The 94,566-nt window shown below is 59.7% G+C and carries 77 protein-coding genes, 3 tRNA genes and 1 pseudogene; 46 read left to right on the forward strand and 35 right to left on the reverse strand.

Going from position 1 to position 94,566, the window contains the following annotated elements; all coding sequences use genetic code 11:
- Positions 1-334 precede the first annotated feature (334 nt).
- The 3 genes from NW828_RS01170 (at position 335) to NW828_RS01180 (ending at position 7,113) form a co-directional block, all read left to right on the forward strand.
- Entirely contained in the window at positions 335-1,729 is a 1,395-nt protein-coding gene (locus NW828_RS01170; RefSeq protein WP_414380936.1) for an endonuclease domain-containing protein, read from the forward strand.
- Between the two features lie 30 nt (positions 1,730-1,759).
- Positions 1,760-1,966, forward strand: a complete 207-nt coding sequence (locus tag NW828_RS01175; RefSeq protein ID WP_011429230.1) for a type II toxin-antitoxin system VapB family antitoxin — start codon at positions 1,760-1,762, stop codon at positions 1,964-1,966.
- 92 nt (positions 1,967-2,058) lie between these two features.
- Positions 2,059-7,113, forward strand: a complete 5,055-nt coding sequence (locus NW828_RS01180) for a DEAD/DEAH box helicase (protein ID WP_414380937.1) — start codon at positions 2,059-2,061, stop codon at positions 7,111-7,113.
- Here the strand turns inward: NW828_RS01180 and NW828_RS01185 are convergent.
- From NW828_RS01185 to pds, 3 genes are all read right to left on the reverse strand, one after another.
- Positions 7,110-7,925, reverse strand: a complete 816-nt coding sequence (locus NW828_RS01185; protein ID WP_414342371.1) for an ABC transporter permease — start codon at positions 7,923-7,925, stop codon at positions 7,110-7,112. The two genes, NW828_RS01180 and NW828_RS01185, sit on opposite strands and share 4 nt — an antisense overlap.
- A gap of 75 nt (positions 7,926-8,000) precedes the next feature.
- On the reverse strand, positions 8,001-8,888 hold the full coding sequence (locus NW828_RS01190) for a phytoene synthase (protein ID WP_414380938.1): 888 nt from the start codon (positions 8,886-8,888) through the stop codon (positions 8,001-8,003).
- A gap of 156 nt (positions 8,889-9,044) precedes the next feature.
- Complete coding sequence (gene pds, locus NW828_RS01195; RefSeq protein ID WP_414355714.1) at positions 9,045-10,463, reverse strand: 15-cis-phytoene desaturase; 1,419 nt, start codon at positions 10,461-10,463, stop codon at positions 9,045-9,047.
- Between the two features lie 207 nt (positions 10,464-10,670).
- On the opposite strand from pds, the gene NW828_RS01200 reads away from it, so the two are divergent.
- The gene (locus NW828_RS01200; protein ID WP_414380939.1) at positions 10,671-11,909 is read left to right on the forward strand and encodes a phosphoglycerate kinase; all 1,239 of its coding nucleotides are present in this window, start codon (positions 10,671-10,673) and stop codon (positions 11,907-11,909) included.
- A 124-nt stretch (positions 11,910-12,033) separates the two neighbouring features.
- Here the strand turns inward: NW828_RS01200 and NW828_RS01205 are convergent, their stop codons facing one another.
- From NW828_RS01205 to NW828_RS01215, 3 genes are all read right to left on the reverse strand, one after another.
- A complete protein-coding gene (locus tag NW828_RS01205; RefSeq protein WP_011433295.1) occupies positions 12,034-12,384 on the reverse strand; it encodes a DUF1257 domain-containing protein in 351 nt (116 codons plus the stop codon).
- 124 nt (positions 12,385-12,508) lie between these two features.
- A complete protein-coding gene (locus NW828_RS01210; protein ID WP_414380940.1) occupies positions 12,509-14,020 on the reverse strand; it encodes an AAA family ATPase in 1,512 nt (503 codons plus the stop codon).
- Positions 14,021-14,218: 198 nt separating this feature from the next.
- Positions 14,219-14,590 carry a hypothetical protein gene (locus tag NW828_RS01215; protein WP_041436554.1) on the reverse strand — a complete coding sequence of 124 codons (372 nt, stop codon included), beginning with the start codon at positions 14,588-14,590 and terminating at the stop codon, positions 14,219-14,221.
- Between the two features lie 178 nt (positions 14,591-14,768).
- On the opposite strand from NW828_RS01215, the gene NW828_RS01220 reads away from it, so the two are divergent.
- Complete coding sequence (locus NW828_RS01220; RefSeq protein WP_041436551.1) at positions 14,769-14,975, forward strand: hypothetical protein; 207 nt, start codon at positions 14,769-14,771, stop codon at positions 14,973-14,975.
- Positions 14,976-14,996: 21 nt separating this feature from the next.
- On the opposite strand, the gene NW828_RS01225 is transcribed toward NW828_RS01220, so the two are convergent.
- On the reverse strand, positions 14,997-16,865 hold the full coding sequence (locus tag NW828_RS01225) for an ABC transporter ATP-binding protein (protein WP_414380941.1): 1,869 nt from the start codon (positions 16,863-16,865) through the stop codon (positions 14,997-14,999).
- A 230-nt stretch (positions 16,866-17,095) separates the two neighbouring features.
- Between NW828_RS01225 and NW828_RS01230 the strand changes: the two genes are divergently transcribed.
- Positions 17,096-17,905, forward strand: a complete 810-nt coding sequence (locus NW828_RS01230) for a hypothetical protein (protein ID WP_414380942.1) — start codon at positions 17,096-17,098, stop codon at positions 17,903-17,905.
- On the opposite strand, the gene argB is transcribed toward NW828_RS01230, so the two are convergent.
- From argB to NW828_RS01245, 3 genes are all read right to left on the reverse strand, one after another.
- Entirely contained in the window at positions 17,902-18,840 is a 939-nt protein-coding gene (argB, locus tag NW828_RS01235; protein WP_414380943.1) for an acetylglutamate kinase, read from the reverse strand. The genes NW828_RS01230 and argB overlap by 4 nt on opposite strands.
- A 154-nt stretch (positions 18,841-18,994) precedes the next feature.
- On the reverse strand, positions 18,995-19,876 hold the full coding sequence (locus NW828_RS01240; RefSeq protein ID WP_414380944.1) for a M56 family metallopeptidase: 882 nt from the start codon (positions 19,874-19,876) through the stop codon (positions 18,995-18,997).
- Positions 19,873-20,307, reverse strand: a complete 435-nt coding sequence (locus tag NW828_RS01245; RefSeq protein WP_414380945.1) for a BlaI/MecI/CopY family transcriptional regulator — start codon at positions 20,305-20,307, stop codon at positions 19,873-19,875. The genes NW828_RS01240 and NW828_RS01245 overlap by 4 nt, the downstream gene beginning before the upstream one ends.
- Before the next feature lie 121 nt (positions 20,308-20,428).
- Here NW828_RS01245 and miaB point away from each other — a divergent pair, with 121 nt between their 5' ends.
- On the forward strand, positions 20,429-21,763 hold the full coding sequence (miaB, locus tag NW828_RS01250; protein WP_414380946.1) for a tRNA (N6-isopentenyl adenosine(37)-C2)-methylthiotransferase MiaB: 1,335 nt from the start codon (positions 20,429-20,431) through the stop codon (positions 21,761-21,763).
- Between the two features lie 286 nt (positions 21,764-22,049).
- Here miaB and NW828_RS01255 read toward each other — a convergent pair whose 3' ends face one another.
- Positions 22,050-22,400 carry a hypothetical protein gene (locus NW828_RS01255; protein ID WP_011433285.1) on the reverse strand — a complete coding sequence of 117 codons (351 nt, stop codon included), beginning with the start codon at positions 22,398-22,400 and terminating at the stop codon, positions 22,050-22,052.
- A 234-nt stretch (positions 22,401-22,634) separates the two neighbouring features.
- On the opposite strand from NW828_RS01255, the gene gltX reads away from it, so the two are divergent.
- The 3 genes from gltX (at position 22,635) to NW828_RS01270 (ending at position 26,233) form a co-directional block, all read left to right on the forward strand.
- A complete protein-coding gene (gltX, locus tag NW828_RS01260) occupies positions 22,635-24,098 on the forward strand; it encodes a glutamate--tRNA ligase (protein WP_414380947.1) in 1,464 nt (487 codons plus the stop codon).
- A 78-nt stretch (positions 24,099-24,176) separates the two neighbouring features.
- On the forward strand, positions 24,177-24,983 hold the full coding sequence (locus tag NW828_RS01265; protein ID WP_414380948.1) for a GAF domain-containing sensor histidine kinase: 807 nt from the start codon (positions 24,177-24,179) through the stop codon (positions 24,981-24,983).
- Positions 24,984-25,150: 167 nt separating this feature from the next.
- Complete coding sequence (locus NW828_RS01270; RefSeq protein WP_414380949.1) at positions 25,151-26,233, forward strand: isocitrate/isopropylmalate dehydrogenase family protein; 1,083 nt, start codon at positions 25,151-25,153, stop codon at positions 26,231-26,233.
- 56 nt (positions 26,234-26,289) lie between these two features.
- Here NW828_RS01270 and NW828_RS01275 read toward each other — a convergent pair whose 3' ends face one another.
- Complete coding sequence (locus tag NW828_RS01275) at positions 26,290-27,216, reverse strand: D-isomer specific 2-hydroxyacid dehydrogenase family protein (protein ID WP_414380950.1); 927 nt, start codon at positions 27,214-27,216, stop codon at positions 26,290-26,292.
- 336 nt (positions 27,217-27,552) lie between these two features.
- On the opposite strand from NW828_RS01275, the gene NW828_RS01280 reads away from it, so the two are divergent.
- From NW828_RS01280 to queA, 4 genes are all read left to right on the forward strand, one after another.
- Positions 27,553-28,764, forward strand: coding sequence for a phosphodiester glycosidase family protein (locus tag NW828_RS01280; RefSeq protein WP_414380951.1), 1,212 nt, complete (start codon positions 27,553-27,555; stop codon positions 28,762-28,764).
- A gap of 1,074 nt (positions 28,765-29,838) precedes the next feature.
- A complete protein-coding gene (locus NW828_RS01285; protein WP_414380952.1) occupies positions 29,839-30,546 on the forward strand; it encodes a cob(I)yrinic acid a,c-diamide adenosyltransferase in 708 nt (235 codons plus the stop codon).
- A 123-nt stretch (positions 30,547-30,669) separates the two neighbouring features.
- The gene (dcd, locus tag NW828_RS01290) at positions 30,670-31,251 is read left to right on the forward strand and encodes a dCTP deaminase (protein WP_414344682.1); all 582 of its coding nucleotides are present in this window, start codon (positions 30,670-30,672) and stop codon (positions 31,249-31,251) included.
- An 83-nt stretch (positions 31,252-31,334) separates the two neighbouring features.
- Positions 31,335-32,513 (forward strand): tRNA preQ1(34) S-adenosylmethionine ribosyltransferase-isomerase QueA, encoded by a 1,179-nt coding sequence (gene queA, locus NW828_RS01295; protein ID WP_414380953.1) that lies wholly within the window; start codon positions 31,335-31,337, stop codon positions 32,511-32,513.
- Here queA and NW828_RS01300 read toward each other — a convergent pair.
- The 4 genes from NW828_RS01300 to NW828_RS01315 form a co-directional block, all read right to left on the reverse strand.
- Positions 32,510-33,331, reverse strand: a complete 822-nt coding sequence (locus NW828_RS01300; RefSeq protein WP_414380954.1) for an HAD family hydrolase — start codon at positions 33,329-33,331, stop codon at positions 32,510-32,512. The genes queA and NW828_RS01300 overlap by 4 nt on opposite strands.
- A 77-nt stretch (positions 33,332-33,408) precedes the next feature.
- Positions 33,409-33,678, reverse strand: coding sequence for a hypothetical protein (locus tag NW828_RS01305; RefSeq protein ID WP_414380955.1), 270 nt, complete (start codon positions 33,676-33,678; stop codon positions 33,409-33,411).
- Positions 33,679-33,690: 12 nt separating this feature from the next.
- Positions 33,691-34,971, reverse strand: coding sequence for a beta-ketoacyl-ACP synthase II (fabF, locus tag NW828_RS01310; protein WP_414380956.1), 1,281 nt, complete (start codon positions 34,969-34,971; stop codon positions 33,691-33,693).
- Between the two features lie 45 nt (positions 34,972-35,016).
- Positions 35,017-35,262, reverse strand: a complete 246-nt coding sequence (locus NW828_RS01315; protein WP_414343279.1) for an acyl carrier protein — start codon at positions 35,260-35,262, stop codon at positions 35,017-35,019.
- 231 nt (positions 35,263-35,493) lie between these two features.
- Here NW828_RS01315 and rpsF point away from each other — a divergent pair, with 231 nt between their 5' ends.
- The 4 genes from rpsF (at position 35,494) to NW828_RS01335 (ending at position 37,725) form a co-directional block, all read left to right on the forward strand.
- Positions 35,494-35,784, forward strand: a complete 291-nt coding sequence (gene rpsF / locus NW828_RS01320; RefSeq protein WP_011433268.1) for a 30S ribosomal protein S6 — start codon at positions 35,494-35,496, stop codon at positions 35,782-35,784.
- A gap of 73 nt (positions 35,785-35,857) precedes the next feature.
- Positions 35,858-36,256: a single-stranded DNA-binding protein gene (locus NW828_RS01325; protein WP_414380957.1), complete on the forward strand. Its 399-nt coding sequence runs from the start codon at positions 35,858-35,860 to the stop codon at positions 36,254-36,256.
- Positions 36,257-36,283: 27 nt separating this feature from the next.
- Positions 36,284-36,982, forward strand: a complete 699-nt coding sequence (locus NW828_RS01330; protein ID WP_414380958.1) for a M14 family zinc carboxypeptidase — start codon at positions 36,284-36,286, stop codon at positions 36,980-36,982.
- 209 nt (positions 36,983-37,191) lie between these two features.
- Entirely contained in the window at positions 37,192-37,725 is a 534-nt protein-coding gene (locus tag NW828_RS01335) for a universal stress protein (protein ID WP_414343284.1), read from the forward strand.
- Positions 37,726-37,729: 4 nt separating this feature from the next.
- Here the strand turns inward: NW828_RS01335 and NW828_RS01340 are convergent, their stop codons facing one another.
- From NW828_RS01340 to purM, 5 genes are all read right to left on the reverse strand, one after another.
- Positions 37,730-39,214: a DUF4340 domain-containing protein gene (locus NW828_RS01340; protein ID WP_414380959.1), complete on the reverse strand. Its 1,485-nt coding sequence runs from the start codon at positions 39,212-39,214 to the stop codon at positions 37,730-37,732.
- A gap of 18 nt (positions 39,215-39,232) precedes the next feature.
- The gene (locus NW828_RS01345) at positions 39,233-40,795 is read right to left on the reverse strand and encodes a GldG family protein (RefSeq protein WP_414380960.1); all 1,563 of its coding nucleotides are present in this window, start codon (positions 40,793-40,795) and stop codon (positions 39,233-39,235) included.
- Positions 40,796-40,842: 47 nt separating this feature from the next.
- Entirely contained in the window at positions 40,843-41,628 is a 786-nt protein-coding gene (locus tag NW828_RS01350; protein WP_011433262.1) for an ABC transporter permease, read from the reverse strand.
- Entirely contained in the window at positions 41,625-42,635 is a 1,011-nt protein-coding gene (locus NW828_RS01355) for an ABC transporter ATP-binding protein (protein ID WP_414380961.1), read from the reverse strand. The genes NW828_RS01350 and NW828_RS01355 overlap by 4 nt, the downstream gene beginning before the upstream one ends.
- 215 nt (positions 42,636-42,850) lie before the next feature.
- Positions 42,851-43,915 carry a phosphoribosylformylglycinamidine cyclo-ligase gene (gene purM, locus NW828_RS01360; protein WP_414380962.1) on the reverse strand — a complete coding sequence of 355 codons (1,065 nt, stop codon included), beginning with the start codon at positions 43,913-43,915 and terminating at the stop codon, positions 42,851-42,853.
- Positions 43,916-44,059: 144 nt separating this feature from the next.
- On the opposite strand from purM, the gene NW828_RS01365 reads away from it, so the two are divergent.
- Positions 44,060-45,226: a septal ring lytic transglycosylase RlpA family protein gene (locus tag NW828_RS01365; RefSeq protein ID WP_414380963.1), complete on the forward strand. Its 1,167-nt coding sequence runs from the start codon at positions 44,060-44,062 to the stop codon at positions 45,224-45,226.
- Here the strand turns inward: NW828_RS01365 and NW828_RS01370 are convergent, their stop codons facing one another.
- The 3 genes from NW828_RS01370 to NW828_RS01380 form a co-directional block, all read right to left on the reverse strand.
- Positions 45,227-46,237 (reverse strand): response regulator, encoded by a 1,011-nt coding sequence (locus tag NW828_RS01370; RefSeq protein ID WP_414380964.1) that lies wholly within the window; start codon positions 46,235-46,237, stop codon positions 45,227-45,229.
- The gene (locus NW828_RS01375) at positions 46,234-49,161 is read right to left on the reverse strand and encodes a PAS domain S-box protein (RefSeq protein WP_414380965.1); all 2,928 of its coding nucleotides are present in this window, start codon (positions 49,159-49,161) and stop codon (positions 46,234-46,236) included. The genes NW828_RS01370 and NW828_RS01375 overlap by 4 nt, the downstream gene beginning before the upstream one ends.
- A gap of 299 nt (positions 49,162-49,460) precedes the next feature.
- A complete protein-coding gene (locus NW828_RS01380) occupies positions 49,461-50,459 on the reverse strand; it encodes a ribose-phosphate pyrophosphokinase (protein ID WP_011433256.1) in 999 nt (332 codons plus the stop codon).
- A 119-nt stretch (positions 50,460-50,578) separates the two neighbouring features.
- On the opposite strand from NW828_RS01380, the gene NW828_RS01385 reads away from it, so the two are divergent.
- The 5 genes from NW828_RS01385 to NW828_RS01405 all read left to right on the forward strand — a co-directional run bounded on the left by NW828_RS01385 (position 50,579) and on the right by NW828_RS01405 (position 60,346).
- The gene (locus NW828_RS01385; RefSeq protein ID WP_414380966.1) at positions 50,579-52,111 is read left to right on the forward strand and encodes an ABC transporter ATP-binding protein; all 1,533 of its coding nucleotides are present in this window, start codon (positions 50,579-50,581) and stop codon (positions 52,109-52,111) included.
- A gap of 154 nt (positions 52,112-52,265) precedes the next feature.
- On the forward strand, positions 52,266-56,948 hold the full coding sequence (locus tag NW828_RS01390; RefSeq protein WP_414380967.1) for an NINE protein: 4,683 nt from the start codon (positions 52,266-52,268) through the stop codon (positions 56,946-56,948).
- Between the two features lie 90 nt (positions 56,949-57,038).
- Positions 57,039-58,349 (forward strand): rod shape-determining protein RodA, encoded by a 1,311-nt coding sequence (rodA, locus tag NW828_RS01395; RefSeq protein WP_414380968.1) that lies wholly within the window; start codon positions 57,039-57,041, stop codon positions 58,347-58,349.
- A 120-nt stretch (positions 58,350-58,469) separates the two neighbouring features.
- Positions 58,470-59,678, forward strand: coding sequence for a cysteine desulfurase family protein (locus tag NW828_RS01400; RefSeq protein ID WP_414380969.1), 1,209 nt, complete (start codon positions 58,470-58,472; stop codon positions 59,676-59,678).
- Positions 59,679-59,737: 59 nt separating this feature from the next.
- Positions 59,738-60,346 carry a CPP1-like family protein gene (locus NW828_RS01405; RefSeq protein WP_414380970.1) on the forward strand — a complete coding sequence of 203 codons (609 nt, stop codon included), beginning with the start codon at positions 59,738-59,740 and terminating at the stop codon, positions 60,344-60,346.
- Between the two features lie 34 nt (positions 60,347-60,380).
- On the opposite strand, the gene NW828_RS01410 is transcribed toward NW828_RS01405, so the two are convergent.
- From NW828_RS01410 to lysA, 3 genes are all read right to left on the reverse strand, one after another.
- Positions 60,381-61,127 (reverse strand): isoprenyl transferase, encoded by a 747-nt coding sequence (locus NW828_RS01410; RefSeq protein WP_011433250.1) that lies wholly within the window; start codon positions 61,125-61,127, stop codon positions 60,381-60,383.
- A 6-nt stretch (positions 61,128-61,133) separates the two neighbouring features.
- Positions 61,134-62,057, reverse strand: a complete 924-nt coding sequence (cdaA, locus tag NW828_RS01415) for a diadenylate cyclase CdaA (protein WP_414328940.1) — start codon at positions 62,055-62,057, stop codon at positions 61,134-61,136.
- Positions 62,058-62,275: 218 nt separating this feature from the next.
- On the reverse strand, positions 62,276-63,655 hold the full coding sequence (gene lysA / locus NW828_RS01420; RefSeq protein WP_414380971.1) for a diaminopimelate decarboxylase: 1,380 nt from the start codon (positions 63,653-63,655) through the stop codon (positions 62,276-62,278).
- A gap of 221 nt (positions 63,656-63,876) precedes the next feature.
- Here lysA and NW828_RS01425 point away from each other — a divergent pair.
- The 5 genes from NW828_RS01425 to NW828_RS01445 all read left to right on the forward strand — a co-directional run bounded on the left by NW828_RS01425 (position 63,877) and on the right by NW828_RS01445 (position 72,797).
- A tRNA-Tyr gene (locus NW828_RS01425) sits at positions 63,877-63,962 on the forward strand.
- 8 nt (positions 63,963-63,970) lie between these two features.
- Positions 63,971-64,042 (forward strand) — tRNA-Thr (locus tag NW828_RS01430).
- Between the two features lie 134 nt (positions 64,043-64,176).
- Entirely contained in the window at positions 64,177-66,966 is a 2,790-nt protein-coding gene (locus NW828_RS01435) for a cation-translocating P-type ATPase (protein ID WP_414380988.1), read from the forward strand.
- A gap of 241 nt (positions 66,967-67,207) precedes the next feature.
- The gene (locus tag NW828_RS01440) at positions 67,208-71,530 is read left to right on the forward strand and encodes a PAS domain S-box protein (protein ID WP_414380972.1); all 4,323 of its coding nucleotides are present in this window, start codon (positions 67,208-67,210) and stop codon (positions 71,528-71,530) included.
- Positions 71,531-71,564: 34 nt separating this feature from the next.
- Positions 71,565-72,797, forward strand: a complete 1,233-nt coding sequence (locus NW828_RS01445) for a response regulator (protein ID WP_414380973.1) — start codon at positions 71,565-71,567, stop codon at positions 72,795-72,797.
- Positions 72,798-72,832: 35 nt separating this feature from the next.
- Here NW828_RS01445 and NW828_RS01450 read toward each other — a convergent pair whose 3' ends face one another.
- On the reverse strand, positions 72,833-73,204 hold the full coding sequence (locus NW828_RS01450) for a HesB/IscA family protein (RefSeq protein WP_414356101.1): 372 nt from the start codon (positions 73,202-73,204) through the stop codon (positions 72,833-72,835).
- 113 nt (positions 73,205-73,317) lie between these two features.
- Here NW828_RS01450 and NW828_RS01455 point away from each other — a divergent pair, with 113 nt between their 5' ends.
- The 5 genes from NW828_RS01455 to dusB all read left to right on the forward strand — a co-directional run bounded on the left by NW828_RS01455 (position 73,318) and on the right by dusB (position 76,812).
- Positions 73,318-74,286 carry a ribonuclease Z gene (locus tag NW828_RS01455; protein WP_041437346.1) on the forward strand — a complete coding sequence of 323 codons (969 nt, stop codon included), beginning with the start codon at positions 73,318-73,320 and terminating at the stop codon, positions 74,284-74,286.
- A gap of 29 nt (positions 74,287-74,315) precedes the next feature.
- Positions 74,316-75,179 (forward strand): RDD family protein, encoded by an 864-nt coding sequence (locus NW828_RS01460; protein ID WP_414380974.1) that lies wholly within the window; start codon positions 74,316-74,318, stop codon positions 75,177-75,179.
- 91 nt (positions 75,180-75,270) lie between these two features.
- On the forward strand, positions 75,271-75,465 hold the full coding sequence (gene rpmG, locus NW828_RS01465; protein ID WP_011433240.1) for a 50S ribosomal protein L33: 195 nt from the start codon (positions 75,271-75,273) through the stop codon (positions 75,463-75,465).
- A gap of 29 nt (positions 75,466-75,494) precedes the next feature.
- On the forward strand, positions 75,495-75,710 hold the full coding sequence (gene rpsR, locus NW828_RS01470) for a 30S ribosomal protein S18 (protein ID WP_011433239.1): 216 nt from the start codon (positions 75,495-75,497) through the stop codon (positions 75,708-75,710).
- 16 nt (positions 75,711-75,726) lie between these two features.
- Positions 75,727-76,812: a tRNA dihydrouridine synthase DusB gene (gene dusB, locus NW828_RS01475; protein ID WP_414380975.1), complete on the forward strand. Its 1,086-nt coding sequence runs from the start codon at positions 75,727-75,729 to the stop codon at positions 76,810-76,812.
- Positions 76,813-76,893: 81 nt separating this feature from the next.
- Here dusB and leuB read toward each other — a convergent pair whose 3' ends face one another.
- The 3 genes from leuB to petB all read right to left on the reverse strand — a co-directional run bounded on the left by leuB (position 76,894) and on the right by petB (position 79,453).
- A complete protein-coding gene (gene leuB / locus NW828_RS01480; RefSeq protein WP_414380976.1) occupies positions 76,894-78,009 on the reverse strand; it encodes a 3-isopropylmalate dehydrogenase in 1,116 nt (371 codons plus the stop codon).
- Positions 78,010-78,194: 185 nt separating this feature from the next.
- Complete coding sequence (gene petD / locus NW828_RS01485; protein ID WP_011433236.1) at positions 78,195-78,707, reverse strand: cytochrome b6-f complex subunit IV; 513 nt, start codon at positions 78,705-78,707, stop codon at positions 78,195-78,197.
- 98 nt (positions 78,708-78,805) lie between these two features.
- The gene (gene petB / locus NW828_RS01490; protein WP_041436518.1) at positions 78,806-79,453 is read right to left on the reverse strand and encodes a cytochrome b6; all 648 of its coding nucleotides are present in this window, start codon (positions 79,451-79,453) and stop codon (positions 78,806-78,808) included.
- 188 nt (positions 79,454-79,641) lie between these two features.
- On the opposite strand from petB, the gene NW828_RS01495 reads away from it, so the two are divergent.
- The 4 genes from NW828_RS01495 (at position 79,642) to NW828_RS01510 (ending at position 83,655) form a co-directional block, all read left to right on the forward strand.
- Positions 79,642-80,919 carry a S41 family peptidase gene (locus NW828_RS01495; protein WP_414380977.1) on the forward strand — a complete coding sequence of 426 codons (1,278 nt, stop codon included), beginning with the start codon at positions 79,642-79,644 and terminating at the stop codon, positions 80,917-80,919.
- 141 nt (positions 80,920-81,060) lie between these two features.
- Entirely contained in the window at positions 81,061-81,615 is a 555-nt protein-coding gene (locus tag NW828_RS01500) for a phycobiliprotein lyase (RefSeq protein ID WP_414380978.1), read from the forward strand.
- 16 nt (positions 81,616-81,631) lie between these two features.
- Positions 81,632-82,144, forward strand: coding sequence for a hypothetical protein (locus tag NW828_RS01505; RefSeq protein ID WP_414380979.1), 513 nt, complete (start codon positions 81,632-81,634; stop codon positions 82,142-82,144).
- 170 nt (positions 82,145-82,314) lie between these two features.
- Positions 82,315-83,655 carry a hypothetical protein gene (locus NW828_RS01510; RefSeq protein ID WP_414380980.1) on the forward strand — a complete coding sequence of 447 codons (1,341 nt, stop codon included), beginning with the start codon at positions 82,315-82,317 and terminating at the stop codon, positions 83,653-83,655.
- Positions 83,656-83,778: 123 nt separating this feature from the next.
- On the opposite strand, the gene NW828_RS01515 is transcribed toward NW828_RS01510, so the two are convergent.
- Positions 83,779-84,096: a DUF3067 family protein gene (locus NW828_RS01515; RefSeq protein ID WP_414380981.1), complete on the reverse strand. Its 318-nt coding sequence runs from the start codon at positions 84,094-84,096 to the stop codon at positions 83,779-83,781.
- Positions 84,097-84,279: 183 nt separating this feature from the next.
- Between NW828_RS01515 and NW828_RS01520 the strand changes: the two genes are divergently transcribed.
- Together NW828_RS01520 and NW828_RS01525 are read left to right on the forward strand one after the other, a co-directional pair.
- The gene (locus tag NW828_RS01520) at positions 84,280-84,798 is read left to right on the forward strand and encodes a cytochrome b6-f complex iron-sulfur subunit (RefSeq protein ID WP_011433228.1); all 519 of its coding nucleotides are present in this window, start codon (positions 84,280-84,282) and stop codon (positions 84,796-84,798) included.
- A 122-nt stretch (positions 84,799-84,920) separates the two neighbouring features.
- On the forward strand, positions 84,921-85,904 hold the full coding sequence (locus tag NW828_RS01525) for an apocytochrome f (protein WP_414380982.1): 984 nt from the start codon (positions 84,921-84,923) through the stop codon (positions 85,902-85,904).
- Positions 85,905-85,966: 62 nt separating this feature from the next.
- On the opposite strand, the gene NW828_RS01530 is transcribed toward NW828_RS01525, so the two are convergent.
- A complete protein-coding gene (locus NW828_RS01530) occupies positions 85,967-86,779 on the reverse strand; it encodes a PhzF family phenazine biosynthesis protein (RefSeq protein WP_414380989.1) in 813 nt (270 codons plus the stop codon).
- A 244-nt stretch (positions 86,780-87,023) separates the two neighbouring features.
- Between NW828_RS01530 and groES the strand changes: the two genes are divergently transcribed.
- The 6 genes from groES to NW828_RS01560 all read left to right on the forward strand — a co-directional run bounded on the left by groES (position 87,024) and on the right by NW828_RS01560 (position 93,470).
- A complete protein-coding gene (groES, locus tag NW828_RS01535) occupies positions 87,024-87,335 on the forward strand; it encodes a co-chaperone GroES (protein WP_414380983.1) in 312 nt (103 codons plus the stop codon).
- Positions 87,336-87,425: 90 nt separating this feature from the next.
- A complete protein-coding gene (gene groL / locus NW828_RS01540; RefSeq protein WP_011433224.1) occupies positions 87,426-89,060 on the forward strand; it encodes a chaperonin GroEL in 1,635 nt (544 codons plus the stop codon).
- 340 nt (positions 89,061-89,400) lie between these two features.
- Entirely contained in the window at positions 89,401-90,195 is a 795-nt protein-coding gene (locus tag NW828_RS01545) for a DUF429 domain-containing protein (protein ID WP_414380984.1), read from the forward strand.
- 115 nt (positions 90,196-90,310) lie between these two features.
- Positions 90,311-91,474 (forward strand): GuaB3 family IMP dehydrogenase-related protein, encoded by a 1,164-nt coding sequence (locus NW828_RS01550; RefSeq protein WP_414380985.1) that lies wholly within the window; start codon positions 90,311-90,313, stop codon positions 91,472-91,474.
- Positions 91,475-91,515: 41 nt separating this feature from the next.
- A tRNA-Val gene (locus NW828_RS01555) sits at positions 91,516-91,587 on the forward strand.
- A gap of 299 nt (positions 91,588-91,886) precedes the next feature.
- Positions 91,887-93,470, forward strand: a complete 1,584-nt coding sequence (locus NW828_RS01560; protein ID WP_414380986.1) for an iron uptake porin — start codon at positions 91,887-91,889, stop codon at positions 93,468-93,470.
- Positions 93,471-93,602: 132 nt separating this feature from the next.
- Here the strand turns inward: NW828_RS01560 and NW828_RS01565 are convergent, their stop codons facing one another.
- On the reverse strand, positions 93,603-94,442 hold the full coding sequence (locus tag NW828_RS01565) for a DUF6671 family protein (protein WP_414380987.1): 840 nt from the start codon (positions 94,440-94,442) through the stop codon (positions 93,603-93,605).
- Positions 94,443-94,475: 33 nt separating this feature from the next.
- Positions 94,476-94,566 (reverse strand): annotated as a pseudogene (locus NW828_RS01570) (IS5/IS1182 family transposase); the annotation flags it as partial.

The raw sequence follows: 94,566 nt of genomic DNA on the forward strand, positions 1-94,566 counted from the left end.
CCCCCCCCCCCCCCCCCCGCCCCCCCCCCCCCCCCCCCCCCCCCCCCCCCCCCCCCCCCCCCCCCCCCCCCCCCCCCACCCCTGGGGCGTGCGCTTCCTGCGCATGTTCGATATGTCCAACGACTCGCACCTCTTCCGCACACGGGCAGAATTGGAGCAGCAGGGGTATCGGTTGGTGGGGAATGTGTTTGTGCCCTCACCCCCTAGCCCCCTCTCCCACGCTGCGGGAGAGGGGGGAAGGATCGCAGCCCCCGACCTCTCTTCTCGCGCTGCGGGAGAGGGGGAGTACAAGTTACCCAGGGCCAGCCGGGAACTGATTGCCAGGGCGCGGCAGTTGCGTCGCGAGGCGACGACCGCCGAAAGCCTGCTCTGGGAATTGTTGCGTGACCGTCGGCTGCTAGGCCGAAAATTCCGACGTCAACATCCGATTGGACAATTCATCGCCGACTTCTTCTGTGACGATGCCCGCCTGATCATTGAGATAGATGGCGGCGTGCACCGTGAACCCACTCAGCAGGAACGCGACCGTTTGCGGGAGGAAATCCTGCGCGAACATGGCTTTGCCATGCTGCGCTTTACCAATGAGCAGATATTCGACCACACAGAACAAGTCCTCCAAGAGATTGCTGCCTATGTCACTGCCCATTCCTACGAGCATCCTTCTCCCCTCTCCCAAAGCCTTGGGAGAGGGGCCGGGGGTGAGGGCTACCTCCCCCTCTACGAAGCCAAAATGATCTGGCACTACGACCACCGCTACGGCACCTATGAGGGCGTGAGCGACCGCTCCAGCACCCAACTGCCCACGCCTGATGAGCACCAGCACGCCGACCCGCACTTCGTCGTCCAGCCCTGGTACTGGGTGCCCGCCGAAGAAGTGCAAGCCCGCCTGGGCGCGTGGCAACGCGGCTGGCTGCTCGGCTTCCGCGATGTGACCAACGCCACCAACGAGCGCACCGCCATCTTCAGCCTGCTGCCCAGAGTTGGGGTAGGAGGTACGATGCCCATAGTCCTTACGGGTGAGATTTCGGCTATTCATCTCTCGTGTTTTCTAGCCAATCTAAATGTCCTGATTTTTGATTGGGCATTGCGCCAGAAAATTGGTGGGACGCATCTTACTTTCTTCATCCTCCGCCAACTCCCTATTTTTCCCCCCACTGCCTACACCCCCGCCGATCTCGCCTTCATTGTGCCGCGCGCACTGGAACTGACCTATACTGCCTGGGATCTCAAGCCCTTCGCCGACGATGTGTGGAACGAAGCTGATGACGGGCTGCGGGCAGCCATCCATGCTGCATGGGATGCGAACCGTATCGCTACCGGCGGGCATGAATGGCGCCTGCCATCCTGGATCAGCGCTTACCCGGAGATCGAAACCAACCCGCAGAAGGGCATCCCCTTTCCGCCCTTTCGCTGGGACGAAGACCGCCGCGCGGTGCTGCGTGCCGAACTCGATGCGTACTACGCCCAGCTCTACGGCCTGACGCGCAAGCAACTGCGCTACATCCTCGACCCGGCAGACCTCACCGAACGCGAACTTGCCGACATCCTCGATCCGTGGGAAGAGGTGCGCGACCTGCTCGACCCGGCGGGGTATGCTGCCCGTATTGCCGCTAGCACCTTCCCCGGTGAAACCTTTCGCGTGCTGAAGGAGAAGGAGATACGTCAATACGGCGAATACCGCACCCGGCGGCTGGTGCTAGAGGCATGGGAGAAGCTGGCGCAACACTAATTTCATTATGCGTAAACAGGGGAGCTTCCCATGCGGACTAACGTTGTCTTGGATGACGAGCTGATCGAGTTGATCGAGCGGGCTCGCCAGCTAACCGGCCTCAAGACCAAGCGCGAGATAATTCACGAAGCGCTGCGCACCCTCATTCGGCTCTACGAGCAAGCCGAGATCCGCAACTTACGCGGCAAGTTGAAATGGGAGGGAGATCTGCACGAGCAACGCCTCTCCTCTCCCTAAGATCTCCCAGCCCAAGCCTCAGGGCGATCCTCTTGCAGTCGCTAGAACACCTGCTAGGCTTAACCTAGCCAAAATGGCTTTGGAGAGCCCCGATGGCCACCATTTTTGACCTGCACGAGAGGGTTCTAAAGGACTACGCCAATTTCGTCCGCTCCTTTTTTCTCATTGCCGACCCACGGGCACAGGCGTTTGTAGACCAAGCTCTGGAAGAAGGGATCCACCTCTGGCCAGAGCCTCTCATCCAGCTAAGCCCTGCTTATGTACCCGGCCCAACCGTTGACGAGCTGGCCGAGGCCGGGCGCATTGCCCAAGAAACAGCCCACATTTTCCGCTTTGAAGATGGCAGGCCCTTTCGCCTCTACCGCCACCAGGAGGAGGCCATCGAGAAAGCTCTGGCCGGGGAAAGCTTTGTGGTAACCAGCGGCACCGGCTCCGGCAAAAGCCTTTGCTACTTCCTGCCCATTCTCGACAACTGGATCCGCCAGGGGGGATCCCGTCATCAGGTGGTGGCCATTGTGGTCTACCCCATGAATGCCTTGGTGAACTCTCAATACCAGTCTTTGCAAGCCCTGTGCGAGCGGTACGAGCGCAACTACCATCGCCCTTTTCCGGTGCGCTTTGCCAGATACACCGGGGAAACTTCGGAAAACGAACGAGACCAGCTACGGCGGGATCCACCTCAAATTCTGCTCACCAACTATGTGATGGCAGAACTCCTCCTGGTTCGTCCTGAAGATCAGCGGTTTTTGAATCCCGAGATGGGAGGGCTGCGCTTTCTGGTCTTTGACGAGCTGCACACCTACCGGGGTCGGCAAGGGGCGGATGTGGCCATGCTGGTTCGCCGCCTAAAAGGACGCTGTGGGGCCAAGAACTTGGTGCATATTGGCACCAGCGCCACCATGATCTCCCGACCAGAAGCCGACGCCCAGGAGCGCCGCCAGACTGTAGCCGCCTTTGCCAGCCGCTTTTTCGGCCATCCCTTTGGGCCGGAGCACGTCATTGAGGAAACCCTGGCCCCCCTCACCGAGGGCGGCCCACCCACGGTGGCAGAGCTGAAGAGCGCCCTGGACTTGCCTTGGCCTACAAACCAGGCCGATCTGCGCCGCCATCCCCTGATGCGCTGGCTAGAGTATGAGCTGGGCCTGGAGCAAAGTCCCGATGGCAGCTTCAGGCGCCGCGTGCCCAGGGAGCTTTCCAAGGTAGCCGCCCAACTGGCCGAGGTGGCCGCCAGGGATCCCGCAACCTGCGCCAAATCCCTGCGCCAGTTTCTGGCCCATGCCAGCAGCCTCAAAGAGGGCAGCACTTGGGGAGTCGCCTTCAAGCTGCACCAGTTTATCTCCCAGGGCCGCACCCTGTACGCCACCTTGGAGAGCCGGGAAAAGCGGCAATTTTCCCTGGAAGGGCAAATGCAAGCTGGGGAAGGGAAGCTGTTTTTCCCCGTCAAGTTCTGCCGCCAGTGCGGGCACGACTATTACCATGTCTTGAAGGCAAGGGGGCAGTTTTTGCCCTATCCCATCGGAGAAGAGATGGAGGAGGCTGAAGACCAGCAAGCCGGCTACCTGAGCCTGGATCCCGTTGAAAACGAGTGGTCGCCAGAGCAGATCCCTGAAGATTGGTACACCCCTGAGGGCAGGCTCAAGCCCAACTGGAAAAGCCGCGTCCCCCAAGCAGTCTGGGTGCGCCCCGACGGATCCTTTTCCGAGCAACCCCAGGCGGAGGCCCAGAAGATGTGGTGGCAGCCCCAGCCTTTTTCCCTCTGCTTGGCCTGCGGCGAGTACTACACCGCCCGCGAGCGGGAGTTTGTCAAGCTGGCTTCCCTCTCTAGCGAAGGCCGCTCCAGCGCCACCACCATCCTTGGCACCTCCCTGCTGCGCCATGCCGAGCAAACCCAGGCCGCTTGCAGCAAGCTGCTGACTTTTACCGACAACCGCCAGGACGCCTCCCTGCAGGCCGGCCACTTCAACGATTTTGTGCATGTGGCCCTTCTGCGGGCCTCGCTCTATGCTGCCCTCCTCAAGAAAAAAGAGCTGGGCTTTGACGAGGTGGCCCAGGAAGTGGTGCGGGCTTCTGGCCTGGAGCTTGCCGACATTGCCCAAAACCCGGCTTTGGATCCCGACTCGCCCAGTGCCGAGGAAGTGTGGCAGACCTTTAGCGAGCTAACCGAATACCGGCTCTATGAAGATCTGCGGCGCGGCTGGCGGGTTACCCACCCCAACTTGGAACAGGTGGGCCTGCTGAAAATCGAGTACCGCGGCCTCGGGGAGCTCTGCCAAAATTCAGCCCTGGCTTCCCTTCACCCCTGGTTTGCCCAAGCCAGCCCTGAGGAGCAAGAGCAACTGCTGCGGGCTCTGTTGGATCAGTTTCGGCGCCAATTGGCCATCGACGTGCCCGTGCTCAAGGCAGAGCCCCAGAGAAGGCTGCGCCGGCGCGCCCAGCAATATCTCAATGAGTTTTGGGGCCTGGAAGAGCATGAGGAATTGCGGACGGCTCGCTGCTTTGGCCAGAACCCTTCCCGGGAAAACGGGCAAATGCTTAGCCTGGGCCGCCGCAGCACCATTGGTCGCTTCCTCTGCAGGCGCCTTGATCTAACCCAGGAAGCCTACGACAGGTTTTTGGAGTCCCTGCTGTCTCTCCTGGTCAGACAGGGCCTGCTACGGCGCCACGTGGAAAATGGCCAGGTAGCCTACCAGCTAGACGCCGGCTGTCTGCGCTGGTGTCTGGGGGATGGCCTGCCGCCGCCGGATCCTCTGTATTCCCGCAGCGCCCAGCAGGAGGGCTACACCTCTGTCCGCCGTCCCATCAACCCCTTCTTTCAGGAGCTCTACCGAGCCGGGGCAGCAGGGCTAGGATCCCTGGAAGCCAGAGAGCACACCGCCCAGGTGGTCCAGCCGGGGGAGCGGGAGCGGCGAGAGAGACGCTTCCGCAATGAGCCCGGGGAGCGCCGCCTTCCCTACCTCATTTGCTCTCCCACCCTAGAGCTGGGGGTCGACATTGCCGATCTGGATCTGGTGCACCTGCGCAACGTTCCCCCAACGCCAGCCAACTACGCCCAGCGCAGCGGTCGGGCCGGTCGCCAGGGGCAGCCGGGGCTCATCCTCAGCTACTGCGGCGCCTTCAACAGCCACGACCAGTACTACTTTCGCCGCCGGGCCGAAATGGTGGCTGGACGGGTGCGACCTCCCCGCCTGGACCTGGCCAATGAGTCGCTGCTGCGGGCCCACATCCACGCCGTCTGGCTGGCCCAGGTGCGCCTGCCCTTGGGCAACTCCATCGAAACGGTCATCAACTTGGATCGGCCAGAGTTGCCCCTGCGGGAAGAGGTGGTTGCCTCCATCCAGCTAGGGGAGGCAGCCCGCCAAGAGGTGGCAGAGCGGGTGGAGGCGCTCTTGGCTGCTGACCGGGAAGTGCTAGAGCGCAGCGGCTGGTTTAGCCGGCGCTGGATCCAGCAGGTTATTGAAGAAGCCCCCCGCGCCTTTGACCGCGCTTTTGACCGCTGGCGGGAGCTCTATCGGGCCGCCACGCAACAGCTAGAAGCCGCCAACCAGCAACTGCAGACGGCTCGCCGCCGGGAAGACCAGCAGGAAGCCAGGCGCCGCCAGCAGGAGGCTCTGCGCCAGCGGAACCTGCTGTTGCAAATCGATACCCAGCGGGAGGAAAGCGACTTCTACCCCTACCGCTACCTAGCCAGCGAAGGGTTCCTGCCCGGCTACAACTTCCCCGCCTTGCCCGTGCGGGCCTGGGTGCCCCGCGGCAGCGAAGGGGAGTTCATCGCCCGGCCCCGGTTTTTGGCCATTCGCGAGTTTGCCCCCCACAACTTCCTCTACCACGAGGGCTGCCAGTGGGAATCGGTGGCCTTTCAGGCTCCGCCCGGCGGCCTGGAGGAGCGCAAAAGCAGCCACAAGCTCTGCTTTAGCTGTGGGGCCTTTGGGGATCCCTCCTTGGATTGCTGCCCCGTCTGCGGTACCCGCTTCGATGGGCAAAATAGCCTTTTAGCGCAGCTTCTGGAAATGCCTAATGTGCGCATGCGGCGCCGGGATCGCATTACTGCCGACGAAGAAGAGCGGCGGCGCCAGGGATACGAGCTGCAGACTTTCTTTCAGTTTGCTCCCGAAAGTTCAGGCTACCGCGTCCAGGAAGCCGACGTGCTAAGGGGCGAAACTCCCCTGCTGCAGTTGCGCTATGCCCCAGCCGCCACGCTGCTGCGCATCAACTCCGGCTGGCGGGGCAGTGGGGGGCGAGGTTTCCTGGTCAACTTTGACAATGGCGAAGTCCCTTCTCGAGATCAGCTTGGGGGCAATAGGGCTAGCTCGTCTAGCCAGATGTCCTTGCAGCCCATCCGCCTGGCAGTGCGCGCTACCCAAAACCTCTTGCTGGTGCGGCTGGTTCAGCCCAGCCTGGGGAATCTGCAGGCCCTGGAGACCACCCTGCGCTATGCCCTCAAGCGGGGAATCGAGGAGACCTTTGAGCTGGAGGAGACGGAGCTGGCGGCCGAGTCCATTGGTCAGGGATCCCATCGCGCCATCCTCCTCTACGAGACCGCCGAAGGGGGAGCTGGCGTCCTGCGGCGGCTGGTGGAAGAGCCCCATGCCCTTGCCGAGGTGGCCCAAGTGGCTCTGGAGATCTGCCACTTCCAGCTTTCGGAAGAGGGGATCCAAGATCGGCAACTGGAGTGCCGGGCAGCCTGCTACGAGTGCCTGCTCAGCTATGCCAACCAACGGGAAGCGCTGCAGCTTGACCGTCACCAAATCCGGGATCTCTTGGGGGCGCTGGCCAACAGCCGCACCGAGCTGCGCTCCCTGGGCCGCTCCCGTCAAGAGCACCTGGAGTGGCTGCGCCAGCTCCTGGACCCTCGCTCTGAACTGGAGCGCCGCTTTCTCGAAACGCTGGCAGCAGGAGGGTATCGGCTGCCTGAGGATGCCCAGAAAGCCATTGCCGATCCCGACTGCGTCGTTGACTTCTTCTACAGCCCCAACATCTGCATCTTCTGCGATGGCCCAGTCCACGACCAGCCTGCCCAAGCGGAACGGGATCGCCAACTGCGCTCGCAGCTGCAGGGACGGGGCTACCGCGTGCTTGTTCTGCGCTACAACCAAGATTTGCAAGAGCAGCTGGCTCGCTACCCAGAAGTATTTGGCAAGGGCAGCTAGTCCTGCTGGTGGGAAAACAGATAAGCTCCCACAAAAGCCAGGATTACCGCCAAGCCGCCCAAAACTCCCACCGTGTACCAGGGAAACTCCGCAAGCGGCTGGTAGGCGGCTGCCCGCATGCCAATGCTGGCGTAGGAAAGGGGCAGGCAATAGACCAGCACCTGCAGGTAGGTCGGCAACTGGGCGGGATCGAAAAAGGTGGCCCCTAGGAAAGACATGGGCGTAATCAAAAAGTTGGTTAGCACGCCCACACTCTCCAGGCTGGGCACCTTCAAGCCAGCAATTACCCCAATGCCGGCAAAGACGGCGCAATCCAAAAGTAGAACCAACAGCGACAAGGGGTGAAGCAGGCCCCAGGCCCCCGTACCCAGCACCCCCACCGCCAACACCCCCAAGGCCGTCAGCAGGCCGCGGGCAATGCCCGCCAGCACCTTGCCCAGATGCAAAGACAAGGGGTGCACCGGCAACAGCAGCAGCTCTTCAAAGCTCTTGGTAAATAGCCGCGATCCACAAATGGAGAAGGTGGTGCCGGCAAAGCTGATGGTCATGGCTGAAAGAGCCACCATCCCCGGCAAGATAAAGCGCAAATAAGAACCTGCCGCCGTGGATCCGGCCACCTCGGCCAAAGCTTCGGCCCGCAGGGATCCCCCTAGGCCCACCCCAAAGGCAACAATGTAGATGAGGGGAGCCACCAGCCCCGAGGCCACCACCTGCCAAACTCGCCCCCGCAGATCCAGCCAGTCGCGCCAGAAGATGGTTAAACTGTCTTCCCAGATTCGCTGATAGGGTAGGGTCAGGGCACGGCTTACCATAGGTTTTCTTCGCTGTATTAGAGGTCTTCTTGTTTTCTGCTGCCGCGGCCGTGGGGAACTACTTGCTGCTCCCTACTAGTAACCGTAGTAGTTGGAGCGCCGCGACCGCCACCAGGCCACCGGCAGCGCCAATGCCTTGCTGAGAGTGGACACGTAAGCGCGGGTGCGAAAAACCTGGTAGTGGTTGCGCTCGATGGCGTTGAGAATCTGCCGGTAGAGCATCAAGGAAGCGGCTACCGGCCAGCGGGAGTCCGGCTGCAGGGTAGGGATCCCCCGTTCCGCTTGGGCATAGAGCTCTCTAGCCCGCCGGATCTCATAGTCCATCAAAGCCATCCAGCGCTCGTCGATAACATAGTCAAACAAATCCCGCTCAGAGTAGTTGAAGCGGCGCAGATCTTCGAGGGGGATGTAGATCCGTCCGCGGCGGGCATCTTCCCCCACATCCCGCAAAATGTTGGTGAGCTGCATGGCGATCCCCAAGGCCACCGCCTCTTCGCGGCCATCCCGGCCCGGCACAAACCCCATGATCTCCGAGCACATCAGCCCTACCACCCCAGCCACGCGGTAGCAGTAGACCCGCAGATCCTCCCAGGTGGCGTAGCGCTGGGTATCCAAGTCCATGCTCTGCCCCCGCAGCATCTCGCGAAACGGCTCGATGGAAAGGCGGTAGGTGCGGATGGTGTGGATAAGGGCCAGGTCGGTGGCAACCTGAGGCTCACCCCCCTGGAACAGGGACTCCAGATGGGATCCCCACTGCTCCAGCTTGCTGCGGGTGACCTCCACCTCTGCCTGGCTGGCTTCCAGTCCATCCAGCAACTCATCGGTTTGCCGCAGCCAAGCGTAGATGGCCCAGATGGCCCGCCGTTTGGACTGGGGCAAGAGCAGGGATCCCAGGTAGAAAGTCTTAGCGTGCTTGGCCGTAATCTGGCGACAGAGGGCAAAAGATTGCTCAAGCGGACTCATCTGGCTATCTCCAGGAGCACAGGGCCAGGATAGAGAAGGAAGAGGAACGGCGAGGGCACATATCAACACTACGGGAAAGCGGACGCCGCGGATAGCCTAGAAGAGGTTGTGGGGAAAAGAAAGATTCAAAAGGCATAGGAGGCGGACGGCGGAGAGCTAGACCCCCGCAGCTGCCAGAGTTGAGGCCGAGACAGAAGCGCGTTGAAATGGGATCCCCTTGTTGATGGCCTCCGCCGCCCACTTGCCGGAGAGGATGGCCCCCTCCATGCTGCCCAGGAAGGGCTGTAGGGTGTAGCTGCCCGCCAAGAAGAAGTTGGGAATGGGGGTAACTTGAGTGGGGCGATATTGCTGTCTGCCAGGGGTAGCCTTGTAGACCGAGCGCGGCGTTTTCACCACCACCCACTTGCGCACGCGGGCGGGGTTGGGGCCGGTAAGGTGCTGGGGAAAGAGTTTTTTCAGTTCCTCCAGCGTGGCGGCAAAGATCTCCTCATCGCCGCGATCAATCCACTCGGCAGCCGGAGCCAGCACCAGCTCCAACATGGACCGCTCCGGATCGGCATAGGCCCGGCAGGTGTTGCTCATGTCGGCATACACGCTCAATAGCGGCGAGCGGGAAAACAAGGAGTGATCGATGTGAGTAATCTTGCGGTCAAACCAGATCTGCAGGCTAATTACTGGTACCCCCTCCAGTTCACGCAGCTTTTGGAAAAAGGGGATCCCCCACCACTGCGCCGGCAGCAGCTCCTTGAGCGCGTCCACCGAAAGGGCCGAGACATAGGCATCGGCAGTCACCTCCACCGGCCCAGAGGGGGTGGCTAAGCAAAACCCGGCCACGCTGCCGTCAGGGTTGAGACGAATGTCCTGCAACGCCGCCTTCAAATGCACTTCCCCCCCACGGGCGACAATGTAGTCCACCATCGGCTGGCAGAGCCGCTCTGGGGGAGCGCCGTCTAGGTAGGCAATCCTAGAGCCATCTTTTTGCTGCAAAAAGCGGTTCAAGGCCGTCAGGGGCACCATGGCCGAGATCTCCTCCGGGTTGATGAAGGCCAGGGCCTTGGAGACGGCAATGAAAATATCGGTGTTGACCCGCTCGTCAATACCCTGCCGCCGCAGCCATTCCAAGAGGCTATAGCGATCCATCTGCTCCACATAGCGCTGGCCGCGAATCATGGCCGGCACCAGCCCCAGGGCAAACTTCACCTTTTCCCCCCAGGTGAGCATGTCGTTGTTGCGCAAGATGCCGACAATGGCGTTGAAAGGAGCGGGAATATCCGGCAGGTCAAAGCGGGAATAGGTGCCCGGCTTGTCCGGCTGGTTGAAAATCAAGCTGTGTTCCTTCCACTGCAGGCGATCGGAGATGCCCAGCTCCCGGAACAGCTGCAACGTGTTGGGGTAGGCGCCAAAAAAGTTGTGCAGCCCCGTCTCGATCCAGTCGCCGTCGGCATCTTTCCAGGCAGCCACCAGGCCACCCAAAACATCCCGCCGCTCAAAGAGGAGCGGTTGATGCCCGGCATCGCAGAGATACTTGGCACAGGCCAGCCCGGCCAGCCCGCCACCAGCAATGGCAACACGCATGAGGGTAACGACAAAGCAACATTTTTATTCTATTTGCAAACCGTTACAATTGCCGGGGCCAAGGGGCAGACGGAAGGCCGACCCAGCAAAAGCAGCGGAACAAGGGGATCCCGAAGCCCATCGGTCTCACTGCCGGGATCCCAATCGCTGGTAGGATACATACGGAAGAAAAAATAAAGATTTTCTGCAGTCCGGGGGAAAACAACGATGGCCAAACAAACACTGGGATCCCTGCTGTCATCTGGCTTTGATTTAAACGGCAAGCGCGTGCTGGTGCGCGCCGACTTCAACGTCCCGTTGGATCCCCAGGGCAACATCACCGACGACACCCGCATTCGCGCCTCCCTGCCCACCATCCAGGCCCTCACCCAGGCAGGCGCCAAAGTGATCCTCACCAGCCACCTGGGCCGCCCCGTCAAGAAGGACAAAGAGACAGGCGCGGTTAAGGTCGCCCGCGAGGGCAATAGCCTGGCCCCCGTAGCCACCCGTCTTTCTCAATTGCTGGGCCAGCCGGTTGCCTTTGCCCCCGACTGCATCGGCCCCGAGGCCGAGGCGGTAGTGAACCGCCTGGAAAACGGCCAGGTGGCCCTGCTGGAAAACGTCCGCTTCTACCCAGAAGAGGAGGACAACGACCCGGAATTTGCCCGCAAGCTGGCCTCACTGGCCGACCTGTTTGTCAACGACGCCTTTGGCAGCGCCCACCGCGCCCACGCCTCTACTGCCGGCGTTACCGCCTATCTCCAGCCTGCTGTGGCTGGCTACCTGGTGGAAAGGGAGCTGCAATTCCTCTCCGGCGCCATTGAGGATCCCCGGCGGCCCTTGGCAGCCATCATCGGCGGCTCCAAAGTGTCCAGCAAAATCGGCGTCATTGAGCGGCTCCTGGAAAAAGTGGACAAGCTCCTGCTGGGCGGCGGCATGATCTTTACCTTTTACCAAGCCCAAGGGATCCAAACCGGCAAGTCTTTGGTGGAAACCGACAAGCTGGATCTGGCCCGCTCCCTGATGGAAAAAGCCAAAGAGCGGGGGGTGGAGCTGCTGCTGCCGGTGGATGTGGTGGTAGCCGATAGGTTTGACAAAGACGCCAACGCCCAGACGGTTTCCATCCACGCCATCCCCGAGGATTGGATGGGCTTGGACATCGGCCCAGAATCGGTAAAAGCTTTTCAGTCCGCCCTGCAGGGGTGCCAAACCGTGGTCTGGAACGGGCCAATGGGCGTGTTCGAATTCGACCGCTTTGCCCTGGGCACAGAAGCCATTGCCCGCACCCTGGCCGATCTCACTCAAGCGGGAGCCACCACCATCATCGGCGGGGGAGACTCGGTGGCTGCCGTGGAAAAAGTGGGCCTGGCCGACAAAATGACCCATATCTCCACCGGCGGCGGGGCCAGCTTGGAGCTATTGGAAGGCAAAGTGCTGCCCGGCATTGCCGCCCTCACGGAAGCCTAGGCTTCTCCTTTGGATCACAGCTCATCCAACACAAAAACCGAATCAACAAAGTAGGGGCTGAACCCAGCCCCTCTTAGCCTTAGTCGGTGTAGATCGCTGCAGCGATGGCGAGACAGGATCCGGCTTAGTGCACCACCACTTTAACGTTGGCGTTGTTCAGGCCAGGACGCTTCACCTCGGCCAAGGTCTTGTTGACGGCGTACTTTTGGTTGATGGAGTTGATCAACTCGGTTTGGTTGTGCTTCTTGGCCACGCCCCACAGATCGGCGATCAGGTCGTAGGAACCGTCGGGATTCTTCGACCAGCCCAGGTCGTAGTCGCCTTCCAACTGAGCCACGATGTCAGCGCGAACACGCTGGCCGTTGTAGCCACGCACGTCGGCGTTCAGCTTAACGGTGTAGCCGAGATCGCGCAGAGAGTTGATCAGGACTTGACCGTCAGTGATTTTGGTACGCAGGGTGCTAAAATGAGACATGGTGTTTCTCTCCTTTGTATAGGGGTTGGAACATCGACACAAACAATGGGCACTGTTCTTTGGGGAAGGTTTGGGCCCTGCTGTGCCTGCTTCTGTCAAGGTAGCTTTGGATCCTCACCTCCTCCTAGAACTCCAGCCGCTGGTACTCGGCTACAGAGGCCGCTGCAGGCCGAGCCCGCTGCTGGGCCCATTCCCTCAACGCTACCACTTGCTCCGTCATGGTGCGAGATAGCGGTTGAGTTGCTTTCGTTGCTGCCAGAATGTCCAGCTGGGTAAACTCACGGTTCTGGGCAAACGCTTCGTACATGGCAGCAATCAAAACTTGTTCGATCTCTGCGCCGGAGAAGCCTTCACAGGCGGCAGCTAGCTGGCGCAGGTTAAAGCGGCTGATATCGCGCCGCCGCTTCTGCAGGTGGATCCGAAAGATCTCGATGCGCTCGTTGATGTTGGGGAGATCCACGAAGAAAATCTCGTCAAAACGGCCCTTGCGCAGGAATTCACCCGGCAGACGATCCACACGGTTGGCCGTGGCCATGACAAAAACCGGCGAGCGTTTCTCCTGCATCCAGGTCAGGAAGGAGCCAAAGATGCGGCTAGAGGTGCCCCCGTCGGAATCGCTGGAGCCTGCTGACCCGGCAAAGGCTTTGTCCAGCTCGTCGATGAAAAGGATGGCAGGGGCGAGAGATTCAGCAGTCCGCAGGGCACTACGCAGATTTGCTTCCGATTTGCCCACCATGGAGCCATCATAAACGCGGCCCATGTCCAGACGCAGCAGGGGCAGGCCCCAGAGACGGGCAGTGGTCTTGGCGATCAGCGACTTACCGCAGCCGGGCACGCCCAGGATCAGCAAGCCCTTGGGGGCAGGTAGCCCGTAGGCGCGGGCTCGCTCGGTAAAAGCCTCGGAACGCTGCAGCAACCAGCGCTTTAACTCCTCGAGGCCGCCAACGGCGTCGATGGTCTCGTCCTCTTCAATAAACTCGAGAATGCCGTTGCGCCGGATCAGTTGCTTCTTCTCAGAGAGGATGATGTCTACTTCTGCCTCGGTGAGGCGACCATGCATCACCACAGCCTTGCGGTAGACTTTTTCTGCCTCGTCCTGCGTTAGGCCCAGGGCCGCCTTGAGCAACTTTTCGCGGGTATCAGGAGCCAAAGGCAGGGAGCGCGGGATCTGCTCCAGCTGGCGGTTGAGGGCGCGCTCCAATGTGGCCATGTCCGGCAGGGGGAAGTCCACTACGCAAATGTCTTTCTCCAGCTCGACCGGGATCACCTGCACCGGCGACATGAGCAGGATGGTTTTGTGGGATCCCTTCAGGCTGGCAATAGCATCCCGCAGCCAGCGCTTCACCTCGGTGTTGTCCAAGAAGTCATGTAGGTCTTTGAAGACGCAGATGGCGGGATCCTTTTGCTCCATTACCCACTGGATGGCGGGCTGGGGGGATTGGGTGTTGTGCTGGGTGAGGCTGCGGGGGTTGCCGTATTCGACGATGCCGTGGGTAACTGTCCAAATGAATAGGCGACGCTGAGGCTTAAGGGTGCGGGCAATTGCTGCCAGAGCCGCTTCTGCCCGTTCCTCCTCTGGAGTCAGCAGGTACAGCAGTGGGTATTGAGCTTGAATGAGGATGCTTAGCTCTTGCATGGGAAACACCAACTGCAGAGGGGAAATTTCAGGAGCCGCCAGAACGGTTGAAAAATGGGGTTCGAGTTGCCTAGGTATTGGATTGCACTTGGGAGTACGCCCTTGTTGGATGGATTTTGAGAGGATTTTAGAAGCCTTCTGTGTTGCTGTCTGCTCCTATCAGCTCAAGTTCCTGAAGGGGGCCCGCTTGGGAGCGTTCTAGCAGGGTACCAGAGCATCCTGCCGTTGCTCTTCCGAGCCAGCAGCCGATCCCCAGTATTCTGGCTCCACCTCTTCAAGGATGGCTTCGGCAGCCGATGTCTGGTGCAGGGAAACCACCTCTCCATCGCGGATAACAAATGGGTGACTACACTTGGGACATTGATGGACACGATAGGCGCTACCTTGTACCCCTTCAATGACCTCTGGGTGAAGCAGATAGAAGGTAATGGCCTTCTCTGCCACTGCCGACATCGGCTCCCGCTCCACGGCAGCCCGAATCTTCAGATTCCGGTGCAGCTCAGGTGAGAGATACAGGGTCACCTTCTGCTTGGACTCTGTGCCTTCCACTACCTCTGGCCGATGATTCATGGCTAACCGCTTTCTTTGAATTGCTTGCCAAACTTGGGGCCTATCATAGCCAGTCTGCCGGCTTGACGGCAAGTTTTTAACAATCTGTAACAAACAATTTTCTTGATGGCCCTCTGTGGATACCTGCGGCTGGGGGAGTAGGCTAGGTGGAAGACAAGGAGCGGAATGTCCAATCCCTATGGAACGCTTGATCAACACCCTCAGCAAAAATTTCTCCAGCTGGGGCCGCCGTGCCCTGGTGCAGGCCAGCGATGGTTTGGCCAGCTTGAGAGACACTGCCGTGGATAACGGCAATCTGTTACTCTGCAAGGCTCGCATCGCGTTCGCGGATGCCAGCTTCACCACCCTAAAGGCAATTCGGTCTCGCTTTGGCGCCAGTCGCTGACGGTTGGGCAGAAGCACCCTGCTAGCCGCCCAGATCTTGCAGCCGATAGAGGCTGGCATAGAGCCCGCTGAGGGCCATGAGCTCGGCATGGGATCCCTGCTCCTTGAGTTCCCCCCGCTGCAGAACCAAAATGCGATCCACATTGCGGATGGTGGAAAGGCGGTGGGCGATGATCAGGGCGGTGCGATCCCGCAGCAGGGTGTCTAGAGCGGATTGCAGGAGCGCTTCGGTGCCCACATCCAGGCTGGCGGTGGCTTCGTCCAAAACCAAGATTTTGGGATCCCGCCACATGGCCCGCACAAAGCTGATAAGCTGTTTCTGGCCGCTGGAGAGGTTGCTGCCCCGCTCTCGCACAGGGGTGGCGTAGCCTTGGGGCAAATTGCGGAGGAAGTCATGCAGGTTGAGTTGGCGGGCGACCTGCTCCACTGCCGCTAGATCTGCCTTCTCTCCTAGGGTGATGTTTTGCTGGATATCCCCGGAAAACAAAAATCCATCCTGCAGGATTACCCCTAGGTGGCGGTGCAGCTCAGCCTGGGGGAGATCCCGAATATCAACGCCGTCAATGCGAATAGATCCCTGGGTTACGTCGTAGAGACGGCAGAGCAAGCGAATGATGGAGCTTTTCCCGGCTCCCGTGGGCCCCACCAGGGCCACTTTTTCTCCGGGGCGGATGGTGAAGGTGAGGTCTTTGAGCACCCACTCCCCGGGGTTGTAGGCAAACCAGACGTGCTCGAACTGCACCTCTCCTCTGGCATTGGGGGGCAAGTGGCGGGGCTGAGCGGGATCCCGGATGGCGACCGGCAGGCTGAGGATGGCATCGATGCGCTCGACGGCGGTGAACCCCGCCTGCAGGGCGGTGAACTTTTCCGCCAACTGCCGCAGCGGGTTGAAAAACCGTTGCGAAAAGAGAATAAAGGCGTAGAGGCTGCCAAAGGTGAGGGGTTCCCCGGGCAGGGGCAGGGATCCCGTCCATCCCCCTCCAACTGAGCCCCTACCGGCTGACATCACCTGCTGCCCGCCCACCCAGAGCAAAGCCGCCACGGCCAGCCAAGACACCCACTCCAAAACGGCAGAAAGGGCAGAATCATAGAGGATGGTTTGATCCACTTCCCGGATGTAGCGGCGGTTCATGGTTTGAAAAATCTCGCTATTGAGCCGCTCCCGTCGAAACAGTTGCACCACGGTAATGCCCAAGATGTTCTCCTGGATCCAGGAGTTCAGCTTGGAGAGTTCTTCGCGCACGCGAAAGTTGGCATCCCGAAAGCGGCGCTGCAACTCGAGGACAACAGCGCTGATGGGCAGGACGATGAGGATTAGCAGCAAGCCCAGATCCCAGCGTTGGCTGAGCATGACCACCGCGATCACCCCCAGAGTAAACAGGTCGCTGACAATGCCGACGGCACCGGTGGAAAAGACATCCCCCAAGGCTTCCACGTCGCTGGTGATGCGGGTGATCAACTTGCCCACCGGGGTGCGGTCGAAAAACTGAGCCGGCAAGGCCAGAATGTGGGCGAAGAGATCGTCGCGGATGTCGCGGGTCATCAACTGCCCCAGCTTTTGGCTGACATACCCTTCCAGGGCTTGGAAGAGCCAGCGAACCAGTACCGTTAGGATCAACAGCCCCACATAGGGCCAAAGGTCGGAGAGGATCCCGGCCTCACCCTGTTCCAGAGCCTGGGCAATGGGGCCATCCAGAGCCCGCTGCAGAATCAAGGGCTGCACCGCATCCGCCAGCGCCAAGGGAGGCAGAAAGGCCAAGGCCGCCAACACCAGCCTGAGGTGCCGACGGGCATAGGGCCAGAGCAGCCGCAGCAGCCGCCAATCGCTTTCTCGCCGCGGGCGGGGATCCCTACTTAAATCGGTATCGGGGGGAGAGGCGGCAAGGCTCACAGGCTTACACCCGAGAACAACAAAGACAACTCATAGAGAGCACTGATCTACTCTAAGCGCTCTCCCTGAGGGAGAGGGAGTTTGGGATCCGCAAGGGTTTCCTCGCCATTGGGAATGGCTATAGCTGCACCCCTAATGGCTCTGGGACGGACGGAAAACTGGCCGCTTCAGGAGCTTCTGGCCGCTCGGTTCGGGCAGGCTGTAGGCAGCTTGATGAGGAGAAACCGGCAATGTCTTACTCAACCTCTTACTCCGTGTCTTACTCGAAAATCTTTTTCCCAGTTTGGGTGGCGGGGCTGCTGTTGTTGATCGGCGGCGGGATCCTGTTTGGCCTGTTGCGGGCTTTTGGGCTACCTATTGGGGAGCTGGCCGATTGGGCCATTGGGATCGCCAGCTTTTGGTGGCTGGTGGTGATCGTCACCCTTCCCTGGAACCTCTACTTTCAGGCCAAGGCCGTTCAGCAGGAGGCGGTTGTGTCTCAGGAACGAGGGATCCCGGTGGAAGATTCAACGTTTGCCTTCCTGCAAAAGCTCAGCTGCTGGTCGTTGCGCATAGCCATTGCCCTGCATGGGCTGTCGGCTCTGGTTTTCTACGGCCTGGCGGCTGGGCAGGTGACCCCCCTCGGCTACCCCAGCGCTGTGGCTGCCCTGTTGTTGACGGCTCTGCGCCCGGCCATCCGCGGCTACGAGTATTTGGCCGACCGCTTGGCCCAGTTGCAAGGGCAAATCCAGATCCCTCGCGAAGATGCCATCGAGTTGGCCGAGCGGATAAAGCAGTTGACACGCCAAGTCGAGCAGTTGCAGGAGCAATGGGATCCCGGCAAGCCCGGTTCTTGGGCCCAACAGGAGGAAGAAACCCGGCGCTACCTGCGGCAGGAGCTGGCCGCGCTCAAAGCCCAACTGGAACAGTTCCGGGCCAGCAACGAGCTGGAGCACAGCCAACTGCGCCAAGAGACCCGCCAAGCTGTGGCTCAGCTCAGTGTGGATAGCCAATTTCTCGGCCATGTGCGGGAGATCCTGCGCTTCATCAAGGAAGCCTAGCAGGATCCGTTGTTCAGCCCTTCCAACTGGGCGGCAAATTGAGAAGGAACCAGCTTGGTGCCCACGCCGGCATCGGTCAGCAGCTCCAGCAATAGGGAATGAGGGGATCCCCCATCCAGAATGTGGGCTGCCCGTACCCCTTGTGCCAAGGCGCGAATGCAACACTGCACCTTCGGGATCATGCCGCCCTTGACGACACCGGCTTGGATCAACTGGCGAGCCGTCTCGATATCCAGCAACGTAATCAGAGAGCTGCGATCCTGAGGATCTTTGAGAATGCCAGGGGTGTCGGTGAGCAAAATCAGCTTTTCTGCCCCCAGAGCAGCCGCCAGTTCTCCCGCCACCGTATCGGCGTTGATGTTGTAGGCTTGGCCTGTCTCATCGGCAGCCACGCTGGAGATCACCGGAATCTGTCCACCTTCCAACAGGGTTTGCAGCAACTGGGGGTTGATACTGCTCACTTCCCCAACAAAGCCAATCTCCGCCCGGCCCTGGGATCGCGCTTTGATCAAGTTGCCATCCCGCCCGCACAGCCCCACCGCCGATCCGCCGGCCAAGCTGATGAGCTGGACGATCTGCTTATTAACCTTGCCCACCAACACCATCTCCACTACTTCCATGGTGGCGGCATCGGTAACCCGCAAGCCATCCACAAACTTGAAGGGAATGTCCAGTTTTTGTAGCCAACTGTTGATCTCCGGCCCCCCCCCATGCACCAACACCGGGCGGATCCCCACACAGGCCAGAAAGACGATGTCTCGGAGCACCTCGGCCCGTCGCTCTTGGTGCACCATGGCTGCGCCGCCGTATTTGATGACAATAACGCGGCCCTGGTACTGCTGAATGTAGGGTAAAGCCTCGATGAGGATCTGCGCCCGCGTAAGGGGATCACACGCCGACCCGGTCGCCTCAGAAAGGGAAGAGTTGGTTTGCACTGCTGTAAGTCCCTAGAAGTCCAGAAAACCTGACCTAGAGTATCCCATTCTGCTTGCAAAGCAGATCTCAGGCTTTGGGCGTCAACTGGTGGTTTTTTTTCAAGCTCGCTTCCCCAACCCAAGGACAATTTGGTTGAGGAATCGCCGTCAATCTTCAGGTATGGAACGGGATCGCCAGCAAAGGCAATAGGGACAACCCCAACCAGGCCCAACCCCGAATGGAAGAAGAATGGGGTAGGGGATCGACGGGCCCTGACTCTGCCTGCTGCAGCAGGGCATCGATACGCTCCTGCAGCCGTTGCCCTGAGTCTGAACTCACGGCCATTGCAAAGCCAACCCAGGCCGCCGCCGGTTGCTCCACCACGCCATAGCCCACCACCTGCAGCAGGGCCTCTCCCAACAGCAAGGGATCCACCCGTTGGGCCGCCCAGCGATCCGCCCGCAGCTCCCGTAGGGTGAGCAATTCCTCCCACAGGGCCTCGGTGTTGGGCAGCCAGCCGGTGAGGCGTCGCAGCCAGCCCACTCCAAACATCCAGAGGGTATCGCGGTAGTGGCGATGGGCCTCTTCGTGGGCGATTACAGCCCGCAAGTGCTCATCATCCAACTGCTCCAGCAGGCCGCGGCTGACCACCAACTGGGCATTCCACACCCCCACTTGAGCAGCAAAAGGAATCTCCAAATCCAGCACGTAGGCCGGAGAGCCATGCAAATCCACCTGGGCCAGAGCTTGCAGGTGGGCGCGTCGATAGGAGCGCCAGTATTCCCAAATCCAGTGCAAGGCCACGCCGCCGGCCACGGCCAGCAACAGCAGAGCACAGCCGTAGCAGAACCAGCCCCCCACCCCGGCCATTTGTCCCCACGGCCCCATCCAGGCCAAGGCCAAAGCAGTGGTCAGCAACAGCAGCGGGGGCAGCAAGAAGTGGATCCAAGCCCGCTGCCAACGCCGGCTCCACCCGCCCCCCTTATCCAGGCGCACTTGCACCCGCCACAGCCAACTGAGGCCCAAGCCCAGCAATAACATGCCCAAGTGGCTCATCGCGGATCCCTCCTGGCTTGACGGGCTGCCCGCAGCCGTTCGGCAATCGCCTGCAACTGGGACACACTGGCCTGATCCAGGCTATCGGCAAAGGCTGCCACCGTATCGGGATCCCCTACAGCCAAAAACTGCTGCAGGTGGGTGAAGGCCCTGAGGCTGGCCGCTTCCTGACGCGAAAGACGAGGCCGCCACAGCATCGGCAAATGCCGCCCTTGGGGATCGGTGCGGCGCTCACAGCTCACCCAGCCCTTCTGGCTTAAGCGCTGCAAAACTGTAGTCACAGAGGCATAGGCCAGCTCCCGATCCGGATCGGCCAAGATGCGCTCGTGGATTTGACGGGTGCTGGCACTGCCCAGATCCCAGAGGATGTCCAAGATTTCCGACTCCAGAGGGCCCAGCGACAGTTGCTTGGGACGATGCTTGGGCAACATGAGCCTTTGCCGGTGTAGGAATTTCTATTTAGCTAGATTAACTGTTGGAGTCTCAAGCCCCGCAGCCATTTTAAGGATCCGCTAAGCTCGAAGATGGTGGTTCTTCGTACTGTTTCTTCCCATGGCTGCTCCCACCTACCACACCATCACCTTCGGCTGCCAAATGAACCGCGCCGATACCGAGCGCATGGCCGGGATCCTGGAGTCCCTGGGGTATGTGGCCACCGAAGATGAGTTGCAGGCGGACTTAGTTCTCTACAACACCTGCACCATCCGCGACAATGCTGAGCAAAAGGTCTATTCCTACCTGGGCATCCAGGCGCAGCGCAAGCGCAAAAACCCGGCCATCAAGCTCATTGTGGCCGGCTGTGTGGCCCAGCAGGAAGGGGAAAAATTGTTGCGCCGCGTCCCTGAGCTGGATCTGGTCATGGGCCCCCAGTACGTGAACCGCCTTGGGGATCTGTTGGCGCAGGTGGAAGCCGGAAACCAGGTGGTGGCCACCGAGCCGGTTGAGATCCCAGAAGACATCACCAAGCCCCGTCGCGACAGCCAGGTCACTGCTTGGATCAACGTTATCTACGGTTGCAACGAGCGCTGCACCTACTGCATCGTGCCGCGGGTGCGAGGGCAAGAGCAGTCCCGCCAGCCCCAGGCCATCCGCGCCGAAATCGAAGACGTGGCCAGAGCAGGCTATCGAGAGGTGACGTTGCTGGGGCAGAACATCGATGCCTACGGACGGGATCTGGATCCGAAAACCAACCTGGCCAGCTTGTTGCGCTTCGTCCATTCGGTGGAAGGTATTGAACGGATTCGCTTTGCCACCAGCCACCCGCGCTACTTTACCGAGGAGCTGATCGCTACCTGCGCCGAGCTGCCCAAAGTCTGCGAGCACTTCCACATTCCCTTCCAGGCGGGCAGCAACGAAGTGCTCAAGCGGATGCGGCGCGGCTACACTCACGAGCGCTATCGCCAGATCATCCAGCTCATCCGCCAATACATGCCCGAAGCCGCCATCAGCGCCGATGCCATTGTCGGCTTCCCGGGAGAGACCGAAGCTCAGTTCCAAGAAACCCTGCAACTGGTGCAGGACATTGGCTTTGACCAAGTGAACACCGCCGCCTACTCCCCTCGTCCCGGCACCCCTGCCGCCGAGTGGCCCGACCAAGTGCCCGAGGAGGAAAAAAGCGACCGCCTGCAACGGCTGAACCGACTGGTGGCCGAGGTGGCCGCCGCCCGCAGTGCCCGACTCCTAGGCCAGGTGCAAGAGGTGCTGGTGGAAGGCCCCAACCCGAAAAACCCCCGCCAGGCAATGGGGCGTACCCGCGGCAATCGCTTGGTGTTCTTTGAAGGGAATCCGGAGCAACTGCAGGGATCCCTGGTGCCGGTGCGCATTACCGCCACGCGAGCTTTTTCGCTGACCGGAGAGGCAGTTACCGTCCGCGCGAGCGGGCCATAGGATGAAGGCTCTCACAAACACAACTTTCCCCAGTTCCCTCTTGTCCGATTGCGCCGGCGGAGCGCCTCTCCAGGGAGCTGTTTCGCTGAGAAAAACCATGCCCTCCTGGGTGAACAGCTTTAAGGCAACCGCCAGGCAGTCACTGCCCTTTCCGCCACGCCGACCAGGGCACAACCACCGCCCTAGCTAGCTTTCTTCCGCGCAGCAGTAGAACGGAGCTTCATACACAACGTTTTGGCAACAGCAACAGGCCGGCGCTGGAACAGGCCCCGAATACCTGCCCTGCCTAGCGCAAGATTTCAAAATCCAAAACGGGCTCTGTCTGGGTCACGCGGTAGTACCCGGCCTGGGTACGAACCGAAGCCTGATAGGGACTGGGCAAATCTAGCGAGCGCAGGGGTGGGATGTTGGTGCGTTGGTTCAGCAGCGTGGTGAAGAAGGCGGTGGTCTGCCGGGCCTGGGAGCGCACCACCTCCTCAGGGAAAATGACCGGATCCACATTCCTGCCTGTATCCAACAGGATCCTATCCAGGGCATCTCCCACCGGATAGGAAGGATAGGCAATTTGGGCCAAGGCGGATCCAATCGGGATCCCGGCGGATAGACAACCCAGAAGAATGGCCAAAGTCAGACGCATGTGCTGGGATTCCTCCTGCGCTACAGCTTTTCCTCAACACCGGAAAAAAGGGGGGGTTGGACATTGCCAGTCAACCTTGATCCCCGTGCAGCCTACCTTTTGACCGGCAGCTAAGGCGGATTCTACTCGAAGTGCCTCAATTGGCAACCGCCTGCAACCCAATGGAGGGCCAACATGACAAAGGATCTCGCCGCCGACTAGGATCAGGATGCTCTGCTTGGGAGCCTTCAGCCTGTGAGTGTTTGTGTTCGCCTTGCCCCCAGTCCAACTGGAAATCTGCACATCGGCACCGCCCGGACGGCAGTGTTCAACTGGCTGTATGCCCGTCGCCACGGTGGCCGGTTCATTTTGCGCATTGAGGACACCGATCGCGATCGCTCTTTGCCCCGTTACACCCGCAATATTTTGGCAGGCCTGGCCTGGTTGGGTCTGGACTGGGATGAAGGGCCGATCTACCAATCCAAGCGCATCGAGCGCTACCAAGCAGTGGTGCAGCAGCTTCTAGATCAAGGGCTGGCCTACCGCTGCTACGTCAGCGAGGCAGAGCTGGAGGAGATGCGCGCTGCCCAGAAGGCTGCCGGCAAAGCCCCCCGCTACGACAACCGCCACCGCTTTCTCACCGAAGCCCAGCGACGAGCCTACGAAGCCGAGGGGCGGCAGCCAGTGATCCGCTTCAAAATCGAGGAGCCCCTAGAGGTGTCTTGGGTGGATCTCATCCGCGGCCCCATTACCTGGAACACCCAGGATTTGGGAGGAGACATGGTCATTGCCCGAGCGGATGGCTACCCTCTCTACAACTTGGCGGTGGTGGTGGATGATATTGACATGGGCATCACCCATGTGATTCGCGGCGAAGATCACATCGGCAATACCCCCAAGCAGATTTTGCTCTACCGTGCTCTTGGCTACGAACCTCCCCAGTTCGCCCATTCTCCTTTAATCCTGAACCCGGAAGGGAAAAAGCTCTCCAAACGGGATGGGGCAACTTCGGTGACGGAGTTCCAGCAGCTGGGCTTTTTGCCAGAAGCTCTCAAGAACTATTTGGCCTTGCTCAGTTGGTCTCCTCCAGATGGGGAAGAGCTTTTCTCTCTGGAAAAGGCGGCTGCGCTGTTCGACTTTGACCGGGTTAACCGTGCGGCTGCCCGCTTTGACTGGGACAAGCTCAACTGGATCAACAGCCAGTACATCAAGCGGCTTTCCCCGCCAGAACTGGTGGAGCGGCTCACCCCCTTTTGGCAGGCGGCAGGGTTTGACCTTTCCGGAGTGCCGGATCCCACCTGGTTAGAAGATGTGGCCCGCCTGATTGCCGATGGTATCGACCGCCTGGCAGAGGCTCCTCCGCTCAGCCGCTTTTTGTTTCAGGAGCCCCTCAGCTACACGTTGCCAGCTCTGGAACAGTTGCGCCTGCCTGGGGTGGCAGAGGCTATGGCTGCAATGGCCACCACGTTGGCTGCTGCCGAGCTGCCTCAGGTTAACGACTCCGTCCCGCTGACGCGAATGGTGGACAGCTTGAAGCCGCTGGTGGATCAGGTGGCCAAAGCCCAGAACATGAAAAAGGGCCTGCTGATGAAGAGTTTGCGGGCTGCCCTGACAGGAGATCTAGAGGGGCCGGATTTGCTGCAATCTTTTGCGCTTCTGCAGCGGCGGGGCTGGGCCTTGGGGCGGTTAGAGGCTGTGCAGAAGTTGGTTTCTTGTTGATGGAAGTTTATCTCTTGCTGTTAAGCCTTCGGTTGCCTCTGTAGAAAGTGCTCCGCACCGCTGCCGCGATGGGATCCCATGCTGCTAGGCCAGCTACAGGCTGCAAACCAAATTGTCCAAGAACTGGTGCTGCTCTCTTCTCAGTTGTCTTCCCCATCCTCTTCGGACTCTGTAGAGACGAGGGAGCCGGAGCAGTGTGTGCTCAAGTTGGCCCAGACCTTGGTACGGCAGATGGTGGATCGTCTGGGTGCAGCCTCAGCTCGCCTTTGGTTTTTCGACCCGCAGGAAGGATGTTTTCAGTCGGTGGCCCATGCCGGCCTGCTCAGTCTTGCTCATGACCAAATTCAGCGGATCTACCCTGACGACAGCCCTTTGGGACGGGTGGCCCAGGAGGGTCTGCCGCTTTTGAGCAACAATCCCGCCCAAGAAGCCTGGATGCCCGCCCCGGAGTGGGTGAAGGCCAATGGCTTGCGAGGCTTTGTTGCCTACCCGATTAACCGGGGGGAGGAGCGGCTGGGGGCTTTGGCTCTGCTGAGCCGGACACCTCTGGAAGCCAGCTTTCTGATTGTCAAACACGCGGGGGCACGGCGCATCGATCTCATCATTCAGCCCAAGGTTCAACAGGACGCCGGTTCCTCTATCAACCCTCAGGCTCCCTACACCCACTTGGAGCTGAAGATCATCGACGATGGCTGCGGTATGCCGGAGTCCAAGAGCGGGGCGGATCCCGCCCAGCCGTCTGGCCATGGACACGGGTTGCTCAACATGCGCTACCGAGCCGAGTTGATCGGGGCAAGCATTGCTTGGCGTAATCGCCGCTTTGGCAGTGGCACAGTTGTAGAGCTGCGAGTCCCTCTGCCGCCGAGTCCCCGATCTTGCGGCTAGCCCCCCCTTTTCTGAGGTAGCAGACGCAGCATTTTCAGTCTCAACCTGTTCTATAGTCGTTTAAGCTCAAGGGTTCCCGGTTCTCTAACCTGTCTGGTGGAGGGATCCTCTCACGCTGGCAAGGCGGAGTTTTTGCGCTGTCGTTAACACTGCGAGGAGAAGCATCTGTGGCCTATCGTGTGACTTTGATCCCTGGGGATGGCATCGGCCCGGAAGTGGCCAAGGCGATGACCACGGTCTTGGAGGCTACTGGGGTTCGGTTCGAATGGATCCCGGTAGAAGCAGGAGTGGAGGTGATCGAGAAATACGGCACCCCCTTGCCGCCCCAGGTGTTGGAGTCCATTCGGGAAACCAAAGTGGCGATCAAAGGGCCGATTGGCACTCCCGTAGGTACTGGCTTTCGTTCGGTCAACGTAGCCATTCGCAAGGAGCTGGATCTCTACGCCAATCTGCGCCCGGCCAAATCCATGCTCGGTGTCAAAAGCCCTTTTCAAGACATTGACCTAGTGGTGGTGCGGGAAAATACTGAAGATCTCTATGCCGGGATCGAGTTTGAACGGGGCACGCCGGAAGCCATCCAAGCGCGGGAGGAAATGATGCGCCTCTCCGGCAAACCCATCCGCGAGGGATCCGCCATTGGCATCAAGCCCATTTCGGACTTCGGCAGCCGCCGCATTGTCAAATTTGCCTTTGAGTACGCCCGCCAGAATGGCCGCAAGAAGGTGACGGCAGTTCACAAAGCCAACATCATGAAGTTCACCGATGGCTTGTTTCTGCAGGTGGCACGGGAGGTGGCCCAGGAGTACCCCGACATCGAGTTTGAAGATCGCATCGTGGACAACATGTGCATGCAACTGATGCAAAAGCCGCAGCTCTACGATGTGCTGGTGCTCACCAACCTCTATGGGGACATCATTTCCGACTTGTGCGCGGGGATGATCGGCGGGCTGGGGGTGGCGCCAGGAGCCAACATTGGCGATGGGATTGCGGTTTTTGAGGCCATTCACGGCTCTGCTCCCAAGTACGCTGGCCAAAACAAAGTCAACCCCTGCGCTCTGATCCTCTCCGGGGCAATGATGCTGCGCTACCTGGGAGAACGGGAGGCTGCCGCCAGGGTGGAGGCGGCGGTGCAGGCGGTGATTGCTGAAGGCAAGCAGCTCACCTACGACCTGGCTACCGGGGATCCCGTCGGCACTCAGGAGATGGCAGAGGCCATTGCTGCCCGCGTGCGGGAGATGGCTCCGCAGTAGGGTTTGGCGTCAAATGTTCTAATCCCAGGCTCCTCAAAAGGGAGGGACTGGGGGCCTCAGTACCCCAAAGCCAGATCCACCACCCCTAGCAAGGGATCCCCGGCCCGGAAGCGCCGCACATTTTCTCGCACCCGCTTAGAGAGGGCTGGGACAATCATGGCATCGGTAAGAGCAGTGTGGGGGGTAATCAGGCAATTGGGCAAGCTCCAGAGGGGATGCCCATCCGGTAGGGGCTCGGGATCCGTAACATCCAAGGCGGCCCCGCGAATGACCCCCTGCTGCAGGGCGGCCACCAAGTCGGAGGTCACGATGTGCTTGCCTCGCGCCACATTCACCAGCCAGCACTGGGATCCCATCTGCTCCAACTCAGCTTGGGCGATGATCCCCTCGGTTTCCGGCGTGAGGGCCAAAGCCAGGATCACCACATCTGCCCCTGCCAACACCGTTTGCCGTTCCGCGAGCGTCACCACCCGTGTGGCACCCGGCAAGGGATCCGCCTTGCGACGCACCACGTCGATGGAGCACTGAAAAGGCTGCAACAGCTTGATCAACTCTTGGGCGATGCCCCCGGCCCCGAAAATGACCACACGGCTACCCCAGAGGCTGGTACCGGAGCCCTCCTGCCAAGTTTGGGCCAAGGCGCGGATCTTCAAGTCGCGCAAGCCGGCCAAGGTCAGGGCCAAGGCATGTTCCGCCACTGGCTGGGCATAGACCCCCTTGCCACAAGTCCACACATAGGCAGGATGCAAAACCCCTGCCCGAACAAAGGGTTCCACCCCTGCCCAGGGCAGCTGCACCCAGCGGATCCCTTTCCCTTCCGCCAGACAACGCTTCAGGCCGGGCACATCAAAGGCATCGGCCCAGACCAAGGCTTCTGCTTCTGCCAGGGGCACAATTTCGCCACCCCCTGCCAAAACAGCCTCTTTGAGCCAGGGGCGAAGATGGCCGGGTTCGACGGCAATGCGTTTGCCTTGGATGCCCATAGGAACCGTTGGATAAGGCTTTCCCCTTGCCAGGATACTGTCGGCAGAGCGAGAGATGGCATGCACGGGCAGCCGCAAAAACCGGTGATCGAGTGTTAAGGGATCCCAAAGGGATCCTGGGCCACTTCCATAGGATCGCTAGGGTGAAAATTAGGGCTGCTGTGTTGGCTCAATCCTTAAGTAGGTAGCATTCCCCAATGACCCTATCCGAACTGCTGATCTTGGTGACGCTGCTCTTTCCCGGGATCCTGTTGTCGCTCATTGTGATGGGAACCTTTGCCGCAGGGGGATAATCATCTCCCGATGACAACGGTGAAGCCCTAAAGACGTGAAGACATGTCCAAAACCAAGCTGAGCGCCTGGGTCATGGGCTGGGGGTTAGCCTGCACTGCTGCTCTCTTTTTGCCCAGCGTGGCTGCTCAAGCTCAGGTGACCCTCGGTGTGCAGCCGGTGCGGGTGGTGCAAGGGATCCCTTTGTACCGGAAGGAGGTTTGGGTTGGAGACAATCGGATCCCAGTTTCTATCGTGGTCATTTCTCTCGCAGCGGGCCAACTGCGGCCTATCTGGGCTGCACCTGCGGGGCTGGTGGGTCTGGGGGAGCTGTCTTCCTTTGGCCCCGAACAGGGAGCAGTAGCCGCCATTAACGGTGGGTTTTTCAACCGCAACACCCGTCAGCCGCTGGGGGCAATTCGTCGGGATGGCCGTTGGATCTCCAGCCCCATTTTGGGTCGTGGGGTCATCGCCTGGTCGGATGGGACGGCAGGGCAAGAAGGGGGATCCGTGCGCTTTGCCCGTTTGCGGATGCAAGCAGAGCTGCGCAATGCCATTGGGGATCAAATCCCAGTGGTGGGCATCAATACAGGCTATATCCTGCCTGGCATCTCCCAGTTCACCCCCGACTGGGGATCCACCTACACCACCCAAACGGACGACGAAATGCTCGTGATGGTGCGGCAGGATCAGGTGCAAGAAATTCTGGTGGCGGGCCTGGCCGGCAGTTTAACGGTACAGATTCCCAGTGAGGGGTATGTATTGGCAGGGCGGGGGCTAGAAGGTGCCCTAGAAGCCCGCAAGCTGGTTCCCGGGGATCGCCTCAGCCTTCATCTGCGCTTGGATCCGCCTGAGCTGGAAGCTTATCCCCACATCCTAGGGGCAGGGCCGCTCTTGCTCTTGGATGGGCAGGTGGTTTTGGATGCCCGATTGGAGGGATTTCAGCCTCTCTTTCGCCGGCAGCGAGCCGCCCGCAGTGCCATCGGCCAACTGGACAGCGGACATTTGCTGCTGGTTACCGCCGGCAATGCCCAGGAAAATCAAGGGCTCACCCCGCTGGAGATGGCACAGTTGATGCAGCAATTGGGCTGTCGCCATGCCTTGAACTTGGATGGGGGCAATGCATCCACCTTGGTGCTGGGGGGAGAAGCCGTCAATTTGGAACACCGACACCCAGAAGCCAGCCCACCCAACAGTGAGACGGATCCCAGTCCCTCCCGGCGGCGCACACCCCGAGTTCACAATGGCCTAGGGTTTTTCCCAAGCCCAAGTCGGTGACAGAAAACTTTTGTGCCGGCGGGATGGAGTCTTTTCCCTTTGATCCAGGGATCGAGGGTGGGATCCCCGGACTTTCTGGCTGATTGGATGAGGGGTCAAGTATTCTCCAGGATTGGATCTACCTTCTCAACAAAAATCTCTCCTCGCCAGAGGAAGGACTCGGCTTTGATTGCGCAATGGGATCCCGGCAATCTCAGCACCCAAAGCCCCAGAGCTTTTTCAGGTCAATTTTAAGTGGGATCCAAACTGAACGCCCAATGCTCATTTCTCATAACAGAAATAGAGATTAAATTAAGTAGAAAACATTGGCCTTGAGACCGGTAAGAAAAATGATCAAAGAGGCGATCTCTTGAAGAAGACGACCTCAGAGTATAAAAGGCACGCAATTCTTTACGCTTCTGCTAAATCAGATTCTGGTTTTCAAAAAAGTATTGTCAATAATCCATTTTTTGACGAAGATGATTGACGAATTTATATTTCTTCACTCTCGAGGTTAGAAATTAACTCCTTGGACTTTTGGTTACAATTCTCTCTACTACGAATGTTCGCTAATGTGTAGGCCTACCCGGCTCCCGACCAAATGTATAGTTATTTTAAAAATGACTATCTCTCCTGGTGGACAAGGCTTTTGCGGTAGGTTGACCCTTGCTCCTCTCTCGTGGGTGGGCTGCTGGTACTGGCATTCCTGTTTGTGAGAGTTAATCTTATTTGGAAGAAATTGATCTTTTTCTCAAATTTTTATAGAGCACCTCTATACTCAAGTGAGATAGCCCTGCACACAAGCTTCTGGGCTAGGCCTGAAATTTTATTGAGATCCCCTGTCAAAGCTTTTCAGGTATTGCCTCTTGTGCCGAAAAGCTAGGATGGGCAAGGATTGTATTTTCTATTACTCTATTGGGGATGATTTGTATGCCAGCTAGAAGCAGAACCGACTCATTGACGGATACGCACAGGTGGTGTTTCATGGAATCCATAGCCGACGCTCTCCACCACTTGTAGGCCCTATAACCTAGGGCCGTGTTCTCTAGCCTGCTCGCGAGATAGAACGTGGTTTGCACTGCTTCTCCAAATCCTATGCCTTCCTCCAAGGATGCCGCTCCTGTAGCCCGCGCCAAACAGCCTGCGCCTCAAGCCAGCCCTGCTGCCGGCGAGCTTTTCCTTCAGCAGAATGGATCCCTCTCCGCCCAGTTGGTTCCCCAGGGATCCCTGCAGCTTTACACCCACCCCAGCCGGGGCATGTTTACGCCCGTCATGGCTCAGGCGATGCGCTTGGCAGGCCAGGGAACGCGGGTGCTGATCGTGCAATTTCTCAAGGGTGGGATCAATCAGGGGCCCGAAAATCGTCTCTCCCTGGGCAGATCCTTGGAGTGGGTTCGTTGTCGCCTGCACCGCTGCATCGATACACCTCACCTAGAGCCTGAGGAGCGGGTGGCATTGGATGAGCTGTGGCAATTCACCCAGGAGGCTGTCAGGAGTGGCCGCTATGACTTGGTGGTGTTGGATGAGCTGAGCTTGGCTGTGAAGTTGGGCCTGATCTCAGAAGCTGAAGTGCTGAGCTTAATCGACCAACGCCCCATCTCCATGGACATGGTGATCACCGGGCCGGAGATGCCGGATTCGTTTCTGGAGCGGGCGGACTTGATCACGCAGCTGCGCCTACGTGGCATCCCAGGCCCAGGGCTCCGCACTGCCGATGGGAATGTTGCCTGCTCTCTGGATCCCCCTCAATTCAACGGCACAAGTGCTATGCCTACAGCAGCCCATGTTGCTCCGCACCGCTAGCGCAAACAGTTTCCGCTCCGAAAGACCTAGGCAACACGGGTCGCGTCAGGGGGGCGGAGTCCCAATAAGACTGGAGCTTGTCCACCAGATGTGCCCTCACTCTCCAGGAAGCCGGCTGTAGCCATGTTGAAAAACGACCGCTGGATCTGTGAGCAAGCGCGGCGAGGGATGATTGAGCCCTTCTGTCCTGAGCTGGTGCGCGCTGTTGAGTCTCGGCCTGTTTTGAGTTACGGGCTGTCCTCCTACGGCTACGACATCCGCCTGTCGCCGGTGGAGTTCAAGATCTTTCGCCATGTGCCCGGCACAGTGGTGGATCCCAAACGGTTTAACCCCAAGAATCTGGAAGCGGTGGAGCTGCACCACGACGAGATGGGGGATTACTTTATCATCCCGGCCCATTCCTATGGGTTGGGGGTGTCCTTGGAACGGCTGCAAGTCCCGGATAACATTACCGTGATCTGCATTGGCAAATCTTCCTATGCCAGGGTGGGTCTGATTGCCAACCTGACGCCGGCTGAAGCGGGATGGCGGGGCTATCTCACTCTGGAGTTTTCCAACGCCTCCAGCGCCGACTGCCGTGTGTACGCCAACGAAGGGGTGGTCCAGCTTCTGTTTCTGGAAGGGGATCCCTGCCAAGTGACCTACGCCGACCGCGCCGGCAAGTATCAGGATCAGCCGCAGCAGGTGGTGGTGGCCAGGGTTTAGCTGCTTCCCTCAAAAGGGAGAGGGTTGGCGGGATCCGGTTGGCTATGCTGGATCCACGTAGAACCCCATCTTGATTCATCTCCATGCCTGACTCTTTTTCGCCTGCTGCCGCTCCCCCCGGTGAGGCTGAGCCTTTGGGCGATAGGGAGTCCAATCCCGATCTGCTTACAGCTTCCTACGATTACACTCTCCCTCCAGACCAGATTGCGCAAACGCCGGTGGAGCCCAGGGATCAGGCGCGGATGCTGGTGGTGTACCCGGATAGGCACGAGCATCGCCGCTTCTGCCATCTGCCTGACTACCTGCAGGAAGGGGATCTGCTGGTTCTCAACGATACCAAGGTGATCCCGGCCCGCCTGTTCGGGGCTAAGGAACCCTCTGGGGCGCGGGTCGAAGTGTTGCTGCTGGAGCCTTGCCTGGAAGGGATCCCTGCCGCCGCCCAACCTCTGCCGGATCAGGCGTGGAGCTGGCGGGTTTTGGTCAGGCCGGGCAAACGGGTGAAGGTGGGGGATCGGATTGGTTTTTGGAGCAAGCAGGGATCCCCCTCTGGGCTGAGGGCCACCGTTCTGGCTTTGGATCTGGAAACCGGCGGGCGAGTGGTGCAGTTTGAGTGGGAAGGGGCGCAACCTTTTGAGGAAATCCTGGAACAGGTGGGCCGGATCCCGCTTCCTCCCTACATCAAGGCTTCCGGATCCCCGGGCTCAGGACAAGTTCGCCCTCAAGACTACCAAACCCTCTGGGCCAAACACCCCGGCTCGGTGGCTGCTCCCACGGCAGGGCTGCACTTTACCCAGGAGCTGCTGGAGCGGCTGGCCCAAAAAGGGATCCAAACCGCCTACATCACCCTGAACATCGGCCTGGGTACCTTCCGACCGGTGGAGGCGGAGCGGGTAACCGAACATCGTCTCCACAGCGAGTGGCTCAAGGTGCCGGCAACAACGGTAGCAGCCATCCAAAAAGCCCAAGCCCGAGGGGGGCGGGTGATCGCGGTGGGAACGACTGTGGTGCGCTCTTTGGAAACCGCGGCAGCCTCTGGCACCTTGCAGCCTTGGCAGGGGAAAAGCGATCTATTCATCTACCCCGGCTACTCCTGGCGGGTGATTCAAGGACTGGTCACCAATTTTCATCTGCCCCGCTCCAGCCTGATGATGCTGGTGGCTGCGCTGATCGGGCGGCAAAGGCTGCTGGATCTCTACCGAGAGGCCGTCGACCAGGGGTATCGCTTCTATTCCTTTGGGGATGGCATGCTGATCCTGCCCTAGGGCTGGGGCTGACCTCCCTGGGATCCCTTGAAGGAACCGGCCTCCGCTTCTGCTTCAACTGGGGTCGAAGGACGGTTTTGCCCGCCGGCAAACCAGTTCCGGATGCGATCCCATTCCACCTGATGGTAGCCGTCCACCGCCCAATTGGCCCGCCGCTGCAGCATGTGCAGAGGAAAGAAGGTGGCCAGAGCCAGCACCGGGATCCCTGCCGAACGGGCTGCCTGAATGCCGGGGTAGGTGGCCTCAATGCTCAAGCACTCCTGGGCAGGCAATTCCATCCGCTGCAAAAGCAGGCGGTGCAAGTGTCCTGGGGAAAGCATTGGGCCTGCATCATCCCCCGTCACTCGGTAGGATCCCCCATCGGTCAACTGTATCAGGGCCGGGCAACAGGACTGGAAACGCTCCAGAAAAGCGGTCACCTCGGCTGCCCCTTGGCCACACAGCAGGCCGACCTTCAGTTGCAGCCGCTCCAGCGTCTCCAAAGTTTCCGCCAAACCGGGAATGAGAGGCAATTCCCTCTGCCCCTGCAAAGCCTGTCGGTAGTATAGGGCCTTGCGTTTCAGCAGCTCTTCCAGTTGTTTGGGGCTGAGCACCCGCCCTTGATCCCCCCACAGAGCCGGCAGGCGCTCTCGATCCGGTCGGCCCAGGTATTGCAGCCGGTAAAGCTCCCGCTGCCCAGGGGATCCCGACTTCGGCCAGCACAGGTTCCAGGGGCGCAGGTTCTCTTCCACCAGCAGTTGGTTGATGGCCTGTAGGTGCAAGTTCTCGTCATCGGCCACCACTCCACTCCAGCTCAAGATCACCCCTTGCAGTCCCATAGGGGGGACATCACCCTCTGCTAACGACCGCAACCCAACTGCCGGATCCCTGCTTCAGATCACAGCAGATGGCTTGTCTATCCATTTTGAACGCGACGCTCGAACTCTTCCCGAGTGGCGTCCACCAATTGCACCGCCTCTGGATAGAGTTCAGGATGGTTTTGCTTCAGCCAACTGAGCACCCGCGCCAATTGAGCTGCACACAGATCCAAATCCGCTTGAAAAATAACCGCCGCCGCCATGTGCTGAGCATATTCGGGCGGGTGACCCTGCTGCGCCAGCTCCGCCGTCAAAGCGGCCAAGGCTTGTTGACGAACTGAGGGCGACGAACTTTCGGGAGAAGACATAGGCCAAGCCCTTCAAGCGGGAGAGTAGCGGCGCAAGGCCAGCGTGACGTTGTGCCCACCAAACCCAAAGGCATTCACCAAAGCGGCCTCAACAGCCATCTGCCGCCCCTTGTGGGGGACAAAATCCAGCCCTTCGCACTCGGGATCGGGGTTGTCCAAGTTGAGGGTGGGAGGAACCCAGCCGTGGTGGATGGCCAAAGCTGTGGCCACCGTGGCAATGCCGCCCGCTCCCCCCAACAGGTGGCCGGTCATGGACTTGGTGGCGCTGATGGCCAAACGGGGGGCATGCTCGCCAAAGACCGACTTGATGGCCTGGACCTCGGCGATATCCCCTACAGGGGTGCTGGTGGCATGGGCATTGATGTGTTGCACATCCCCAGGCTGAAGCCCGGCATCCTTGAGGGCCAGCCGCATCGCCCGGGCCGCTCCCTCGCCGCCGGGGGCAGGGTTGGTCATGTGGTGGGCATCGCAGGTGAGGCCATAGCCGACTATCTCCGCATAGATCTTGGCCCCGCGGGCGCGGGCGTGCTCCAACTCCTCCAGCACCAGGATCCCTGCTCCTTCCCCCATGACAAAGCCATCCCGATCCCGATCGAAGGGCCTACAGGCTTGCTCCGGGGCGTCGTTGCGGGTGGAAAGGGCCTTCATGGCACTGAACCCCGCCATGGACAAAGGGGTAACCGCCGCTTCCGTGCCACCTGTAATCGCCGCTTGCACCTCTCCCCTCTGGATGAGCCGAAAGGCATCGCCAATGGCGTTGGAGCCAGAGGCACAGGCCGTAACTGTGCAGGAATTGGGGCCTTTGGCGCCAAAATGAATGGCCAGGTGACCCGCAGCCATGTTGGCAATCATCATGGGCACCATGAAGGGGCTACAGCGATCCGGCCCTTTCTGCAGATAGATGGTCTGCTGCTCTTCCAAGACGCGGATGCCGCCGATGCCGGTGCCCAAGATCACCCCCACTTGCTCAGCGTTGAGAGCGGTGATGCGAAAGTCAGCGTCCTCCAAGGCTTGCCGGGTGGCCGCCATCGCCAGGTGCACAAAGCGGTCGGTGCGCTTGACATCCTTGCGATCCAAGTAGTCGAGGGGATCAAATCCCTTCACCTCTCCGGCAATACGGCAATCGTGGCGGGAGGCATCAAAATGGGTAATCGGCCCAATGCCGCAGCGCCCTGCCAGCAAGCTCTGCCAAAACTCGGCAGGAGAGTTGCCAATGGGGGTGACCGCGCCCAGCCCCGTAATCACAACGCGGCGGGTTGGCCTGAGAGCAGTGGCGGGATCTGTGGTAGCCATCGTCCGGTGTTAGCCCGGGGGTATAGAGTCAGAACTGGGGGCAGACTAGGCAGCTTTCTTCGAGAGGATGTAGTTGACAGCGTCTTGCACGGTGGCGATCCTTTCTGCATCTTCATCGGGGATCTCCAGGTCGAATTCCTCTTCAAAAGCCATGACCAGCTCCACCGTATCAAGGCTGTCGGCCCCCAGGTCGTTCTGGAAATTGGCTTCTGGGGTCACTTTGTCATCTTCCACGCCCAGTTGATCGGACACGATCTTACGAACACGGCTGTAAACTTCGTCTGCGCTCATGCTTGGAATCCCAACTCTCGATTCAGCGTGTCTTGGCCGGGCCAACCAGCGGCCAATGAAGCAATCCCTATTGTATCGGACAATGGATCCCCTCTTGTGAGCAGCCTCACCTGCATTGGCTGCTGCGGCCAGGGTATGGGAATTGGGCGGCAGCCTTTTCGGTTGTGGGAAAGAAAAGCTAGTATAGTCCACTGCGTCTCTACCACTGGATTCTAAGGAGAACTTGCTTCCATGCCCCGCGCTTACGAAACGATGCTGATTGTGCGTCCTGATCTGTCAGATGAACCCCTCGAACAACTGCTCAGCAGTCAGGAGGCAATCCTGCGAGAGAACGGAGTAACCCACGTGGAGATTACCAATAGGGGCAAGCGCCGCTTTGCCGGGTTTGAGATGAAAAAGTTCAAGGAGGGTCTGTACATCCAGTTCAACTACGAAGCCGAACCCAATGCGGTGGCTGCCTGGGAGAAAAACCTGCGCATCAACGAGAGTGTGCTGCGCCACATGACTCTCCGCGTCGGCTAGGTTTGACGGCATCCTGGCCTGCGGGCATGATGGAAGTGCCCTGAGCTGCCCCTTATCCCTGGATGGCTCCGTTATGAACTCGATTGTGTTGATGGGCGAGGTTCTGTCTGAGCCAGAGCTGCGCTACACCCCTGATAACTTAGCTGTTGCGTCCTTGGTGATTGGCTTTCCCAGCTTGCGCCCGGATGAGCCGCCCTACCGGGTGCGCGTTTCCTCTTTTGGAGAACTGGCCAAAAGGGTGGTGGACACCTGCCATGTGGGCGACCAAATCACAGTGGAAGGCCAACTGCACATGAATGTGGTGGAGCGAGATGGGCGCAAGGAAAAGCTGGCCGAGATCACCGCGCGCCGTGTCCATCAGCTGGGATCCGCTCGCGTCCTCTCTCTGACGGGGATGGGTGAACCGGCAACTGGGGAATCCTCTGAAGGGGATGTCCCTTCCCCACCAGATCCCAACGATATCCCGTTCTAGAGGTTGTGAGATTTGTCGGGATCCCCCATGTCTCAAAAACTTGGCGAGCTCTTGGGATCCCTGCAGGTCATCGGCTACTCGGTGCAGGGACGTCCTATTCACCTTTGGCAGCTCACCCAAGGGATTCGCTCCTTGCTGCTGATCGGCGGAGTACACGGGGACGAGGTGGAAGGATACACTCTGATCGAGCGCTATGTGGCCTCGGGGAGATGGGGATCCCTGGCCGGGAAAGCGACCCTATGGGCAATCCCTCGCTTGAACCCGGATGGCTGTGCCCTTGGGCAACGTCTCAATGCCAACGGTGTGGATCTCAACCGCAATCTGCCCACCCAAGATTGGATCCCGGCCTCTTTGGAAGCTCGCTATCCGCCCGGAGCAGCCCCAGGCTCCGAGCCCGAGACGCAGGCGTTGTTGGAGGGCTTGGCCCAGATGAGGCCCCAATTTATCCTTTCTGCCCACTCCTGTCAGGCACACCCCTGTGTGAACTACAACGGCCCTGCCCTTGAGCTGGCCCAGGTGATGGCCGCTTGCAACGGCTTGCCCATTACCGCCGACATTGGCTACCCTACCCCTGGTTCTCTGGGCACTTGGGCAGGGCAGGAACGGCGGATCCCAACCCTAACGCTGGAAATCCTGCGGGGCACTCCCCTCGATCAAGTCTGGCAAGAGCAGGCCGAGGCGCTGCAGGCGGTGTTGGAGTGGGCAGCCCAAGGCGATGCCTTCTGACCGGTGTCAAGATCTCTGAACTTTCGTTGCCAATCTGCCTAGTTCGTTCAAGATATCTGGGGTTTTCTCGCCCAAATCTTCTACAACACAGATAGGTGGGGCAGAGCAGAGGGGAGCTTGGAGTCGAGGGAAAAGGGGTCAGAGGTCAACCCCGAAGTCACGCTGCTTCTGCCTTGTGCCCCGCTGTTAGCCATCTGGAGGAAGCCGATATGTTCAGCAGGATTTTGGTGGCAGTGGATCGGTCGGAGCTGAGCCAGGGAGTATTTCAAAAGGCCGTCCAAGTGGCCAAGGCCATGCAGGCCCAGATGATGATTCTCCATGTTCTGTCTCAGGAAGAGCCGGGCGCCCCAGAGCCGCCGATGATCCTGGGGGTAGATTACAGCTCCACCATCAGCGCCGAGCTGTGGCAGTCCTACCGGGAGCAATGTGCCATCTTCGAGCAAAACCAGATGGACTACCTGCGCTCGCTGGTGGAGAAAGCGGCTGAGCACGGGATCCGCGCTGAGTACACCCTCAACTACGGCAACCCCGGTCGGGTCATCTGCGATCTGGCCCGCTCTTGGGATGCGGACTTGGTGGTGGTGGGCCGCCGCGGCCACTCCGGCCTGAGCGAGCTGTTTCTGGGCAGCGTCAGCAACTACGTGCTGCACCGCGCCCCCTGCTCGGTGTTGACGATACAAGGGGAAGCCCTGAAAAAAGCAACCCAAACCGCGGAGGAGAAGACAGCTACCTCTGCTGGCTAAGGCTCTAGGAACTCGGGGGCGAGGGGGTGGAAGGCGGTTGCGTGAGTGGGGCGGAGTCCTTGCTCTCCGGCTGGCCTTCCAAGAGGCGATTCACTTCGGTTTCCAGGCTGTTGAAGGTGCTCAGCTCGATCACGGCAATGTCCGGCTGGCGGCTGCTTTGCACATAGGCCCGCAAGCCAGAGGAGGCCAAGCTCAGGGCCAAGGGATCCTGCTCGGCGTCAGGCTTGGGCTCAAAGGTCAGCCGTAGGTCGGGCTCAGACAACACCCTTTGGGCTTCCGCGTCGGCCTGTTCCACAAACTCCTTGGCGCGGGCAGCATTTAGGCTGGAGAACAGAGAGCCGAGATCCACAGGCTGGCCCGGTCGCTCCAGGTTTTCCCAGCGCAGCTCCAAGGATCCCTTCTCTGAAGGCCGAGGGGTGAGGGTGACCTTTTCCCCTTGGGATTCTAAGGTGACTTGGCCCACTTGGTTGGCGTTGAGGCGGGCAATGCGGTGATCCCGCAGCTCTTCCAAGTCGGAGCGGAGAATATCGGCGGTGGAGGTGAGCAGGGTGGCTACTGCCGGGTGCTCAGAGGTGATGACGTACACCTGGCCATCTTTCTCCGATCCCAAAGCGACCTTCAGGGTTTTGCCCTCCTCCAGCTCTACCGTCAGCCGGGCGGAAGGCTGCTCCAGGCCATAGGGGGCGAGCTCGTCTTTGGTCTCGGCGGGGAACTCCACGGCTTGCAGGCGAGACAAAGTATTGAGCAGACGATCGACGTTGAGGTCATCGGCAGGCAGCTCGCGGGGCTGGACAATCTGCCAAGTAAAGTGCTCCGCACCGCTGGCGCGAACGTCTTGCCGCTGCAGGCGAACAACTTCCGGCTCCGCCTCTGCCAACTGCACTTGCAGGGCTTTCACCTCGGCTGTATCAAACTGAAGCAAAGTCTTGTCCCGCAAAGCCAAGAGAGAGGGCAACAGGGATCCCTTCTGGGCACTGCTTAGAAGCACCACCTGTCCCCCTTCGGGCTGGGCGTAGAAGCCAGAGCCGTCGAAGTTGTCGTTGCCGATGGCCAGGCGGTAGGGATCCCCTTCTTTGGGGAAAAGGGCAATTTGGTGTCGCGGCTGATCCAGGCCAAAAGCGGCTAGGTCGGTGGCCCCCTCTAGGGTGATTTGGGGAGTGAGGCGGGAGAAGGTGTTGAGCAACTGCTCAATGGGGAAGTCCAGCGCCGCCGACTGGATGGGACCGACGATCCGCCAGTGGGATCCCTCTTCTTCTGGATTGCGCTCCAAAAGGATTTCCAAGTACTCCGCACCGCTGCCGCGAACGGATTCCCCCTCTTTCTGTTGGCGGATTTCAATGCGGGCGATGGTGTCGGTGGCAAAGTGGAACAGCCGCGCTCGCTCCGCCTGTTGCTCCTGACGCAGTTGCCGGATGTTGTCCAAGAGGAAGTAGCCCAGCAAACAGGCCACCGCCAAACCCAGGAGAATCCAGGTGGTTCGCTTGAACATGCCTGCTTTCCTCCAGCTCTACCGTCTTTGCCACCACAGGGCAGCTCCGGAACCCAGGGCCGCCAAGGGCAAAAGGACCGTCGATCCCAACACCAGCCAGCGGAAGTTTTGACCGGTCAGGGTGAGACGGCGATCCGTGATGGATTTGGGGCGGATGGAGATCTGCTCCGTTTGCTCAGTCAGCCAGTTGAGGGTGTTCAAGAAGAGATCCCGGTTGCCCTGCTGCCGCAAGTTGCCGTTGAGGGCAAAGTTGACATTGCCGATCACCACCAGGCGGGCCTCCTGCCGGGATCCCGAGCCCTGTTCTGGGTCGGTGTCCAGACGGCGGGTTAAAGCAACGCCCAGGGTAAGGGGGCCAGGCTTGTCCTGCTCCGGATCGAACTGCAGGGGGCCACTTTCCAGGTCAGGACTGGTCTCCCCCCAGCTTTGCGGGTTGGTGCGCAGTAGGGGCGTGGCTTGGATCCCTTCGCGGGCTTCGGTTTCCACAGAGCGGGCCAGGGGGAACAGGGTCATTAGCCGCTGGGCCGCCAAGGGGGCGGTGATGGGGTGATCCCCGTAGGTAGTAACCAGGGCAACCGCCGGCCCTGTCCCCAACAGTTGGCTGACGCTGCTCACCTCAATGAGGATGTCATCCCCCAAGACCACGCCCCACTCTTCCAGCAAGGGATCCAGGCCGGCATCCACCCGTGGCCCGATCAGCAACAGCAGCCGTCCTCCCTCGGCCAGGTAATCCTGCAGTTTCTCCACCTCGCCGGGGAACAAAGCCCGCTGTGGCCCCGCCAGCACCAGGACATCCGCCTCTTCTGGGATCCCCGATTGCACCAAGTTGAGGGGCTCTACCCGATAGCCTTCCTGACCCAGGGCTGCCGCCGCCTGGGCCAGAGTTGGAGTACCTTCCCTCGCTTCCAGCCCCACTTCCCCGTGCCCTTGCACGAAATAGGCCAGCAACTCCCCTCGGTTGACCACTTTGGACAGGACGGGGGTCAGTTTGCTCTCCAGATCAGGGGCAGGGGGCTGAGGCAGTTGTTGCCGGCTTTCTCCGGCCTCCACCACCAGGGTGTTGTTCTGGGTCACCTGCAGCCGCTGAATGGTCAGGGGATCCCGATTGGGATCCACAAACTCAAACTGAAAGCGGTTGGGGTTAAGGCGGCGATAGCGCTCCAGTTGTTCCCGCAGATTGGGATCCGGCGCAGTGGTGACCACCCAAACTTTGACCGGTTGCGCCAATCCCTGCACCAATTGCCGGGTTTGGGGCGAGAGGGTAAACAGACCCTCCTCGGTGAGATCCAGCCGCAGGTCGTAGCGCACCGCCACCACATTCACCAGCACTAGAATGACGGCCATCGCCGCCGCCGCCACCAGGATGTTGGCGTTGGTCTGGGTGGAACGCAAACCGAGGAAGACCCCCACCTCCTGCCGGTGGGTGATGCCCCAAGCCACCAGCAGGGCCAAACCTGTTGCCAGCATGCTCAGGGGCACAGCCGTCCAACCGGTAAAGGCGGATCCCACCACCAGGCCGATGGCGATGACGCCAATGCCCAGGATCCCTGTCCAGTCCAATAACGCGCGCCAGTCCTTCATAATGCTCCGCACCGCTGCCGCAAACACCGCACTCCTCCCATCTGACCCTAGCTCTGTTGCCAGCGCAGGCTTTCCACCGATTGCACCGTGGCAAACAGCCCCAGGACGATGATGCTCAAGAAAAGAATGAGGCTGCTGCTGCTGAGGATCCCTTGCACCCAGTTGCTATATTGCTGCAGCAAAGACACATGCCGCAGCGTCGCGGCAATCCAGTTCTCCTCCTGGCCGGCTGCCGCGTCGATCACCCAGAGCAGCAGGATCAGGCCAAAGGTGGCCACCGCCGCGATGAGCGTGCTGTCTGTCAGAGAAGAGATAAACAACCCCAAGGCCATAACGCTACCCGCCAGCAGAGTTAGGCCCACATAACCCATCAGGGTCAGGCGGTAGTCCACTGCCGGGTTGGCGCTGCTCAGCACCAGCACATGGTAGACCAGCGGCGGCAGCAGCAGCGTGATGAAAAACACCCAGACCGCCAACCATTTGCCCAGGGCCACCTCCAAGTTGGTGATGGGAGAAGTAGCCAGCAGCTCCATGGTGCCCCGCCGCCGCTCCTCGGCATAGGAGCTCATGGTGAAGATGGGCAATAGAAATAAGGAGAGGGTGCCCAAGAGGTTGAGAAACTGCTGTGACAGGATGGTGGCCGCGTCGAAATTGTTCTCCTGGCCGAACTGGGCGAAAAGATCCACCTGCTGAGAAAAGCTGATCACCCGCACCAGAATATTAAAGAAGAAAAACCCCGCCAGTCCCCAAAACACCGCGGCCACCACATAGGCAATGGGGGAGGTGAAGTAGCCGCGCAGCTCTTTGCGAAAAATGGCAACCACTCCGTTCATGCCGCTTCCTCCAATGCGCCCTCAGATCCCTCTTGCGTAGTGAGCTGCAGGAAAATCTCTTCCAAAGAAGCCTGCGGGCGGCCTATCTCGTAGAGGTCGATCCCTGCCTGCACCAGCACCCTGGCCACCTCCGGGATCCAGCCGTCCGCGGCAGCGTTGCTCTTGAGCTGCACCTGCCAGCGGGAGGGATCCGCCGCCAAGGGCTGTAGGCTCACCACCTCCACTTGGGGCAAAGGCTGCAGGGCCGTCCGGATGGCCATTGCCTCGGTTGCCCCCACCACCAGCTTTGCCTGCTGCCGATCCTGGAGCTGGGCTGTCAGCTCGGCAGGCGTGCCAATGGCCGCCACCTGGCCGCGGTTGATGATCACCACTCGGTCGCAGGTCATGCTCACCTCGGGCAGGATGTGGGTGGAGAGGATGATGGTGTGCTCCCCCGCCAGGCTCTTGATGAGCTTGCGCACCTCGATAATCTGCTTGGGATCCAGCCCAATGGTGGGCTCATCCAGGATGATCACCGGCGGGTCGTGAACCAGGGCTTGGGCGATGCCCACCCGCTGCTTAAATCCCTTGGAGAGCTTGCGGATGAGGGTGTGGCGCTTTTCTTCCAGGCTGCACCGCCGGATCGCCTCGTCCACCCGCCTGGGCCGATCGCCAGCGCTGACCCGCTTGATCTGGGCCACAAAGTGCAGGTACGCCTCCACCGTCATGTCGGGGTAGAGGGGTGGGTTTTCCGGCAGATAGCCAATGCGCTGCCGCACCGCCATCGAGTTTTCGTGAACATCAAACCCGGCCACCCGCGCCGTCCCCTCGCTGGCAGGCAGATACCCGGCCAAAATGCGCATGGAAGTGGTCTTGCCAGCCCCATTCGGCCCCAAAAAACCCATGATCTCGCCGGCGTTCACCTGGAAGGAAACATCGCGGATGGCAATGAAGCTGCCGTAGGTTTTGCTCAGATGCTCAACTTCGATGGCACCCGCGGTTGCACGAGCAGTGGGTAAACCTGTCATCAGCAACTCCTAACCTAGAGGGTCAGCAGCGATTAGCAAACGGTCCAAGGCCGAGTTACCCCTATTCCCAAAGAGGACAAATGTCGGGAAGCAGGCTCGGGCAAGAAGGCGGGCAACAGCGCTGAGGCCACATGCCAACTTAGCATAGCGACGGCGAGGATGAGTCGAGGGAACTGGGATCCCTTTCCCCCTTTTGGTGGGGATCCATCGGTTGGCTAGTCGGCAGGGCTTGTGAGGGATCCCCACTGTTCCAGTCCCAGAACGCGGCTTTCCCCTGGACAGGCCGCCACCACCTCCCCAATGGGGAAGGCTTCGGGGAGCAGGGATCTCACCTGATTTTCCGCCTCAGGGGGGATCACCAGCACATAGCCCACCCCCAGGTTGAAGGTGCGGAACATCTCCAAGGTCTCCACCTGGCCCTGTTCTTGGAGCCAGAGAAACTCCTGTGGGATGGGCCAGCTATGGGGCTGCAGCCGCGCCGCCTGGTTGGGGGCCAAACAGCGGGGCAAGTTTTCCGGGATCCCGCCGCCAGTGATGTGGGCCATGCCGTGGATGGCGATCCCTGCTGCCTGCAGCCGCTGCACCGCCTGCACGTAGATGCGGGTGGGGGTGAGGAATACTTCCGCCAAAGGCCGATCCCAGCCGGGAGGCCGGTGATCCCAGCGCCAACCCCGGTCGGCCACAATCCGCCGCACCAAGCTGTAGCCGTTGCTGTGTAGGCCGCTGCTGGGCAAAGCCAACAACCGATCCCCAAGCTGTACCCGCGACCCATCCAGAATGGCCGCCTTCTCCACAATTCCCACACAAAACCCGGCCAGGTCGTACTTCCCAGGGGGATAAAACCCCGGCATCTCCGCCGTTTCCCCGCCCAGCAGTTGGCAGCCCGCTTCCTGGCAGCCCGCCAAGATGCCATCGATCACCTGCCACAGGGCTTCTGGCTCCAGCTTGCCAGTGGCCACATAGTCCAAGAAAAACAGCGGCCGGGCCCCCACCGTCAGCACGTCGTTGACGCACATCGCCACCAGATCGACGCCCACCCCCTGGTGCTGACCCCACTGCTGGGCAATGTCCAGCTTTGTCCCCACCCCATCGGTGCCCGCCACCAACACCGGCGCTTGATACCCTGTCGGCAGCTCAAACAGGCCGGCAAAGCCGCCGATGCCACCCAAGGTTTCTGAAGAACCTGAAGACGGAACTTGAATCCGTTCAACGCGCTCGCGGATCCCCCTGACAAAGGCCTGGCCCAGATCGATGTCAACCCCTGCTGAGCGGTAGTCCAAGATGCCGAAACCCCTTATGCTATCAAGACTTGGGCTTTTGTGCCCGACTGTGCAAACTGGTCAATTCAGAAACCTATGGTACATTAACTTCTGTTTTAACCGTCGCCTTGGAAGTTGTACAGGATTGGAGAGGAGCGCGGCCTCATGCGAAATTGGAAACAGCTTGGACAGGGACTGGATCCCGCCCGCAAAATGGGCTTGGTCAGCTGTCTCTGTGTCACGGCTTTGGGCTTGCCGGTAGGCATGTTGGGCGGCTTGACTTCGCGAGCACAAGCCTCGACGCGAACCGGATCCCCCAACACCCGAGCAGCAGAGCTGTCACCTGCATCCAAATTGCCCCCCCCGGCCACCCCTTCCCAACCCCTCCCTGCTGCCGCAGCCCCAGTCAGAACGCTGCCGAGAATTCCCCAAACCTCTATCTCCGACCACAAAGGTCTTGCCCCTGCCAAACTGGGTACCCTGAACTTGGATCCTTCTTTGAACCGAACTCGCCAGGCAATCCCGCACCGCCTGGAAGAGGATCCCATTCTCAAGATCGGCGAGCAACGGCAGCAAACCAGCCAGCCCATCTCCACCCTCTACGAGTATCAGATGGATGGCCGACAGGTGGTCACTGTCTATGTGCGGGATCTGCCCATTGTCAGCTTTGTCGAGCACCCTGGGCTGGAGCCACCGCTCATGCGGGCCAGCGCCCTTGTGGCCCAGCTTAACCAAATGGCCCAGGGATCCCTGAAAGACACCACCATCACCTTAGGTTGGGCAGATCTGGAATTGGCCGAACAAGGCCTGGGTGTTCCTCTCTATACCATTCGGGCCAACAGCGAGGAATTGCTGCGCATCGACGCTGGAGTGCTGTTGATCGATAACCAGCGCCCGGTGGATGTGGCTGTTTTGGCCGCCAACCGTCTCCGCCGTCTGCTGCTCGATGCCCCGCCCATTGCAGCTCCGGCCCTGCCCCAGCCGGCTGCTCTGACCGCCAAAGCCACCATGGCAGGCCCCAAGTCGAAAACAGCCCCTCAGCAGGAACCCACCCCCGTCCGTGTGGTTGGGCCTGTGCAAGAGGGCATTGCTTCTTGGTATGACCTGCACCCAACCCGCCATGAGATGACGGCTGCCCACCCCACCCTGCCCTTTGGCACCGAGGTACGGGTGACCAACCTGAAAAATGGCCGCCAGGCCGTGGTGCGCATCAACGATCGCGGCCCTTTTATTCCCGGTCGGATCATCGACCTTTCCCTGCGGGCGGCAGAGGTGTTGGGGATGGTGCGCTCAGGGCTGGCGCCTGTGCGGGTGGAAGTGGTGCAACGCTAGCTAGGGCACGGGTGAAAAGCGCTTGGAATCGGGGGAATAGCGCCAAGAAATGCCCTCGGGATCCCGGCTGCGGCTCCACTCCGGAAACCCGGTTTTGAATTTCCAATAGGTAATGGCGGAAACCACCACCCCCAAACGTTCCGCCAACTGAGTCTGGTTGAGGGGGCGCAGCGGTGCCCGTGGCGCCGTAACGGCGGTGGGGCTGGGTGTGGGGGCAGAGCCTGCCGACTCTTGGGGGGCCGTGGCTGCAGGGGTGGGCGCTTCCTCCTCCAACCGGTGACTACGGCTGGGCTCCTGGGGACGCAGCAGGCTGAACTGGCTCAACAGGCCAACATTTTCCAGGTTTAAAAGATTTTCCAGGTTAGAGGTTTGGTGGATCAGCTCCAGCTCACGGCGAAACTCATCCTCCAGCACCTGCAGATAGTGCTCCCGCTTCTGCTCCGACTCGGCATCCTTGAGCAGACCCAAGGCAAAGCTGAGGTTCGAGAGGGGCTCGCTCAGATCCTGCAAGAATTTCTTGAACAGAGTGCCCTTCACCTCCGAGAACTGCTGCAGCTGCTGCAGTTTTTGCCGCAGCTCTTCGATTCTTTTTTCTTCCAGCTTGCGGTTCTCGAGGCTCTGGCGGTGGTTGTGCAGGGCAATTTCGATGGTGGTGTAGAGTTCCCGCTCTTTGAAGGGTTTGATGATGTAGCCAAAGGGTCGGGTCTCTTTGACGCGGGAGAGCGTGTCCTCATCGGCGTAGGCCGTCAGATGCACCACCGGAATGTTGAAGCGCTCGGTAATCCGCTTGGCGGCTTCTATACCATCGATATCGCCTTTTAAGACGATATCCATCAAGACTAAGTCCACCGGCATCTCTTCCAGCCTTCGGATTGCTTCTTCCCCGGAAGAAGCAATGGCGGGCACAGCGTAGCCGAATTTTTTCAGAACGTTGGCAATGTCCTTGGCAATGATCTTCTCGTCTTCGACGACCAGGATACTGCCTTTGACAAGGGGTGGAACTCTCTTCAAGGCTCGCTCCTCGGAAAGGTAATGATGAAGGTGGTACCCGGTTTGCTCCTCAATTGTATCTTGCCCTGTAGCTGATCGGTGAGGGTTGCAACCAGTTGTAAACCCAGAGATTGAGTTTCCTTGAAGTCAAAGTTCGGGGGCAAGCCAACGCCATTGTCGGAGACTCGCAACTGAGTATATTTGCGGGTTTGGCTGAAATGAATCTCTATCTCCCCGCTGCGGCCCTTCGGGAAGGCATACTTGAGGCTGTTGGTCACCAACTCGTTGATGATCAGGCCACACAAGACCGCATCGTCCAGGTTGAGGCGGATCCCTTCGGCGCGGATGTTGGCGCGAATGCTCTCGGGGTTTACCCCGTAAGAGTGAAAGAGGTTGGAGATCAAATTGTGTAGGTACTGCTTGAGATCCACAGCGGCCAGATTGTTGGATTGGTACAAACCTTCGTGGATCAAAGACATGGCTTGAATACGGCTGCCGGCATCCTTAAAAACGCGGGCGTACTTGCGGCTTTTGATCTGGTCAGCTTGGAGCCGCAGCAGGCTGGAGATAATTTGCAGATTGTTTTTGACGCGGTGGTGAATCTCCCGCAGCAGGACTTCTTTTTCCTGAAGGGCGGCCTGGATCTGCAGCTCTGCCCGTTTTTCTTCGGTAATGTCTTCACAAATGCCGATGATGAAGAGGTTTTTGCCCTCGGGATCCCGGACTGCAGAGACCGCCAGGCGGCACCAAACCACCTTTCCGCTGCGGTGGATGTAGCGTTTTTCCAGATGGTAGCGATCCCGTTGGCCGTTCAAAACCTCCTGGAAAAGGCGCCAATCTTCCTGAATGTCTTCTGGATGGGTGAGGTCGCAGAAGCTCATGTGGGTCAGTTCGGCAGCGCTATAGCCCAAGATCTCTTCCAGAGCGGGGTTCACTTTTAGGTAATGGCCCCGATGATCGACGATGGAAATGCCCAGGGCCGACTGCTCGAAAATGCCCCGCAAACTCAGCTCGCTTTGGCGAAGGGCTGCCTCAGCTTGCTTGCGCTCGGTAATGTCCAAAATCTGGCTTAGAAAGTAGCTGGGATCCCCTTGGGCCGTGCGCACCAGGGTGATGCGAAGAATGGCATAGACTATTTGGCCGTTCTTGTGGATGTAGCGTTGTTCCTGTTCGCACTGATGCACCTGGCCGGCCAGCAGGCGGTTGCTGTTTTCCAGAGTGGTGGCAATGTCGTCGGGATGGGTGATGTCGAGGACGGTTTTCCCTTTGAGATCCTCCAGGGTGTAGCCCAGGGTTTCGGTAAAAGCGGCGTTGATTTGCAAATAGGTGCCATCCACGTGGGTCATGGCCTTGGCAATGGGGGCCCATTCAAAGGATTGGCGGAAGCGTTCTTCACTTTCTTTGAGGGCAATTTCTGCCTCCACGCGGGCGCTGATGTCGATCACCTGGTTGAGAAACTGGGTGGGCTGTCCTTCCTCGTCGGTGAGCAGGGTGGCCTGAAACAGCACATGAACAACCTGGCCGGAACGGTGGGTGTAGCGAATCTGGCGCTGGCTGACAGAGACCTTCCCTGCCAGCAAAGCCTCATTGGCCCCCAGCAGTGGGTTGACATCTTCGGGGTGGAGAATGTCCAGTTGTTGCCGATGTTTCAATTCTTCGGGGGTGTAGCCGACAATCTGGGCAAAGGCATCGTTGACCTGGATAAATCGCCCCTGCAAGTCCACAAGGGCAATTCCATTGGGGGCCAGCTCAAAAATCTGCCGAAAATGGTTGGCGCTTTGTTGCCAGGCTTGCTCTATACGACGCCGTTCGGCTTCCAGTTGCTTGGACTCAGTGATGTCTTCGACGATCCCTGCCACCCGATAGATTTTGCCCTCTTTGTCGGCGATGGGAAAGGTGCGTTCTCGCAGCCAAATCAGGCGGCCATCAGTGTGATAAATGCGGAAGACAACATCGGTGGATTTGCCCTCCGATTGGGCTTTGAGGATGGTGGGGAACAACCAGCGGTCGTCGGGGTGGATCTGGCGGATCCAGGCTTGGGGGTTGGCGTAGGCCTCTTCGGCGGAGCGGCCCCAAATGGCTTCACAGGCTGGGCTGACGTAGATCAGCTCTTTGCTGTAGACCGTTGTAATCCAAAACAGTTGTTGCGTATTCTCTACCAGTTGCAGAAAACGATGCTCGCTCTCTCGGCGGGCTTCTTCCAATTGTTGTTGTCGTTCTTTAAGTTGACGGGATGCTGTGATGTCAGTAACAAATCCTTCAAAATAGAGGGGATCCCCTTGGTCGTTGTAGATGGTACGGGCATTTAAAGAAATCCAAATTAGCCTGCCATCTTTGCAGCAGACTTGGTGTTCAAAATTCACAACTTGACCTTCTCTCAGCATGCGCTGGATGAATTCGGCTCGTTGCTCCGGATCGCTATAGATTTGGGTGCCAATATCGGAGACGTTGTGCATCAAATCCTCAGGGGATTCGTAGCCGAAAATATGGGCCAAGGCCGGGTTGGCAACCAGATATTTGCCCTCTAGGGTGGTTTGAAAAATGCCTTCGACGGCGTTCTCGAAGATCTGCTGGTAGCGGGCGGCAGTGCTGCGGCTGTCCTGCAGTTGGGATTGGAGCTGCTCGAGGGTTTGCCGATGCTCCTGGGCTTGGAGAAGAATGTGCTTCAGGCTGAGGGCAACGAGGTCAATCTGCTCCCGTTCAAAGGAACTCAGTTGGCGAGGATGGCAGTCAAGCAGGTGCAGATCGGCCAACCGGATCCCCTGCTCAGTCTGCAAGAGGAAGGATTCATGAAAAGGCCATTGCTCAGCCCCAGGACTGGCATTGAGGTTGAAGGGTTCGCCGGCTGGGATCCCTTGCGGATCCCGGTAGAGGATCCCTTTTGAAGGCGAGTGGGGATCGGATCCCGGCTGGGCCAGTTCTAGATAGACCAAAGGTACTTTCAACAGTTGACCCAGTAATTGCAACAGCGGGTACAGCGCTGTACCCAGTTCGGTTTGAAGGGACTGCCCTTCCCTGGGAGCAGTCCGCGGGAAAGCAAAACCGTGCACAACGGATCTTGGCGAGCGAGAAATGGGAGGTGACATGGGAAAACCTGGCCGAGGAGCTGGCTCAACCCAGTCCATCACGACAGATCGGGGGTGCCTGGTTGGGCTGATTTCCACAGGGAAAAGGAGCAGGCGCACCCATTCTGCACCCACTCTACTCTAGCGATACTCTGGAGAAACTTACTTTGAAACTTACTTTAGTGAAACATGCTGCTGACGGAGCTATCTTCATGGATGCGCCAGATCGCTTCCCCCAGCACATTGGCTACCGAGAGAACGGTTAACTCGGGAAAGTGCTGCTCTGGAGGGATAGGGATGGTGTTGGTGACGATCACCTCTTCAAATAGACCACCCCGCAGGCGTTGAATGGCCGGCTCAGAAAAAACAGGGTGAATGGCGCAGGCGTAAACCGCCTTGGCCCCCAGCTTGCGCAGCAATTTTGCCCCTTCCGAGATGGTGCCTGCCGTATCGATCATGTCGTCCACAAGGATGGCAGTTTTCCCCCGCACATCCCCAATCAGATTCATGACTTCCACATCGTTGTGGGCTTGGCGGCGCTTGTCAATGATTGCCAGAGGGGCTTCCTTGAGTTTTTTGGCAAAGGCACGGGCACGAGCCACACCCCCCACATCGGGAGAGACGACCACAATGTCTTCGTCGAGCAAGCCCTTTTCCTTGAGGTAAGCCTGTAATACCGGCTGGGCGTAGACGTGGTCGAGGGGAATGTCGAAGTAGCCTTGAATCTGGGCCGAGTGCAGATCCATAGCCAGCACGCGATGAGCTCCCGCCTGGGTAATCATGTTGGCCACCAGCTTGGCGGTGATCGCTTCTCGGCCTGCCGTTTTGCGGTCGGCGCGAGCGTAGCCGTAGTAGGGCAAGACAGCGGTGATCTGCCGGGCAGAGGCGCGGCGACAGGCATCGATGATCACCAGCAGTTCCATCAGGTGGTCGTTGACGGGGCGGCAAGTGGGCTGCACCAAGTAGACATCAGCACCCCGGATCGACTCTTGGATTTGGATGTACAGCTCGCCATCGGCAAAGCGCTTGCGCAACATCGGGCCCAGATCCATGCCCAGGTAACGCGCTACCTCCTGAGCCAGAGCCGGGTTGGCGCTGCCTGAGAAGATTTTGAGGCGGTTGCTATCCGAGATGGGTGGCAGGGGGGAAGGGCGGAGAAGAGGGGCAGGGCGAACCACAGATCGATGCTGAACTCGTCCGCAGCCAACGCCTAACGGCGAGCTGTCGCTATCGTAGCACCAGCACTTGCAACCTCAGCAACTGTATTCTTGGGGATTTTCTGGGGAGGCAGGTTACTATGAGCAGAATGAAGGTCGAGCTGCTGCACATCCACAAGCGTTTTGGGGCGGTACAGGCGAACCGCGATGTGTCCTTGCGGGTGGAGGCGGGCACAATCCACGGCCTGCTTGGGGAGAATGGGGCCGGCAAAAGTACCTTAGTTAAGATCCTGAGCGGCTTTCTGCGCTGCGATCAGGGGGAGATTTGGATCGATGAGCAACCGGTTCGCATCGAGAGCCCTGCAGCGGCCATTCGTCTGGGCATTGGCATGTTGCACCAGGATCCCTTGGATTTTCCTTCTCTGACGGTGCTGGAAAACTTTATTGCCGGGCAACGAGGGCGCTTGGGCTTGGGGTTGCGGGAAAGCCGAAGACGTCTCGAGAAAGCCTGTGAAGAGTTTGGTTTCAATCTCAACCCCGATGGAGCCATCGGCAGCTTGACGGTGGGGGAACGGCAACAACTGGAAATGCTGCGGTTGCTTTCCCTGGGGATCAACACCTTGATTTTGGATGAGCCGACGACGGGCATTTCTGCAGCGCAAAAAGATCTTTTGTTCGCGGCTCTGAGAAGGCTGGCGGGGCAGGGCAAATCGGTGATCTTCGTCTCCCACAAGCTGGCCGATGTGGAATGCCTTTGCGATCGGGTGACGGTGATGCGGCAGGGGGAGGTGGTAGGGGAGCTGCCTGTTAGGGGTGAAGACATTGCCCTGTTGGAACAGCAGTTGATCGATTGGATGTTCGGGCGGGAGTTGGCACCCCCGGCTCGGCCCCATTCTCCGCAAAGGAGAGCGGATCCCCTGTTGGAGTTGCGCTCCCTGGTGGTGCGGCATGAGCCGTTTGCCTTGGCTTTGCCAGATCTGGCGGTGCAGCCGGGGGAAGTGATTGGGTTGGCTGGTTTGGAGGGCAGTGGGCAACGCTCTTTCCTTCTCACCTGTGCAGGGTTGTTGCCGCCCAGGCGTGGCCGGATTCTGTTGGGGGGGCAGGAGATGACAGGCCGTCCTTACGGCGACTATCTGCGCTGTGGGGTGGGGTTTTCTCCGGCGGATCGGCTGCGGGAAGGGCTGATCCCCGGCTTAACCTTGCAGGAGCATTTTGCCCTCCAGCAGCAGGATCCCTGGATCAACTGGGCTCTGGCCCGTCAGCAGACCCAAGCGGCCATCGAACACTTCAGCATTCGGGGTCACCCCTACAGCCGGGTGGAGCAACTCTCGGGGGGCAACCAACAGCGCAGCCAGTTGGCTCTCTTGCCCACACCCCTGACCCTGTTGCTGATGGAGCACCCAACGCGAGGGTTGGACATCGAGTCGGCGCTGTGGGTCTGGGGGCAATTGCTAGAACGCACCCAAACGGGTACAGCCATTCTTTTTGCCTCTGCAGATTTGGACGAGATCCTGCTGTACAGCAACCGGGTGATGGTGTTCAGCGGCGGACAGGTCTCGGAGCCCATTCCGGCGGCGGAGCTCACCGTTTCACGCCTGGGACAGATGATGACGCTTCCCGTCTTGCGCAGCAATCACAGCAGCGAGATCCCAGGGATCCCGACTGAGGTTTAGAGGGCTAATCGAAGCCCTCTAGCGGTCGCGTCAGCGGTGCGTAGCTCTTTCGCTTTGCCGCAGCAGGAGAAGGATTTGAGAACGGCATGGCAACCGGCTAGAGCAAGGCTTAGAGTAGCAGTAGCCCCAAGCCTTTTGCTCAAGGAATCTGGCCATGGGATCCCAGGATCACCTCTTGCCTCCAGGAGCAGAGGAGCTGCAATCTGACCGCTCGCCTTCCTCGGAGCAAGTCCTTTTGGAGCTCACCGTTCGGGGATCCCGGCAGCAAGTCTTGCAGGGTTTGCGGGCCTGGCTGGAGCTGAGCTTGCTGACTCCAGAGCACTTTCGCTTGCTGGTGGAGCAGTATCGGCTAGAGGGGGAGGAACCAAGGTCAGCGGCAGTTTCCCCCAGCGACGAGATCCCGGCTCGTCTTGGCTCGGCCTACGTGCTCTGGATTTTGGGTTTGTTTGGCATCTGTGGCCTGCACCGTTTTTATCTGGGCCGCTGGCGGACGGGTTTGCTCTGGCTGTTGACCTTTGGGCTGCTGGGGATCGGTCAGCTCCTGGATTTGATTTGGATCCCAGGGATGGTGCGAGAAAGAAATGCTCACCTGGCCGGATCTGGGGTTGAGGAACCTGCGGTCGAGGGGGGAGAAGAGCCCCAAGCTGCCCCTCAATCCACTCGCGCTACTCGGACGGAGTCCTTGCCCCCCCCTACCCCGGCGCTGGCTGTTTTGCTGCGGAACTTGCTGTCAGAGCTGAGCGCGGCTTGGCTGTTGCTGCTGGGCCTGTTTTTGGTGGTGGTGTCCTCGGGGGTGCTGGCGGCCAGCCACTGGGAGCAATTCTCTCCAACTGCTCAGTATGGGGTGCTCTTGGCCTACACGGCGGCTTTTGGGGTAGGTGCTGGATGGATCCAACGGCAGGAAGGGCTGCGTCTAACCGGTCAAACCTTAGAGGCTATTGCCCTGCTGCTGGTGCCGGTGAACGTGTGGGCCCTGGATGGGCTGGGGATCCTTTGGGGGATCCGCATCCTGGCGCTGGGCTTGCTGCTGGGGATCCCGTTGACGGCTGAGGGTCGGGTGCGCTCGCTGGGTTCAGGTGCCGGCTTTCGCGACAGCGGTGTGGAGCCCAATGCCTTTTCCAATGCCTTTTACGGAACCTTGGTGAACTTTTTGGCCCTCTCTGGCTTGCACGCTTTCTGGAGCTTGGGGCCGCAGGAGCTTCGCCCTGCTTTTGTCCTGGGGATCCTGTATCTGGGGATCCTCAGCACCGTGATTTACACCTGGAGCCGCCGGTCTTTAGAATTACGGGGCTCCAAGATCTGGCTAATCGGGGCTGCCGGATCCCTGTTAATCCTACGGGGGCTGCTGTCTGGGCATGTCCAAGTGCCGCAGTTGGGGTTGGCGGTGGCCCTGTTGGGTTGGCTAGCAGCGGAATGGCCCCAGGGATCCCCGGACGTCGTAGCAGAAGGCGCTCAGGAGGGGACGCTCTCCCGCTGGTGGGAGGGGAGCTGGGTGCTGTTGGTGGTGGGCTGGCTGCTGGCTGCCATTGGCTTGGCGGAGAGCCCTTTCAGCGGCTGGCAGTTGCTGGGGATTAGCCTGCTGGGGATCCATGTCTTAATCGGGCGCTTGCGCCGACACACCCAGTCGCCCCAGCGGGACGAAGTCCTTAGGGTGCATTTGACGTTGCTGTTCTTGCTGGGCCTGGAAACTTGCTGGGCTTTTTGGCAGGTGTGGCCAGCAAGCTGGCGGCAAGAGGTTGTAGCTACAGTAACCAACTGGTTTCAGCCCCTTGATTCCCCTTGGGGCTTGCTGGGGTTGGCGCTGCTGCCCTACGAGGTGCTGTGGCTGGGGTTGGCGGCCCGCTGGCAGAGGAGCGGTCCAGAAGCCGGTGAGACAGGCTTTTCTAGGCTGGTAGAACCGACAGAGTGCTTGGTTTTGGGGCTAGGGGGATCCCTGCTGCTCTTGAGCCTTCCCTATCCGGCCATTCGCTTTTGGCACTTGCTTTTGAGTACTGGCATCCTGACCTGGTGGCTGCGGCAGAAGTCCAAGAGAGCTGAGCTCCTCGATCCCCGCTGGGTATTTCTCACCCATGCCTACGGGCTGGGGGCGCTGCTGGCCGGGATCCGCTGGCTTTTGCCCGACTTGTTCGCGCCAGCGGTGCGGAGCACTAGCCTGTCCAGTTGGGGAGTGGTTCTGCTGCTGGTGGGCCTATTGCAATGGGCAGGGCGGGTAGCTCTGGGTGGGTCAGAGCGCTTTTTTTGGGGAGTGCCTGCGGAGCTGTGGCAGCGAAGTGCAGATGGCATAGGGCTGGTGCTGGTGGGATCCAGCTACTTGGCGTTTTTGCTGCAACGGTTCCTTGATTCGTCTGCGACTGGTGAACAATCCATGGGCTGGCTGTGGCTGCTGGTGCCTCTTGCTTTAACGGCAGCTCAGGTATTGGCCCTGCCCCCCCTGGAGTTCATGCCCCGCTGGCTGCAGAGCCCAGAGCAAGGGGGATTGGGATCCCTTTCCTGGCAGCAGGGGATCCCGGAGCGTGGGTCTTTGCGTTTCCCGGCAGTTCTCTCCCTTTTGCTGGCCCAGTTACTCACCTTTGGAAGGCCGGGGGTTGAGTTTCTGGGTCTGGGCTTGGGGTTGCTGCTGATGGCCACTCAGGTGTGGGTGTGGGCCTCTTTCCCCTCCGCCGACCATGAGCTCCACACCGCCAACGCAGTTGTTCCAGCAGAGGTGCTGTTGACAGTGACGTTTGGCTGGGGGTTCGGTCTGGTGGGAATCCATCGGCTGTTCCCCGCTTTAACGGAGTCAGAATGGCTGACGGCCTTGGGGGTGCTGCTGTTGTTCGCGACAGCGGTGCGGAGCACTAGCGGCTGTCGCTACAGCCTAGGGACTCCGTTCCACTACCTCTCTCCCCGCCTTCGGGCAGCTTACCGACCGGTGCTGGATGGCTTTGGCTTTCTGCTGGGGATCGTACTTTTACTTTCCCTAACGTTGCAGACATTGCAGCCAGAAGCAGGTCGCATCGGTGGTGGAAAGTACCTGGATTCCCCAGTGGCTCTGACCCTGGCCTCTGGGACTGTCCTGGTGGCCATTGTTTTGCGGCTTTGGGTGGAAGTGGCTCCCGCTTTTTATCGCGACGGCGGTGTCCATCCTGCTGGCTTGGAGAGCGAAAGCCCGTCTCCTTCCAGGGCGGAGGATGTCTCAACTGGCGGCAGCGGTCAGGAGGCTTCGTCGGCCATCTCATGGTCTGTAATGGAGGGGCTGTCCTATGGGCTGATCTGGGCTTTGGAGCTGTTGGTGGCCAGCAGCCTCTTGTGGGTGGTGCAGGGATCCCGTCCTGTTGCCCCTCTGTTTGCCGTCATCAATCTGAGCCTGGGGATCCTCTTTTGGATTGGGCCGGAAAAACTCTTGCTTGAGGGGGCCGCTCGCGCTGGCGGGACAAAGTCTTTGGGGGGGCAGCTCCTGCAACAGGTCAGGGCCCTGAGCTTCTGGCGGACGGGGCCTTTGATCTATGCAGGGTTGGGCTGGCTGGGATCCCATGCCCAGTGGAGTGAGGTAACGGGCTTGGGCAGCTTAGGTCTCTCCATCATGTTGCTGGGCCTGGGGCGTCGACAGGCGGTCCAACGGGCGCAAGAGCAAGGCCGGGAAGACCTCCGTCCTGCCAACTGGAAAGGGCTCCTGGGCGCTTGGGGCGTGTCTGTGGCCGCCTACGAGAGCTGGGTTTACTTCCTCAGCCAGCGAACTGGGGGATCCCTGGCAAATGGGTTGGTGTTGATCGCTCTGTTAGGGCTGAGCTTGGCCTGGGGCTACGGCTTTTGTCCCCCTTGGCTGGCGGCGACCCTGCAGCTTAAAAGAGCTGGGTTGCGCTGGATGGCCTTGGCCAACTGGGCTCTGGCCAGCCTTGTCCTCTGGTCTGCCCTTTTCGATCCTCGCCTCAGCCGTTGGGGACAGCTCCTCTGGGTGCTGACGGGATCCGGCCTGGTGGCCTATGCCGCCGGACAGGCGAGAACCTCAACTCTAGAATCTCCAACAGAGCAAAATTGGGTGCCAACGGTCTGGGGTTACCTCAGTGCATGGCAAGGAGCTGGGGTTCTGCTGGGCGGTGTGTTCCTGGGGCTGCCGCAGCTATCCATAGCGCGATGGGCCGGATCCCTGCTCTGTGGGCTGGGGCTGGTTTACCATGGCTTGCCCTGGCGACGGTGGGGCTGGCCGGCGGCTCCTTGGCAGAATACAGCCTTGGTGCTGCCCCTGGCCGCTTTTCTGGTAACCGCGGGAGGAAATAACACCCTTAATCTGCTGCTGGGGGCAACCTACTATGCCCTGCTGGCTATCTGGAGATCCCAAGTGCGCCTGGGCTATGTCAGCCTGTTCTTGAGCAACTGGATCCTGTGGAGTTACGGCTGGCATCAGGATTGGGCTTCCCTGACGTTCTATGCCCTGCCCCTGGTGGGATCCCTGCTCTATGTGGCTCAGGTGGATCCGGGATTACAGGAAGCCAGCGGGCGACAGGGGCGACATTGGCTGCGGCTGGTTTCCTTGGGCACATGGCTGCTGGTGGTGATGGTGGAAACCCACGGGCAACTGTGGGCGGGCTTTTGGCCGGTAGGGTTGGGTTTGGCCTTGGGTCTGCTGGGCTTGGCCTTGCGGGTAAGAGCCTATCTCTTCGTGGGCACGCTGGCCTTTGGGCTGGGGATCCTGCGGCAGGGATGGCTGTTGGTAACAACTGATGCGCTGCTGCTCTGGGCCACTGGGATCCTGCTGGGCCTGCTCCTCATTTGGACGGCAGCCAATCTTGAAAGGCGTCGAGAAGAGGTGGGATCCCGCCTCTCCGCTTGGCTAGGGCAACTGCAGAGCTGGGAATAGCTCCCCCCGTGGGAGAGGGGTCGAGAGTGAGCCAGTGGGGCAAGGGGCATGTCAAACTGGTGCTGGCCTTGCTTTGGAGGATGGGGTCTATTGCTGGGCAACGTTGACCCAAAGGTGTCTTCTCAGCCTAGGTGGAAAAAGCTTCTGCGGCAGATCTTGGCTCCTTGGCGCGAGTTCGATGGCATGTTGCTGGCCACGGTGCTGGCCTTGACAGGCATCGGCATTCTTGCCATCCGCAGCGCAGTCTGGGAGCGTCCCATCAGCCACTATTGGCTGCAGCAGTTGATCATGGCCGGGATCAGCCTGGTGTTTTTGGGAATGGTAGCCCGGATCCCGTATGAGCGGCTTTTGCGCTGGCACTGGTTCACCTACTTCCTGACCTTGGCAGGTTTAATTGCAGTGCTCTTTTTCGGCACGGCGGGGGGAGGGGCGGAGCGCTGGCTCTCCATCGCTGGCTTTCAGGTGCAGCCTTCTGAGTTTGCCAAGCTGGGGGTAATCATCACCCTGGCTGCTCTCCTGCACCACTGGCCGATCAAGTACTTCAGCCAGATTTGGGTGGCCGTTGCCGTCATTGCTCCTCCCTGGATCTTGATTTTCCTGCAGCCCAACCTGGGCACTGCCCTGGTGTTTGTGGTGATTGTCCTGGTCATGCTCTACTGGGCCGGAGCCAAGGGCAGTTGGATCCTCTTGCTCCTGTCGCCGGGGGTGGGAGCCATTCTCTATGGCTTACACACTCGCCCAGAGCTGAGCTGGATGCTTTGGGTTTGGCTGCTCTGGTGTCTGGGAATGGCGGGGTTGGCTGCTTGGCGTCTCCCCTGGCAGTGGACGGGGGCCGTAACTTTTGGGGTAATCAACCTGCTCTCGGGGCAGTTGGGTCAGCTAGCTTGGCACCTTCTCAAGCCCTATCAGCGGCGGCGGTTGGAGATTTTTATCGATCCCATGCAAGAGCCCTGGGGAGCCGGCTATCACCTCATTCAATCCCGCATTGCCATCGGAGCCGGCGGCCTCTGGGGCCGCGGTATCCAGCAGGGCACCCAAACCCAGCTGGACTTCATCCCCGAACAGCACACGGATTTTATTTTCTCGGCCATTGGGGAAGAGATGGGTTTTATCGGCACCCTGACGGTGCTGATCCTGTTTTGGATCCTGTGTGCGCGGCTGATCTGGATTGCCCAGGGGGCCAAGGACAATTTTGGATCCCTGATTGCCATTGGGGTGCTGGCGATGATCCTCTTTCAGGCGGTGGTGAACATCAGCATGACCATCGGCCTGGCCCCCATTACCGGTTTGCCTTTGCCTTTTCTAAGTTATGGCCGCTCGGCTCTACTGACCAATTTTCTGGCCATTGGCTTGGTGGAATCGGTGGTGATGCACCGCCAGCGTACTAGTCTTTTCAAGTAGGCAGGCTCAATTTGCCTCCAGCGGGTTTGGCCTCAACAAGGGGAAGCTGCTGCCAGCGTTGGGCAACACTGGCCAAGGATCTTAAGATAGGAACACGAAGCCCCGGCTGGTCGAGCTGGCATGTTGCGTTTGGATCCTGCCCTCTACTTTGACCACAGCGCCACCACTCCGCCTCGGCCTGAGGTGATCGAGGCCATGCAGATGGCGATGCAGGAAAGCTGGGGCAACCCCTCCAGCTTGCACGGGTGGGGAGAACGGGCCGCCATGGCCATGGAGCGGGCGCGGCAGCAGGTGGCCGAGCTGCTTAACTGTGAGCCGGAGGCGCTGCTGTTCACCTCAGGCGGGACGGAGTCCAACAACCTGGCCCTGTTTGGGGTGGCCCAGCGCTACTCTACTCCCCAACATCTCATCATCTCCAGCGTCGAGCACGCCTCGGTGGAGAATGCTGCCCGCCAGTTGCAGTCCCAAGGCTGGCAGGTCACCCGTCTGCTGGTGAACGCCGCCGGCCAGGTGGATCCCCAGACTTTGATCCAGGCGCTGCAACCCAATACCGTTTTGGTCTCCATCGTCCACGGCCAAAATGAGGTGGGATCCCTGCAGCCCATTGCAGAGCTGGGCCACATCTGCCGCCAAGCTGGGGTACTGTTCCACAGCGATGCTGTGCAGACGGTGGGGCGGATCCCGTTGGATCTGACACAACTGCCGGTGGATCTGCTCTCCCTTTCCGGGCACAAGCTCTACGGGCCGCAGGGGGTGGGGGCACTGTACGTGCGCCCAGGGGTGGAGCTGCGACCGCTGCTGCGGGGGGGTGGGCAAGAACGGCGGCTGCGGGCTGGCACCCAAGGGATCCCGGGCATTGTCGGCTTGGGAGTGGCGGCGGCTTTGGCGGCCCAAGAGCTATCTCAAGAAACGGCCCGCCTGCGGCAATTGCAACGGCATTTGGCCCAGTTGCTGGCGGAGGTGCCCGGTTTGCGGCTGACCGGCCCTGTGGATTTGGAGCAGCGTCTGCCCCACCACCTCAGCTACTGCACCGCAGGGGGGATCCCCGGGAATGTGCTGGTCAGGGCTCTGAGCCACCAGGGGATCGCCATTAGCGCCGGCTCCGCCTGTAGCAGCGGCCAACTGATCCCCAGCCGCATCCTCTTGGCCATGGGCTATTCGGAAGCCGAGGCACTGGGATCCATTCGCCTTAGCCTTGGCAAAGCCACCACCTACGCTGCGGTCGAGTATGTAGCCCGATGTCTGCAGGCAGTAATTGCCTCGACCTCCGAATCCGGATCCCTGGAGGATGGGGCAACTCAATCCCCGTTGTCGGTTCCTGTCGCGTAGCCGGATCGAAGGTTGGGCAGGCTGGGTTAAGGTGATAGAGAGTTAAAGGGCTGGTCGCTATGGCTGAGATGAGTCCGTATCAGGTGTTGGGAATTAGCGAAGAAGCCTCCTTTGAAGAAATTCAATCGGCGCGGGCTAGGCTCCTGGCCAGCTTGGGCGCGGACGAACAGCAGCAGGAGCGGGTGGAGCAAGCCTACGATGCCATCCTGATGCAGCGCCTGCGCCTGCGCAAAGAGGGCAAAATCGCCGTTCCCGACCGCATTCGCTACGCCGAACAACGGGCTGCCCATCCTGAGCCGGAGCTGAGTTTGCCTCGCCCTGCTGCCCAAAATCCCCCCTGGGTCAGCCGCTGGTTGGATACCCCCTCTACCGCCGATGCCCTCTGGCCTGCAGCGCTGCTGGGTGGGCTGGGGGGTTGGGTTATCCTGGCTCCCGATGAGTACCCCTCGCTGCAACTGGCCTTGGGGCTGATGGCTTGTATCTATTTCCTGTACCGCAAAGAGCGCCGCTTCATTCGCGCTTTTCTCTTGGCCCTGGCGGGCCTGAGCCTGGGGCTGATGTTGGCCTACGGCATTGCCCTTCCTCTCACCGGTGGCGATGCTCCTGGTGCGCTGTTGGTGGGGATCACGTTTGCGGTGATGTGGTTGGTGACCAGCTTTTTGCGCTAGCTGCCGGTTTGCGACAGATATTCAACCTGGAACCTCACCTGCCAAACCGCCGCTGCCGCGACTGATAGCTAAGCAAGGCTTGGTGAAAAGCGGCTCGGTCGAAATCCGGCCAGAGAATGGGGGTGAAATACTGCTCGGTGTAGGCCATCTGCCAGAGCAGGAAGTTGCTGATGCGCATCTCGCCACTGGTGCGGATCAGCAGGTCAGGATCGGAGAGGCCGGTGGTGTAGAGAAATTGGGAAAAGAGGGCCTCGTCAATCTGATCCGGCTGCAGCAGCCCCTGCTGCACCAAGGTGGCAATGGAGCGGCAGGCTTGTAGGATCTCCTGTCGTCCCCCGTAGTTGAGGGCCACCGTCAGGCAAATGCCCTTGTTGTGCTGGGTGCAGGCCACCGCATGCACGATGGTTTCCTGCAGAGAGTGGGGCAGAGCCGACAACTGGCCGGCAAACTGGATGCGCACCCCCTGCTGCACCATTTCCCCCAATTCCTGCCACAGCACCTGCTCGAACAAAGTCATGAGAAAATCCACCTCCTCGCGGGCCCGGCCCCAGTTCTCGGTGGAGAAGGCATAGGCGGTAAGGGCTGGGATCCCCCAGTCATCACAACAGCGCAGCAGCTCCTTCAGGGCCGCTACCCCTCGCTGATGCCCAACACTGCGGGGTAAGCCCCGTTTTTGCGCCCAACGCCCGTTGCCATCCATCACCACCGCCACATGGCGGGGCAACAACTGCGGATCTAGGTCGGCAGGCAACTGCAGAAGATGGGCAGGAGAAAGGGTCATGGAGATTCAGTCTTCGGGGAGGGTTTTCTCAGGTTTGCGAAAGAGTTTAGTCAGATCGGCAAGGGATCCCCACCAGCGCAGCGGCCCATTGCGAAACCAGGGGTGGGCCCACAATCCCTTTAGCGGAGCATCTCGTTTTTTGGCATCGCGGGGATTGCGCAACCGCTGTACCAGCAGTTCGTGTAACTTGGCACTGGTCAGAGGCCGCTCGATGCGCCCACCCTCCGCCAGGGAAATGGATCCCGTTTCTTCTGAGACCACAATACACAAGCAATTGGTCTGCTCTGTGATCCCCATCGCAGCGCGGTGCCGTGTGCCCAGCTGTCGAGAGGCGGCCCGCTCCGAAACCGGCAGGATGACCCCCGCTGCGCGAATGCGATTCCGATGGATGACCACAGCCCCATCATGCAACAAAGTTGAAGTCTGGAAAATGGTCTGCAAGATCTCCCGCGACACCCGCGCCTGCAGAGGTACCCCTTTGTCGGTAAACACCCGCGAGTCAATTGGCTGCTCCGGCTCGATGACAATCAGCGCTCCTGTGCGGTTTTGGGAAAGTTCTCGCACTGCTTGCACCAGTTCTTCCACCAAATCTTCCTCAGGATCCTCCTCGTCATCGCCTGCGTTGCTCGGCCACTCCATGCGGATGGCTCTTGCCAATTGCTCCAGCAGCCGCCGAAACTCCGGTTGAAAGAGCACGCCCATGGCTACAGCTGCGCCCAGGAGCAGGCGATCCAAGATCAGGTGAACCAAGGGGAGAGAGGCTGTGGCCAGGTACAGCACCAGCAGCACTATAAATCCCCTCACCAGCACCCCAGCACGACTTTCGCGGGTGTAGTAGAGAGCCAAAGCCAACAGAAAGACAGCCAGAGCCCAGTCCAAGAGGCTGAGAAAGTTAAACTGCTGTAGCCAAGCCCATAAGGCCGCCAGCATGGCGAAAAACCCCGTTCACGCTCCCCTCATTGCGGACCTTCTGCCTGGTGCCGTTCTGCACCTCAGAACCCCCGTTGGACTGCGGCCCCCAGACCAGCCTACCACTCACCTCCTGGCTGTCTTCCAGTCTTTCTCGCATGAGGTGCGTTGGCTGCGGTCGGCGCTGCCAGGAAAGGCTGTGCCTCTACTGACCAGATGGGTATGGGCAAACTTCCCCTTCAACGCAGCAACCGCTCTGGCAAGACATCTTGACGGATTAAGTCGGCATAAGTTTCTCGCCGCACAATCAACTGGGCCTCTCCCTCGTTGACCAGCACCGCGGCTGGCCGAGGGAAGCGATTGTAATTGGAAGCCATGCTGTAGTTGTAGGCCCCCGTCGCCAAAACCACCAACACTTCTCCTGCCATTGGGGCGGGCAGAAGCACATCCTTCAACAGCACATCCCCCGACTCGCAGTGCTTGCCGGCCACCGTTACCCGCTGCGTGGCCTCTGCCTCTGGTCGGTTGGCCAGAAGGGCGGTATAGCGGGCTTGATAGGTGATCGGGCGCGGGTTGTCGGACATACCACCGTCGATGGTGATGTAGGTGCGTCCCTGGGGCAGGTCATCGCTGGGAGGGATCCGCTTTTGCCCCCCCAGGGTGTAGGCGGTCACGGCAGCCGGCCCAATCACAGATCGTCCGGGCTCACAGAGCACTTTCGGCAGAGGGATCCCAGCCTGGGCAAAGGCTTGTTGCACCGCCGTCGCCACAGTTTCCACCCACTCCGGGATGGAGGGGGGATCATCGGATTCGACATAGCGGATCCCCAGGCCCCCACCCACATTCAGCTCTTGTAGGGGCAACCCTCTGCCCAGCCCTTGCCGCCAGATCTGGGCCAGCACCCCCGCCAGGTCGCGGTGGCCCTGTAGATCAAAAATCTGTGACCCAATGTGGGCATGGAGCCCAACGCACTGCAGTTGGGGATGGGCTGCCAAAAAGTCAAACACCTCCGGCAGTTGCCATTGGCCGATGCCGAATTTGCTGTCGGTTTGTCCGGTGCGGATGTACTCGTGGGTGTGGACGTCAATACCAGGGTTAACCCGCAGGAGCAGCCGCGCTGGCCGTGCGGGCGTGGTCAGGGCCGACACCTGCTGCAGTTCGTACAGGCTATCGACCACCAAAGTACAGCCCGTCTCCAGGGCCAAGTTCAGCTCGTCGAGAGACTTGGCGTTGCCGTGCAGATAGAGATCTTCACCTTTGGCCCCCGCCTGCAGGGCCGTGTACAGCTCCCCGCCAGAAGCCACATCCAACCCCAGCCCTTCTTGCAGCGCCAATGCACAGATGGCCAGGCAATTCCAGGCTTTCGTGGCGTACAAAACCCGGGATCCCCCGGCGTAGCAGCGGGCCCAGGTGTCACGGTAAAGCTGGCAGGCGCGGCGCAGCGTCCATTCGTCCAGGATGTAGAGAGGGGATCCAAACTGGCGCACCAGCTCCACCACGTCGCACCCCCCAATTTCCAAGTGCCCCCGGCTGTTGATACGGCTGGTCAAGGGGCGCAAAGACTGGTTGGGGGAAAGGGTCTGCTCTGGATGGGTGGGAGTGCCGAGGGTCGAAATCATGGTCAGGAGTCAGAAAACTGTCTTAAACGATATCAAGTTCCTTATTCAGTTTGTCTTGAAAAGTGCCCAGCCCTAACCCGATCCCTTTATACCCAGCTCTGGGGCTGCCTCGTTCCGCTTCGACTCTGACTCCTCGGTTTTGAGATGGCTGACAATTGGCACAGTGGGAGTGTGTCTGACTTACGCAACACCTTCTGCTATGATGAAAGACCGGTGTCAACGGGTCGATGCCCGAGGGGTTAAAGGGGGCGGACTGTAAATCCGCTGGCTTACGCCTACGTTGGTTCGAATCCAACTCGGCCCACCATCGGCTTTGCCCACGTGGCTCAGTGGTAGAGCACCCCCTTGGTAAGGGGGAGGTCACGAGTTCGATCCTCGTCGTGGGCTTGGCGCTCTGAAGATGATCCCAGCCGCTGGCGCCAGAAGAGCTATGGCCCGAGCAACTGGGGAGATGACAAGAATCCTCCTCCTCGAGGGCGGGGAGTATGTCAAAATGCGGCAAGAACCCTCGAGTGGTCGCGATGATCCCACCGGATGGATCCCCCCTTGCTTCTGTTCCTGCCTGGCATAGCCTCACCCTCGCCGCTGCCATCCAGAAGTTGCAGACCGATCCCGATCGTGGCCTCACCACTCAGCAGGTGATCCAGAGGCAGCGGCAATATGGCCCCAATGAGCTGATCACCACTTCTGGCCGTAGCTCCTGGCAAGTTCTGCTGGATCAATTCCGCAACATCATGCTGCTGATGCTGATCGCCGTAGCGGCGATCTCAGCCACTTTGGACTTGCAAGAAGGCGAGTTTCCCAAAGATGCCCTGGCCATTTTGTTGATCGTTGGCCTTAACGGTGGCCTGGGCTATTTGCAAGAAAGTCGGGCGGAAAAAGCGCTGGCGGCCCTGAAAAAACTGGCCTCCCCTACTGTGCGGGTGGAGCGGGATGGCCTGTGGCAAGAAGTTCCAGCCAGCCAACTGGTGCCGGGGGATCGCGTGCTGCTGGAAGCCGGGGTACAGATCCCAGCCGATGGGCGCTTGGCCGAGGCCGTGAACCTGCAGGTGCGGGAAGCAGCTTTGACCGGAGAAGCCACCCCTGTAACCAAACAGGCAGATTGCGTACTCCCGCCGGACATCGAGCTGGGGGAACGGCGCAACATGGCCTTCATGGGCACCGAAGTGATTCAGGGGCGAGGGATCCTCTTGGTTACTGCCACCGGCATGAACACGGAGCTGGGCAAAGTGGCGAAGCTGCTACAAACGGTGGAAAACGAGCCCACCCCGCTGCAGAAGCGCATGAGCCAACTGGGCAATGTGCTGGTGTCGGGATCCCTGGCTTTGGTGGCCCTGGTGGTGGGGATAGGGCTGCTGCAAGCCGGGAGCATGGCCCCTTTCACCTCGCTTTTGGAAACTTCCTTGAGCATGGCCGTGGCCGTGGTACCAGAGGGGCTGCCCGCGGTTATCACTGTCACCCTGGCCATAGGCACCCAACGCATGGTGCGCCGCCATGCCCTCATCCGCCGCCTGCCAGCAGTGGAAACCCTGGGATCCGTCACCACCATCTGCTCCGACAAAACCGGCACCCTCACGGAAAACAAAATGGTGGTGACCGACATCGTTACCCCCGACCGCCACTACCACGTCAGCGGCAGCGGTTACATCCCCAAGGGCTCCTTCTACTGCGGCGGCCAGCTCATGGATCCGGAGAGCGCCCCAGATTTGCAGGCCATCTTGCGGGCCGTGGTGTTCTGCAACGATGCCCTGTTGCAGGCCAGCCTCCAACCCGTTGCCGGTCGCAACCCACGGTCTGCAGTTTCTTCTCCCCCTTCAACGCCCACCTGGTCCATCCTGGGGGATCCGACCGAAGCAGCCCTGCTGGTGGCAGCCGCCAAGGCCAACCTCCACAAAGGCTCTTTACAGGAGCGCTACCCACGGGTGCAGGAGCTCCCCTTCAGCTCGGAACGAAAACGCATGAGCGTGGTGATCCAAGAAAACGGCGGCTACTGCGTCTACACCAAGGGATCCCCAGAGCTGGTGCTAGAGCGGTGTGATCGTATCCAGAAAGGGGGCACTTGGCAGGAGCTGTCGGAAACAGATCGCCAAGCCATCCTCGGCACCAACAACCGCCTGGCCGCCCAAGGTATCCGGGTTCTGGGGGTAGCCACCCAGAGGCTAGAGCGGATCCCGGACAACGGGGAAGAGGTGGAGCACAACCTGGTTTGGCTGGGCTTGGTGGGGATGCACGATGCTCCGCGACCAGAGGCGCGAGAGGCCGTGGCCCGCTGCCGAGAAGCTGGGATCCGCACGTTGATGATTACCGGCGACCACCAACTGACAGCTGTTGCCATTGCCCGCCAGCTGGGCATTCTCGAGTCGGAGGATCAGGCGATTGACGGGCGTACCCTCTCCCGCTTGAGTTTCGAGGAGCTGCTGCAAACGGTACAAACCGTCAGGGTCTATGCCCGCGTCGCCCCCGAACACAAGCTGCGCATTGTCCAGGCCTTGCAAAAGCAAAACGAGTTCGTGGCCATGACCGGGGATGGGGTCAACGACGCCCCTGCCCTGCGCCAAGCGGATATTGGCATCGCCATGGGCATCACGGGCACCGATGTGAGCAAAGAGGCCAGCGATATGGTGCTGCTGGACGACAACTTCGCCACCATCGTGGCAGCCATTGAAGAAGGGCGAGTGGTCTACAGCAACATCCGCCGCTTTGTGAAGTACATTTTGGGCAGCAACATCGGTGAGGTGCTGACAGTGGCTGCTGCCCCCATCCTGGGCTTGGGGGATGTGCCGCTGACACCCCTACAGATCTTGTGGATGAACTTGGTGACCGATGGCCTGCCCGCTCTGGCTTTGGCTTTGGAACCGGCGGAGCCAGGGGTGATGCAGCGCCCCCCCTTCAACCCCAAAGAGAGCATCTTCGCCCAGGGGCTGGGAGCCTACATGGTGCGCATCGGCGTGGTTTTTGCCATCTCCACAATCCTCATGATGGCCATTGTGGAAGCCTACATCCCCCACTGGCGCACGATGGTCTTCACCACCCTGTGTATCGCCCAGATGGGCCATGCGCTGGCCGTGCGCTCCAACGAGAAGCTCACCATCGAGACCAACCCTTTTTCCAACCCCTACCTGCTGGGCGCGGTCCTGACCACTCTGCTCTTGCAATTGGCTCTGCTCTATGTGCCTTTCTTGCGCAGCTTCTTTGGCACAGAGGAGCTAACCCGCACTGAACTTTTGATCTGCTTGGGCTTTAGCACCGTGGTTATGGTCTGGGTGGAGTTGGAAAAACTCTATTGCCGCTGGCGCAAGGGATCCCGCTGAATCTTCACAATTATTTTTCACAATAAAGCATCTTCACAATAAAGAGTCTCTCTCCCTACTGCACCCAGAAACAAAGCTTTGAGCCAAGACTCATTTCCCCAAAAAGCCACTCTTGAGGAATCCTGCCCATTGCATAGAGGCCATTTCCGCAAGTTAGCTGAGCTTCCCCTTTTGACCTCCAAGATAAGCTGGAAAGACTTGCTGGGATACTGTGGAAAGGGGGCAGGAATCTCTGGGTTCTATGCACAGAGAGCTATGGGCGGTAGGGAAAACGGTGGGCCTGGTGGATCCCTCTGGCCTTGCCTTTTGGCTGCTGGGATCCCTCTTCTTGGCTCTCCTGCTGCTTGGCGTCAGCCTGGGGGAAAGTCAGCCGCTTTCTGTCTTCAGAGGGATCCTGGGATCCCTTTCTCGAAGATTTCCCTTCCAACCTCCTAGAGGCACCCCCAGCCCAGAGGCTCGTTTTCGGGCAGCCTTGGAAGCCAGCTTGGATGCTATTTACCTGCTGGAGGCGGTGCGGGATCCCGTTACCCGCGAGATCCGCGACTTTGTCTTTGTGGATGTCAACGCCAAGGGGGAAGAGCTCATTTCCCTCCAGCGCCGGCAGATCATCGGCCAGCGGCTGTGCGAGCTGCTGCCCATCAACCGCTGGGGGGGCTTTTTTGAGAAATACAAGCGAGTGGTGGAAACCGGCATTCCTCTGGAAGAGGAGTTCCCCATTTCGGGGCAGCCGGGCTTGAAGGCCAGTTGGATCCATCACCAAGTGGTGCCGGTGGGAGACGGGATCCTCATCACCAGCCGCGACATCAGCGAGCGGGTCAAGATGGAGCGGGCTCTACAGGAAAGCGAGTCTCGCTACCGCGCCCTCTACGAGGCCATTCCCGACTTGATTTTTGAGCTCAGCGCCGAGGGAGTCATTCTTCATTGCAAGCCTTCCCCTTACGTTCCCACCCGACATCCGCCTGAGTTTTACGTGGGTTGCCGCGCCCAAGACGTGTTTACTGGCTCGCTGAAAGAGCAGTATCCATCTCTGGCGGAGGGGGCCTTGGTCAGCCAGACGCCGCAGTACCTAGAGTACGAAGTTGAGATTGAGCCGGGGATCCGCTGCTATCGGAGAGCCTGCGTTGTCGCTCACGGGAGAGACAAAGTTTACATCCTGGTGCGGGATATCACCGAGCGGAAACAGGCGGAGTTGGCCCTTAGAGAAATGGAAGCCACCCAGCGGGCCATTCTCCAAGCCATCCCCGACCTCATCCTTCGCCTGAATAGCCAGGGCATCTGCCTGAGCTCTATTTCCGGAGGCGATGTCCATCTTGACTGCCCAGCAGAGCGCCACTTAGGTCGATCCCCCCGGGAAATTCTGCCGCCAGCGCTGGCCGAGCAGCGGCTTTTCTATGTTCAGCAAGCCCTGGCCACCCAAACCCAACAGCGCTACGAGTACAGCATTGAAGTCCGAGGGGAGGTACGCCACGAAGAAACCCGCATTGTGCCTCTGAACAGCCAGGAAGTCCTGGTGATCGTGCGGGATATTACAGAAGCCAAGCAGGCGGAGCTGGCCTTGAAAGCCGCTGAACAGCTGCAGCGAGCCATTCTAGAAGCCATTCCCGACTTGATCTTTCGCCTGGACAGCCAGGGCATTTGCTTGAGCTTTATCTCGGGGGGCGAGGTTCTTCTCTATGGCTCACCCGACACCTACGTGGGCCGATCCCCGCAGGAGCTTTTGCCACCGGAGTTGGCCGAGCGGCGGCTTTTCTTTGTTCAGCAGGCTATAGCTACCCAGACGCGGCAGCGCTACGACCAAAGCATCGAGATTGAAGGGGAGACCCGCCACGAAGAGGTGCGCATTGTGCCCCTCAACCCCCAAGAGGTGGTGGTGATCGTCCGCGATGTAACCGACAGGGTGCGATCCCAGCAGGCCGTCCAGGAAAGCGAGCAGAAGTTCCGGGCGCTGTTTGAGAATGCCGCTGTGGCCATCCTCATCCGCCATGCCGAGACCGGCGAGATCCTGGAGGCCAACTCCCAAGCCATTTCGGCCTATGGCTTCTCCAGCCTGGAGGAGCTGCGAGCCTTCGACGCTTCCGAGCAGTCTCCCTATCGCCGGGCTTTGCAGGGGAGGGAGTTTGCTTTGCAGCCCCACTTGGAGCAGGCCCGCTGCCAGGGATCCGCCCGCTTTGAGTGGCAATGGCAGCGGCAGGATGGCCAGGTTGTCTGGGAAGACGTGTTTGTGCAGCCCCTTGTCTTGCGCGGGATCCCTTGTTGGGTATTTACCGCAGTAGACATCACTGCCCGCAAGTCGGCAGAAGCGGAGCTGGAGCAGTTTTTCTCGGTGGCTCTGGATTTGCTTTGCATTGCCGATGCCCAAGGGTACTTTCGCCGTCTCAACCGCGCCTGGGAGACTACGCTGGGCTATTCTCTGCAGGAGCTGCAGAGCCGACCCTTTTTGGAGTGGGTTCACCCGGAAGATGTCCCCGCCACACAGGCCGCCATGCAGCAGCTTGTCGAAGAGAAACGGCTGGATCACTTCGTCAACCGCTACCGCACCCAGGACGGCAGCTATCGTTTCATCGAGTGGCGAGCCTCTTTGGCCGGATCCCTGATCTACGCCGCCGGGCGGGATATCACCCTAGCCAAGCTGGCAGAAGAGCAGATGAAAGCAGCTAAGGAAGCTGCCGAAGCCGCCAGCCGCGCCAAGAGCGAGTTCCTGGCCACCATCAGCCACGAGATCCGCACCCCCATCAACGCCATTTTGGGGATGACCAGTCTACTCCTGGACACCTCCTTGGATCCGCAGCAGCAGGATTGGGTACAGACCATCCGCTATGGAGGCGAGGTGCTGCTGAACCTAATCAACGACATCCTCGATTTCTCCAAGATCGAGTCCCAGAAGCTGGAACTGGAGGAAATGCCTTTTTCCTTGCTGCAGTTGGTGGAGGAGCTGCTGGATCTGATGGCAGCCCAAGCCCAGAGCAAGGAGCTGGAGCTGATGGCCTGGGTGGATCCCAACCTGCCGCCAACCTTGATAGGGGATCCAAGTCGCCTGCGGCAAGTTCTGGCCAATCTGCTCAGCAACGCCATCAAGTTCACCCCCCAGGGAGAGGTGGTGGTGACCGTCGAGGCCGGGGAGAGGGATCCCGAAAAGCAGTGGGTAAGCGTTCAGGTGCAAGATACCGGCATTGGCATTCCCCCCGAAAAATTGGATCGCCTCTTCAAGCCCTTCAGCCAGGTGGATAGCTCCATCAGCCGCCAGTTTGGGGGCACCGGCCTGGGCTTGGCCATCAGCCAGCGTCTCTGCCAGCTCATGGGGGGAGCAATCGGGGTGGAAAGTCAGCCGGGCCAGGGATCCACTTTTCGCTTTCGCATCCCCCTAAAGAGGCCAGACCAGGAGCTGTTGCCAACCGCCGCACCGGATCCGTGCTTGGCCGGCAAGCGGGTTTTGCTGGTGGAAGACAACGCCAGTCAACGGCAGTTGCTATCCCGACTGCTGAGCGCTTGGGGCATGGAGGTAACCTGTTGTGCCTTGGCGGCAGAAGCCCAGGCTGCAGTTAGAACTCGTCCTTTTGACCTGGCCCTTCTGGATGCCACCCTGCCAGACCGGGATGGCTTGACCCTGGCGGCTAACCTGCGGAAAGCGCAACCCCGCCTGTTACCGCTAGTGCTGACGGGGCGCAACTTCATCTCCACAGCAGACCCTCTCCCCACTTTGGCCAAGCCGGTCAAAGCCTCCCAACTGCGGAAGCTGCTGCTGGGGCTTGTGGGAGAAAAAGCTCCTTTCTCCTTATCTTCCTCTCCCACCGCTCCTCCCGCCGTTTGGGACGCTACCCTGGCCAGCCGCTACCCGCTTCAGATCCTGGTGGCAGAGGATAACCCGGTTAACCAGAAGGTGATTCGCCTCATGCTGGAGCGATTGGGCTACCGGCCCGACATAGTCGGCAACGGTCTGGAAGCCGTCCAAGCTCTGCGCCTGCGACCCTACGATCTGGTGTTGATGGATATGCAAATGCCGGAGCTGGATGGTCTTGCGGCCACCCGTCGCATCCGCGCTGAACTGCCTCCTGAGCGCCAGCCTCGCATTGTTGTCCTCACGGCCAATGTGTTTTCGGAAGGCCGTGCTGCTGCCCAAGCTGCCGGGGTGGATGGCTACCTCACCAAACCCTTGGAGCCAGCCGCCCTAGTCCGGGTTCTTCAGGGATCCCCTCCCCTTCCCATCCCGGCCAGCCAAGAAGAGGATCCGCCCCTCGACCCCGTTATCCTCGCCCAGATGCGGGCAGTCTTCAGCTCTCCAGAAGCCTGGCAGGAGATGATCCAAACCTACCGGCAGGACAGCGAAGCTCTATTGGGATCCCTGCGGCAGGCCCTAGAGCAGCGGGATCCCCAAGCCATTGCTCGGTTGGCCCACCGCCTCAAGGGCAGCAGCAGCACCCTGGGCGCCAAACGTCTGGCCGAGCTGTGTCAGCAGTTGGAAAAGCTGGTTCATGCCGAGCCAGCCAGTTCTGTAAAATGGGATACTATAGAGCAAGCCGTGCAGAAGCTGGAGGTGGCATATCGGCAAGTTATCCTCAGTCTCTGAGTGCAGAGCTTTTCTCCCTCTCCTCTCGATGCCTATGCTGAGGCCCAATCCCCATCCTCCGGCCAGCTCGCCGGCGGTTCCTGAGGCCCAGGCGGGATCCCCCTCGCCTGAAAAGAAGCCGTTGGTGTTGGTGGTGGACGATGAGCGCAGCCAGCGACTCTTGGTTCGCTACGCCCTTGAGCGAGAAGGCTACCAAGTCCTGGAAGCCAGCAGCGGCGAAGTCTGTCTGCAGCTAGCCGCTCAACACCCAGTGGATATGGTCTTGCTGGATGCGGTCATGCCGGATGTGGATGGGTTTGAGTGCTGTCGCCGCCTCCATGCTCAAAACTCGGATCTGCCCATTCTCATCGTCACGGCGCTGGAAGATGAGTCCTGCGTGGATGAAGCCTTTGCTGCCGGGGCCAGCGATTACATTTCCAAGCCCATTCGTTGGGCGGTTTTGAAGCGGCGCATCCGCCACCTGATCCAGGCCAGCCAAGCCCAACGCCACCTGCGGGAACTTAACCAAGCCCTAGAAGTCAAAGTGCAGGAACGTACCGCCCAGCTGGCCTGCCAGGTGCAGGATCTGCAGCAGCTCAGCCGCCTTAAGGATAGCTTTCTGGCCAGCGTTTCCCACGAGCTGCGCACCCCCCTCACCAAGATCAAGCTGGCCCTGGAGCTATTGGGCCGCACTCCTCTCAACGAGAAGCAGTGCCAATACCACCGCATCGCTTTGGAAGAGTGTCAGGCTGAAATTGAGCTGATCAACAAGTTGCTGGATCTGCAGAGCCTAGAAGCCAAAGAGTTGAGCTCTGCGGCTGCCGCCATCGATCTCCACAGCCTTTGCACAAGCCTGCTCGACGGGGTGCGAGAACGGGCTCAGGCTCGGCAACTGAAGCTGGAGATGGCGGAGCTGACCTCACTTCCCGCAGTGCTCTACAGCTACCCGCAGCAGCTAACCCTGATCCTGAAGGAACTGCTGGAAAATGCCTGCAAGTTTACCCAGCCGGGCGGAACCCTCCGCTTGGAGGTGCAAGCCTTTCCCGGTGGGGTTGAGCTAAGGATTGGCAACACCGCCCAAATCGAGCCTGACCACCTGCCCCACCTTTTCGAACGCTTTTACCGGGTGCCCTCTGAGGATCCCTGGGCGCAGCCGGGCAGCGGCCTTGGATTGGCCTTGGTGAAGCATTGGGTGGAGTATCTGCAGGGCCAAGTCCGGGTCACCAGCCAGAAGGGATGGACTTGGTTTGTCCTTTGGCTGCCCAGCCTAGAGCCCTCCAACCGTTGACGCCCAAAGGCGGGTGGGAGGCAGCGATTGAGACTTTAGTGACCAACGACAGCAGCAGTCTCAGCAGTGGCAAAGGAGGTGCCACACCCACAGCTAGCTATTGCATTGGGGTTCCTGAAGCGGAAACCGCCCCCCAGCAGATCCTCGGAAAAGTCGACGGTGGTGCCGCTGATCAAGGTCATACTCAAGGGATCCACTGCCACCTGGATATCCCCAAAGTCGAAGGTATGATCGTCAGGGTTGGCCCGAGACTCGAAGTTCATTACGTAAGAGAGGCCAGAGCAGCCGCTTGGCTTGACCCCCAGACGCAGGATGGGCTGGGATCCCTCTTTTTCGTACTTGCTGCGCAGGCGCTTCAACTCTTGGATGGCGCTATCGGTCAGGGTGATCATGACAAGAAGGCTCAAGGGTACGTTCTACTCCCCATCCTATCAAGGGTTTTTTCTCGGCCAGCGAGAGCAATTGGTAAGCTAGGGATCCCAATCCTTGAGGTCTTGCCCCTGTGACAGATCCCAATGCCATTCGGATCACCTTTTTGGGCACCAGCTCCGGCATGCCCACCCGCCAGCGCAACGTCTCCGGGGTGGCGGTGCAGTTTCCCCAGCGGTCGGAATGGTGGCTGTTCGATTGTGGCGAGGGCACCCAGCACCAGTTGCTGCGCCTAGACGAGCTGCGCCCCAGCCAGTTGCGCCGCATTTTCATCACCCACATGCACGGGGATCACATCTACGGCCTGCCGGGGCTGTTGGCCTCCTGTGGCTTGGGCAGCACCCCTGAGCACATCGATATCTACGGCCCGCCGGGCCTGGAAGAGTACCTAAAGGCCGTGTTGCGCTACAGCGAGACGCGCATCCCCTACGGCTTCCGCGTTCACACCGTCGAAACCGGTCTCATCCTGCAAGAGCCGGAATACTCCGTCTTCTGCGCGCCCCTGGATCACCGGGTGCCCGCCTTCGGCTACCGCGTGGTGGAACAGGATCGGCCAGGCAGCTTTAATGTGGCCAAAGCCCAAGCCGATGGGATCCCCTTTGGCCCTCTGTATGGGCAGCTCAAGGCCGGCCAATCCATCATCTGGCAGGGCCGCTGCTTTCACGGACGGGATTATGTCGGGGATCCCATTCCGGGCCGCAAATTCTCCTACTGCACCGACACGATTTTCTGCCGCAATGCTGTTGATCTCTCCCGGGCTGCGGATCTGGTCATCCACGAGGCTACCTACGCTCAGGCTGACTTGGAGCTGGCCCGCCGCTCTAAGCATTCCACCGCCGCCATGGCCGCCCAAGTGGCCGCCGAAGCCAAGGCCCAAGCTTTGATCCTCACCCACTTCAGCCCCCGCTACACCCCAGAGGCCCCCATTACCTTGGAAGACCTGCTGGCAGAAGCTCAGGCCATTTTTCCCAATACCCTGCTGGCCCGCGATCGGCTGACCTACGAGATCCCCCGTCGCAGCCCGTCCCCTCTGCCGGTGGGTGTGGGCTTGCCTCGCTAGAATGGTAGAACTGACTGTCTCAACCGGCAATGACGGATCCCAGACCCTACCCCGAACGCCCCCAATTTCCAGAGCGGCCCAAAACCGAACAACTGGATCAAACTGCCAACGAATGGCGAGCCTTCAGCGCTTTGCCCCCTGCCACCTCTCTGCCCCCGGTTCAAGCCGAGCGGCCAGTCCCGCAAACGGCTGCTGAGGGGGAAACCCTGCCGAAATTGGCTCCCTGGAGTAAACGGATAGGGGCCTTTGCCCTCGACTTTGGGCTGGGGCTGGGGATCTCCTACCTAGCCCAAGGCTTGGCTGCTCTGGTAGGGGCCAATGCAAGCGCAGTGGACATGGTCGGCTATATCGCCTTCTTCGCTACCTGGCTGGTGAACCGCGGCTATTTCCAGTCCCGCCCTGAGGGCCAAAGCCTCGGCAAATGGCTGCTGAACATCAAAACCCTGGATCCCGAGACCGAAGCCTCGCCGCACCTGGTTCGTTCTCTGGCTCGAGAGGGGGTGCTCTCCCTCTTTGTGCTCACGGAGGCCCTGCTGGTGCCTCTGGCTGCGGATGGGCTGTTTGCCGTCTTCGACAAGGAAAAACGCCAAACCATTCACGACCGGGCTGGACGCACCCTGGTCGTGGAAGCGGAGCGGGGCTATCACCTGGATGAAAAAGTCCTGCAGTTTTTGCAGGACATCCTAGAGGGGGACGCTGCTGACGACGTCAAATCGGCTGCTCGCGACCTGCTGCGCCAAGCCCAGCGCAATGACACCGTGCGGGATCTGTCCAAGCAGTTGCAGCGCCTGAGCAAAGATGTGGATCGCAACGCCCGTAGCCTACGGCAACAAACGGGCAAGCAAGTGAAAACTTGGGTTGATTCCGTCAAGGAAAAGTTGGATAATTGGTGATCGCGCTTATCGAGGTAAACCCCCATCTCCAGCCTCAGGATCTGGGATTGCAGTTTCCTCATTGCCGTTTACCTTCGTCTTGGGATCCGTCATGGCCAAAGCAAAGGGTGCCCGCATCATCATTACTCTGGAGTGTACGGAGTGCCGCACCAACGTCAACAAGCGCTCTCCAGGCGTGAACCGCTACACCACCACCAAAAACCGCCGCAACACAACAGCCCGCTTAGAGCTGAAGAAATTCTGCCCTCACTGCAACCGCCACACCGTCCACAAAGAGATTAAGTAGTTCAAGCCGTTTCGCCGTTCTCCTGACCTATGGTTTACGCTCGCCGCCGCCTGTCTCCCATTAAGCCGGGAGAGCCCATTAGGTACACCGATGTGGAGCTGCTCAAGAAATTTGTTACCGAGCGAGGCAAGATCTTGCCCCGCCGCATCACCGGCCTGACCGCCAAACAGCAGCGGGAGCTCACCGCCGCGATCAAACGAGCGCGCATCATGGGTCTTCTTTACTTTGTCAACAAAGAGGGATAGCCTTCTCCGGATCCCGATGGGCCTGCAGCTTTCGCCGGAACTCCAAGCCCGCTTGTCCCAGCCCCTCAATATCGGCGGGGTAAAAGTTTTGAGCCGCGTTTTTCAGGCGCCGCTGTCAGGGGTAACCGACCAAGTCTTTCGAGGGCTGGTGCGCCGTTTTGCCCCCCACAGCTTGGTTTACACGGAAATGGTCAGTGCGACCGGCTTGCGCTATGCCCGCCAGTTGCCCCGCATCATGGAGGTCGGCGAGGGGGAGCAGCCTATTGGCATCCAATTGTTTGATTGTCGGCCCGACTTTCTGGCGGAAGCAGCCCGCATGGCTGTGGACGAAGGGGCGACCTTAGTGGACATCAACATGGGCTGCCCGGTGAACAAGATTACCAAAAACGGCGGTGGCTCTTCTCTGCTCCGCGATCCCGACACGGCAGCACGAATTGTGGAGGCGGTGGCCAACGCGGTGGAGGTGCCCGTAACCGTAAAAACGCGCCTGGGCTGGTCGGATCAGGAGATCAACATTTTGGATTTTGCCCACCGTCTGCAGGAGGCAGGGGCGCAACTGCTCACCCTGCATGCCCGAACACGCGCCCAAGGCTTCAACGGCAAAGCCCGCTGGGACTGGATCCGCCGCGTCAAACAGCACCTGCGCATTCCCGTCATCGCCAATGGGGATATTTTCTCGACAGCCGCAGCAGTGAAGTGTTTGGAGGAAACCGGAGCCGATGGGGTGATGTGCTCCCGCGGCACCATGGGCTATCCCTTTCTGGTGGGGGAAATCGATCACTTCCTGAAAACCGGTCAAGAAAGACCGGCCCCCACTCCCCTGGAGCGGATTCAAATGGCCTTGGAGCATCTGCGCGGTCTCTGGGAGTACAAGGGAGAACGTGGCATCCGTCAGGCCCGCAAGCACATGACTTGGTACATCAAAGGTTTTGCCGGGGCCTCTCAATTCCGCGCTCTCCTCTGTCGCATTGAGACGGTGCAGGAAGGGGAAGCCCTGCTTCTTCAAGCCATGGAGCGCTGCCAAGAAGCCACACTTCGACCGGAAGAGACGGTTGAAGCGACTGAAGAGGTCGACCTTCTCCCTGAAGCCGGTTGGGCGTAGCTCCAAGGATCCCCACAATTGGAAATTGCTTGGAAATCGCCGCACGTCTGCCTTGGCTGTAGCCTGTGGCCCCGAAAAAGGCTATTGCGCCTGCTGCTGGGACAGGGCTGCCACCAACTTTTCTCCCATTTCCTGGCAACCCACTAAAGTCATTCCCTCAGAGTAGAGGTCTGCGGTGCGGTACCCTTGCGCCAAAACGGCTTCTACCGCCTGTTCGATGCGGTCGGCAGCTTGCGGCTGATCCAGGGAGTAGCGGAGCATCAGGGCGCCGGAGAGCACCTGGGCAATGGGGTTGGCTTTGTCTTGTCCGGCAATGTCGGGAGCCGACCCATGTACCGGCTCGTATAGGCCGGGGCCAGAGGATCCCAGAGAGGCAGAGGGCAGCATACCAATAGAGCCGGTCAGCATGGCCGCTTCATCGGAGAGGATATCGCCGAAGAGATTGCCCGTGAGGATGACGTCGAACTGCTTGGGCCAGCGCACCAACTGCATGGCGGCATTGTCGATGTACAGGTGGGAAAGTTCCACCTCCGGGTACTCAGCCGCAATGACATTGACCCGCTCCCGCCACAGTTGCGACACCTCGAGAACGTTGGCTTTGTCCACCGAGCAGAGCTTGCGCCGGCGTTTGCGGGCCAGCTCAAAGGCAACTCGGGCAATCCGATCCACCTCAGCTTCGCTATAGACCATGGTGTTCACGCCGCGCCGGGATCCTTGGGCATCCGTGAAGATTCCCTTAGGTTGGCCGAAGTAAATGCCCCCCGTCAGCTCCCGCACTACCACCAGGTCGATCCCCGAGATCACCTCTGGCTTCAGGGAGGAAGCCCCCACCAGTTGAGGGAAGACTTTTACCGGGCGCAAGTTGGCAAACAGCCCCAGCCCCGCCCTCAAGCCCAACAAGGCCCGCTCCGGGCGTTTCTCAGGAGGCAGAGCGTCATACTTGAAGTCGCCGACAGCAGCCAGATAAACGGCATCGCTCTCTTGAGCCATTTTCAGGGTTTCTGCCGGCAAGGGATCCCCAGTCTGGTCGTAGGCAGCCCCGCCGATCAGGCCCTCTTGCCACTGGAGAGCAAATCCCATCTGCCGGGCAACTGCATCCAAAACGGCTCGTCCCACCCGCATGATTTCGGGGCCGATGCCATCTCCGGCAAGGGCTGTGATCCGATAGGTTCGAGCAGTGGGAGAAGGAGCGCTCATGGGCAGTCAAGCTGAAAACGAGGGCGTAGAGATACTACCACTTCGGCGGGCTGGCCCATCCCTTGGCACACAGGTTTGCAGACAACTTCTCCAAAAAGCTCTCCAAAAGAGAAAGTGCAGCCCGGCCACCGACCTGCTGCACTCTCGAGCGAGCAACCCACCAAGCTGCAGTCCCAGATGTTCCTCTAGAACAAGCCCAAGGTGACCCACTTATCCAAGGGCAAGGTGGCACCAATGCCCAGGTAGAGGGTGACCAGAGTGCCGATCAAAAACACCGTTGTCGCCACCGGACGGCGCAAGGGGTTTTGGAACTTGTTGACGTTTTCGATGAAGGGCACAAACAAGAGACCGACAGGAATGGCAGACATCAGAGCAATTCCCAACAGCTTGTTGGGAGCAATCCGCAGGATGTGGAAGGCGGGGTAGAGATACCATTCCGGCAGAATTTCCAGAGGCGTAGCAAAGGGATCCGCCGGCTCCCCTACACCTGCCGGATCCATGACTGACAGGCCAACGATCACTCCAATAGTGCCCAGGATCACCACCGGAAACATAAAGAGCAAATCGTTGGGCCAAGCGGGCTCACCATAGGTCATGTGGCCCATGTTTTTCTTCAGCTTGGCTACAACTTTGGGGTTGTCTAGATCAACCTTGCGGGTAATGGCCTCGGTCGCTATCACCTGTTTTGAGACGGCCATGGGAGTTCTCCTTATCTAGGGACAAAAGTTCTGAAAAAGTGGCAGGTAAAGATCCCAGTTACCAGGAAAGTCAAAGGCGTCTGGGAGTCAAACCTTGCTCACAAAGGCCCAGAAATGCCTTGGCGGCGGATCATCAAAAAGTGCATGGTCATAAAGACTGCGGTCAGCCAGGGTAGCACGAAAGTGTGCAAGCTGTAGAAGCGAGTCAGGGTAGCTTGACCCACTGCTTCGCCACCCCGGATCAGTTGCACCAACAAGTCGCCCACCACCGGAATGGCACTGGGCACACCTGAGACGATCTTGACTGCCCAGTAGCCCACCTGATCCCAGGGCAGGGAGTAGCCGGTAACGCCAAAGGAGACGGTCAGCACCGCCAAGATCACGCCGGTTACCCAGGTCAGCTCACGGGGCTTTTTGAATCCCCCTGTCAGATAGACCCGGAAGGTGTGTAGGATCATCATCAGCACCATCATGGAGGCGCTCCAACGGTGGATGGAGCGCAACAGCCAGCCGAAGTTCACCTGGGTCATGATGTAGTTCACCGATTCAAAGGCCTCAGCCACCGTCGGACGATAGTAAAACGTCATGGCGAAGCCGGTGGCAAACTGAATTAAGAAGCACACCAGCGTCACCCCGCCGAGGCAGTAGAAGATGTTAACGTGAGGCGGAATGAATTTCCCTGTTGCGTCGTCGACGAAAGGCGTAATCTCCAGCCGCTCGTCCAACCAGTCGTAAACTTTGCTCATAATGCCTGCAATTCTTGAAATTGGATCTCGAGGGCGGGGCAAGCCCACTCTACTCAGCAATGTAACACAATCTTTTAACACTATCCTGGCGCCGGGCTCAGCTTGGGGACGAAGATCTCGATCCCAGGAGGCCAGGCAAGTTTTCGATATTGCGTTTTGTTCATGTTTCTTAATGTTTTTTGGGATCGATGGTTGTGCAGAAGCCGAGATACACAGGGATCCGCTGGAGAGGGTGGGGGATCCGCATTGTCTTGCTTGGGTGTTTGCTCTGGGCGAGTTTGGGCATTGGCGCCTGTCCAGGGCAGGCCAGCCGCTGGGGAGAAGAGCAGCAACTGCTGGCGCAGGCTTGGGCCTATGTGGATCGGGCCTATGTGGATCCGGGGTTTAACGGGCAAAACTGGTGGCAGGTGCGGCAGCGGTTTCTCTCCCGGCCCCTGAAGGAGCGCAAGCAGACCTATCAGGCCATTGAGGAGATGTTGGCCACTCTGGGGGATCCCTTTACTCGCTTTCTGGATAAAGAGCACTACCTCAGCCTGCAGACCTCCACAGCCGGCGAGCTGAGCGGTGTCGGCTTGCAGATTGCCATCGATGAGCAGGGGGCGGTGCGGGTGATTGCCCCCATGGAAGGCACTCCTGCCGAGCAGGCCGGGATCCAACCCCAGGATGAGATTTTGGCGGTGGATCGGGTGCCGGTGGCGGGGCTGAGCCTGGACGAAGTGGCCGAGCGGATGCGGGGGCGCAGCGGCACGCCGGTTACTTTGAAGCTGAGGCGGCAGGATCGCATTTGGGAGGTGGAGCTGGTACGCCAATCGATCACCATCAACCCCGTGCGCACCCGTTTTTTTGAGCTGCCTCAGGGATCGGTGGCCTACATTCGCCTCAGCCAGTTCAACGGCAATGCTGCCGCTCAAGTCCGCCAAGCCATTCGGGCCGCAGAAGCTCAAGGGGTGCGGGGCTACATTCTCGATTTGCGCAACAATCCGGGGGGACTCTTGCAGGCGGCCATTGAGATCGCCCGCTTCTGGATCCCCAAGGGTGACATTGTGCTGGTGACGGATCGCCACGGCATTCAAGACAGCATTCCCGCCACCGGCGAGGTGCTTACAGAGGCGCCGCTGGTGGTCTTGGTAAATCAGGGCAGCGCCAGTGCCAGTGAAGTGTTGGCCGGGGCACTTCAGGATAGTGGGCGAGCCCAACTGGTAGGAACGCGCACCTTTGGCAAGGGTCTGATTCAATCCCTGCTGGAGCTGGCGGATGGCTCGGGGCTGGCGGTGACCACGGCCAAGTACCTTACCCCCAGCGGCCACGACATCCATCGCCAGGGGATCCAGCCCGATGTGGTGGTGGCGGAGGGATCCATTCCCCTGACGGCAGAAACCTTGGCCGGGCCGGAGGACATCCAGCTGCAGCGAGCCTTGGAGTTGTTGGGGCAGACCCAAGGGATCCCGGTGGCCAAAAGCGGGTGAGGGAGGAGATCCCGCTCCAGACCCAGATCTCAATCGTTGGCATTCAGGATTTGGATTCCTGTTTGTTTTCGATTCGTTTTAGGATCGAAAGCAGGGTTTCCCGTCCAGCGCTGATCTCTGACTCTGTCCGCTCCCGCCCGCATGAACGCTATCCAGCAATTTCACCACTTTTTCAACTGCTGCATTGGAGCTTGGCGCACAGAGCGCACCTACCATTACCTAGACCGTGGCGAGGTGGAGCGCTCCCGCACCGAGTTCACCATTCGCACCCTCACCCCTGAGCTCAAGCACAAGGTGCTCACCGACAACAACTACCCCAACCACAACGTGGATGGTTTTCTGGGCTTTCACTTGGCTTTTGAGACGGTTTCCGAAAAGGGTGAGGAGGCCGGGCAAGAGCTGAACATGCTGTTCGTCCCTCGGCAGGAAACCCCCTTGGGGCTGCAGGGAGACTACCTGCGGGATCGGGCCTATGAGGAAGATCGCCCGATGGTGGCGACTTTCCGGTTTGATCCCGGATCCCTGCAACTGGTGATGACCACCACCTACACTCGTGTGGTTGCTGTAGATACCATCACTCTACTGAATCCGCGCCTGCGCCTGCGGCAGATCCTTACCTACCAACGTCCCCCTCAGGGTCAGCCTTTGCAGGAGCTGTTGCTGGTGGGGTTTGGGGTAGAACAGAAGCTGACCTAGCCTGCGGATCCTGAGCATGACGCTTCCCAAAGACCTGAGATTGTCTCAGCACTTGGCTCTGATCCAGTTGAGGTTCGAGCGAGGACAATACCGGCAGGCGCTAGAGGAGGTTAAGCAGGCCCAAAGCCGCTATCCGCAGTCGGGTAAGCTACGGCTCTGGCAGGCCCTGGCCCAAGAAGCCCTTGGCGAAACGCAGGAGGCCATCCTGTTGGCCCAAACCTTGCTGCGCAACCCAGATCCAGAAGTCGCCCAGCAGGCTCGCTATGTCTTGGGCATCTGGCAAGCCCCTCGCCTGCGACGTTCGGCGGAGTGGTTGAGCGAAATTCCCGATCTCAGCCGGCTGGAGGAAACTGATCCCCCAGAGTACCGCTTGGCCTATGGGCGCTCCCAACGCAAAGGCCCTTCCCCAAGATCTGGGGATCCCCTCAGCCGCCGGGCAGCGGATCCCCCGTTGGACACTAAGCCCCTCATCTGGGTGTTGATCGGGATCCTCTCGACCCTGCTGGCCGTGATGGCTTGGCTGCCCTAGAGGCGGGTACAACCGTTCTGGAAGTGAGATCTACAACGATTCTCGTCGCTGCGGGGTTAAGGGGAGATACTGGGAATAGAGGAGACGCTAGGTCTAGCTCAGGGGAGCGGATCTGCGTCCAGGGATCCCAAAGGCTCCTCGACAATGGGGGCGGAAAGCGGAGGTTTAAAGTGGCTACACAAACATTGGTGATGGATGCAGTGGAGCAGTTGGGCCTGCGGGTCACGCTGGGAGATATTGCATCCAGCACGGGCTTGGCTCTACACGAGGCCAAACAAGAGCTGCTGAATTTGGCCCAAAAGGCGGAGGGGCATCTCCAGGTTTCCCGGCAGGGGGAGATTACCTATGTTTTCCCGCCGGATTTTCGCAGCATTCTCAAGCGCAAGGAGCAGCAGGATCAGCTGGCGGCCCTGCGGCGCAAACTGTGGGGGGGCTTCCTCTATGGGTTGCGCATCTCCTTCGGCATCCTGCTGGTGGTGTCGATTGTCTTGATTGTCCTAGCGTTGATTGCCTTGCAGATGGCCAGTAGCCGCGAGCAGGACAATCGCAGCCGATCGCGGGGGATAGGGTTTTATTACTTCCCCAACCTTTGGATCGGCAACCCCTTCTGGGATCCTTACCCCTACTATGGGAGCTACTCCGGTCGGACGCGCCCCCGCCAGCCGCAAAAATCCGAGCTGAACTTCCTGGAAGCGGTGTACAGCTTCCTCTTTGGGGACGGGGATCCCAATGCCAACCTGGAGGAGGAGCGCTATGCCCTCATTGGCCAGCTGATTCGTGCCAATGGGGGGGTGATCGCAGCGGAACAGGTGTTGCCCTACCTGGATGTGGAGCCGGGATCCCCGGCCTTGGAATACGAAGATTACATGCTGCCCATTTTGCTCAAGTTCGACGGCCAGCCGGAGGTCAGCGAGGATGGGGACATTGTCTACCGCTTCCCAGAGCTGCAGGTGGCCGCCTCAGAGCGCAAGCCCAAGGGGATCCCTGAGGTGTTGCAGGAGAAACCTTGGGTGTTCAGCCGGGCCACGCCTGGTCAACTGACCCTGGCAGGAGGCTTGGGAGTTCTCAATTTCTTTCTGGCCGCCATTCTCTATGGGGCACGGGAGGAGGTGGCAGCGGCAGCCGGCAGCAATGCTTTTTTGGCCTTCATCTACCCGTTGATCGGCTTCCTCTTCCTCTACGGCACGCTGTTTTTGGCGGTGCCCGCCGTTCGCTGGCTAGCCTTGCAAATCCGTAACCAGGGAGTGGAGCGTCGCAATCGTGTCCGGCAGCTTTGGCGAGAGCATCTGCAGCATCCCACAGAGGCGCTGCTGCGCAAACTCAACTTTGCCCGCCGCTTCCGCCGTCAAGAAGTTGTGCAAGAGTCGGACACCATTTACTCAACCGACCGGGATTTGATCGAGCAGCGGGACTACCGTCTGGACGAGCCGGCATTCCGCCAACTTTTGGAATCCGAAGCTCAGCAGGAGTACCCGGAAACCGAACAAGTGCGCAAGCCGCGTCCCCTCTAGAGAGGTCATGGCCGTTGGGCAAACTCCCGGTCTGCCGTTTGAGCTGAGACCCATTCGAGTTTCTTGGCCAGCCGGCGAATCCAGCGCTTAGGTTTGCTTGGACCTCTTTCTCCCCAGGAGAACTCACAACAACCACTCGGAGACTCGCTCCCCCACCTTCTGCAAATCCAGAGGAATGGCCACCGCTTTGCCCATACGGGGTCTCTGACGGGTGGCTTCGATTTCCCGACGCACCGCTTCCCACACCCCCCAAGCCTGCAAATGGGCCAGCACTCTCTCCAAGTGGGCCAGATACTCCGCCTCGCTCAAGGGAAAGGAGGGCTGCTCCAGATAGCGCCACATCACCAGCAACACCACCTTCTGCTGGATACGCCGCAGCTGCACGTCGTAGGAATAGCCCCACTTCTCGCGCAACAAAGCTTGAAAGTCGGATCCCTTCATCAGACTTGTCTGAGGCTGGCTTGGATCTGGCTCCAATCGCGCTGGGTGGGCCGCTCACCTTGGGAAGGAAGGCCACGGCCTCTTACAGCGTTGCATTTCTTAACGATATTGGCCAGAGGGGTCGGTTAGGATGATGTCGCTTGTCAACGAACGTTAAAACTTCTCAGGTCTGCATTTGCCATTATGACGGAAGCGGTTAGCAACTTTGAAGCGCCCCCCATGAGCCGGCGGGTTCTTCTCAATGCCCTGCTCAGCGGCTCTGTGGGAGTCGTGGTGGTGGGCGCCCTCTACCCGGTGGTGAAGTACTTTATTCCGCCCTCTGCCGGTGGAGGGGGTGAGGGCCTCATAGCTCAGGACGCCCTCGGCAAGCCCATCAGCGTCAGTGAACTGTTGGCCACCCATGCCGCTACGGATCGGGTGCTGGCCCAAGGTTTGAAGGGGGATCCCACCTACATCGTGATCGACAACGGGGCGGTGGCCAACTACGGCCTCAACGCGGTTTGTACCCACCTCGGTTGCGTGGTGCCCTGGAATGTGGGGGAAAACTTGTTTAAGTGCCCTTGCCACGGATCCCAGTATGCGGCCAATGGCAAGGTGATCCGGGGACCGGCTCCCCGCTCGCTGGAGCTGGTGAGCGCCACTGTGGATGGCGACAACGTCCGCTTCAGCCCTTGGCAAGGCCCCGATTTCCGGGAAACCTAAAGGGCAAGGGATCCCGCTGGCTGTGCCGGCTTTTGCCGAACGATTTGGGGCAAGTCGTCGAGATGGCTATTTCAAGACTGTGTCCTAAAGCTGTGATGGAAATTCATTCTGAGCTGAGAGTTATGAAGCGAATCTGCTTGGCCTTCTGTGGGCTGCTGCTGTTGCTGGGGATGGGGGCACGTCCGGCGGCAGCCTACCCCTACTATGCCCAGATGGCCTACGACAACCCCCGCGAGGCGACTGGAAAAATTGTCTGTGCCAACTGCCACCTGAACGCCATGCCCACTCGCGCCGAGGTGCCCCAGGCCGTCACCCCCGGCCAGGTGTTCACCATCAAAGTTGGGATCCCTTATGACCTGAGCAAGCAGCAGGTGCTGGCAGACGGCAGCAAGGGTGGGTTGAACGTGGGTGCGGTGGTGGTCTTGCCGGAGGGCTTCCGCCTGGCCACCGAAGCCGAAATGACCGAGGAACAGCGGCAGGAAACCGCCGAGACCTACATCACCCCCTACAGCGACGCGAAGCCCAATATCCTCTTGGTCGGGCCTTTGCCGGGCGAGCAGCATCAAGAAATCGTCTTCCCGGTGGTGGCCCCTGACCCGAAAGAGGATCCCTCGGTGGCCTTCATGAAGTATCGCGTTTACATCGGGGCCAACCGAGGTCGCGGTCAGCTTAACCCCGACGGCAGCCTCAGCAACAACAACGTTTTCCGCGCTCCGGCCACCGGGCGTCTAGTCAACATCGCCACCCTCAACTCCGATATCAGCGATCTGCCGGCTGAATTGGCCAGCCTGGTGCCCCCGGAATACGAGCTGCCGGGCACGAGAGTTCTCAGCTTCGAGACCGAAAGCGGGATCCAAAACCTGGTGGTGCCGCCTGGGCCGGAACTGGTGGTTGCTGTTGGAGACAGCGTCAAAGAAGGGGATCCCGTCACCAACAATCCCAATGTGGGCGGCTTTGGCCAGGTGGAGCGGGATCTGGTGCTGCAAAGCCCGGAGCGGGTGAAATGGCTGGTGGCCTTCCTGGCAGCCATTACCATTACCCAGGTGCTGTTGGTGCTGAAGAAAAAGCAGGTGGAGCTCATTCAAGCCGCCGAAATCCTTGGCTAGCTCAAGCTCTTTCCTGGCCTGCACCTCGGAGGTATCCGAGGTGTTTTTTGTTCGGTAGGGTTCTAAGGTAGCCTCAGCTCTCCTCTGATCACCTGCACAGCCTGCCCGGCAATCTCCACGCGAGAGCCGAGATCGCGACACCAGAGCTCCCCGCCGCGGCTGGATAGCTGGTGGGCCTGTAACTCAGAGCGACCCAGGCGTTTGGCCCAATAGGGCATCAAAAGACACTGGGCGGATCCCGTCACTGGATCTTCCGGGATCCCCAGCCGAGGAGCGAAAACGCGGCAGACGAAATCCGGCCCATCCTCTAGATCCGCCCCAGAGGCTGTGACGATCAACCCCGGAACGGGGAGTGCTTGAACCTGGGCCAGATCCGGTTGCACCTGCTGCACCTGTCCCGCCGAAGCCAGCACCGCCACCCCCATACCCCCGCGGTACAGCTCCACAGGTGGGATCCCCAAAGCCGCTGCCACCTGCTCCTTGGCTTCTGGCCAAGGTTCCGGAGTTTGAGCAGGAAAATCCATGGCCAGGCGATCCCCTTGCCGCCGCACCTGCAACAGGCCACTGCGGGTGGAAAAGGCTACCCTCTCCGCCTCAGGATGCACCTCGGTGAACAGCACATGGGCACCAGCCAAGGTGGCGTGGCCACAGAGATCCACCTCCGTCGTCGGCGTAAACCAGCGCAGCCCATAGTGGGGAACCTCGCCCTGGGATCCCTGAGGCAGTAAAAAAGCCGTCTCCGATACATTGTTCTCCGCCGCAATGGCTTGCATCAGCGCCTCTGGCAACTCCTGGGGCAGCAGACACACCGCTGCCGGATTGCCGCCGAAAGGCACCGCCGTAAATGCATCCACCTGAAAAAACGGGATCCACACCTTCTCAACCCAGCCCAACTCAGGTCATGATCCCACAGCAGACCCCAAAGTAGGGGGATCCGCACCCCGACCGCACCTGCCAAAAGCGGGATCCCGCTGACAAAGGCTATTGTCAGGCCAGAAAGTTGGCTGATAAACTAGCACTCGTAAGTCGAGAGTGCTAAGTCGCTTCCCTTCGGGGAAGTGGAACTAATGGAAATGAAAACTTCAGCTTCGTGCTTTAGGATCACGGAGGACATTCGTCATGGCTGCAGTAGCTCTTAACGTCTCTACCCTGAAGCCGCTGGGCGACCGCGTGCTGGTCAAAATCGCTCAGCAAGATGAGAAAACCGCAGGTGGGATCTTCTTGCCGGACACTGCCAAGGAAAAGCCCCAGGTGGGGGAAGTGGTTGCTGTTGGCCCTGGCAAGCGCAATGACGACGGCAAGCTGATCCCGATGGAACTGAAAGCCGGCGACAAAGTGCTCTACTCCAAGTACGCCGGAACCGAGGTCAAGCTGGGCAGCGACGAATATGTGCTGTTGGCCGAGCGGGACATTCTCGCCATTGTTCAGTAGTGGTCAGTGATTCAGCAGCAGTTCAACGACCGATTGAACCCCTGAGATTCTGTTTCACCCTTACCTGCATTTGCATCGGAGAGGTTGACTATGGCCAAATCAATCATCTTCAGTGAAGAAGCCCGCCGCGCTCTAGAGCACGGCATGGATATTTTGGCAGAAGCCGTAGCCGTTACCCTGGGCCCCAAAGGGCGCAACGTCGTGCTGGAGAAGAAGTTTGGCGCTCCCCAAATCATCAACGATGGGGTAACCATTGCCAAAGAAATCGAGCTGGAAGACCACATTGAGAACACAGGCGTTTCCTTGATCCGGCAGGCGGCTTCCAAGACCAATGACACGGCTGGGGATGGCACCACCACGGCCACGGTCTTGGCTCACGCCATGGTGAAAGAAGGTCTGAAAAACGTGGCTGCCGGCGCCAACCCGATTGCCCTAAAGCGGGGGATCGACAAGGCGGTGAAGTTTTTGGTAGACAAAATCGCCGAACATGCCCGCCCGGTCGAAGATTCCAAAGCCATTGCCCAGGTGGCGGCCATTTCCGCCGGTAACGATGAAGAAGTGGGCCGTATGATTGCCGAGGCCATGGACAAGGTGGGCCGCGAAGGGGTGATCTCCCTGGAAGAAGGCAAGTCCATGACCACCGAGCTGGAAGTGACGGAAGGGATGCGCTTCGACAAGGGCTACATCTCCCCTTACTTCGTCACCGATACCGAGCGGATGGAAGCGGTTCTGGAAAACCCCTACATCCTCATCACCGATAAGAAGATCACCCTGGTGCAAGACCTGGTACCGGTTCTGGAGCAGGTGGCCCGCGCCGGTCGTCCTCTGCTGATCATCGCCGAAGACATCGAGAAAGAAGCGCTGGCTACCCTGGTGGTGAACAAGCTGCGGGGTGTGCTGAGCGTGGTGGCAGTAAAAGCCCCTGGCTTCGGGGATCGCCGCAAGGCTATGTTGGAAGACATTGCCATCCTGACCGGTGGTGAGGTAATCAGCGAAGAGCGCGGCCTGAAGCTGGAGAACGCTCGCCTCGATTCCTTCGGCACTGCCCGTCGCGTCACGGTAACCAAAGACAATACCACCATCGTGGCGGAAGGCAACGAAGCGGCTGTGAAAGCCCGTTGCGAGCAAATTCGCCGTCAAATTGAGGAAACCGACTCCACCTACGACAAAGAAAAACTGCAAGAGCGCCTGGCCAAGCTCTCCGGCGGTGTAGCGGTGATCAAAGTGGGTGCGGCCACTGAAACCGAGATGAAAGACCGCAAGTTGCGCCTGGAAGATGCCATCAACGCCACCAAAGCGGCGGTAGAAGAAGGGATCGTTCCCGGCGGCGGTACCACCTTGGCACACCTGATCCCAGTGGTAACCGAGTGGGCGCAAGCCAACCTGTCCGGCGATGAACTGGTGGGGGCCAACCTGGTCGCCCGCGCTCTGGGCGCTCCGCTGCGCCGCATTGCTGAGAACGCCGGCCAAAACGGCTCCATTGTGCTGGAGCGGGTGAAAGATAAGCCCTTCAACACCGGCTACGATGCTCAGAACGACGCCTTCGTGGATATGTTCGAGGCGGGCATTGTAGACCCGGCCAAGGTTACCCGTTCTGCCCTGCAAAACGCTGCTTCCATTGCGGGGATGGTGCTGACCACTGAAGCGATCGTGGTGGACAAGCCGGAGCCCAAAACCAACACGCCGGCAAGCAGCGGCAGCGGCATGAGTGACTACGACTACTAATCCGTTGACCGCCACAGCGAGGTGGATCCCTGAGGCTCACCGAAGAGCCCATGGGCACTTCGCTTCCTGGCCAGGCATCTTGGATGAATCTTTCGGGATCCCCTGGTGGGATCCCTTTTCTTGTGGATTTTCATCAAGACGCAGGCAATCCGGCGGGATCATTCCCAACGACCGTGAGACAGCAGCGAAACTGTTTGTGATGCTGATCCCTAACCCCTTTTCTCAGAGGGAGAGGGTCTGGGGGTGAGGGCGCTAGAGCCATGCAATCGGGAACTGCCTCAAACTGGTTTTTTGATAACGACTCTGATTCTGTCCAACTTGAAGAGAAGGGGAAGGCGGTGTGGCTCAGTTGATCTGCATTGGCCTGGATCTGGCCTGGTCAACCCGCAACCCTTCCGGTCTGGCCACGCTGCGAGTCCAGCTCGGGGATCCCGGCAGGCAGAACTTGACAGGCTATCTGGTGGATAGCCGCATTCTCCAGACGGATGAGGAGATCCTGGACTACATTCAAGCTCAGGCGGGAGGGGATCCCTGCTTGGTGGCGGTGGATGCGCCCTTGCGGGTTCCCAACCTCACAGGACAACGGCGGGCCGAGGCAGAACTGAACCAGGTGTTTCGCGCCTACGCAGCCGGGGCCCACCCGGCCAACCGCCGGTTACTGGCAAAGGACGGCCAAGTGAGAGGAGAAGCCCTGGTGCAAGCCCTATCCCGCTATGGCTTTCGGGAGCAGGCCAACATCGAGCGAGGAAAGCTTACCCGCCAAGTAACCGAGGTCTTCCCCCATAGCGCCTTGGTCAGCCTCTTTGGCCTCAGCCGCACCCTGAAATACAAGGCTCGCCCCCGACACACCTGGCCGGAACGGCAACAAGCCTGGCAGCTTTACCAGCATCATCTGCGCTCTCTAGCTGCCGCTGACCCGGCTCTCCAGGGCCACGAGGAGCTGCTTCAAGTGGAGGTGGGATCCCTCAAGGGCCGTCGACTCAAAAACTACGAAGATCAAGTGGATGCCTTGATGTGTGCTTACATCGCCCTCTACGGGTTCCGCTGGGGATCCGAGCGCTGCCGCAGTTTCGGCAACCTGCAAGAAGGGCACATTTTCACGCCCCTGCCCCCTCGAACCTTTGGGGCGGATTGAGACCCGCTCCGGGATCGCAGGTGGAAATCCCAACCAGAAGAACAAAACTCTCGCTAGCCTTGGATCCCTCCTTGGCGGCATGATAAAAACAAGGGATCCGCAGAACAGGGGAACAATGGACGTGCAACTGGGCCGCAATCGGCAGGCAAGACGCGCTTACGGGCTGGATGAAATCGCGCTGGCCCCAGGCAGACGAACGCTGGATCCCAGCCTGGTGGATACCCACTTCACCCTGGGAGGGATCCAACGGCAAATCCCCATCATCGCCAGCGCCATGGATGGCGTGGTGGATGTGCGAATGGCCATTTTGCTCTCGGAGCTGGGAGCTTTCGGGGTGTTGAACCTGGATGGCATCCAAACCCGCTACGCCGATCCCGATGAGGTGTTGGATCAGATTGCGTCGGTGGGCAAAGACGAGTTTGTGCCCCTAATGCAGCGCCTCTACAGCGAGCCGGTGAAGCCAGAGCTAATCCAAGAACGCATCCGCCAGATTAAAGCCTCCGGCGCCATTGCCGCCGCTAGCTGCGTGCCCGCCCACGCCGCCCAATACGGCCCCCTGGTGGCGGAAGCCGGGGGGGATCTGTTTTTCGTCCAGGCCACGGTGGTTTCGGTGCACCACAAGGTTCCCGAAGGCATGGAACTGCTGGATCTGGCCCGATTTTGCCGGTCAATGCCCATTCCTGTTGTGGTGGGCAACTGCGTCACCTACGATGTCGCCCTGGAGCTGATGCAGGCCGGAGCTGCCGGCGTCTTGGTGGGGATCGGCCCGGGGGCTGCCTGTACCTCCCGCGGCGTGTTGGGGGTGGGGGTACCACAGGCTACAGCGATTGCCGACTGTGCCGCTGCACGGGAGCAGTTTTTGGCGGAAACCGGCACCTATGTCCCTGTGATTGCCGATGGGGGATTGGTGACCGGTGGCGACATTTGCAAGGCCATCGCTTGTGGAGCCGATGCAGTGATGATCGGATCCCCCCTGGCCCGCGCCTATGAGGCCCCCGGTCGCGGCTTTCACTGGGGCATGGCCACCCCCAGCCCCATCTTGCCCCGCGGCACCCGCATCCGCGTGGGATCCACCGGCACCTTGGAAGAAATCTTGCGCGGCCCCGCCCGCCTGGACGACGGTACCCACAACCTCTGGGGCGCCCTGCGCACCAGCATGGCCACCTTGGGGGCTGCCAATCTTCGAGAAATGCAGCAGGTGGAGATCTGCATTGCCCCTTCCCTGCTCACAGAGGGGAAGGTGTACCAGAAGGCGCAAAGCCTGGGCATGGGGAAATAGTCCCTTGGGAATGCTAAACTCGGTGGACTGGGATCCCTCGGGGGCGGTTAGCTCAGCGGTAGAGCGCCTGCCTTACAAGCAGGATGTCACTGGTTCGAGTCCGGTACCGCCCATCCCCACCGGAGCTTGCAGCTTGAGAGCTCTGTCTCAGTTTGAGATACACCCGCTAGCCAGAGCCGGATCCCTGAGGTAGAGTAGTGGATATCGAGCCTCGATCATCTACCGCAGTTGGGTCTCGCATTGAGTCTCGCGCAGAAAGTGTGTAAAGTGGTAGACGATGTGGACTTCGGCTGTATCATGTCTTCCCAGAGTCCCCAATTGCCAGGCTCGTTATTGAGGTAGGCAGTTTGTCGCTTCTATGAGGACATCCCTACAGCCAAAAAGGTGTGAGGAAAAGAACAAGGAGAGAAACATGCCCGCGAAACACGCGAACTACTGGAAAACGCTGCTGGCCGGCACTCTGGGTGCAGCAGCGATCCTGACCCCTGGAGTGGCTTATGCCCAAGCTACCGGGCCGGTCACCTCCATCTCTGAGCTTTCGGATGTGCAGCCCACCGACTGGGCCTTCCAAGCCCTGCAATCCTTGGTGGAGCGCTACGGTTGTATTGCCGGCTACCCCGACCGCACCTTCCGCGGCAACCGGGCTATGACTCGCTTTGAGTTTGCCGCCGGTATGAACGCCTGCTTGGATCGCATCAATGAGTTGATTGCAGCCGGTTTGGCCGACAAAGTCTCCAAGGAAGACTTGGCCACTCTGCAGCGCTTGCAAGAGGAATTTGCTGCTGAGCTGGCAGCCCTGCGCGGGCGGGTGGATGCCCTGGAAGCCGATGTTACTGATTTGAAAGGGAAGGTCTTCAACCCGGTTACCAAGTTGAATGCCCAAGTCATCGCCGCTGTTGTAGGCAGCGCTCTCACGGAAGACAGAGTTGTTGATGGGAGGGTAGTAGCAGAGCAAAACCAAGCCAACATGACTCTTCCCTATCGGGTACGCTTGAACTTCGATGCTTCTTTTGTGGGTCGCGATCGCCTGCGCATTCGTCTCCAAGCTCGCGATGCTGTGACTGAGTTCTTTGATGGGGATCCCGGCCTTGAGTTTGGCGGCCGTGGCGGCGGCACTTTCACCCTGGCCAAGCTGATCTACCAATTCCCAGCTTTCAACCAAGCAGCTACCATCTACACGGGTATCGTTGGCTCAGGTGTGTTCGATGTATTCAACTACAGCACACCCTTCGAAGCTCTCTCCGACTTTGCTGATGCTCCCAACTCCACGGCGGACGTGCCAGGTGGAGCTCTGTTTGGCTTCCGCTACCGACTCTCGGATCAACTACGCTTGGCCTACAGCTACAGCACCAGGAACGCTCAAGCCTTGGGCAACGGCTTCGGCGACAGCGGTATAACCGGTAGCGACAGTGCCCACGCGGTGGAGCTGGGCTTCCTGCCGAATGAAAATCTAGAGATTTACCTGCAGTTTGCCAGTACCTATCTGCAGAAGGCAAACGATGGCCCTGAGTTCTTGGCCAACGGTACAGCCCTTTTCCGTGGCCCTCTGCGGGGGACGAGGGTAGATGTTTCTGCCCGTGTCAATGCTTTCTCGGTGGCAGCCAACTGGGAGCTTAGCCCTCGAATTACCGTATCCGGCTGGTTTACTGCTGGCAATGTGGATTACAACTTGCCCAACGTGGTACCGGCTGGCACCATTGATCCGGGTGATGAAGATTTCAACGGGTTCCTGTTTGGCTTTGCTTTCCCGGATCTCTTCATTGAGGGTGCTCAGGGCGGTGTGGTGTTTGGCCAACCGATTGTCAGCACCGAGGAGGGAGTTTTTGACAGCCGTCCTTTCATCGTGGATGTTTACTACAGCTTCCCGGTGAACGAGTACCTCACCCTTACCCCGGCAGCCTACTTTGTGAGCAATCCCAATGGTGGGCCTAGCAAGTCTGGGGATACCGATCCAACCATCGGCGTGGGTGTCTTGCGGGCTGTGTTTGCTTTCTAGTTCCCAGAGTCCTTACGCTGACATTCAAGTCGTTAAGTTAAGTAGGGATCCACTGGGTTGGATCCCTATTTTCTTACATCAGCCCCTCTGGGGGGATGAAAGCCTGGGCTTGACGTCAAGCTTGGGACAAAGCTAGGGATTACAAAAGGCACACTGAGCGGGATCCGCCCAGGGCTCTGCCACAGGCTCGGTGTGGGTGTGGGAACAGCGAGCACAGCCATATACCCAAGCCTTGGCCACGGGGGTGGGGGCGCCACATTGGCCGCAGGGCAGTCCAGAGACCGAGCGGATCTGCCAGTAGCCAGGAGTGCCGCAGGCCGGGCACAGGCTTTGGGCTTTGGCGATTAGGTTTTGGGTGGCGGCTGCGATGACTTGGAGCCGGGTTGGGTTGTACAGGGCCCGCATGTCGGTTTCCAGATGCAGGCCACCCTGCCGAGCCAGCAGCTCCCCCACCACCTGCTTCAGGGTTGCTTCGTCTTGGATTCCTTTGTGGATAACCTGGGGCTTTTCTGGCTGGTCGAGGGCGATCAGGGCGTGCTGGGGAAAACCCGCCCTTTGGGCAAAGTCCAGCGCTTCTGCCCAGCTCTGCACCCAGCGATGGCTGAAATTGGTTTGGGTGCTCTCTGCATAGCCGACCAGCTCCAAGGGCTCCGCGCCGGGTTCAAAAACCCTGAGCATGACCCACTCCTGATTCCAAGGGATCCAGGGGATCTGAGGGTGGGGGCCAAAGGATCCCTCGCTGGCCAAGCCCAGAGCTTCAGGATGATCCTGCAAAGCCCTTGCAATCTTCAGGCGCAGAGTGTGGATGGGATCCCCCGGTCGGGGCCGCTCCCGCGAGAAGGTGCCCAGTTGGTCGGTGTCGAAAGCTACTACTTGAACTTGGATCCCCAAATGTTCGGCCAAGAGAGGGCCGATGACCTGCTCTTTGCGATGCATGGTTGCCAAGTAGGCGACCCGACCCTTCCATTGCATAGACTCAGACTTAACCTAGGTTGTGTTGATCTTTCATTTGAGCCAAAAGAGAGCACTGACGAGATAGAGAAAACTCAAGAAGTTCCTGGCCAATTTGTCAAAACGAGAAAATAGATGCCGGTAC

The sequence above is a fragment of the Synechococcus sp. W55.2 genome (assembly GCF_047461635.1).
In the GTDB taxonomy this organism is placed as follows: domain Bacteria; phylum Cyanobacteriota; class Cyanobacteriia; order Thermostichales; family Thermostichaceae; genus Thermostichus.

Excerpts from the sequence above, each read along its gene's own strand:
- NW828_RS01410 (WP_011433250.1), bottom strand. The coding sequence starts at position 61,127 with ATGACCCTTTCTCCTGCCCATCTTCTGCAGTTGCCTGCCGACCTAGAT.
- NW828_RS01315 (WP_414343279.1), bottom strand. The coding sequence starts at position 35,262 with ATGAGCGCAGACGAAGTTTACAGCCGTGTTCGTAAGATCGTGTCCGAT.
- NW828_RS01460 (WP_414380974.1), top strand. The coding sequence starts at position 74,316 with ATGACGGATCCCAGACCCTACCCCGAACGCCCCCAATTTCCAGAGCGG.
- NW828_RS01565 (WP_414380987.1), bottom strand. The coding sequence starts at position 94,442 with ATGCAATGGAAGGGTCGGGTCGCCTACTTGGCAACCATGCATCGCAAA.
- NW828_RS01440 (WP_414380972.1), top strand. The coding sequence starts at position 67,208 with ATGCACAGAGAGCTATGGGCGGTAGGGAAAACGGTGGGCCTGGTGGAT.
- NW828_RS01435 (WP_414380988.1), top strand. The coding sequence starts at position 64,177 with ATGATCCCACCGGATGGATCCCCCCTTGCTTCTGTTCCTGCCTGGCAT.
- NW828_RS01340 (WP_414380959.1), bottom strand. The coding sequence starts at position 39,214 with ATGTTCAAGCGAACCACCTGGATTCTCCTGGGTTTGGCGGTGGCCTGT.
- miaB (WP_414380946.1), top strand. The coding sequence starts at position 20,429 with ATGGCTGCTCCCACCTACCACACCATCACCTTCGGCTGCCAAATGAAC.
- rpsF (WP_011433268.1), top strand. The coding sequence starts at position 35,494 with ATGCCCCGCGCTTACGAAACGATGCTGATTGTGCGTCCTGATCTGTCA.
- queA (WP_414380953.1), top strand. The coding sequence starts at position 31,335 with ATGCCTGACTCTTTTTCGCCTGCTGCCGCTCCCCCCGGTGAGGCTGAG.
- leuB (WP_414380976.1), bottom strand. The coding sequence starts at position 78,009 with ATGAGCGCTCCTTCTCCCACTGCTCGAACCTATCGGATCACAGCCCTT.
- NW828_RS01240 (WP_414380944.1), bottom strand. The coding sequence starts at position 19,876 with ATGAGCCACTTGGGCATGTTATTGCTGGGCTTGGGCCTCAGTTGGCTG.
- NW828_RS01505 (WP_414380979.1), top strand. The coding sequence starts at position 81,632 with ATGACGCTTCCCAAAGACCTGAGATTGTCTCAGCACTTGGCTCTGATC.
- NW828_RS01215 (WP_041436554.1), bottom strand. The coding sequence starts at position 14,590 with ATGAATCATCGGCCAGAGGTAGTGGAAGGCACAGAGTCCAAGCAGAAG.
- NW828_RS01500 (WP_414380978.1), top strand. The coding sequence starts at position 81,061 with ATGAACGCTATCCAGCAATTTCACCACTTTTTCAACTGCTGCATTGGA.
- groL (WP_011433224.1), top strand. The coding sequence starts at position 87,426 with ATGGCCAAATCAATCATCTTCAGTGAAGAAGCCCGCCGCGCTCTAGAG.
- rpmG (WP_011433240.1), top strand. The coding sequence starts at position 75,271 with ATGGCCAAAGCAAAGGGTGCCCGCATCATCATTACTCTGGAGTGTACG.
- NW828_RS01175 (WP_011429230.1), top strand. The coding sequence starts at position 1,760 with ATGCGGACTAACGTTGTCTTGGATGACGAGCTGATCGAGTTGATCGAG.
- NW828_RS01205 (WP_011433295.1), bottom strand. The coding sequence starts at position 12,384 with ATGTCTCATTTTAGCACCCTGCGTACCAAAATCACTGACGGTCAAGTC.
- groES (WP_414380983.1), top strand. The coding sequence starts at position 87,024 with ATGGCTGCAGTAGCTCTTAACGTCTCTACCCTGAAGCCGCTGGGCGAC.
- NW828_RS01185 (WP_414342371.1), bottom strand. The coding sequence starts at position 7,925 with ATGGTAAGCCGTGCCCTGACCCTACCCTATCAGCGAATCTGGGAAGAC.
- NW828_RS01300 (WP_414380954.1), bottom strand. The coding sequence starts at position 33,331 with ATGGGACTGCAAGGGGTGATCTTGAGCTGGAGTGGAGTGGTGGCCGAT.
- NW828_RS01345 (WP_414380960.1), bottom strand. The coding sequence starts at position 40,795 with ATGAAGGACTGGCGCGCGTTATTGGACTGGACAGGGATCCTGGGCATT.
- NW828_RS01560 (WP_414380986.1), top strand. The coding sequence starts at position 91,887 with ATGCCCGCGAAACACGCGAACTACTGGAAAACGCTGCTGGCCGGCACT.
- NW828_RS01305 (WP_414380955.1), bottom strand. The coding sequence starts at position 33,678 with ATGTCTTCTCCCGAAAGTTCGTCGCCCTCAGTTCGTCAACAAGCCTTG.
- NW828_RS01365 (WP_414380963.1), top strand. The coding sequence starts at position 44,060 with ATGCGAAATTGGAAACAGCTTGGACAGGGACTGGATCCCGCCCGCAAA.
- lysA (WP_414380971.1), bottom strand. The coding sequence starts at position 63,655 with ATGATTTCGACCCTCGGCACTCCCACCCATCCAGAGCAGACCCTTTCC.
- NW828_RS01405 (WP_414380970.1), top strand. The coding sequence starts at position 59,738 with ATGGCTGAGATGAGTCCGTATCAGGTGTTGGGAATTAGCGAAGAAGCC.
- NW828_RS01190 (WP_414380938.1), bottom strand. The coding sequence starts at position 8,888 with ATGAGTCCGCTTGAGCAATCTTTTGCCCTCTGTCGCCAGATTACGGCC.
- cdaA (WP_414328940.1), bottom strand. The coding sequence starts at position 62,057 with ATGCTGGCGGCCTTATGGGCTTGGCTACAGCAGTTTAACTTTCTCAGC.
- dusB (WP_414380975.1), top strand. The coding sequence starts at position 75,727 with ATGGGCCTGCAGCTTTCGCCGGAACTCCAAGCCCGCTTGTCCCAGCCC.
- NW828_RS01255 (WP_011433285.1), bottom strand. The coding sequence starts at position 22,400 with ATGCGTCTGACTTTGGCCATTCTTCTGGGTTGTCTATCCGCCGGGATC.
- NW828_RS01515 (WP_414380981.1), bottom strand. The coding sequence starts at position 84,096 with ATGAAGGGATCCGACTTTCAAGCTTTGTTGCGCGAGAAGTGGGGCTAT.
- NW828_RS01180 (WP_414380937.1), top strand. The coding sequence starts at position 2,059 with ATGGCCACCATTTTTGACCTGCACGAGAGGGTTCTAAAGGACTACGCC.
- NW828_RS01210 (WP_414380940.1), bottom strand. The coding sequence starts at position 14,020 with ATGCAAGAGCTAAGCATCCTCATTCAAGCTCAATACCCACTGCTGTAC.
- NW828_RS01520 (WP_011433228.1), top strand. The coding sequence starts at position 84,280 with ATGACGGAAGCGGTTAGCAACTTTGAAGCGCCCCCCATGAGCCGGCGG.
- NW828_RS01385 (WP_414380966.1), top strand. The coding sequence starts at position 50,579 with ATGAGCAGAATGAAGGTCGAGCTGCTGCACATCCACAAGCGTTTTGGG.
- NW828_RS01230 (WP_414380942.1), top strand. The coding sequence starts at position 17,096 with ATGTCTTACTCAACCTCTTACTCCGTGTCTTACTCGAAAATCTTTTTC.
- NW828_RS01200 (WP_414380939.1), top strand. The coding sequence starts at position 10,671 with ATGGCCAAACAAACACTGGGATCCCTGCTGTCATCTGGCTTTGATTTA.
- NW828_RS01280 (WP_414380951.1), top strand. The coding sequence starts at position 27,553 with ATGTCCAAAACCAAGCTGAGCGCCTGGGTCATGGGCTGGGGGTTAGCC.
- NW828_RS01550 (WP_414380985.1), top strand. The coding sequence starts at position 90,311 with ATGGACGTGCAACTGGGCCGCAATCGGCAGGCAAGACGCGCTTACGGG.
- NW828_RS01350 (WP_011433262.1), bottom strand. The coding sequence starts at position 41,628 with ATGAACGGAGTGGTTGCCATTTTTCGCAAAGAGCTGCGCGGCTACTTC.
- NW828_RS01245 (WP_414380945.1), bottom strand. The coding sequence starts at position 20,307 with ATGTTGCCCAAGCATCGTCCCAAGCAACTGTCGCTGGGCCCTCTGGAG.
- fabF (WP_414380956.1), bottom strand. The coding sequence starts at position 34,971 with ATGGCTACCACAGATCCCGCCACTGCTCTCAGGCCAACCCGCCGCGTT.
- pds (WP_414355714.1), bottom strand. The coding sequence starts at position 10,463 with ATGCGTGTTGCCATTGCTGGTGGCGGGCTGGCCGGGCTGGCCTGTGCC.
- NW828_RS01275 (WP_414380950.1), bottom strand. The coding sequence starts at position 27,216 with ATGGGCATCCAAGGCAAACGCATTGCCGTCGAACCCGGCCATCTTCGC.
- rpsR (WP_011433239.1), top strand. The coding sequence starts at position 75,495 with ATGGTTTACGCTCGCCGCCGCCTGTCTCCCATTAAGCCGGGAGAGCCC.
- NW828_RS01330 (WP_414380958.1), top strand. The coding sequence starts at position 36,284 with ATGTCTCAAAAACTTGGCGAGCTCTTGGGATCCCTGCAGGTCATCGGC.
- NW828_RS01335 (WP_414343284.1), top strand. The coding sequence starts at position 37,192 with ATGTTCAGCAGGATTTTGGTGGCAGTGGATCGGTCGGAGCTGAGCCAG.
- NW828_RS01355 (WP_414380961.1), bottom strand. The coding sequence starts at position 42,635 with ATGACAGGTTTACCCACTGCTCGTGCAACCGCGGGTGCCATCGAAGTT.
- NW828_RS01220 (WP_041436551.1), top strand. The coding sequence starts at position 14,769 with ATGGAACGCTTGATCAACACCCTCAGCAAAAATTTCTCCAGCTGGGGC.
- dcd (WP_414344682.1), top strand. The coding sequence starts at position 30,670 with ATGTTGAAAAACGACCGCTGGATCTGTGAGCAAGCGCGGCGAGGGATG.
- NW828_RS01525 (WP_414380982.1), top strand. The coding sequence starts at position 84,921 with ATGAAGCGAATCTGCTTGGCCTTCTGTGGGCTGCTGCTGTTGCTGGGG.
- NW828_RS01445 (WP_414380973.1), top strand. The coding sequence starts at position 71,565 with ATGCTGAGGCCCAATCCCCATCCTCCGGCCAGCTCGCCGGCGGTTCCT.
- NW828_RS01495 (WP_414380977.1), top strand. The coding sequence starts at position 79,642 with ATGGTTGTGCAGAAGCCGAGATACACAGGGATCCGCTGGAGAGGGTGG.
- NW828_RS01400 (WP_414380969.1), top strand. The coding sequence starts at position 58,470 with ATGTTGCGTTTGGATCCTGCCCTCTACTTTGACCACAGCGCCACCACT.
- NW828_RS01390 (WP_414380967.1), top strand. The coding sequence starts at position 52,266 with ATGGGATCCCAGGATCACCTCTTGCCTCCAGGAGCAGAGGAGCTGCAA.
- NW828_RS01265 (WP_414380948.1), top strand. The coding sequence starts at position 24,177 with ATGCTGCTAGGCCAGCTACAGGCTGCAAACCAAATTGTCCAAGAACTG.
- NW828_RS01285 (WP_414380952.1), top strand. The coding sequence starts at position 29,839 with ATGCCTTCCTCCAAGGATGCCGCTCCTGTAGCCCGCGCCAAACAGCCT.
- petB (WP_041436518.1), bottom strand. The coding sequence starts at position 79,453 with ATGAGCAAAGTTTACGACTGGTTGGACGAGCGGCTGGAGATTACGCCT.
- petD (WP_011433236.1), bottom strand. The coding sequence starts at position 78,707 with ATGGCCGTCTCAAAACAGGTGATAGCGACCGAGGCCATTACCCGCAAG.
- NW828_RS01325 (WP_414380957.1), top strand. The coding sequence starts at position 35,858 with ATGAACTCGATTGTGTTGATGGGCGAGGTTCTGTCTGAGCCAGAGCTG.